A 115343-nucleotide genomic window follows, 5' to 3' on the forward strand; every position below is an offset into this window, starting at 1 on the left:
TAAAAATCTCTATACCTTAATTATACAAAAAAGACTGCCAGCAAACCCGAATTTTTTCGAATTTGTCGACAGTCTGAGCCTGCTATCGCAGGTTTTTTTCTTTATCAGAATCTAAACCCCGATATTTATTGAATGCCCCTGCTAACCGGGCCTGTTGCAGAGCCTAAATATTATTCATACATTAACGCAAATTATAAAAAAGAAATTTATCTTTTAACAAATTTCTGAAGATATGATATATTTATAAATAAAAATTTTAGTACATCACATGATTAAAGGGAAGGTGAGAGAATGGCAGCAGATTTGATGAAAAAAGACAGCAGTCTTCCGTTGCGTCGCGATGTTAAACTACTTGGTAAAATGCTAGGTGAGATTCTGGTGAACCACGGTGGCCAGGAGCTATATGAGAAAGTCGAAAAAATAAGACTTATGGCCAAATCACTTAGGATTCACTTTGACGAAGAAATTTATTCTGCATTAAAACAGGAAATCGTTACCTTGACCCCGCCAATGCGCAAGCAGGTAATCCGGGCATTTTCTATGTATTTCCATTTGATAAATGTTGCTGAGCAAAACCATCGAATCCGCAGGCGCAGGCAATATCAGCTTCAAAGTGACAACATCGTTCAGCCTGCTTCAATTGAAAGTGCAATCCTTTCACTGAAAGAAAATAACATTAACTTGCAAACTATTCAAAATGTGCTGCAAAGCATATCACTTGAGCTTGTTATTACGGCACATCCAACAGAGGCAACAAAGCGTTCCATTCTTGAAGTACAACAGCGGATTGCCGAAATTCTAAAAAATCTTGATCATCCGCTTCTTTCAGGCAGGGAACAAAAAAAGCTCGAAGAAAGTTTGTTTAATGAAGTCGCTATCCTTTGGCAGACCGATGAATTGCGGGAAAATAAACCAACCGTAATGGATGAGGTTAGAAATGGGCTGTATTATTTTGATCAAACATTATTTGAAGTCCTCCCTGATATCCATCAAGAGGTTTCAGATAGTCTCGAGAAATATTATCCTGAAACCTCCTGGGATGTTCCAAATTTCTTGAGGTTCGGGTCATGGATTGGCGGGGATCGGGATGGTAACCCGAACGTGACCCATGATGTGACCTGGGAAACATTGGGCCGGCAAAGGCGCCTTGTCTTGAAAAAATATAAAAATGTTTTAGTAGATTTAATGAAACGCTACAGCCATTCCACCTCAAGGGTAAAAGTCAGCGAAGATCTGCTGAAATATATTGATGAAAAAGAAGATCTCTATTTGACAGAAGATAAAAAATGGCCGGTCCAAGCGGAGGTATACCGTCGCGCTTTCGCTATTATAATTGAGCGGGTGAAGCAGACTGGAAAATCTGAACTAGGCTACAGCAGTGCGGAAGAATTGCTGGAAGATCTGTTTTTAATTAATAGAAGCTTAAAGCAGCATCATCCTGCCCGCCACGAACTCGGGAACATTGAAAAACTGATTCGTCAGGTCCAACTGTTTGGTTTCCATTTAGCCACACTTGATATTAGAAATCATAGCGGAGAGCATGAGGCCGCTATTACTGAGATACTTGGAAAAGTAGGCATCACTGAAAACTATGCAGGACTAAGCGAAACAGAAAAATTAGAAATATTGCAGAGGATTCTCCTTGATCCCCGGCCGCTCCTTTTATTACATGAGGATTACTCCACGGAAACCCAGGAAATGATTAAAGTATTTCAGATGATTAAAAACGCTCATGAAGAATTTGGACAAAGAGCAATTACAGTTTATCTGGTAAGCATGACTAAATCACCGAGTGATTTATTGGAGGTTTTAGTTTTAGCCAAAGAAGCTGGACTCTATCGTCTTCATGCGGATGGGACGTTGACAAGCCATTTAAATGTTGCTCCGCTATTGGAGACCATTGATGATCTAACAGCCGGTTCACTTATTATGGAAGAACTTTTCAATATGCCAGTTTACCGCAATCATTTGCAGTGCTTGCGGAATCAGCAGGAAATTATGCTCGGCTATTCTGACGGCAGCAAAGACGGCGGCACGCTGACGGCGAACTGGAAGCTTTATAAGGCACAGGTAGAAATTCATGAAATGGCGAAAAAATATCAAATCAGCCTGAAATTCTTCCATGGGCGCGGCGGTTCATTAGGCCGCGGCGGCGGTCCTTTAAACAAAAGCCTTTTATCACAACCGGCTGAAACAATTGGTGACGGAGTGAAAATTACCGAGCAGGGTGAGGTTTTATCTTCTCGATACCTGCTTGAGGATATTGCCTATAGAAGCTTGGAGCAAGCTGTATCGACCCTGATTCTTGCTGCAGCGCATGTTACGGAAGAAGGAGAAATGCGGGAGGCGTCATGGGAAAAAGCAATTGAAGAAATATCAAATGCTGCTCTTGCTAAATATCAATCTCTTGTCTTTGAAGATCCCGATTTCCTAACCTATTTTCAATCTGCAACACCACTAAGGGAAGTGGGTGCATTAAACATCGGCTCAAGACCAATGAGCCGCAAAAACCAAGGACGCTTTGAAGACCTGCGAGCTATTCCATGGGTTTTTGCTTGGACCCAAAGCAGACAACTCCTGCCGGGGTGGTATGCGGCAGGAACAGGCCTGGAAGCTTTTGCATCAGGCAGTGAGCAAAACTTAAAGCTGCTAAAGGAAATGTATCTGAAGTGGCCTTTCTTCCAATCAACGATTGATAACCTGCAAATGGCTCTCATGAAGGCTGATATTACAACTGCCAAAGAATATTTAACACTTGTTGAAGATAAAACGATTGCTGAAAGAATTTTTACGAATATATTCGAGGAATATGAGAAAACAAAAGCGATTCTTTTGAAAATTACGGGGGACCAAGAATTACTTGACCATACTCCAAACATAAAAGAATCTGTGTTCCGCCGCAATCCGTATGTCGACCCGCTTAATTTCCTTCAGGTCGAATTAATAAAAGAACTTAGAAAACAGGACGAGCCTGACGCTGCTGTTTTGACGGAAGTTCTCTTGACCATTAGCGGTATCTCCGCCGGTTTGCGTAATACAGGTTGATTTTTAGCCACAAACCTATTTTAGGGTTTGTGGCTTTTTGAATTTTTTGTGAACTTTTGTAAAATGAATGGCTGTTCATTCATTTTGTCGCAAAATTCGACAAAATCGAAAAAAGTCACGTGCTATATTTATGCAGAGGGGAAAAGGAGTGATTAGATAATTCATATTACCGGAGGGATGTCTACATGGCTGTAAAAGAAAAAGTTGTCCAGGAGAAACATCAGGTTTATGCAATGATTGATGAATTAGCCAATAACGGAGCGAAAGCACTGAATGAATTCCGCTGTTATAATCAGGAAATCGTGGACGAAATTGTTAAACAGATGGCTCTTGCTGCACTTGAAAACCACAAGTATTTGGCCAAGCTTGCAGTAAAAGAAACACAAAGAGGGGTTTACGAAGACAAAGTTTTTAAAAACATGTTTGCCACTGAAATGATTTACAACAACATCAGGGATATGAAAACGGTGGGTGTCATTGCCGAAAATGATAATGATGGGATGGTCGAAATGGCCGAGCCGGTTGGAGTCATTGCCGGTGTTATCCCCATCACCAATCCGACATCAACAGTCATTTTTAAATCGTTGATTTCACTTAAAACAAGGAATCCAATCATCTTTGCATTTCCACGATATGCTCAAAAATGCTGTACAATAACAGCCCAGCTGCTTAGCGAAGCGGCTGAAAAGGCTGGCGCTCCAAAGAATTGCATCCAGTGGATAGAGGTACCTTCTCATGAAGCCTTTCAGGCCCTGATGAAACATCCGCAGATATCGCTCATCCTTGCAACCGGGGGCCCGAATCTAGTGAAGGCAGCGTACAGCTCTGGAAAGCCTGCACTAGGTGTTGGTGCCGGAAATGTACCTTGTTATATTGAAAAATCGGCCAACATTAAACGTGCAGTCAATGACTTAATTTTGTCAAAGACCTTTGACAACGGTATGATTTGTGCTTCCGAACAAGCTCTTATCATTGATCAAGAAATTTATGATGTAGTAAGACAGGAGTTGATCGCCAATCACTGCTATTTTCTCAATAGGGAAGAAAAGCAATTGCTCGAACGCGCCGCAATTGAACCAAAAACAAAAGAGCTTAACCCAATGATTGTCGGTCTTCCTGCTTATATGATTGCAAAAATGGCTGGAATCAATGTGCCGCTCAATACAAAGATTCTACTTGCCGAGTTGGATGGTGTGGGGCAGCAGTATCCACTATCCTGTGAAAAATTAAGCCCGATATTAGCGTGCTACAAGGTCAATAGTTTTGCAGAAGGACTTCTTGTTGCTGAAGAGACACTTGAATATGGCGGTCTTGGGCATTCGGCAGCGATTCACACTACCAACCAGGATGTGATTGATACATTTTCGCAAAGAATGAAAGCTGGCAGGATTATTGTCAATACACCATCCACACACGGGGCAATCGGCGACATCTATAATACATCATTACCGTCCTTAACCATCGGATGCGGAACATATGGAGGGAATTCTGTGTCACAGAATGTGGGAGCAGCAAATTTACTCAATATCAAAAAAGTAGCCAAAAGAAGAACTATGACACAGTGGTTTAAAGTTCCATCACAGATTTTCTTTGAGAAGAATTCGGTTCAAACACTTGCGGCCGTTCCCGGTATTTCAAAAGCATTTATTGTGACCAGCGAAAGCCCGCTAAAGAATGGCTATGTCGAAAAGGTGCAGTATTATTTAAAAAAGAATCCTAACAATGTTCTTTGTGATATTTTCTGGGAGATTAAACAGGACCCAAGCATTGAAACAGTGATGGCCGGTGCAGAACGGATGAAAAAGTTCCAGCCTGATTGTATTATCGCCCTTGGCGGAGGTTCGGTCATGGATGCTGCCAAAGCCATGTGGCTGTTTTATGAACACCCAGACGCAGATTTCAAGAGCCTGACGCATAAATTCTTTGATCCAAGCAAGCGAGTGGTTAAATTCCCGGCTCTTCGAACTAAGGCGAATTTTATTGCGATCCCAACCACATCCGGTACAGGATCCGAGGTAACATCCGCCTCCGTTATTTCAGATAAAAAGGCAAATATCAAATATCCAATGGTTGATGCGCAGCTGACACCAGATGTTGCCATTGTCGATCCACAGTTTGTCATGACTGTTCCTAAACATGTAACAGCGGATACGGGCATGGATGTATTAACACACGCGATTGAAGCCTATGTATCGGTTCTAGCCAATGATTATACGGATGGACTTGCAATGAAGGCTATTCAGTTGGTCTTTGAATATCTGCCTAAGGCATACAGGGATGGAAGCGATGAACTTGCCCGTGAAAAAATGCATAATGCGGCTACGATTGCCGGTATGGCATTTGGCAATGCTTTCTTAGGTATTAATCACAGTCTTGCTCATGTCATTGGTGCGGAATTTAATATTCCTCATGGACGGGCCAATGCCATCATGCTGCCGCATGTCATCCGCTTTAACGCGATGAAGCCCAATAAATTAATGACTTTCCCTAAATATGAACACTTTATTGCGGATGTACGTTATGCGGAAATTGCCAAAATGCTTGGCCTGCCTGCAAGCACGACCGAAGAGGGAGTGAAAAGCTTAATCGCAGCAATCGTTGAACTTGCTGAGGAATTGGATATACCAATGAGCATCGAAGCGTCTGGTGTTAGGAAAGATGAATTTGAAAGCAAATTATCAGAACTTGCTGAACGGGCATTTGACGATCAGGATACAATTGCCAATCCCAAAATGCCTCTAGTAACTGAATTAGCAGAAATCTATCTTCAAGCATACAAAGGTGTCTAAATAAAGTCAGTCTATGGAGGGAGAAAAAATTGTCGGAGGAAATGGAGCAAAAACAGGAAACCCAAACAGTAGGCGAAGAACATATTCAGCTCGGGGTCAGCGGTTTAGATCTGCTCTGGCGTGCAGCTTTTAGGAAAATGGATGAATGGGCAAAACGTGCTGAATTCGAAGACGAGGTATTTTTGAAGAGGGCTAAGCTATTTGCAGATAGTGTAGGACGAAGCCAAGCAGATGTGAAAGAAATCACTGATAAATTTACAAAGGAATTTGCTCAATGGGAAAAAACAGCACGCGATGAATTTTTTATGTCAACAACCAGTCTAGCACACTTTTTCCCGGTTAAGTCCTTTAAAGAAATAAATGAGCAACTCGAGCGCATTCATCAAAAAACACTGTCACTTCTTAACAGGCCATGCCAGTTTATAACTAATACGGAGGCACCAGATAAATATTTTGCAATGATAGAACAGTATATTTCGCTAAGAAAAAAGGCAAGAAGCCGATATCTTACAACTTTAAAACAGGCTGGAAATCTAGTCTATGAAAACCAAAAAGTGTTTGTAAACTTATTTTCCAAACAAATCAGTACGTTCGTTTTTCCGCTTAACAAATATCTGGAGAGAAGTACGATTAGAAAATTTTAATACAAGGAGTGAGGCGGCATGTCTAAAGAAAAAACCTATGATCTATTTGCAGGTTATAAACTGTTAAGTGAAATGTGGGAAAAACAATTAATGGATGTTTTATTTAAGGCGACTGACAACAAAGAATTTGTCCGCACGGCAAATATAGGACTTGACCTGCATTCGCGATATATGGAAAGGCTGCGAAAAAATCAGGAGTTTATTGCTGCATTAATGAATATCCCAACCAAGAAGGATGTCGCAAACGCGGCAAAAATGTCGATTCAGGCTGAAGAAAAATTTGATAGTTTAGAAGAACAGGTATGGAATTTGCAAGACAGTTTGGCAAGCTTTAGTAAAGAAAATTTGACTTTCCTTCAAGAGATAATCAACACTATCAATCAAATGAAAGCTGAATCACTGAAAACAAAAGAAGAGCTGGCAGAAACCAAAAAGATTAAGACAGATCTTCAAGATTTACGGCAGGGTTTTGTTGATATCAAAATCCTCCAGGTGAACCTCCAGGAAATGCGCAAGGAGCTTGAGGGACTAAAGGCAATTCAAGCAGAGCTTAAAGATTCTCTCACCCATCAAGAACCGCCAAAAATAGATAGCGGTTTGGAGGAACTAAGGCAGGAGATTGCCCAATTGGCTGAACTAAAAAGTGAAATTGCCTCATTAAAGGAATTAATGGGAAAAGAGAAAGAAAGAAAACAAAAAAAGGAACCGGAAAAAGAGCTGGTCCTGCCAGGGGCCAGTACCACCAAATAACGTAAAGGGGGTATTGGTAAATGAGTACTAGAGTTTCAACAAAAAGTTTTTTACCGCTTTTAAATATCGAGAAGGAAACGAAACGATGGAATCAGCTTTATAAAGTTATGACTGAGCCTAAGCCGGATATCATCCCTACACCGAGAAAATGTGTATGGAAAAAAAATAAAACGACTTTATGGTATCATCCTGCAAAGGAAAAGAAGCATGCCGTACCTGTATTTCTTGTATATTCACTTTTGAACAAAGTGTACATTTTGGATGTAGGAGAAGGCAGCAGCGTGGTTGGCGGATTAACGGAAAGAGGATACGATGTTTACCTTCTGGATTGGGGTACTCCGGGCCTGGAAGATGCTGATCTTACTTTAGAAAACTATATTATCGATTATTTGGAAAACGCACTTAAACGGGCAATAAGGCATTCTGGTGCAAAAGAAATATCCTTAATGGGATATTGTTTAGGCGGGACAATGGCCGCTATTCTTGCCTCTATTACAAGCCTGCCAATTAAGAATTTAGTATTAGCCGCAGTCCCAATTGATTTTAGCATAGGGACTGTACCGCAAAAATGGCTGGATGGAATTCAAAATGGTGAACTAAGCTTTGACCGCTTTGCCAATGCTTATCGAACCCTCCCATCCGAGTTCCTTTACTTGATGTTTAAGCTGATCACACCGTTAAACGCGGCCACAATGGCCAACCTATATACCCGCGCCCATGATGAGAAATATGTTGAAAAATGGCGCCGGATGGATAAATGGACGAAGGATGCTCAGGCATTTGCGGGTGCCGCCTTTAAGCAATTTTTTAATGATTTTTATAAAGAAAACAAATTGTTACAAGGTGAATTAGTGATGGATGGCAGGAAAGTAGATTTAAAGAATATTAAATGCCCGTTGTTTGTGTTCTCTTGTTCCCGCGATACTTTAATTGCTGAAAAGCAAAGTCTGCCGATTATGGACCTTGTTTCAAGTGAGGATAAGACATATGAAGTATATGAAGGCGGCCATGTTTCTCTTGTGCTCACAGGAGTTTTCGCAGAAATAATGGACCCATGGTTATCCACTCGTTCACATGATTTACAAGAAGTCCGCTCATAATTTCCAAGGACGGGAATAAATTTATTAACGGGAGGAAACGGGGTGGGGGTCCCATCCTTCCCGCTAATATAAATTTATCCTGCATTACGATGCTGGTTGAGGAATTCACGTAAGAGAAGGTTAAACCGGTCTTTTGCTTCCAGTTTGGCAAGATGGCCGGTATTCCTCATAATAATGAATTTTGAGTTTGGTATTAACTTATGCATCCATGCCTGTATCCAAACCGGCAATACAGAATCATACTGTCCGCCAATTATAAGTGTTGGCACTTCAATTGTTGGCAGTAATGATAAATTATTCACTTCCAGGCAAGCTTTCAATGATTCAATAAAAATCTCATGTTTAGGTCGAAAAAGTTGGTTGAATTGTTTAACAGTTTCCTTATCCCAGGAATACAAGGCCATTCGGGCTAAATATTCTGATTCTTTCCCGGCAGAAGCGACTTTTTGAAACTTTGCTTTTCGATTTTCGAATAGTAGGCGTTTGAGTTTATTTGGAAAGTAGTGGAATGTACTTACTAGCATGAGAGAACGGCAGATAGAGGGCGACTGGCGGTAGATTTCCTGTGCAACGGCTCCACCCATTGATAATCCAACAATGTGAGCGTTTTCAATTTTTAACTCCTTCAATAGGCTGATAATGTCTGCAGCAAAATTCTGGATCGTGATTCCATCGGTCTTGGTGCATTCCCCGTGGCCTCTCAGGTCTGGAATAATTAATTCATATTCATCGGCAAATTCAAATTGGTGATGCCACCCCTCCTTTATCTCACCTAGACCATGAATAAACACTAACGGCTCGCCTTTACCTAAATGTAAATAAGGAACACCCAATTTGCTAACCTTTGCTTTTTCCATTTTACACCACCTTTCATTTTTAATAGTTTATATCCAAGTTGGTAAAATTGTAAACAGGTTTATTCAGCTTTTAGTAATATTTATTGACAAGATTGACAAAATATTACTGATAGGTGTAAAATACATATAGGTGAGGTGATAAAGACATGGTAAACCAAGATAATCAATCAGTCAATCCATCAAAAAATTTTGTGCTGCCATTTATTTTATTGCTTCTTAGCAGGGTTTCTCTGCATGGGTATGAATTGAGTCAAAAGCTGGAGTCATTTGGCTTTAAAACTTTGGATCAAGGAAACCTGTACAGAATGTTAAGACAATTAGAAAAAGAAGATTTGGTTTCATCTGAATGGGATACAACTGGTGCAGGGCCTGCCAAAAGAAGGTATTCCATTACAAAAGCTGGTATTACATACTTAAAAGGATATGCCAATCAACTAGAAACGTATCAATCACTCCTCGATCAATTTTTCAAAATGTATACCAGTGTCCTTGAGCTCTATATTCCTTCTTTCCAAAAGAAGGATGCAATAGAGAAAGTAAATAATCGTAAGAGGAGGAAGGACGATGGCGCAGAAGAAGATTGAAGCGATTCCTGAAGTCGATGTAAAAACAGTTCCACAAGCTGCGGAGGAATCTATTGCTGAAGTTTCGTTTGTTAACACTTTTTGGGAACAATATGAGCTTTCCCAGGAACGGGCACGGAAGCTAAGGGAGAGCCGGGAGGATGCCTACCTTAATTCTGTAAAGGAAGTCATCAAGTTCAATAAGCAATATAGAAAATCCGTCGCGAAATTATATGACCAGGCAAGAAAAACAAACAAAGAAATGGTATCTGAAGTTGCCCAGCAAGTTAATTTACGCAAAGAGGATGCAAAGGCTGAGGCAGTGCCAAATAACGATCGGGAAGAGCTTAAAAAGCAGCTTAGCGAGGTTTCCAGCCAATTGGAGATATTGGCTTTGACTCCAGTTAAAACCTTTTTCCAATTTGTCGAACAAATGGAAGACAATTTTGTGAAAAATACTGAAGCAGGAATTGGCTATGCTCGCGACCGCAGAAATGCGTGGCTGCAAGTTAGAAAGGAATACGTTAAATTGGCACGTAATACCCATCTTGATTTAGTTGAACGCGGGAAGAATAGTTTGAAAGAGCTTGTTAAAACGAATTAACTTCTAGCATATCTGCAGCAAAGGATTATTACAGAATGTGTATTTACCTGAATTAAAGCCGCACTCTCTATTTACAGGGAGTTGTGGCTTTTTACTTTAAGCCCATTTTCTTTCTAAGAATGGGCTTTTCCTTTTTTACAAATCTGGGTAATAGGGATAAGTGTCTATTGCACATTTTTATCTAGGTGAATAGGATATATGGAATTCAAAAAAGGAGGTAATGTTAAATGTCTGGTGTAGCAGGTGGCTACGGAGCAGGATTTGCCCTAATCGTGGTTCTGTTCATTTTGTTAATCATTGTAGGGGCTTCTTGGGTTATATAAAAAAAATAAGGAGGTAAAAAGTATGTTTGGATATGGCGGTTTTGGCTATGGCGGCTGTGGATACGGCGGCTTTGGCTATGGCTATGGTGGCTTCACTTTAATCGTGGTGTTATTTATCCTCTTGATTATTGTAGGAGCAGCTTGCTACTATTAAGAAAATGAATGGGTAATAAGCCCAAAAAACCCGCTTGGTTTCCCAAGCGGGTTTTGTATGTTAGCCGGCTACATTCATATTCGCACAAATAATTTCTTCGACTTCATGACCTTCCAAAGTTTCTTTTTTTAATAAGGCATCCACCAATTGCAGATACTGCTCTTGATGGCTTTCGATTAATTTTTCTGCTTTCTCTATACCCTTTGCAAACAGTTCTTGCATTTTGATTTCTTTATCCGGTTTACTAAAGGTTAACGTAAAGCCGTCCTGAAGCATTCCGGTTTCAACCATTTGTTCAATAATATGTTTAGCCTGTTGCACATCACCGGATACACCGATACTGTGTTCACCAAGAAACATCCTTTCGGCGGTACCGCCGGCTAATATCATGGCAACTCGGTCAAGCAGGTCGCTTGTTGTAGATAAATTCAATTCTTTCGGAATCGGTGCTACATACCCCAAGGCTTCACCCCGTGGAATAATCGTCGCTTTTCTGACTGAACCCGGTTTTGTTACAGAAGCAACAAGGGCATGCCCGGCTTCGTGGATGGCTACCCGCCGCTTTGTCTCATGATCCTGCAACGGCCGTGAAGTACTTCCTAAAATGGTTCGGTCAAGAGCATAATCTAGGTCCTGTTTTTGAATCATATCACGCCCATTACGAACTGCATGACGGCTTGCTGATTCAAATAAAGAAAACAGCTCTGCTCCGGAAAACCCGGAAGTACTTTCCGCTAAACCATCTAATGACGTAAGGACATCTTTGGCAATCGCTTTTCCTTTTGAATGAATGTCAATGATTTCCCTGCGTCCTTTTGTATCAGGCAGCGGAACATGGAATGAGAAATCTATTCTCCCTGGACGCAAGAATGCTTCATCAAGCATATCTTTTCTGTTTGTAGCGGCAATAAATAAAATGCCGTCATTGGAATGGCCGCCGTCAAGCTGGACAAGAAGTTCAGTTAATGTTTTTTCTCCTTCTTCGCCCCCATGGGCTTTACGTCTGCCGGCAAGGGCATCTACTTCATCGATAAAAATGACAGCAGGACGCTGTTTTCTGGCCGCCTGAAACAAGGAGCGGACACGGCTTGCACCGACGCCGACAAATAATTCATTAAACGCTGACCCGCTGGCAGAGAAAAACGAAGCATTCAGCTCATGGGCAATTGCTTGCGCAAGCAAGGTTTTTCCGGTTCCAGGGGGTCCGTATAACAGGATTCCTTTCGGCGGTTTAATCCCAAGCTTTAACGCTCTTTCCTTATCCTTTAATGTTGTCAAAGTTTGCAATATCTCTTCTTTCATTTCATCGCCTAGACCGCCTACATCCTTTAAACTGATGTTTGGCAGAGGCTGGGCTTTTGCGACGCTGTTTTTCATGGAATTTCCTAAGCCGATGCCGCCCTTTGATTTTTGGACAGCGTAGACAGCACCTCCTAATAAAAGAAGGACTCCAGCCATGATCCATTTACCATAGCGGCTGCTAGAAGAAAAGGAATATTTGATATTATATTTCTCAACCAGTTTATCCACCATTTGGCTATTAGGGGGAACTTGGGAAACATATTCGGATTTGCCTGCTTTTATAAAGAGACTTCCATCGGATTGTTCTGTTATGGTGACTGTTTTACCGTTTTGCTCTTGAATAATTTTTTCTACAGACGAAAACGGTATAGATACTTGGTTAGTTGTTGATTGAACGAACCAAATAATTCCGGCAATAACTATAATAAATGCTGCGAACAGCGGAAAGAATTTTTTTGAAACTGTTTTTTTGCTTTGATTCATGGGCTATTCCTCCTTTAACAGAAGTACAACCTCTATTATAAGGGGATTTCCAATAAAATGGATGTGGGAATCGATGGAAGCTGATCGAAGAAAAAACACTTCCCACAAAAAACAGGAAGTGCAGCTCAAAATTATGATAATAGCCGAAGATGGGGAATAATGGGCGTGAGAACGCTTTGCGCCAGAACACCGATGCTGACGCCAATACTCGATGCCTTTTTCCATTTAAATACATGAACCTTTTCATCTTTACCTTCATATAAAAATACAAGCTGCTCAGCTTCTTCGGCAATCCCGATTTTTTTATAGGGAATTTTGTTTTGTTCAAGCACGATTTCAAATGCCTTTTGCAATAAATTTAATGTTTGCCGATCAAATTTTGTAATTTCCATAAATCCTCCCAAAAGCATCAATTATGTATAATTTTATTATAGTCATTATTTCAACCCGATTAAAGAAAATCTCAATTGTATTTTATTGAAATATTGCAAAGTAACCGTTTGAGCGATAAGATTGAAGTTATGGAAAAATTTTAGGCTGTTAAAAGAGAGGAAGACATAATGGGAAACGATTTAAAAAAAGAAGTATTATCGCGCCGTACATTTGCGATTATCTCGCACCCGGATGCGGGTAAAACAACCTTAACGGAAAAATTGCTATTGTTTGGCGGCGCAATCCGCGATGCCGGAACAGTAAAGGCAAAGAAGACAGGGAAATTTGCCACTAGTGACTGGATGGAAATTGAAAAGCAGCGGGGAATTTCTGTTACCTCCAGTGTCATGCAATTTGATTATAGCGGTTTTCGCGTCAATATTTTAGATACTCCTGGACACCAGGATTTTAGTGAAGATACGTACAGGACCTTAATGGCAGTTGACAGTGCCGTGATGATTGTCGATTCGGCGAAAGGAATCGAAGATCAGACCATTAAGCTTTTCAAGGTTTGCCGGATGCGGGGAATTCCTATTTTTACGTTTATTAATAAGCTTGACCGCCAAGGAAAACCACCGCTAGAACTTCTGGCAGAACTGGAAGAAGTTCTGGGAATTGAATCCTACCCTATGAATTGGCCAATTGGAATGGGAAAAGAGTTCTTAGGAATTTACGACAGATATTATAATCGTGTTGAACAATTCCGGGTTGATGAAGCTGCACGCTATATTCCCTTAAATGATGATGGGGAAATTGATGGTGATCACAAGCTGAAATCTTCAGGACTTTATGAGCAGACATTAGAGGAAATCATGCTGTTAAATGAAGCGGGAAATGATTTTTCTGCTGAAAAAGTGCAAGCAGGAAGCCTGACACCTGTGTTTTTCGGAAGTGCGTTGACGAATTTCGGGGTTCAGACATTTTTAGAGACCTACCTGCAATTCGCGCCGCCTCCTAAAGCGAGAAATTCATCGATTGGGGAAATTGATCCGCTTTCCGACCAATTTTCCGGTTTTATTTTTAAAATTCAAGCGAATATGAATCCCGCCCACCGGGACCGGATTGCTTTCGTACGAATTTGTTCTGGAAAATTTGAAAGAGGAATGACCGTAAACGTTCCCCGGCTTGAAAAGCAATTAAAGCTTTCTCAATCCACTTCCTTTATGGCTGAAGAACGAAATACTGTGGAAGAAGCCGTCAGTGGAGATATCATCGGTTTATACGATACGGGAACCTACCAAATCGGCGATACCATTACGACGGGTAAGAATAATTTCCAATATGAGAGGCTGCCGCAGTTTACACCTGAGCTTTACGTAAGGGTATCTGCGAAGAACGTAATGAAGCAGAAATCATTTTATAAGGGGCTGCATCAGCTTGTTCAGGAAGGGGCTATCCAGCTCTTTAAAACGGTCAAAACAGACGAGTATTTATTAGGGGCTGTAGGCCAGCTGCAGTTTGAAGTATTCGAGCACAGAATGAGAAATGAATATAATGCAGAGGTCATTATGGAACGGCTGGGATCGAAAATTGCCCGCTGGATTGAAAAAGATGAAGTCGATGAAAACCTGTCAAGCTCAAGAAGTCTTCTTGTGAAGGATCGTTATGAGCATTATGTATTTTTATTTGAGAACGATTTTGCATTACGGTGGTTCCAGGAGAAAAATCCGAATGTAAAGCTTTATAATCCAATGGACCAGCATGACTAAACTCCAAAAAATTAAGGCTGTCTCGTACGAGGCAGCCTTAATTTTTTTTATTGGGAAATTTTTAAAAAAACCCCCATAAAGAGTATTTCCATATACGTAACATTTATTAAAATAAGACATGAACAATAACAAATAAACGAAGGCTCGTGGGTTAAATACAGTCTTTTCATATGCTTATCCCCATAAAGACCAAAGCTTGTTTCGTATGTTATAATTGGTCGAATAAGAGGTGAGCAAATGCTAGGTTTATTGTTTATGGCTAAAAAGAATAAAAGAACATTAGAAGATACAGTTGCCTTGATTCAGCAAGGTGATAAGTCATTGCTGAATGAACTCATCCAGGCCTATAAACCATTTATCGCTAAAACTGTTTCTTCAGTATGCCGCCGGTATATCTATGAATCCGATGATGAATTTAGCATTGGCCTTATTGCTTTTAACGAGGCGATTGAAAAATATTCAAAAGACCGCGGCAGCTCTTTATTAAGCTTTTCAGAAGTGATTATTAAAAGACGAGTTATTGACTACATTCGAAAGCAAACAAAAAATCAGCACATCAGTATTGATATAACGAATGCCCTCCAAGATGAGGAATTACCTGGAACGGCAATAGTCAATGAGCTTTCCCTTGATGAATATCAGAAAAAGACTGACGAACAGCTAAGAAAAGATGAAATTATTCATTTTCAATCATTATTAGCTTCTTTTGATTTAACCTTTAGCGATTTGGTGGAGAATTCCCCGAAGCATGCGGATGCTAGGAAAAATGCCATCATCGCAGCAAAAACACTGGTTGACAATGAAGAATTATTTAAATCATTACGCGAAAAAAAGCGGCTGCCTATTAATCAGCTTGAAAAAATGGTAAATGTCTCTAGAAAAACCTTAGAAAGAAATCGCAAATATATTATTGCCATTGCTTTAATTTTATCAAGTGATTATGTGTATATGAAGGATTATATAAAGGGGGTGCTTGATACATGAAAAAGGGAATAATAATGGAAATGGATGATTTTTTTCTCACGCTTTTAACCCCTGAAGGTGAGTTCTTACGGGCTAAGAGACTTAAGCAATCCTATTCAATTGGAGAGGAAATAACTTTTTATCCCGTTGAAGGCAAGAATCAGTTAAGATATCTATCGTCCATAAAGAAAGTTGCCAAAATGAAAACCGTTTGGGCTGCAGCGGCTGCAGTTTTACTTTTTTCCGGTTCATTTATTCCAATGTATCAAAATAATAAAGCTTATGCCTATATGTCAATTGATGTAAATCCGAGTATTGAACTAGGAATAAATAAAAAGATGCAGGTTGTGGAATTGACAGGCTATAATCCTGAAGGTAAAAAGATTATATCCCATTTGGATGATTGGGAGAAACAAGATGTTACGAAGGTGACGGAAGAAATTTTATCGGAAATAGGTAAAGAAGGGTATTTCAAAACGAACAAGCATGTCATTATTTCAACCGTTCCGACCAGTCAAATGGAAAAGAAGGAAGAGCAAAAGCTTGAAACTGATATTAAAGAGATTACCAAAGCTGTTTCCGAGCAGCAGCTAGCATATACTGTTTTATCAGGCACTGAAAAGGATCTTGAAACTGCTCACGAAAAAGGTGTCACTGCTGGTAAATACAAGGCAGTAAATAATCCAGTGGCAAAAGAGAAAGTGGAGAATAATTGGAAAAAGTATAAAAATCATAGTAATCCTACTGAGCCGGAAGCAAAGGCACCGCCAGGGCAATTAAAGAAACAAATGGAGGAAAATGTTACTCAGGAACCTCCTGCCGTTGATAATACACCGCAGGCAGCCGTAGACCAATCTCCAGTCGAAGATAATATCCCACCTGGACAGGCAAAAAAGATGGATGATAACCAACAAAAGCAAAATCCTGGGCAGGCTAAAAAGCAAGCCATTCAACAGGAATCACAGGGAAATTCACAGGGAAATTCACAGGGGAATCCCAATCCAAAAGGCAAATACCATTATTCTGACAACCAAATTAAACAAAGAAACAAATAAAAAGAGGCGCTCCATAAGAGCTGCCTCTTTGCCATTTTTATGAAATTATTCACGTCCTGATAATTGTGCCTGTGCCTGCTGGACAAGTCTTTTAGTTATTTCCCCGCCGACCGAACCATTGGCTCTAGAAACGGTATCGGACCCCAAATGTACTCCGAATTCTTGGGCTATTTCATATTTAACTTGATCAAGGTATTGTTCAATCCCAGGCACTAATAATTTATTTCTGCTGTTAGCCATATTTTTCACTCCTTATTCTATCCAGAGATTTTTTTCTCTGTAAGGGTAGTATTGATTGCTTTGACTTTATTCATAAGTGGAAATGTTTATCGAATCTGGTTAGCTTTTCAATCTGTCCCTTTGCTTACATCCTTGGTGGGATGCATAAACGGATAAGCTTGCGGCTTTCTTTTGCTTTCTAGCAGTTCCCGATTTTCTGTCGTGTTCCAGCCGATATCGTTCGTCGGGTGCACCCACTCATCCCCCGACATTATGGCTGGGTCCGTATCCTCTGACCAGTTTTCCAGTGGAGAATTTTCTGAAGCATATAAGCTATCCCCAATGACTACACCGTGCTCATTAACAAATGGCGCTTCCATTTTTATTCCTGTTCCTTCAAAGCTTGGTGCATTTATTTGATGCGGCAAAGTTTCATCGATACTTACTTTCTGTCCAATTTTCTTCATATTATCTTTTTTCATCCAGCATTCCCCCTGTTTTTTATATTTTTTGCGTAAACCTTTTTTTTATTTATGAAAAATAAGGAAACGAATGATTCAACAAAAATTGCTTAAAACTATCTATGTAACATGAATTTTAAGGAGGTTTTCCAAGATGGCTAAGCGGAAGGCTGAATTTGATGCAGTGGAAAAGTACACCAAAACCCCAAAGAAGAATATCCAGGAAAGTGAATTTTCCGCTGAATTTACCGATAACAATAATGCAATCAGATTTCAAAACCGCAATTCAAAGCTAGGAAAAAAGGGAAGAAGTTAAAATGAAAGGCCGCCGCAAGACCCCGCCAAGAATACCTACAGAGGAATTTAGTGTAGAATTTGGTGATGTAAACGGTATTCCATTGGTTGAAAAAATAAAAAACAAATTTAAGAAAAAACGCACCTAAAAAAGAAAAATAAGCCGGGAGCACCGGCTTATTTTTAGATTTTAAAAGGAAATAAAAGTGTCTCTAGGTTGGTAGCGTCAAAATACGCCAGTAAACCGGAAGCCTGGTGGTCTATTTCACCGTTTAGGAAATACTTTGTCAGGTCAAAAGACAAAAGCTCTAGCATGGTATGCTTATAGAGTTCTTTTTCATCCAGCTCAAGTTTAAGAAATTCCGGTCCTATAAGCTGCGGAGTCTCGGAAATACGTTTGTAGATTTTCGAACGTTCGCTTTTCTCCAGCCCTGCTTCCCACCAAGGTTTTCTCGGTTTGTATTTATGATGTTTTAAATAATCATATTTCATTAAACCGGAAATGACATCAAGGTTCGGAACCTCCTTCTTGACTAAAAATGAATGTAATCGCCGAAATAGATCCTCCAACTGATGGCCGATTCTTGACCAGCCCTGTTCGTCCCAGTAGGAACCAAAATCCTGAAAGAAATCGAACGGTGAAGGGAAAACATGTGTCACCAGGTATTCAACTGTGTGATCCATACGGTGGTCATTCCAATATTTTTCTAACACATCTTCCACTTGCTTTATTTTAACAATATCGTCAAACGATAGAACATTGTTGCTTAAAATCTCATATGGGGAATGATCCATATATACATAATCATGTTCTGAAGCACGTATACGTACCCCTGTTCCGCGCAGCATTTTTAAAAACCCTAACTGCAGTTCTTCCGGCCTCATTTCAAACACATCGTTGAAGGTCTTCCGGAAGGAGGCGTAATCTTCTTCAGGCAGTCCCGCGATAAGATCAAGATGCTGATCGATTTTCCCCCCATCTTTCACCATTGTCACTGTTCTTTTCAGTTTTTCAAAATTTTGTTTTCTTCTCACAAGCTCATTTGTATAGTCATTCGTTGACTGTACACCAATTTCGAAACGGAAAAGCCCTTTTGGTGCCTCTTGGTTAAGAAATTCAATCACTTCCGGCCGCATAATATCCGCAGTAATTTCAAATTGAAACACAGTTCCTGGAAGATGTTCATCAATAAGGAAGCGGAACATTTCCATTGCATAGCTTCTGCTAATATTAAAGGTCCGGTCAACAAATTTAATTGTTTTTGCACCGTTTGCCATTAAATAGCGAATATCCTCTTTAATTCGTTCCCGGTCAAAATAGCGGACACCGACTTCGATGGAAGATAGGCAAAATTGACAGCTGAACGGACAGCCTCGGCTTGTTTCGATATAAGTAACCCGTTTCCCCAACTGGGGAATATCCTCAGGAAAGCGGAAGGGGGAAGGTAATTCTTTTAAATCAAGCTTATTTCTCTGTGGTGTGCTGGCTAAGGTTCCATTGTCACGATATGCAACTCCATTGACATTCTCGATATTTTTGTTTGTATCAAGCTCCGTCAGCAATTGTTTAAAGGTTTGTTCCCCTTCGCCCATTACGATAAAGTCGATTTCCGGATGTTTTTCCATCCATTCGCGTGTGTCGTAGGAAACCTCAGGGCCTCCTAATACAATAATGAGGGAAGGCTCAATTTTCTTTAGCATATTGATGACCTTAAGGGTCTCTTCGATATTCCAAATATAACAGCTAAAACCGATAACATCCGGCTTTTGCTGGTGGAGATCGGAGACAATGTTCATCACCGGATCTTTGATGGTGTATTCCTTTAAAATGATATCAAATTCAGGTGCTGCATATGCCTTTAAGCACCTGATGGCCAGATTGGTATGAATGTATTTTGCGTTAAGGGTGGAACAAATGACTTTCATAATAAAGCTCCTTTTTCAGCTAATAAGAAAGTATAAACTTTCTGTCGAAAGCTTTATACTTTCTCAACGCATAAGTGCAACTACGCCTCTGTCTTCGCCCTTAGGGGCTCGCCAATCGGCGAGTTTTCTTTATAATAAAACAAAATAATATTATAGCTTATTTTAGCCGAAAAGGACAGGGGACAAACCGGTGCCACTTTAGCTTATGCTAAGATGATTTTCAATCGCAATCGTTCTGTTATAATACAATGAGTGACCTGTTGTATAATTAAAAAACAATGAAGATGCTTTGTAAATAAAGAATTTTTTCGATGGATTAAAATGTGTTTTAAAAAAAATGTTTGGATGTTTGATTTTTGTCACAGATTTAAAAAATAATATGGCCTACAATAGCGGTGAGATAAGTTAATTATTTATGTCTTTTTCGGGTAGTTTTATTGAACAAAGAAGGAGAGGGACATTATGTCTATTTTACCGCAAAAAAATGAGCTGGGTTTTTTCGAAATCCGTCTCGAATCAATCGGTGGTCTTGGAGCAAATCTTGCCGGAAAAATGCTGGCGGAAGCAGGGGTATTAGGGCTTGGGTTAAATGGTTCCAACTTTTCGTCCTATGGCTCGGAGAAAAAAGGAACTCCGGTTAAAAGCTTTATCCGCTTTTGTGAACCTGGGGTTGAAATTCGTGATCACAGTCCAATTGAGCAGCCTCATATTGTGGGCGTTTTCCACGAAGCATTGTATAAAACGATTAATGTGGTCAGCGGTTTAAATGCTGACGGCATCGTCTTAGTCAACTCATCAAGGGATTTCGATGATGTGAAAAAGGACTTAAAACTAGAATATGGAACATTAGCGATTGTAGATGCGTTAACCATTGCTGTCGAGGAAAAAACAAAAGTAAATACAGCGATGCTCGGGGCGTTATTCCGCATATGTGATTTTTTGGATCCGGACGCCATGAGAAAAGTTATCCGGAAGACATTCGAGAAAAAATACCCGCACTTTGTTGAACCGAACCTACGGACGTTTGACCGCGGCTATAATGAAGTTGAATTTAAAACATACCATGTTCCGGAGGATGCCCAAGGTAAAGCCTTTGCCCGCCCGCTTCCGCAGCTAGGCTATATGACCCAAGAGCTTGGTGGTGTAATCACCACTCAGGCAAATAGTATATTAAAAGATTTGAGCGGCTCAAGACAGGGCTTCCTGCCACAGTTTGAACGCGATAAGTGTATAGACTGTGCGGCCTGCGATAACGTTTGTCCAGATTTCTGTTTCGTCTGGGAAGAGGGAGAGGACAAGCGCGGCAGAAAGCAAATGTTTCTAAAGGGAATTGACTATCAATATTGCAAGGGCTGTTTAAAATGTGTGGAAGCATGTCCGACAAGTGCTTTAACGGATCTTCGCGAAATGATTGGATACGCAGATGCAAATCGTGTGAAGCAAAACTTTCCTTATGCAGTAGGAGGGAATTTATAATGGGTATTTTAGAGGAAAAATTAACAGCGCAGGTTGGAGCCGAGCAGATTTCAACCTTTGAATCCGGCAATGAAATGGCTGCGATGGCGGCAGCGCAAATCAACTATCATATCATGGGTTATTTCCCGATTACTCCATCTACAGAGGTGGCACAATTCTTAGACCAAATGAAAGCCCGGGGCGAGCATGATATTAAGCTGATTCCGGCAGATGGCGAGCATGGCTCGGCCGGTATTTGCTATGGTGCTGCCGCCACTGGGGCGCGCGTCTTCAATGCAACAAGTGCGAATGGCTTTTTATATATGATTGAACAGCTTCCGGTTCAGGCGGGCACACGATTCCCGATGGTCATGAATCTGGTCACTCGGGCTGTCAGTGGTCCGCTTGATATCCGCGGAGACCACTCAGATCTTTACTTTGGTCTAAATACGGGTTGGGTTATTTTAACGGCAAGAACCCCGCAAGCGGTCTATGACATGAATATTATGGCATTGAAAATTGCCGAACACTCCAAAGTCCGGCTCCCTGTCATTGTAGCCTATGATGGATTCTGGACGTCCCACCAAAAACGGAGAGTTCAATACTTCAAGGACCGTCGGGTAGTGCAGCAATTTGTCGGCGAATGCCCGACTGATTACAATTTTATTAGAGATCCGCAAAAACCGGTAACAATCGGTGCCCACATGAACGGCGAAGATTTGATGAACAATCACTTCCAGCAATCCGAAGCTATGTACAATGCCGGAGAGGTATTCAGGGAAGTTTCTGCCGAATATGCAAAACTTTCAGGAAGAGAATATTCTGTTTTGGACTTATACAAAATGGAGGACGCTGAAGTTGCGTTATTCCTATTAAACTCTGCAGCCGAATCGGCAAAGGATGTTGTCGACCAGCTGCGCGACCAAGGAATTAAAGCAGGGGTAATCAGTCCAAATATTATTCGTCCATTCCCGGCTAAAGAAATCCGTGAAGCTCTTAAAAATGTGAAAGCATTATTAGTCGGTGAGCGTGCCGATTCCTATGGTGCACATGGTCCAAACCTAACGCATGAGATCAAGTCTGCCCTGCAGGATGACAAGAATAATCAAACCATCGTATTAAGCCGTGTATTCGGAATGGGCGGTAAGGATTTCTATGCAAGTGATGCCCATGAATTCTTTAATATGGCGATTGATGCGATGGAGAAAGGCTATGCTGAAAAACCATTTGATTATTTCGGGCATGTACCGGGAAATCCGGAAAAAATCCTGAAGCCTGTCATTACTCCGCAGCAGGGTGATGCTTATAAATCAGGCTTAATTGAAGTGAAAATGGATGAAGAAACAAATAAATTAAAAGTGAAAATCCCGCCACTGCGGATGCTGACAAATAAGCCGAAAAGAATTGCTTCCGGTCATGGCGCCTGCCCGGGCTGCGGCATATTTGGCGGGCTGGAGTTGTTCTTTAAAGGGATTGAAGGGGATATTGTCACTCTATTCCAAACTGGCTGTGCCTACGTTACAACAACTGCCTATCCATATAGCTCGCATAAGCAGACGATGATGCATAACCTGTTCCAGAATGGTGCAGCAACCCTCTCAGGTACTGTTGAGGCCTTCATGGAATTAAAGCGGCGCGGGGAAATTCAAGTGTCCGATGATGCGACATTCGTGATGATTACCGGTGACGGCGGAATGGATATCGGTATGGGATCGGCAATTGGGACGGCACTTCGCGGCCATAAGCTGATTATGCTCGAATACGATAATGAAGGCTACATGAATACCGGGTCGCAAATGTCTTATTCAACACCGCTTGGCCATATGACAAGTACTTCTGGTGTTGGAAAAACACAGCAAGGGAAAAGTTTCCACCACAAAGATACAGTACAAATTATGGCTGCGACAAATATCCCTTATGTATTTACTGGTTCAGAAGCATTCCCGCAGGATTTGGTTAAAAAAGGTGCGAAAGCCCAGTGGTACGCACAAAATGTCGGACCAGTGTATGGAAAACTTTTAATTACCTGTCCATTAAACTGGAAATCTGAGGACCGTTATGGAACAAAAATTCTTGAAGAGGCCGTCAATTCCTGCTTCTTCCCACTGTATGAAGTAGAACAGGGTGTTACCGCTATTACCTATAACCCTGAAGAAAAGAAAAAGCGCGTTTCGGTAACAGAATGGTTTAAATATATGGGGAAAACGAAACATCTCCTCAAAGAGGAAAACAAACATCTAGTAGACGAATTCGAAAGAGAAGTAGAAAAAAGGTGGCAGCGCCTTAAAGCAAAGCATGAAAATCCATGGCTATAAAAAAGAAAAACGCAAAGCAAATTAGCTTTGCGTTTTTGTTTTAAGCTAATAAAAATTATTGGCAGAAAAAAGGGATTTCCAAGTTTTGTATAGAATATATCTTTTTAAATTAACGCTGAACTTTGGTTGATAGCGGGGTGGCCGTTTAGTGGAAATCAAATTGGAACAGGATGGTACTTTACCGAGCAAGCCTGATGTAGTGTTTTCAAAAAATGCAAAATTGCAAGAGTACGAACAAAGATATAAACGCATTTTTGAAGATTCCATTGATGGACTCATCCTTTGGGATTACCAATATCGCATAGTAGATGTAAATTTTACAGCAGAAAAGCTATTTGGTCTTCCAAAGGAAAAATTAATAGGTAGATTGTTTTATGAGCCATTTAGCAAGCTTGAAAAACAAACACTAGAAATAAAGAAACATTTAAAGCAGGTAATTGAAAAGGGTTATTATACATCCATTATTATTTTTGAGATGATTTCCGGCAAAAATAGGCATATCGAAATCAGTTCAAAATTAGACATTATGGCGGACTTGAATTTTACCGCCTTAAAGGATATTACTGAAAAGATGGATATGCAGGAACAGCTTAGGAAATCAGAAACGTTAAAGGTTATAGGCGAGCTTGCGGCCGGAATTGCCCACGAAATCAGAAATCCGATGACCGCTTTAAAAGGTTTTATCCAGCTGCTTGAAGGTAGCATCAAACAAGAACATTCCATGTACTATGAAGTGATTACTAGTGAGCTAGAGCGGATTGATACCATCATTAACGAATTTTTACTATTGGCTAAACCCCAGGAAATCCGTTTTCAGGAGAAGAATCTGAATCAAATAATGAGGGAAACCTTAGACATTTTACATGCCCAGGCTGTATTACATAATGTTCAATTCTCAACAGGGTTTGATGAAAAGCTTTCTCCGATTTTTTGTGAACCCAATCAGTTGAAAAAGGTTTTTATTAATTTAATCAAAAATGCGATCGAAGTCATGCCAGACGGCGGAAAAATTACGGTTACGATAGAGGCCTTTGAGAATAAGCAGGCTCTTATTTCAATCCAGGATGAAGGGATAGGAATATCCAAAGAGAAATTACAAAGGCTGGGGGAAGCCTTTTTCACAACCAAAGAAAGAGGCACAGGACTTGGATTAATGGTCAGTTATAAAATTATTGAGGAACATAAAGGCTCAATACGGATTGAAAGCGAAGTAGGAAAAGGGACTACATTCTTTATTACCCTGCCGCTGCATTAAAACTTAAAAAGTATGATAAAGAGGCTGACTTGCAGCCTCTTATTTGCTGTAAAGAATTATTTATAATAATCCGGTCTGCGGTCTTCGAAAATTGGAATCTGCTTACGGATTTCTCCGACAAGCTTTAAATCAATCTCTGCAGTTAAAATCTCCTCATCTGCGCCCGCTTCGGCGATAATCTCACCCCATGGATCAATGACGAGTGAATGTCCGGCAAATTGATTATTCGGATCGCTTCCGGAACGGTTACAGGCAATCACAAAGCATTGGTTTTCGATTGCTCTGGCAATTAATAGATTTCTCCAATGCGATAATCTTGGTGCAGGCCATTCCGCCACTACAAACAGCGCTTCCGCCCCTTCAGTTGTATGGGCACGAATCCATTCCGGGAAGCGGATATCATAGCAAATGACCCCGGCAAATGCATGATTATCAAGCTTAAACAGTCCTTTTTCACAACCCGCTTCCAAATAAAGGTGCTCATCCATCAGCTTGAATAAATGCAGTTTACTATATTCGGAACTAAGTTCCCCCTCACGGTTTATGATAAGAAGGGTATTTTTCACTCCCTTGTCATCCCGATTGGCGACAGAACCGCCGACAAAGTTAACATTGTACTTTTTGGCGGCATTTTTTAAAAATTCTATTGTTTGAAGCGCTCCTTTATCAGCGATTGTATCAAGGCGGGTCAAATCATAGCCTGTTGTCCACAGCTCGGGCAAGACAATGATATCAGGCTGATCGCTAGCAGCTGCTTCGATTAGTTTTTCTGCATTCTGATAGTTTTTCTCGGGATTGCCAAAGGCAATATCCATCTGCAAACAAGCAATCTTTAATTTCATTATTATCTCTCCCTTATGAAATTTCGGAATTTTTCCTTTACAAGCCGTTATAAAAGTTATATCATTTGTGACTAGAATTTCAACCTTAAAATTTAGAAAATAGCAGGTGAGAACATGAAGCATTTTCCTCAATCGGAAATATTGAATAGTCTTCCAAAGCAATTTTTTGCATCACTCGTCAAAAAAGCTGGAGAGTACATAGAACGGGGATTTGATGTGATCAATTTAGGCCAGGGGAATCCTGACCAACCGACACCAGGGCATATCGTTGCTAAGCTTCAGGAGGCAGCGGCAAACCCTATAAATCATAAATATTCTCCATTTCAAGGATTTCCTTATTTAAAAAAAGCCGTTTCTGATTTTTATTTTCGGGAATATGGTGTAGAACTCAACCCCGAAAAGGAAGTCGCAATCCTTTTTGGAGGCAAAGCAGGTTTGGTGGAGATTCCACAATGTTTGTTAAACCCTGGGGATACGGTTTTGGTTCCTGATCCAGGATATCCTGACTATTGGTCCGGGGTCGCACTGGCTAAAGCCGAAATGGTCACCATGCCTTTGAAAGAAGAAAATCGTTTCCTTCCTGACTATAGCGAGCTAGGGACAGAGGATCTTGAGAAGGCAAAATTAATGTTCCTCAACTATCCTAATAATCCGACCGGTGCTGTTGCTGACCTAGAATTTTTCGAAGAGACTGTAAGTCTTGCAAATGACCATGATATTTGTATTGTACACGACTTCGCCTATGGAGGCATCGGTTTCGATGGTGTAAAACCACCAAGCTTCCTGCAGGCACAGGGTGCCAAAGATGTCGGCATTGAAATATACACACTCTCTAAAACTTATAATATGGCAGGCTGGCGCGTTGCTTTTGCAGTAGGAAATGAAAGTGTGATTTCTGCACTAGAGCTCATTCAGGATCACTTATATGTCAGTTTGTTTGGTGCCGTCCAGGAGGCAGCGGCTGAAGCGCTGACAGGCCCTCAGGACTGCGTGAAGGAATTAAATGAGATGTATGAGCAAAGACGAAATTGCCTCATTGACGGCCTCTGTTCGATAGGCTGGGACGTGTCTGCTCCAAAGGGATCTTTCTTTGCCTGGCTAAAAGTGCCGAATGGTTTTTCTTCCGAGGAATTTTCCAACATTTTGTTGGAAAAGGCTCAAGTAGTAGCAGCGCCGGGAGTTGGTTTTGGTTCGTATGGTGAAGGATATGTCCGAATCGGCCTGCTGACCTCAGAAGAGCGCCTTGCAGAAGCAGTCAAACGGATCAGTGAGTTAGAGATATTTAAAAAAAGCTAAAAATATAAAGTTACAAAGCTGGCTAAGATTTTTTTAGAGCCAGCTTTTTTATATTAGATTCAGGGACTTTTGTACTAAAAAAATATTTTAAAAAAATGTACAATCCTCCCACAATAATGAATGCGCTTTCATTATTGACGCAAAGCGGTTTTTATCAATAATCCCAATCCACAACTAACTACTTGGGAATTTATGTCGAAATTTCAAGAAAACAAGCAAATAAACTGTCGAAAATAGAAAGTTTTAGAATGTTTTGTCTACTTTTGCGAATGTATTTACATTTGAAGAAATTCTTGTCATAATTCATCAAGTAGTCTAATTTTTTAGCGAATTAAAGTAAGTGTGTAAGAGGTAGGAGGATAACATTGTACGAGTATAGTAATACCACTAGTCACAGTCCGAGCCATAGTCAAATGATTGAAGAGATAAAAGCAAAACGAGAACTTATGATAAAAAGTGCAAATACATTGGGATTTACAAGTGAACAAACCATTAAATACAGTCAAGAACTGGATGAGTTAATCAATGAGTATCACCGAATGATGGGACAAGCCTCCAAACCACCCGAAGAAATCAAATTCGCCTTAAAGCAAATGATCATGATTTGGCCCAAAGTATTAGTCTAACTAATTACTAATTATCTAACTGTAAAATGCCCAGAAACCTCAAAATAAAGGCCTTCCGTTACATTTAATCATTGTAGCAGAAGGCCTATTCTTTTTAGTGCCTCCTTTAAAAAAATATTTTTCAGAGAGAAAAATATTTTCTACATGTATAGACAGTGCTGTGATTTTTATCATTGTCTATATCTCAATATTTCATATAGTTAAATTAGTACTATTTTCTATCTAAAATACCCACACCATGATGAACTTCACCCGTGCTTGCTGCACATGCAGCAAATTTTTTCTTATATGAATTTTCCAGCTTTTTTCATTCAATTAAAGAAATCTATTAATTTTGGGTAATATGCTTAAATTGCGATTCATATATCGTTAATAAAAGCATTTTTAATAACCAACCAGTAAGTCAAACGCTTTCATCATTTTTAGCTTATTTGGAGGAGGGAAGTCCTACATGCACATTGTCGTATGTGTCAAACAAGTACCCGATACAAAAATCATCAAAATCAATCCGAAAACAAATACACTCGACCGCAGGAGTGCCCCGGCTATTTTGAACCCATATGATGCCCATGCGGTTCAAGAAGCTGTTAAAATCAAAGAAAAAACTGGCGGGACCATCTCGGTTTTATCAATGGGACCTCCGCAGGCAACTGCTGTCATTAAGAAAAGCGTTGAAATTGGCGCAGACCAAGGGTATTTAATATCGGATCGTGCTTTTGCCGGTGCCGATACACTTGCAACCAGTTACGCCTTATCAAAGGCGTTGGAGAGAATTTCCAAAGAACTCCCAATTGACATGATTATTTGTGGAAAGCATGCCATTGATGGAGATACCGGTCAGGTTGGCCCTGGTATCGCCCGGAGATTGGATATTCCTCCTGTTACAAATGTGATTGAGGTAACAGAAGTGAATGAGCGTGAGAAAACGGTCTTAATTCAACGGAAATTAACCAACGGATACGAACTGGTCCAGTCGGAAATGCCTTGTCTATTAACAGTTGAAAAAGAAATCAATGATATCAAGTATTCACCAATGCCGAACATGATTAGTGCTGCAAGATATGAACCTATTATTTGGGCAGTGGATGATCTTGAAAATGTTGACCGCTCACAGCTTGGACTAAAAGGGTCACCTACGGTTGTCGGCAAAATGTTCACACCTCCACGGCCTGAAGGCGGGAAAAAGCTAGATGGTTCCGCCGATGAGCAGGTAGGTCAGCTAATGGATATTCTGATGGAGAAAAAAGACCTGTTTACATTACAGTCAACTAAATAATGTTAATAAATTTTAGGGTATAGAGCAGGGAGGGGTCTTAAATGAATCTTGACGATTACCGTGGAGTCTGGGTATTCATTGAACAAAATGACGGCAAAATTGAAGATGTTTCACTAGAATTGCTGGGTGCCGGCAGGAAGCTGGCAGATAAGCTTGAGGTCCCATTAGGGGGATTCTTGCTGGGCAATCAAATAAGGCCATTAGCTAATCAGGTTATTTCTTATGGGGCTGACGAGGTCTACGTAATTGACCATCCAGTTTTGAAGGATTATCGTACAGAATCCTATATGAGCGGTGTTATGCTGCTAGCGCAAAAATATATGCCGGAAATTATTCTTTACGGTGCAACACCCAACGGAAAGGACTTGGCAAGTGCTGTTGCAACTGATTTAGTTACAGGATTAACAGCAGATACGACGATGCTGGATGTGGACGTAGATAATAGATTGCTAGAAGCAAGCCGGCCGGCATTCGGCGGTAATATTATGGCAACGATTCTCTGTAAGAAGCATCGCCCGCAAATGGCAACAGTAAGACCTAAAGTAATGAAGGCACTTGAGCCGGATGCAGGAAGACAAGGAAAGATCATTGAAGAGAAAATAGCTCTGAACGAAGCGGAAATGCGTACAAAAGTACTACAAATTGTGAATGACGTAACAAAAAAAGCTAAATTAGCCGATGCCCATGTCATCGTATGCGGTGGCAAAGGATTGGGCGACCTGCAAAATTTCCAGCTAATCCATGAATTGGCGGAAACAATCGGCGCAAGCGTAGGCGGAACCCGCGATGTGGTTGAAGCAGGATGGCTGCCTCATGAGCAGCAGGTTGGACAGACAGGAGAAACGGTCACACCGAAAATTTATTTTGCCATTGGAGTATCCGGAGCGATTCAGCATGTGGTAGGTATGAAGAATTCCGAGTTTATAATTGCCATCAACAAAGACCCGAACGCCCCGATTTTTGACGTGGCAACGTACGGCATTGTAGGAGACGCAATGGAAATTATCCCTAAACTAATCGAGCAATTTAAAAAGCTTAAAGCTGAAAAGGGCGGTGAACTGAGCTATGCCTGAGAAGTTTGACGTGATTGTGGTAGGGGCTGGCCCTGCAGGAACCTCTTGTACTTACACTTGTGCTAAAAACGGTCTGAATGTGCTGCTGATTGAACGTGGAGAGTACCCAGGGGCAAAAAACGTTATGGGTGGAGTATTGTACCGCCAGCAAATGGAAGAATTGATTCCTGAATTTTGGAAAGAAGCGCCGCTTGAAAGACCAGTCATTGAACAGCGGTTCTGGATGATGGACAAAGAATCAGTTCTTTCGTTCGGATATAAGGGCCTTGAATGGGGTGTCGAGCCATATAATAACTTTACAGTTCTAAGGGCCCAGTTTGACCAATGGTTCGCAAAGAAAGCTGTGGATGCAGGAGCGCTTCTAATTACCGAAACAGTTGTCACGGAATGTATTGTAGAAAACGGCAAGGTAGTTGGAGTCCGCACCGACCGGCCGGATGGTGAGGTTTTTGCAGATGTAGTCGTCCTTGCTGACGGAGTTAACTCGCTGTTATCCAAACAGCTTGGGTTTCATAAGGAGTTCCGCCCGGACGAAGTGGCGCTGACAGTTATGGAAGTTGTTAATCTTCCAAAAGAAAAAATAAATGACCGCTTCAATTTGGAGGACAACCAAGGCTGCACAATTGAGATCTTTGGAGATTCCACAAAAGGAAATCTGGGTACGGCTTTCCTATATACCAACAAAGAGAGTTTGAATATCGGTGTGGGGACAACACTATCGAGTATGATAAAAGCAAAAATGAAGCCCTATGAACTGCTGGATTACTTAAAGAATCATCCGATGGTCAAGCCGTTCATTGCCGGCGGCGAGTCTGCTGAATATCTTGCCCACCTCATTCCGGAAGGCGGCTACCGCTCAGTTCCTAAAGTGGCAGGTAACGGAGTTATTGTTGTTGGGGACGCTGCCCAGCTTGTTAACGCTATTCATCGTGAAGGTTCGAACATGGCGATGCATTCTGGCTTATTGGCTGCTGAGACTGTCATTGAGGCGCACCGCCACGGCAATTTCAGCGAATCAATGTTAAATAACTACCGCGAGGCCCTTTATAATAGCTTTATCATCAAAGATTTAGAGAAGTACAAAGATGCGGCCCATACATTCGAAAAATACCCGCAATATTTTAAAGAGTATGTTCCGATGATGAATCAGGCAGCTAGCAAATTCTTTACGGTTGATGGCACGCCAAAACGTGATAAACAAAAGCAAATTATTAAGAATATGACCTCACAAAGAGGAACGCTTCGCGTATTGCAAGATCTCTATCGTGCTTGGAAGGCGGTGAAATAATGTCAACGAAGAATATTGAGGAAAAACAGTATCTTCTCAGGTTTAAGTGTGACACAAAGTCCCATCTTACCGTTCTTGATCATGACGTTTGCATGACCCAATGTCCTGATAAAATTTGTACAGTATTTTGCCCAGCCGAGGTATATAAGTGGGAAGGAACGCGGATGCAGGTAGGTTATGAAGGCTGTCACGAATGCGGAAGCTGCCGGATTGGCTGCCCTTACCAAAATATTAAATGGGAATATCCAAAAGGCGGACACGGGATTGTCTTCAGGTTAGCATAAAAAAAGGTGCTGTTTGCTATTGCAGGCAGCACCTTTTTTAGCTAATTGCAATTTACACTATATGTATATTTTTTCACAAAGGATTATAAAAAGAAGGTGAAGCTAGAAGGTAAGTATTTACAGGGTCAGCTTATTTTCTCTAAAAGGGCTGCCGAGGAAAGTTCATCTTTTTTGCAGGAGGCTGCAAGCGAGGAAGCAAGGGTTATGGCATGATCCATTTGTTCCATATTTTCTGAGCAATAATATGGCTTTTTCCAATTGAAGTCGCCGTCATTTGCGGCTGGATATATACTGACTTTCCAATGATAATAAATCCGTGGCTGAGGGAGCTGAACCCCTTCTACGGCTATTAGCCAATGTGTAGAATTGGATTCTGGAATATAGGCATCTGTATCCTTAAGCGAAACAAGATCATTTGCACCAATTGGTAAAAATGCCGTTTGATAAAAGTCATGATAATTTGGGGTTTTCAATATATTTACCTCCCTTTCATAATATCTAACTTTATTATATGAAACTATAAAGATTTTTTTGAGTGATAAATGTTATAATTTTTCAAAAAAATAAAACGTTTTCAAAAAGTTGTCAATAATATTATGAGGAAGTTGTAATTTGGGTATAGATGTGACGATTGTCACTACATAATTGTAGTGGCGCTTTTATACTGAAAGCAGAAGATTGAAAGAGGTGAATGTAATGAGCAGTTGTATGAGCGGTTTCGGCGGGATGCCGAGTGCTGAGCTAAAAAGTAAGGGATTAAGGCAATTGAAAGAAGAACATCCCCCATTAAGAAGCCAAATGGAAGGATTGTTCAGCCTAACCCAAAAAATTGATAAAGATATTGAAATAGAAGTTAATTTCCAAGAGTTAATTACGAAGGTAAAAGAATTTCAGGCAGCGCTTGACCCGCATTCGGAAAGAGAAGAAGGTGTGCTGTTCCCAATGATGGGGACTTATATTGGGACAACTTCTGGACCAATAGCGGTAATGGAGTATGAGCATGACCAAGCAAAAGCGCATATTAAATCCTTTCTTGAGCAGGCAGCCGGCAGCTCTGCTTCACCTGATGAATTAAAAAAATTAGCTGGATACATCCAAAATGCTTACTTTATTTTAACGGAGCATTTTAACAAGAAAGAAAACGTCCTTTTTCCAATGGCCGAGCGAATGCTATCTAATGAAGAAAAAGAAGAGTTATATCAAGGGATTCAAAAAATTAAGTAAAAAGGATGGGCAGAGATTCCATCCTTTTTACTTTTTTCGCAATATAAACATTTAGGATAAGAAGTGTGACTTTGCCGTTAATTGACAGAGGTTCGAAATTTTTTTATAATAATTTTGAAATCGAGATATTATGGGTATTTTGCTTTTGAGGGCAATTTCCCAAAAAGATAAAGGATGAGTTGTTATGGAAAAAGATTCAACAGCTGTTTCGTTAAAGCTATTCATTGTTCTCTCAAGAGCCTATAAAGCCATTAATGAACACGTCAATAAAGTGATCCAAGCAAGCGGTTTAAACCCAACTGAGTTTGCCGTATTAGAGCTTCTTTACCACAAAGGCGACCAGCCGCTGCAACAAATTGGTGCAAAAATCCTGCTTGCGAGCGGAAGCATTACATATGTTGTCGATAAGCTGGAACAAAAGGGATTATTGAGAAGGAGCGCCTGCCCGACAGATAGACGTGTGATTTTTGCGCAAATAACAGATGAGGGGAAAAAATTGATTCAGGATATTTTTCCTGAACATGCCCAACAAATTGATAAGCTTATGTCAAGTTTATCTGATTCCGAAAAGCTGGAGGCAATTGACTTGTTAAAAAAATTAGGTCTGCCTGCAGGAAAATTTTAATACGGCTTTTAGTCGTATTTTTTTTGGCAAAAAGGAATATTAATCAATAGTGTCGAAATGAATATAGCCGAAAAAAATGAAAAAGGGGGTTTTTTCATGGGCTTTGAACAGTATACATACATACGACCTAACTTAGACGAGGTTCGGGCAAAATTTAATGAAGCATTAGAGCGTTTCAAAAACGCTGAATCAGTGGAAAAGCAGAGCGGGGCCATGAATGAAATCAATCAACTGAGAAATGACTTGGGGACGATGTTCAATCTTTGTAATATTCGACATACCATTGATACGAATGATGAATTTTATAAAAATGAGCAGGATTACATGGATGAAATCCAGCCTGAGGTGGAAGGGTTAATCACAGGATATTATCATGCTTTGGTTGATTCCAAATTCCGCCCGCAATTGGAAAATAAATGGGGCACTCAGCTTTTCGCCCTTGCTGAAAGTCAGCTAAAGACGTTTAAACCGGAAATTGTTCCTTTGCTGCAAAGGGAAAACCGATTATCGTCAGAATACACCAAGCTTGTTGCATCGGCGAAAATCGAATTTGAAGGGGAAGAGCGTACACTTGCGCAAATCGACCCGTTTATTGAATCGACAGACCGGGAGATGCGCAAACGCGCCAGCACGGCGAAATTTGGCTTCTTTGCAGAGCATGAAGCGGAGTTTGACCGGATTTATGATGAATTGGTAAAGGTGCGGACCGAGATTGCTCACGCCTTGGGTTATAAAAACTTTGTCGAGCTTGGTTATAACCGCATGATGAGAACCGATTACAACGCCGAGATGGTGGCTAATTTCCGTCAGCAGGTAAAGGACTTTATTGTTCCAATTGCCTCTAAGCTAAAAGAGCGGCAGCGGGAACGGCTTGGCCTCGATAAATTAAAATTCTATGATGAAGGCTTTGTGTTCGAGACCGGAAACGCTGTACCGAAGGGTAGTCCTGAATGGATCATTGAGAACGGGCAAAGAATGTATCAGGATCTTTCAAAGGAAACCGGAGAATTTTTTACCTTTATGATGGAAAATAATCTGATGGACCTTGTTGCCAAGAAGGGGAAGGCAAGCGGGGGCTACTGCACATACATTGAAAATCATAAAGCGCCATTCATTTTCTCAAATTTCAATGGTACCTCTGGTGATATTGATGTCCTGACCCATGAGGCAGGCCATGCCTTCCAGGTTTATTCGAGCCGTCAGTTTGAAATACCTGAATATAACTGGCCAACCTATGAGGCATGTGAAATTCATTCGATGAGTATGGAATTTTTCACATGGCCATGGATGGACCTATTCTTTAAAGAAGACACCGATAAATATAAGTTTTCTCATCTTAGTGATGCGCTCTTATTCCTTCCATACGGAGTTTCCGTTGATGAATTCCAGCACTGGGTTTATGACACCCCAGAAGCCACACCAACAGAGCGCAAGCAAAAATGGCGGGAAATTGAGAAGAAGTATTTGCCGCATAAGAATTATGACGGCAATGAGTATCTGGAGAACGGCGGTTTCTGGCAGCGTCAGGGACATATTTATAATTCACCGTTCTATTATATTGACTATACGCTTGCGCAAATTTGCGCCTTCCAATTCTGGAAGCGGTCAAGGGAGAATCATCAAGAGGCATGGGCAGACTATGTCAAGCTTTGTAAGCTTGGCGGTTCTATGTCATTTACTAAACTAGTGGAAGCAGCCAATTTAATATCACCATTTAAAACCGGCTGTGTAGAATCTGTTGTTGGTGAAATTGAGAATTGGCTGAATTCGGTTGATGATAAAAAGCTATAAAAAAAGCGAAGCCGGAGGGCTTCGCTTTTTATTTTTGAACTGTCACCATTTCAGTGACAACTTTGATTTGGCCATCTTCTAAAATAGCAGCAAGTTGTCTAGCATCTGGCTGGTCTAAAATAAAATCAGTAATTTTATCTTCGAGCTGTTCCTGAATGGCGCGTCTTAATGGACGAGCGCCAAATGCAGGATGGTAGCCAAGTTCTGCTAATTTTCCTTTCGCTTCTACTGAAATGGTTAGTTCAATGTTTTGTTCTTTTAATGTTTCTTGCAACTCAGAAGCCATTAGGTCGACAATAGATAAGATATGCTCTTTATCCAGTGGTTTAAATTCAATGATGCTGTCAAAGCGGTTTAAAAATTCCGGCTTGAAGAAGCTGCCAAGAGAGTCAAGGATGCTAGCTTCTTCCACAGCATTGGATGTTCCAAAGCCAACGTGAATGTTTTTGTGCCCAACGCCGGCATTACTTGTCATGATAATGACGGTGTCCTTAAAGCTTACCACTCTTCCTTGGCTGTCAGTAAGACGTCCGTCCTCAAGTATTTGCAGGAACATATGCATGACGTCAGGATGGGCCTTTTCTATCTCATCCAAGAGAATAATGCTATATGGATTACGGCGGACTTTTTCGGTTAATTGACCAGCCTCCTCATGGCCGACATAACCTGGAGGAGAACCAATTAATTTTGATACGCTGTGTTTTTCCATGTATTCGCTCATATCAAGTCGAATCATCGAATCCTTTGTGCCAAATAATTCTTCTGCAAGAGTCTTAGATAATTCTGTTTTACCAACACCTGTTGGACCGACAAATAAGAAGGACCCGATCGGACGATTTTTTGCTTTTAAACCGGCACGGCTGCGGCGAACAGCTTTTGCGACCTTCTGAACGGCTTGTTCCTGGCCAATAACCTTTTTATTCAAATTTTCTTCCAGTGATTTCATTTTAAGCTGCTCGTCTTCTTGAAGTTTACCGACCGGAATCCCAGTTTTTTCTTCAATAATTTTTTGGATATCAGAAACTGTAACAACTGGTCGCTCCGTTTTTGAGGCACTATTTAATGCCTTTTCAAGTTGTGTTTCTTCATCACGAAGCTTTGCTGCCAGTTCATAGTTTTCTTTTTTTAATGCTGTTTCCTTTTTAGCGGCAATTTCCTTAAGACGGGCCTCGATTTGTTCATTATTCCGATAATCTGTAGTTAGATTTAGTTTTGAACCTGATTCATCTAATAAATCTATCGCCTTATCAGGCAGGAAGCGGTCTTGAATATAGCGCTGCGATAAGGTCACACAAGCGTGGACGGCTTCGTCTGAATAATTGACCTCATGAAAGTCCTCATATTTTTTCTGAATTCCTTTAAGGATGGCAATGGCTGCATCTGTATCAGGCTCTTGAACCTGAATAGGCTGGAAGCGGCGTTCTAAGGCTGAATCCTTTTCAATTTGGCGGTATTCTTTTAATGTCGTAGCACCAATAACCTGAAGTTCACCGCGGGCAAGGGCCGGCTTTAAAATATTGCCGGCATCCATAGAGCCTTCAGCAGAGCCTGCACCAACAAGCAGATGGATTTCATCAATGAATAAAATGATGTTTTTCCGCTCCTGCAATTCAGCGATTAATTGCTTCATCCGCTCTTCAAATTGACCGCGGATTCCGGTATTGGCAACTAAAGAAGCTACATCCAATAAATAAACTTCTTTATTTTGCAGTTTGCCTGGTACATCGCCATCGGCAATCTTTAAGGCAAGACCTTCCGCTATTGCCGTTTTACCAACACCAGGTTCACCAATTAAAACAGGATTGTTTTTATTTCTTCTGTTTAATACCTCAATGACTCGTTTAATCTCGTGATCACGGCCTATAACCGGGTCAATCAAGCCGGCTTTAGCCATTTGTGTGAGGTTACGGCCAAATTGATCGATAAAGCCGCCGCGGCCGTTTTTATTCTCAACTGCCGGACTAAATTGACCATTTGGAATGTGGCCTTGGGAAAAGTTTTTGCTAGCAAAAAGCTCTTCAAATGGAAAACCGTTGAATGGGTTCGTATTCATTCCAAAGCCTGCACCTAATGCATTTTTCTCCTTTGTATAACATTCATGGCAAAGTTTCAAATCATGACGCTGCCCATTAACATTCATGTTTAATTGTACATTTGCTTGATTTTGATTACATTTTTGACAAAGCATGTAAACAACCTCCTTGTTATTAGCTTTTATCAATTTGACTTTGACTATATTTGACCTTATGACCATAGTATACTCTGACCTTTTTTGACTTTCAAGTCTTTCGCTTGGTGAAATTTTTTCCATGATAGGAAAATAAGCTTACGAGAAAAAGCTCGTCATTGTTTGTCCCTTTGGTCATATATTTGTGATAAGGGGGAGATGATGTGAAAAAAAGCTGGAATCAAGCTTTTCAAATAGCGGCAGTCTATGTGGGGACTGTTGTTGGAGCAGGATTCGCTACAGGAAAAGAAATCGTGGAATTTTTCTCACGGTTTGGTTTCTTTGGCTTTATAAGTATATTAATGAGCGGCTATCTTTTCATTGTGATTGGTTCAAAACTGATGCGGATCGCTGCGCAAATTAATGCAAAATCATACCAGGAATTTAATGATTATTTATTTGGAAAATGGGCTGGAGGCATCATCAATTTTTTTATGCTATTTATGCTGCTTGGGGTAAGTGCCGTTATGCTGGCAGGAGCAGGAGCTGTTTTTGAAGAACAGCTTGGATTGCCAAAAAATGCGGGGGTGTTTATCACCATTTTTTTATCCTATTTGGTGATGCTTATAGGTACTAAGGGGCTTTTTGCTGTCAATACCTTTGTAGTTCCCTTAATGATTGGGTTTAGTCTGATTTTAATGCTATTGTCTTTGCAAATGCCAAACTTTTTAGAGCAGTTTTTGTATATTCCTCATGCTTCTGATGGGTGGAAAAGCGTTATTGCACCATTTTCGTATGCTGCCTTGAATCTTGGACTTGCTCAAGCGGTACTAGTGCCGATTGCATCAGAAGTGAAGGACGATTGGACGATCAAATGGGGGGGAATTCTTGGTGGTGTGGCTTTGACGGTAATATTAATTGCCAGCCACTTTACATTAATCATGCTCCCAAACCTGGAATTATATGAAATTCCGATGGCCGTTATTATGAGAAATTTAGCCCCGTTTTTCTATTGGATTTTTGTTCTTATCATTTATGGAGAAATTTTTACTTCAGTTATTGGGAATGTTTTTGGTCTCGACCGGCAGTTAAAGCAATATATGCCTGTACCGACGCTGGTTTCTGTAACGGCTATTTTTACAGTGTCTTACTTAATTAGCTTGGTGAATTATGGAACACTTTTGTCCTACCTATATCCGTTGTTCGGCTATATTTGCATGAGTTTTTTTATTCTCCTGTGGATGAAGCCATTTACACCCCCAGAAAGAAATTGAAAAGCAGCTGCTCAGGTCAGCTGCTTTTATGTTAGTGGCAGAAAAATGAACATCATCATGTCAAAAATGATATGAGAAACAATAACGAGGGGCATGCTTTTTTTCCAAAAGTATAAAAACCCCCAGACAAGACCGGAGACGAAGGCAGCGAACATTAGTAAAAAGGACCCCGAATAAATATGGACTGACCCATATAATATAGAGCTAGCAATAATGGCGACGTACGGTTTGAGGTATTTTAACAGTCTTTTTTGGACAAACCCTCTCCAGAACATTTCTTCGCCAGGTGCTGCCACTAAAATTAAGGCTAAATAGTGCCAGAATAACGAAGGTGCAAACCATCGGTACAAACGTCTTACATCTTTTTTAAAGCCTGAAATGGCCATCTCGAACAGCTGATAGCCAATCCAAAACAGCAAATATAATAGCAAACCGGAAATGACGCCTAAAAATAAATACTTGATAAAAGAGGTCTCATCTTCCACGTCTCCCTGAAACGTGGAAAAGGCGATTAGTATTAGGATGGAACCGGAAAAAATGTACCAAAATATCGCCTTATCATGAAAAGAAAAATAGAGTAGGGCATGGGCGATAATCAATCCGGTAATTAGACGTAAATCCAGGGTTCGTTTTAATTCCATAATAAGCTCCTTCGAAGATCATAACTCATATGTAAAGGAAAAGATTTCAATATACATTTTATCCAATTACGTTGATAAGAATATCTTTAAATGAAAAAAATATAATCGAGAAAGGAGTGAAGAGAATGAGTAAATCACAAAGTCAAAAGGAACGTGAATGGACGGTCAGAAAGCAGGATCAAAATCCTCATGGCAAAGTTAAATCGTTTAAAGAGCTTTCAAAGGAAACGGACCAAGGAAAATAAACGGTTTTCCGGTATAAAAAAGAAGAAAAGGCAGTGTGCATTCTGCCTTTTCAAATAATTAGTAAGCGGTTTCTTTAATAACCTTATAATTTTTATGATTAACAACTGTACGCTGATCTAATTCTAAATCACGATAATTATCCATATATGTTAAGTCAACTATTACAGAATTTTCATTCACCTTTTCAACAATCCCTTGCAGTCCGCCGCGAAATTCGATGATATTTCCTACCTCTGCTTTTTTCAAATTTCCTCTCTCCTTTATCTAGCAAACTTAAAAAACTATTTAAATAACAGTTTGCACTATTTTTCCAAATTCGTAAAGGTGTTAATGTTACAATTTAGTTAATTTCTTATATGTTTTTGTAAAAAAATTCTGGAAATATAATTAGATAATGGTAACGTTTTCATATTTAGGGATGAAATTAGCTTTAAATTAGGTTTTTACGTTAAAATAAGGAAGTGGAAAGAGGTGCTTAAAAATGAGGGAAGAAACAGTTAACGATATCTTAAATCGTCTTATGAACGGAGAGCTTTCCGAATATTACGTTAACGTTGGGGAATTTATGGATTTCCGTCAGGTGCTGGTAAAAAGAAAAGATTTTAAACACTTCCGCGGCATTGCTCAGCGGAATGGAGATGTTCTCTACCAATATTTAAAAGAGCCGAGAAGTTAAAGGAACGAACCCATTTATAATAGGGTTCTTTTTTTACCAGTATGTTTGGAAAAGTGGAAAAATTTGATAAAATAAAAGGACTACATATATAGAAGAAACTTCCAGGGAGCTGAGGGAATGGCCTTAATAGAAAATATCCAATCATTAAAGCAGGAGATTATCCTATCAACAGCAACTCCCCTTTTCTTTATGTATCAACGTTCGAACAGCAGGGAGCACGCCTTTTCTTTATTTGCCCAAAGGGGAGGGAAAAGAACATTTACAAAAGGTTCTGGAAACCCTTTCCTCCGTCAGTTCACTTAATACAACTTTGCCCTATCATCAGCTTGTTTCATTCTATCAGCGCCATTTCGCAAGACAGCCCTTTTTTATTCATCTCGGAGTCAGGACTGAGGAAACAAATAAGCTGCTATTAAATGAAGCGCAAAAAGGTGTGAGATTAATGGAATTGACGTTAGCAGGCGAAGATTGTCTTTTTGGTGAGTTGGAAATTCAAAAAGAAAGAAGGCTGCAGCTATGATGTATCGAATTGCAGCCGCATCCTCACATTTTATATTAGAAATAGTCATTGCTAATTTATTTCTGTTTTTATTTTTTATCGGTCAAAAAAGGTTTCCACCTATTTTGCTGTTTTCTTCTTTAGGCTTTATCAGCATTATTTTATTTTTCATATTGCTAGAAAGGTTTGCAAGTAAGGGGAAATGGCTTTTTTTAGTCATTATCTTGCCTGCCATCGTCATCATCGGTCATCTAGGGGGGCTGTCTCTTTTTTTCGCATCGGTAATAGGTTTGTTTGTTTTTTGGCGAGGAATTTCCATTTATGATGAAAGTTCAGGGCTTTCAAAAACCATATTGTTATTTTTTTCATTTACTCTTGGGATTATCGCCCTTGTGTATTCCGCAATGATTTCCTATCCATATCAAAATGCGATTATTTTTCAAATTATCCTTTTTATTGTCGTTATTATAACGGACGGTTTCTGTAGGAAGTGGTCTGCAGTTACCAATGACAAAGCGAAATTTGCCTTTTATTTTTTTAGAATAATGGCGAGTGTGACAGTGATTGGAATTGCCTTTATGTTCTTATTAAAATATATTCAGCTGATTTTCTCGAGTATTTTGCAAGGTATTGTTTTTCTATTTTCAGGCCTTGCAGTCCCTGTGATACGCTTTATCGAATTTGCGCTATCCTTATTTGGCAGCAGCGACTATAAACCTACCACAAAGGTTGGGGAAGGTACAAACGAGGGATTTGACTATCAGCCAAGATCCTTCGAAGTAACGGAAAATGTTTTGTATTTTCTTGCTCTCTGCACTGTAGTTGGGTTTGTCATATATTTGCTTCGAAAGAAATCAAGACTGAAGGAATCAGGCAGTCATTTTCATCATTCCGTGATTATTTCGGAAGGAGAGCCTGGCGGAGTATTCACCTCCATTTTTAAAAGAAAGGGAGTGCCGCCGGATGATTTTATTCGAAAGGAAATTTTTCGGCTGGAAAAATTTGCGAAGCGTCTGCGTTTAGGACGAGCGGCAAACGAGACGCTTAAAGAGTGGCGGCAGAGGACTGGACTTCATTTGTCAAATGAAACCATTCAAGTTTATGAAAGGGTACGCTATGGCGGAGATGAAGCTTCTATTGAGGATAAGAACTATGTTCAACAGGAAGCACAAGCATTAAAATTACAACTGAAGGAAATACGAAAAGAACAAAAAAAGTAGACATTTAAAACTAGTAGGTGAACTTAAATACGATGAAACAAAAAATCTTGCCGGCTTCTGGAAACATGAAGGAATTTGAGCGGTTTTTACAAAGTCCCTACGAAATTGGGGTTTTTTTAGATATGCATATTGCCCAGCTTAAAAATATTAATCAAATGGCCAAGCAATCTGGGAAAAAAATGATCTACCATGTTGACTTAATTCATGGCATTAAAAATGATGAATATGCAACGGAATATATTTGCCAGGAGTTCAAGCCGTACGGACTTATTTCTACAAAGGCTGGTGTGATCCAGAAAGCCAAGCAAAAGGGAGTCATCGCGGTGCAGAGAATTTTTTTAATTGACAGCCACGCCCTTGAAAAAAGCTATAAGCTAATCGAAAAAACCCAGCCGAATTATATTGAAGTACTTCCAGGGGCAATGCCGTGGATGATTAAAGAAGTGAAAGAACGCGTTAATATCCCGATTTTTGCAGGCGGACTAATTCGAACAGCAGATGAGATCGAAAATGCCCTAAATGCAGGCGCCACTGCAATAACAACCTCAAAAATAGAACTCTGGAACCTATTTGAAAAAATAGGTTGACACCGTTTTCCTAACTTTATATACTCAATTTAACAAGTTAATATTTTGTGACGGAGATAAGGAGAAACACAGTTGGTCGTTTTATGCGGCTAGTTTGTGGTTCTCCTTTTTTGAATGTGAGGTGTAAGTATGGAAAACTATATTTTATCGCTAGATCAAGGAACTACAAGTTCCCGTGCAATTCTTTTTAATCAAAGTGGCGAAATAGTCTATTCCGCCCAGAAGGAGTTTTCTCAGCATTTTCCAAAGCCAGGTTGGGTAGAGCATAATCCCAATGAAATATGGGGTTCTATTCTTGCTGTTATAGCTGCTGTCCTCTCGGAATCAGGAGTTAAACCCGAACAGGTTGCCGGAATCGGTATTACCAATCAGCGGGAAACAACTGTTGTCTGGGATATAGAGACAGGAGTTCCTGTTTATAATGCTATCGTCTGGCAGTCAAGACAAACGAGCGAAATTTGTGAAGAGTTAAAAGAAAAAGGGTATCAGGAAACCTTCCGTAATAAAACAGGTTTGCTAATTGATGCCTATTTTTCAGGAACGAAAGTAAAATGGATTTTAGACAATGTTGAAGGAGCACGGGAAAAAGCGGCAGAAGGGAAATTGCTATTCGGGACAATTGACACTTGGCTGATTTGGAAATTGTCCGGCAGGCGGGCCCATGTGACGGATTATTCCAATGCTTCGCGTACGCTGCTGTTTAACATCTATGAGCTAAAATGGGATGATGAACTATTGGAAATTTTAAGTGTTCCAAAGTCCATGTTGCCCGAGGTTCGCCCATCATCTGAGGTTTATGCCAACACAATTGATTATCACTTTTTTGGCAAGGAAATACCGATTGCCGGTGTCGCAGGCGATCAGCAGGCAGCCTTGTTTGGCCAGGCATGCTTTGAAAAAGGGATGGCCAAAAATACGTATGGCACAGGCTGTTTTATGTTAATGAATACTGGGGAAAAGGCTGTCCGTTCAGACCATGGTCTGCTGACAACGATCGCTTGGGGATTGAATGGCAAGGTTGAATATGCGCTCGAAGGCAGTATCTTTGTTGCTGGGTCGGCGATTCAATGGCTGCGCGATGGGTTAAGGATGTTCAAGGATGCAAAGGATAGCGAGGTTTATGCCGAAAAGGTGGAATCGACTGAAGGTGTATATATTGTACCGGCGTTTGTTGGATTAGGAACACCATACTGGGATAGTGAAGTGCGTGGGGCTGTATTTGGCTTGACACGCGGTACAACAAAGGAACATTTTATTAGGGCGACACTTGAATCACTGGCTTACCAAACTAAAGATGTGTTATCTGCGATGGAAGCCGATTCAGGTATTGAACTGAAAACCTTGCGCGTTGACGGCGGTGCTGTAAAGAATAACCTCTTAATGAATTTCCAAAGCGATATCCTCAATGTGCCGGTTGAAAGACCAGTCATTAATGAAACGACCGCACTTGGAGCGGCCTATTTAGCAGGTCTTGCGGTTGGTTTCTGGAAAAGCCAAGAGGAAATTTCAAAACAATGGGCTATTGATCATCAATTCAATCCAACCATGTCAGAAGAAATCCGGACTGGATTATATGCCGGCTGGAAAAAGGCAGTAAAAGCAGCGATGGTTTTTAAATAATTATTAACCATTTAAAGAAAATTATGGTATGATATGATCAAGTTAATAAATTGTCTGGAGAAATTGGAGAGACCACAAAACATTATCTAAAAATAGATAATAGCTTTTGTGGTCTCTTTTTATTTCCCCTTTAAAAAGTTTGCATATAATATAGCAATTACATTGGAGGAAATGACGATGAAATTTTCAAATTTAAATCGTATTGAAATTGCAACTAAACTAAAAAGTGAACGATTTGACATTTTAGTAATTGGCGGAGGCATTACAGGTGCCGGAATCGCACTAGACGCGGCAACTAGAGGGATGAGTACCGCCTTGGTTGAAATGCAGGATTTTGCGGCAGGAACCTCCAGCAGATCAACGAAGCTAGTCCATGGCGGGCTGCGTTATTTAAAACAATTTGAAGTGAAGATGGTGGCTGAAGTTGGAAAGGAAAGGGCCATTGTGTATGAAAATGGACCTCATGTTACGACGCCTGAATGGATGCTCTTGCCCATGCATACAGGCGGTACCTTCGGCCCGTTCAGCACTTCGATTGGACTTCGGGTATATGATTTTTTGGCAGGGGTGAAAAAATCTGAACGCCGCAGCATGTTATCAGCTGAACAAACGCTTGCTAAGGAGCCGCTGGTGAAAAAGGATGGTTTAAAAGGCGGGGGCTATTATGTTGAATATCGTACTGATGATGCTAGACTGACGATTGAAGTAATGAAGGCCGCAGTTGAAAATGGAGCAATTGCCTGCAACTATACAAAGGTAACCAAGCTTATTTATGAAAATGGAAAGGTTGTCGGAGTAATTGTTGAGGATCAGATAACTGGTGACAAATACGAAATCAGGGCTAAAAAAATTGTAAATGCTGCCGGTCCCTGGGTTGATCATATCCGTGAAATGGACAAATCTAAAAAAGGAAAAACACTTCAGCTTTCAAAAGGGGTTCATGTAGTTATCGACCAATCCAGGTTCCCATTACAGCAAGCAATATATTTTGATACACCAGACGGCCGAATGGTTTTCGCAATTCCGAGAGATGGGAAGGCTTATGTTGGTACGACCGATACTTTTTATAAGGAAGATGCAGTACATCCACAAATGACAAAATCAGACCGGGCCTATATCATTAATGCAATTAATTATATGTTTCCGAACGTAAAGATTACGGAACAGGATATTGAATCCAGCTGGGCTGGTGTACGGCCGCTAATCTATGAGGAAGGAAAGGATCCTTCTGAAATTTCCCGAAAGGATGAAATCTGGGAGTCTAAGTCTGGTTTGATTACGATTGCCGGCGGCAAATTAACGGGGTATCGGAAAATGGCGGATACAGTTGTTGATTTGCTAGTTGATAAATTTCAATTAGAAGAAGGGAGAACTCTTCCTTCATGCCAAACAAGAAACATGCCGATATCAGGAGGGAATGTAGGAGGTTCCGCCAATTTTAATTCCTATGTTTCAAAACAAATTCAGAACGGGACAGAGCTAGGGCTGTCCAGCAAAGAAGCTGAAAAATTAGCGAGAATGTACGGTTCAAATATTGACATAGTCTTTAACCTATTAAGAAAGAATAAAGATGACGCAGTAAAATACAAACTGCCTTTGGATTTATTTGCAAAACTGATTTATGCAATTGAGCATGAAATGATTGCTACGCCAATCGACTTCTTAAATCGCCGTACTGGTGCAATATTATTTGATATACAAACAGTTCGGAAATATAAAAAACAAGTAATAAATTATTTGTCTGACAAATTTGGCTGGAGTGACAAGGATAAGGCAAAATACTCTTTAGCGGTTGAAGAGGCTTTAGTGTCTGCGGTCATACCGGTCGATGAACCGAGCGATTTTCCCCAAGCAGTGAGCGAGAATTAAATAATTTTAAAAAAAAGCCGTCCGTTTGGACGGTTTTTAATGTTTTTGACGTTTTTGTGAACGTAGACACAAAATATTTGAATGAATTTAAAGAAAATGCTATTCTACCATTTGTACCATTATTATATAACCTTGATAGATAAATAATCATTACATGTTTGGATAACTTTCAGGGGAAAATAAATTTAAATTCTTTACTTTATTTCTTTAATGTCTTATTTGACTAAAGAAGGTATTTTGGCTATTTTATGAAAGTGAGCATTAATTTTTATTATCTACATAAAAAAAGGAGTTTGATTGAAGATGGCAGAAAAACAATTTACAGTAACAGCAGATACAGGAATTCATGCTAGACCAGCAACACTTTTAGTCCAAACAGCTAGCAGATTTGATTCAGAAATCAATCTTGAACATAAAGGCAAAACAGTTAACTTAAAGTCGATTATGGGCGTTATGTCCCTCGGCATTGGCAAGGGAGCCGAAATCAAAATTACAGCAGAAGGCAGCGATGCAAACGACGCATTAAACAGCCTAGAAGAAACATTGAGAAAAGAAGGATTGGCTGAATAATGACTTTTTTAAATGGGATTGCTGCATCAAATGGTATCGCCATTGCTAAAGCATACCGCCTGGTTGAACCAGATTTATCTTTTGAACAGAAAAAAATTGAAGATGCTTCATCTGAAGTAGCACGTTTTCGTGATGCCATGGCAAAAGCGAAGTCTGAACTTGAAATCATTCGCGACCGAGCAAAGGTTGACCTTGGCCCTGATAAGGCAGCCATTTTTGAAGCGCATCTCCTTGTTTTAAGTGATCCAGAATTAAATAATCCGATTGAAGATAAGATCGGGTCCGAGAACGTAAATGCAGAAGCAGCCCTTAAAGAAACTGCGGATATGTTTGTAATGATGTTCGAACAAATGGATAATGAATACATGAAGGAGCGTGCTGCGGATATCCGCGACGTGACTAAGCGTGTATTAGCTCATTTGTTAGGCGTGCAGCTGCCAAATCCAAGCATGATTGCGGAAGAAGTCATTATTGTTTCAGAAGATCTGACCCCTTCGGACACAGCACAATTAAACCGACAATTTGTAAAAGGGTTTACAACAAATATTGGCGGACGGACATCCCACTCAGCTATTATGGCGCGCTCACTGGAAATTCCAGCTGTGGTTGGAACTAAGACAGCTACCGAAGAAATTCAAAATGGCGATTTGGTCATTGTCGATGGGCTAAAGGGTGAAGTACATATTAACCCAACCCCTGAACTCGTAGAGCAGTACAAGAAAGTTCATGAAGACTTCGAAACGCAAAAAGCTGAATGGGCCAAGCTTGTCAACGAGCCTACTGTTTCCGCTGATGGGCATCACGTTGAACTGGCTGCGAACATCGGTACTCCAAAAGATTTAAAAGGAGTCAAAGAAAATGGCGGCGAGGGAGTTGGCCTCTATCGGACTGAATTCCTTTATATGGGCCGAGATCAGCTGCCAACAGAAGAAGAACAGTTCGAGGCATATAAGGCAGTCCTAGAAGGCATGGAAGGAAAGCCAGTTGTAGTTCGGACATTGGACATAGGCGGCGACAAAGAACTTCCATACTTGGAATTACCTAAAGAGATGAATCCATTCTTAGGCTTCCGAGCGATTCGTTTATGTCTGGAAGAGCAAGGGATTTTTCGGACACAGCTTAAGGCATTATTACGCGCAAGTGTATACGGAAACTTGAAAATTATGTTTCCGATGATTGCCACTCTAGATGAATTCAGGGCAGCAAAAGCCATTCTTGAAGAGGAAAAGCAAAAATTAATCTCAGGCGGGCAAAAAGTTGCTGAAAAAATTGAACTTGGTATCATGGTTGAAATTCCATCGACTGCGGTTCTAGCTGATCAATTCGCCAAAGAAGTAGATTTCTTCAGTATTGGTACTAATGATTTGATTCAATATACAATGGCAGCCGACCGCATGAATCAGCGTGTCTCCTATCTATACCAGCCATATAGCCCATCAATTTTACGATTAGTAAAAATGGTCATCGATGCTGCTCACGCAGAAGGTAAATGGGCAGGTATGTGCGGAGAAATGGCTGGCGACGAAACAGCAATTCCAATTCTGCTCGGTCTTGGACTAGATGAATTCTCGATGAGTGCTACGTCAATTCTTAAGGCACGCTCATTAATAAAAAATCTTAAGAAGTCTGACATGGAAGGACTTGCCCAGCAAGTCTTAAACATGCAAACAACAGATCAAGTAATAGAAGCAGTAAACGCTGCTATAAAATAATAAAACATGTATATTTTTAAAAGGACTAGCTGGAAAATCAGCTAGTCTTTTTTTACTGTTTTTATTTTCAATTTATTATGTTCTTTCAAATTATTTTCAGTTATAATAATAGTCATAAAGACCTGAATTACATGACTATAGTAAGATGAAATTCCGGCAGGTCTACTAAGTAATAAGAACTAAAATTGGGCATCTTAAATGTAAATCATTGTAGGGGTGGATTAATTATGGAGCAAAAACCAGTACATTATGATGGCAGTTTTCATCTTGATCAAGCTGAAAATGAAGCTGTTGTGAAGGAACCTTTTTTAATGACCGATGAAATGAGAAAGAATATAGGTAAAAATCCTTATTCGATGGAAGTTAATGAATAAAAGTTACTAGTGGATTTGTCAAATACGGCAAATCCATTTTTTTATCCAAAGCAGAATATTTGATACATACAGGGTTTTTATTTTAAAGTTTTCTTGAATTAAAATCATTCTAATCCGAGATATATTTTTTGGTTAAATCAGATGATATTGATTCACACTAAAGATATCAAATCAACAAGAAAGGTGAATAACATGGCACAGGTTTTATACATTACAGCACACCCTCATGATGAGACACAATCATACAGTATGGCAGTAGGAAAAGAATTTATCGATACGTACAAACAGGTTAATCCTAATGATGAAGTAATTCATCTGGATTTGTATACTGAGCATATCCCGCAAATTGATGTGGATGTGTTCAGTGGATGGGGAAAGCTTCGTTCCGGGCAATCCTTTGATGAGTTATCAGCAGACGAAAAAGCAAAGGTTAGCCGCTTGAATGAGTTAAGCGAACAATTTATTGCTGCGGATAAATATGTTTTTGTTACCCCTTTATGGAATTTCTCATTTCCTCCAGTAATGAAAGCATATCTTGATTCGGTTGCGGTTGCAGGAAAAACATTTAAATATACAGAGCAAGGTCCAATTGGTCTGTTAACTGATAAAAAAGCTTTGCATATCCAAGCTAGAGGCGGTTTTTATTCCTCAGGTCCTGCTGCAGAAATGGAAATGGGGCACCGTTATATTAGCGTCCTGATGAGTTTCTTCGGTGTACCATCGTTCGAAGGTCTGTTTGTGGAAGGCCATAATGCCATGCCTGACAAGGCTCAGGAAATCAAAGAAAAAGCTATTGCGCGCGCACAGGATTTAGCTCATACATTCTAATACCTAAGTGTGGTAGGGGCAGTTTTCTGCCTCTATTTTTATTTCTATCCTTTATGTTTAACACCAAAAAATTTTGGCGATGGTGGAAGGTATAAAGGAGTGGTCAAAATGAATAAAAACATTAAGATTATGTTAAGCCTCTATATCATTTTCGGGTCTGTTTTATTAAGCGGATGTGGAATACTGACTTCTAATGAATTAATTGCAAACCGTTATGCGGATGCTCTGTTAACAAAAAATAACGAAATCCAATTTCGCTTTCGAATAAACAATGAAATTTTGGAGGGACACCAATTATATAAGGTAAAAGTAACCATCCACGATGACCGCTTGGCAGCTGCCATCGGCAGGCGGGAAATTGTCTATGGTGAGGAGCAGGTTCTTAACGGAGAATATATAGACGTTAAGGGGAAAAAGGAGAAATATATTTTTATGGACCCGATTCCGCTGCAAAAGGATTTGCATATCCAAGAGCTTCAAAATATGATTGAACAGAATAACGCTGTCTCTATCGAAGTGTTCAATAACAAAAAGGTCTTTGGCAGAGCCTTTTTAACAAATTTTTCGTCTGAACTTTAAGACCGAAATAAAAAGTTTCGGTCTTTTTTATTACGATAATATTGGCGGAAAATGCTAAAATAAAAGCAATAGACGAGAGGAGAGATTTTTTTGTTAACACCAGATAATACAGTAATCGGTTTTATTGGAATCGGTGTGATGGGTAAAAGTATGGCAGGTCATCTGCTCGCTGCCGGATTCCCTGTAATGGTTTATTCAAGAACAAAAGACAAAGCTGCAGGATTAATTGAAAAAGGAGCTTTATGGGCGGAAACCCCGAGGGCCGTTGCTGAAAAGGCAAACGTGGTCATTACGATGGTAGGGTACCCAAACGATGTTGAGGAGGTCTATTTGGGTGAAAACGGATTAATTCCAAATGGAATTCCGGGCAGCTATTATATTGATATGACGACTTCTTCACCTTCTCTGGCTGAAAAAATATACAATGAGGCTAAAAAAAGAGACATCCATGCGATTGATGCTCCTGTTTCCGGCGGTGATATCGGTGCTAGGGATGCAAAGCTCTCCATTATGATTGGCGGAGACTACGATGCCTTTGAAGCCGTTCACCCGCTATTAAAATTGTTGGGAACCAATATTGTTTACCAAGGACAGGCAGGAGCAGGACAGCATACCAAGATGTGCAACCAAATTGCGATTGCTTCTAATATGATAGGTGTCTGTGAAGCCATTATTTATGCAGAAAAGGCAGGACTTGATCCTGAAACTGTTTTAAAAAGTATCACAGCAGGTGCTGCTGGAAGCTGGTCATTGAGCAATCTGGCGCCGAGAATGTTAAAAGGGGACTTTGAGCCTGGATTTTACATAAAGCATTTTATTAAGGATATGAAAATAGCCTTGGATGAGGCTGAACGTATGGATATGGAAGTGCCAGGATTGGCTTTGGCAAAATCCATGTATGATAAACTGGCTTCGCTGGGTGAAGAAAACAGCGGTACTCAAGCTTTATATAAGTACTGGAAAAAGTAGCGGACCGGCCACAAACTGCCAGGCATAAATTCCTCCTGTCTTCATGAAACTATTCGAGAAACCTAAATAGGAGGAATGTTTATGGCAAAGCGAACAAAGAAAAACGACCCGCAGCAAAAAAACAAAAAAGGTTTTGATTCTGCAGTATTAAATGAAGAATTTGCCCACGAAATGGGCTCTGCCGATACGAATAAAATTCATCATGATAAGGCAAAAAAGGTAAAAGCTGCGAAAAATAACGGAAAATATAAGGGATGAATCCCTAAAAAAGTAAAAGAGGCTGATTGGCCTCTTTTACTTTTTTAAGAACTGTTCGATTCGATTTAGTCCTTCTTCAAGCGTGCCCATTGAGCAGGCAAAGGATAAACGAAAATATCCTTCTCCGTATTCAGAAAAAGCACTGCCGGGTACTACTGCTACCTTTGCGTCATTCACGAGTTTAACCGCAAAATCAAAGCTATTCAAAGCAATCGTGCTTGGAATTTTTATAAAGAAGTAAAAGGCCCCGTCTGGCTTGACCACTTCAAAACCCATTGTCTCAAGGCGCTGATAGACATAATCACGACGCTTTTCATATTCCTTTTTCATGGAAAGGGCATCATCAATCCCTGCTGTAAGCGCCTCATATGCTGCTTTTTGAGCAATGGAATTTGCACAGGAAACATTATATTGATGAACCTTTAAGATATGCTTGGCAATACTCTCGGGAGCAAACAAAAAGCCGATTCGCCAGCCCGTCATTGAATGGGACTTGGATAATCCGTTAATGACGATTGTTTGTTCTTTAAGAAAGCTTGCGATCGAATAGTGCGTCTGGTTATAGGAAAGCTCGCTGTATATTTCGTCGGCAAGAACGAAAATATCTTTATCCCTTAAATAATCCGCTATTTCCCGTAGCTCTCCTTCGTTTAGACTAACTCCGGTAGGATTTGATGGATAAGGGAGGACGATGCAGCGAGTCTTTTCTGTTATGTATGGTTTTATCATATCCAGCGTGAAGCGAAACTGATTTTCGCGAATATCGCTATAGACCGGCTGTGCCCCCATCATTCGAATCACTGGTTCGTAACCCGGGTAAATCGGTCCGGGTAAAATAACCTCGGTGCCTTCCGTTAAGATGGTCCTTAAAGCAATGTCAATTGCTTCACTAGCTCCCATTGTGACGATTACTTCCGATTCCGGCTGATAGTCCAAATGATACTTCTTCTTTACAAATTCACAAGCAGCCTTTCTTAATTCTATTGTGCCGGCGTTATGTGTATAAGAGGTAAAATTATCAGTAATTGCTTCGATACCCGCATTTTTTACATGCTCCGGTGTAGGAAAATCAGGCTGCCCGATTGTTAAGGAAATCACGTCCTCAACATGGGAAACCATATTGGAAAACCTTCGAATCCCTGAAATTTCAATATTTTTTACACGTTCATTAAGTAAATGCTCCAAAATTGTCCGTCCTTCCCGAGATAAAATTAATAAAAGTTATTTTGCTTAATTATAGAATATTTACAAAAGATGTTTCTACTATTTAGAACAAATGAAAAAGGCCGGAAAAGTCCGGCTTTTAAACCACTATGAATATCTTTCACCCAACTTTTTAAAGATCGGTTTTTGATAGGTCCGAGGCCTTTTTTTCGGGCTGCCTGGCGGAGGATCTAACTCGGTTATGCCTGTATAGGCCTGCAACAGGGCTTTTGCTGCATTAAGGGATAGTACTGCCTTTGGATTTCGGATATGTCCGTCCAATTTTCCTAAATGAGGAAGATCCATAAAGTCACTCTTAGTAGGCGGAATGTGAAATAGGTAATTTCCGCATTCTACTAAAACATCGGATTGCTGCTGACTATTTCTGGGATGTTCGGAAAAGTGAAGACCGACTTTTTTTGCTTTTCCTTCTTCAATCAATTTCTTTAATGATTCTTGTTTTAGTTTATACAAAAACTTGGGATTTGGCGCTGTCTTTGCATGCCGGTTCACGATAAAGACAGCTTGTGAGAGGTTTTCGATGGTTAGGTTTACTTTTTTATGGGGGGATTTCTGGTCGGGATTCAAAATCATATCTCCTTTCTTTTTTAGACAATTATATTATACCGTTTTTATTAGGAAAATAGAAATACAATAAGTAAAAGAGGAAAAACTTTCGTAGAATAGTCATTATTTTCTATAAATTACTTCCAATCAAATTATTTCGTTGTAAAATAAATTTAGAAATATGGTATAGGATAAGGAAAAAATTTTATTTTGTTCGTGAGGATGATGAAATGACCCAATTCAATCAGTTTTTTATAAGTGAAATTGAATCCGGGAAAGCCGGGCCTAAAATACAGGAAATCATCTTCGATATTATTTTTCAATATATACAGGATATGGTATTTGTCGTCAAAGTGGAAGAAGGCCCAAGCTTTCGATACCTGTTTATCAATGAGGCGGGAATGAGAAAGGCAAACTTAAATGTGGAAGCGATAGGGAGGTCTTTTCAGGATGTTCTGCCAGAGGCTTCTGCCAAATCGCTTCAGCGAATGTATGAGAAACTATTAAAAAAAAGGGAAATCATTACTTTTGACGATGTGTTTTATGGAGATAACGGGAAAGAGGTTTACGGGGAATCCATCTTAACTCCAATCTATGATGAGGATAACGCCATCCGTTATATTGTTGCAGTTACAAGGGATATTACCGAATGGTCCCTTGAGAGAAAAAGAATCGCCGAAAGTGAGCAGCGTTATCGGTCTATAGTTGACCATAACTTGGATGCAATTATTATCATTAGCCCGGAAGGAAAAATAATCGAAGCAAACCCGGCTGCTGCTGTTTTGACGGGGTCATTGGAAAGGCATCTGTCAAATCGGTCGATTTATGATTTAATTGATGACCATGATTTGGAAAAGTTTAAAGGTCTTATCGAAGAGACGTGTTCCGGTTTTTCTCTTGAGTCACTGGATTGTAAAATTTTGAACAATAAAGGGAAACGGCTCATTGTGCATATAAAAACAGTACCAATTGTCGTATACGGGGAAATAAACGGCGTCTACATAATTTTAAGGGATTTGTCAGAGCAGGCAAAAAACATGGAAATGATAAAATTCATGGCATTTCATGATCAATTGACAGGATTATATAACCGCCGGGCCCTGCTAGAACATTTAAATGAACGTATCCCGGCTGACCATCATCCGGCAGAAGAGTTCGCCTTAATCACAATTGACTTGGACAGATTTAAATATTTGAACGATACGCTTGGACATTTGGCTGGTGATGAAATTTTAAAGCAGGTTTCCAACCGGTTATTACAATTCCAGAATGAATGCTGTTTTATTTACCGGGTTGGCGGGGATGAGTTTACTATTCTATTGCTAAACACAAATCGCTCCGGGGCTAATTTTTTTGTAGGTAAGCTGCTTACTTCCTTTTCTCAATCCTTTTATTTTAATTCCCATGAGTATTTTATCTCTCCAAGCATTGGAATCAGCATGTACCCGAATGATGGGAAGGATGCAGAAATGTTAATTAAGAATGCAGATGAGGCGCTTTTTCGCGTTAAGGAGAGAGGCCGGGCCCATTACCAATTTTATCGATCAGATATGAATTCGTTATTTACCAATATTGTAACTCTGGAAACTCATCTAAGAAGAGCGATAGACAGGGGCGAGCTTACATTGTATTATCAGCCCCAAATAGATGTCCGGACCGGGAAAGCTGCATCTTTTGAGGCGCTTCTGCGCTGGAAGAATACAGAATTCGGCTGGATTTCCCCAGGGGTTTTTATTCCAATCGCTGAAGATACAGGCCTTATTGTTTCCATAGGGAATTGGGTAATAGAAAATGCCTGTAAACAGATTAAAAGCTGGAATGATAAAGGGATCATGGGTATACGGATTGCCATAAATATTTCACCGAAACAATTTCAACAGCCTAATTTGGTTTCTTTTATTCAATCGATGATTAATAAATATTCAATTCAGCCTACGTCATTAGAAATTGAAATTACTGAAGGCATTATGCGGGACATGAAGGAAACAATCCCCCTGCTAAGAAAGCTAAAAGACTTGGGGCTTTTAATTTCAGTTGATGATTTTGGAACAGAGTATTCATCGTTAAACTATTTGAAAAGGTTCCCGCTTGATTGTCTGAAAATCGACCAATCGTTCATCAAGGAGATATTAGACGACGATAAGGATGCGGCAATCACATCGACCATTATCCACCTTGGCAGAAGCCTTGGCCTTGAAGTGATTGCCGAGGGCGTTGAGAGGAAAGAACAGGCTGAATTTTTGATTCAGGCAGGCTGCCACAAAATTCAAGGCTTTTATTATTCAGAGCCTATCCCGCCAGCCTTGCTGGAAGATCGTTTTTTAACTTTTTAAAGTAAACACTGTAAGCTCTGGCTTGGCCATAAATCGGAAAGGCAGGCGTGTCGTTCCGATTCCCCTATTTACATAAAGATTTAGCTCATGGCCGCCGCAGACAATGTAATGACCTTCCTGATAAATCTTCGCAAAAGGCGGTATAACAAGAGCGCCGATAAACGGAAGTTTAACCTGACCGCCGTGACTGTGTCCGCTCAGCTGCCAGTCGATGGGGTATGAACTTGCCGTATCGGCCATATCTGGCGCGTGTGATAATAATATTTTAAAACAATTATTTGGCACATTTTTTATCGCTGTCGTTATATCAGGTCTGCCCAACATGCGGTCATCAATCCCAAGCAGGCTGATAAAACTGTTATCCTCTAAGGTAACTGAAACCGCTGAATTTAACAGGATAGTAAAACCCGCTGTGTTCATAATTTCCCGATATATTTCTGAGCCATAACCGCCATGATCATGGTTCCCATATATACAATACTTTCCTAATGGCGCATGCAATTTTTTTAGAATTGGCGCGAGCTGATTCGTTTTCAAATATTTATTTGGCTCGTCCATTAAATCGCCCGTAAAAACAATAATGTCCGGCTGGAGGTCGTTGATAGTATCAACTAAACCTGTAAACTTATCCAAGGTATATTGAAAACCAAGATGGGTGTCGCTGAATTGGACTATTTTTTTTCCATTAAAGCTGCTGGGAATTCGTTCATGGATGATTTCCAATTGTTTAATTTCAAGAAGAGATGGTTCAATTCGATTTGCATAATAATATCCCCCAGCCCCCATTCCGAGGACTGTTAGCAGGGAACCAAATGTTCTTTTAATAAACGTCCTCCGAGTTAAATTTTGAAACATTTTTATTACCAGCCTATTTTTTTATTAGAGTCCCTTATGTATTTTCAGGAAAAATAAAGCTTATTGCAAGAATAAAGGCTCATGTTAGTGTTTATTCTGAAAAATCATAAAAGATACCAATAAAAAGCAGCCTGGACGACGCATTTTGTTTTGTGTAAATCTATATGATTGTCTCTGCAACTAGGCCTGCTGATTTCCACTCCGGGCACTCGCTTTCCGCGGGGAGGTCCTGGAGCCTCCTCGGCGCTAAAAGCGCCTGCGGGGTCTCCAGTGACCTCTATATCCCGCAGGAGTCGAGTGCCCTCCGCTCCAATCAACAGGGAGACAATTCACCTGTATAGCAACACACATTTTCCAGCCCTGCTAGGGTGTTACAATCTTTTTCATATTTTGGCAGGCTGCAGTAAGAATTCGTGAGGAAATAATTCATCAATTGAAACAAATTCACATCACTTTGGCTATTTACTTTTGGCTAAAACATTGAATTCACCACTTATTTTATATTTATTTTTATTGTAGTTGAAGGTCTTAATTGTAAAACACCTGTTGAATGGCGCGGAAGGCACGAAGACTCCTGCGGGAGTACGGGGCAGGGGAGACCCCGCAGGAGCGAAGCGACGAGGAGGCTCGCCGGCACGCCCGCGGAAAGCGAAGTGCCTGGAGTGCCATTCAACAGACTTGTTGAAAAGCCTAAAGATTAATAATATTGTAAAAAGCGGTGTATCACTAAAAAAAGAGCAAAAATAAAAGGCTATCGAAAGTTTTTCGATAGCCTGAGCAGCCGGGGTGGCTGCTTTTTGTCGTTTATTTGTAGCTGACGGCACGATTTTCTAGGGCATTCCATGAAGCGATAAATTGATCTTTGTTTACTTTGACTTGTTTTTTTCCTGAAAGTGGATCATTCAGATATACATGACCCTCGTCATAGCCGACGAGCAAGACGACGTGTAAATCAAGCGGTGTTTTTATAGATTCTTTTCCATGATTCCATGCTTCCCACCGATCTGGGAGCCGGTAATCACCTGTTGTCCAGATCACGACAGGAAACCCACTTGAAACATGTTCCAATATTTTTTCAAATGGCTGCTTGGTCAAATTAACGGCTCTCCCCGGCAGCTTTTGATTTATTAAATCAATCATTGGCTGCTCAAAAGCAGCATACCCCGGTTGTTTGCCGGTCATATCACCAACAAATCCGTGATCGGGATTCCCCCAATGCAAGAAATCACCTTTTGGTGATTTGATGAGCGGATCGGGGTCTTTTTTTATCAGCCGGTACAACTCCATTTTGTTTGTTTGAATCCCGGCGTAGTTTAGCATCATTGCAAGGCTGGTCACTTCACATCCGTTTCTAAGCTCAGGGGTTTGCCTGATTATGATAACGTCCAATAAAGTGGAGTCCTTCTTTACAAATGGCTTTGCTGTTTCCTTTTCTTGGCTTATATTTATGATCTGACTGTTTAAGTCATTTAAATTATAGGAGCGATTATCCTCTTTTGTAGAAGCAACGTTCTTGGGTTTTTCATCCTCAATGATCGGAGGCTCTTGCTTAATATTGTTTTGCTTAGAACTCACTTCGTAATTTTCATCAACATGGCTGCATCCAAGCAATGGAAGGATTAAAGCGAACAGACTTAGCTTTTTCACATCCTTACCTCCTCTTTTGAAGAGCTAAGAATATTGTTTGATTGTTTCTTTAGAGTTATAATGGTATCCTTTTGGCAAAGAACAGACGGTAATACCTGTGCGTATGGTATAATGAAATTAACAATTTTTTGGAGGTACTTTGGATGGATGCACTGGAAATACTCTCAAATCTAAATGATGTTTTTCCTTATTTCCAGCCGATTTTTAGTGCCGATGAACAGCGTGTAATCGCCTATGAAGTATTAGGAAGATATAAATCAGCAGAAAATGTTATAAGCTTAGGTCCGTTTTTTTGTGATGAACAAATTCCTGAAGAATATAAATTCGAAGTTGATTTGCTTTTAGTTCGAAAAGCGCTGGAAAAGGCAGAGGAGCTGGATGAAGATGTCAGCATATTCCTGAACCGGAATGCTGAGCTGCTTATGTATGGACATGGAGAACCATTTCTTCAGGAGCTTTTAGAATTCGAAAGCAAGGGTTTTAGGTTAAGTCGAATTGTTCTTGAAATTTCTGATCACAAATACTCAGGAGATTTAGACCAATTTGATAACCTTTTACAATATTATCGGACCTATGGAATTAAAATTGCCATTGCAAATCTTGGCAGTGAAAACCGTTTTTTCGAACGAATCGGGGAGCTTGAACCGGACATTTTAAAAATTAATTTAGAAGCTTTAAAATCAACCTCAACTGGTACCAATTTCAATGATGTTTTATTTTCCGTATCGGTCCTTGCTAGAAAAATTGGAGCAACGCTCTTGTTTGAAAATATTGAGATGAGCTACCAGCTGCAGTTTGCTTGGAAAAATGGCGGCCGTTATTATCAGGGTTTTTATTTGCACCCTCCAGCCGCGGAATTTATCAGCCGAGATTTCTTAAAACCCCGATTAAAGGAAAAATTCCATGACTTTATTGTATATGAAAAAAGAAAATTGGAAGCTGTTTATACAACTGCTGAATATTTTCAAGCAAAGGTTCAGGAAATTGTAACGAAAAACCGGAAGTCCGGTTTTGAAGAGCTCCTGCATGTCCTGGGAAAAGAAATGGATCATATCGTCTTTCGGTTATATATTTGTGATGAAGACGGCTTTCAAAAGTCGGCCAATCTTTTTAAGAAAGACGGAGGCTGGAGCATCCAGACTGAATATATCAATAAAAACTGGAGCTGGAGACCGTATTTTCTAGAGAACATCATCAAAATGCGGAATGAAAGAAAAGGCATATTGTCTGACCTATATAGTGATATTGAAACCGGCGAGCCGATTCGAACCTTTTCGTTTCCAATCACTGGCAGTGAATATTTATTTATCGATATTTCATACCAATATTTGTTTGAACACGATCAATTGCTGTAAGAATAGAATGTGTCACGGAGTGGCAATTTAAAGATATAGTTTATCTTTAAAGGAGAAATGCTCAATGACTCTTTTTGAAATGACGGTTGCCATTCTTATTGTTGGTATTTTGGCTGTCTCCCTCATTTATACACTTGCCCTTGGCAGGCAGCAAAAAGCTTTGGAGGGTGAATTTGATACCCAGTTAGACAAAGGAATTCAAAAAAATGTATATGTCAAAAACCCTATTTTTTTATCCTACGGCATCTTCTTTGCATTGACTTTATTTATTATACTTTTTATCGCCATCAGATTTTTTTGAGAAGGTCTCAGTCAATGAGGGCCTTCTTTTTGCGTTTTGAAAATTTTTTAGCCAATTTTTTCATTTTTATTTGGACAAATAGAGGACGTTATTTTATTCTTTTAATATTGGCATGTTTAAAAGATGATTTTTTTATTGATGAAAATAATTCATTAGGATAGAAACATGTCAAATGCAAAACCTAATTTATAGAATTCTTGTTTGTGTTTGAAAGGAGATAAGCACATGTCACAGCTTCAAGGTATATTAACAAGATTAAAAAACCTTCAGGAACAATCCGCTAGCGGAGAGCCGGCGCAGCGTTATTTTGAGGTTAATGGGGAGAGGAAATGTCAAGTCACTTTCCATCCAAAAACAGAAACATTTGAGTTAGAGGTTTATTTTGAGAAGGAAAAACCAAAACGATATCAATTCGATAATATTGATATGATTACAATCGAAATTTTTGACTTGATTCAATAGGAGCCTGTATGGTTCCTTTTTTTTATCAAGGCAATCGCAATTTTTGGCATGAGGTCCGAAAACTATGATAGAATAGGTCTGTAGAAAAACAAACATGAGGAGTTTTCGGTGATGATTAATCTTCCCAGCGGGGAATTTCTAGAATTAATGATAAAAGACTTGATTATCCCGTCTGAGCGGGTCGCACATGTACAAATCGGAAATAGTGTGGAACATGCCTTATTGGTGTTAACGAAAAGCGGTTACACGGCTATTCCTGTTTTGGACCCATCCTACAAGCTTCATGGTTTAATCAGTACACCCATTATAATGGATTCCATTTTAGGTCTTGAAAGAATTGAATTTGAAAAGCTTGAACAAAGACGGGTAGAAGAAGTAATGAAAAAGTCTATGCCTAGAGTCACAATATCCACCCCATTTAACAAATGTTTAGATTTGCTCGTTACCCAACCATTTCTTTGTGTTGAAACGGAAGATGGTTTTTTTGAGGGGATTTTGCCAAGAAGTACGGTATTAAATCAATTAAATTTGTTTATTAAGCGCGGTAATAGATAACTTACGAAAAGCAGGGCCCCCTTTTTTGGGGGCTATTTTTTGCAGGTGAAAAAGGAAAAAGGAGGGGAGAAAACAGTGTCATCATTGTCGGAATTCCAACTACTGTCTGTCTTGGCACAGGAAATGAATATGCGCAAAGCCTCGGAACGGCTGTTTGTTTCCCAGCCGGCCCTCTCACAGCGTCTGCAAACCATCGAGAAGGATTGGGGGACTAAGCTTTTTATCCGCTCACAAAAAGGATTAGCGCTGACCCCTGCCGGTGAACATGTGATAGCCTTTGTAAACGAGGTCCTGAAAAAAGAGGAAAAGGTGCGGGAAACAATTTACTCCCTGCAAGAGGGCGTATCGGGTACTTTAAAAATTGCTGTAGCCTCCATTGTCGGACAAAACTGGCTGCCACAAGTTCTTAAGAAATTTATCGATAAATATCCCCAAGTAAAGCTTTCGCTAGTAACAGGCTGGAGCAGTGAGATTTTAAACTGTTTGTATGATGATCAGGTCCATGTTGGCATTATTCGCGGTACACCTGATTGGAAAGGGGTTAAGGTACACCTGTTTCATGATCCGCTGTATTTGGTGGATAGAGAAATCACCAATCCAGATCAAGTCCTTGATACAGACCGCCCGTTTATCCAATTTAAGAGTGACTCTAATTATTACCAAGAGATACAGGATTGGTGGATGCGGAACTTTAAAACAACGCCGAAAAGGACCGTTATCGTTGACCAAATTGAAACCTGCAAACAAATGGCATTTAACGGAATTGGCTATGCGATCCTGCCTGGAATTACCTTAACGAAGGCAGAAAAAGATATTTGCAAAATTCCCCTTGTGAATGAAAAAAATGAACCTTTAAGCCGTGATACGTGGCTTCTTGGATATGAGTCGGCTTTTCAATTAAAACAAGTACAAGCATTTGTAGAGTTGATTAAAGAATATGTTTCGGAATCTTAAATAAAGCATATGTTTTTCTTGTTTTCAGCGCTTTTGTTTGCTAAAGTATTTTTTAGTACAAGTATAGGGGGATTTAGAAGATGAAAATGATGGATGCGCATGAAATTATATCCTTTATCCAAAATAGCAAAAAATCAACACCAGTAAAGGTTTATGTAAAAGGCGAGCTTGAAGGCATTGACTTTGGTGCAAATGTAAAAGCATTCATTAATGGTAATACCGGGGTTGTCTTCGGTGAATGGTCTGAAATCAGCGCTGCTCTTGAGGCAAATCAGGCAAAAATTGAAGATTTTGTTGTTGAAAACGACCGTCGTAATTCAGCCATTCCTTTATTGGATATGAAGCATATTAATGCCCGGATTGAACCAGGTGCTTTTATTCGTGACCAAGTAGAGATTGGCGATAATGCGATTATCATGATGGGGGCCGTCATCAATATTGGGTCTGTAATTGGTGAAGGAACGATGATTGACATGAACGCAGTTCTTGGCGGCAGGGCTACAGTTGGTAAGAAGTGTCATATTGGTGCAGGTGCGGTATTGGCTGGAGTGGTTGAGCCGCCATCAGCAAAACCGGTTATTATTGAAGATGATGTTTTAATTGGCGCTAACGCCGTAGTTCTTGAAGGAGTAACAGTTGGAAAAGGCTCGGTTGTCGCTGCCGGAGCAATCGTTACCCAAGACGTTCCTCCAAATACAGTGGTTGCAGGAACTCCGGCAAGAAAAATTAAAGATATTGACGAGCAAACAAAATCCAAAACAGAGATTTTAGACGCACTTCGTCAATTATAATTAAGACAAAAAAGCGTGGAATTGTTCCACGCTTTCTGCATAGATTGGAGTGGTAATCATGAATCCGTTTGTTAAAATCCGCCGTGATCTTCATCAAATTCCTGAACTCGGGTTTCAAGAATATAAAACTCAGGCCTATTTATTAGCTTACATACATTCATTACCCCAAGAGCGGGTTGCCATAAAAAAATGGAAAACTGGCCTCTTTGTCAAGGTTTCAGGGTTGAACTCGAAAAAAACAATTGGTTATAGGACCGACATTGATGGTCTTCCCATTACAGAGGAAACGGGTCTTCCATTTTCTTCACAGCACAGCGAGCAAATGCATGCCTGTGGGCATGATTTTCACATGAGCATTGCACTTGGAGTGCTGACCTTTTTTGTAGAAAACCCAATTGATGACGATTTATTATTTATTTTTCAGCCTGCTGAGGAAGGTCCAGGCGGTGCCGAACCGATGTTAAGGACAGAGGAAATGCGAGAATGGATGCCAGATATGATTCTTGCACTTCATATTGCACCCGAGTATCCAGTCGGAACCATCGCTGTGAAAGAAGGATTATTGTTTGCAAATACATCTGAACTGTTTATTGATTTGAAGGGAAAGGGAGGTCATGCCGCCTATCCGCATCAAACCAATGATATGGTCATTGCTGCTTGCCAGCTTGTTAATCAGCTGCAAACCATTGTTTCTCGAAATGTTAACCCATTAGATAGTGCCGTGATCACGATTGGAAAAATCACCGGAGGAACTGTTCAAAACATTATTGCCGAGAAAGCAAGGCTAGAGGGGACAATCCGAACATTGTCACCGGAATCGATGAAAAAGGTCAAGCATCGGATTGAAGCGATTGTAAAAGGAATTGAAGCCGGTTTTGAATGTGAGGCAGTAATTGACTACGGATCTATGTACCATCAGGTGTATAATAGCGAGGAATTGACCAGGGAATTTATAAATTTTATAAAAGAAGCTGATGCGGTTCAATTCGTAGAATGTAAAGAAGCTATGACAGGGGAAGATTTTGGCTACATGCTGAAAGAAATTCCTGGATTTATGTTTTGGCTCGGTGTCGATTCCCCCTACGGACTGCATCATGCCAAATTAACACCAAGTGAAGAGGCAATCGATGTTGCGGTAAGGGTGATCACAAAATATATTGCCTTAAAAGGTAATCAATCATAAAGCATGCTTTAGCTAGACCTAACCTTCGTGTTAGGTCTATTTCATAGGAGGGAAAAGAGATGAAGCTAAGGGAGGAAATGCCCGAGTTAGAGGGGGCGGCTGAGTGGCTAAATGGTCAGGTAACCAAGGATGAGTTAGTTGGTGAAAAGCCGACCTTATTTCATTTTTGGTCCATCAGCTGTCATCTTTGTAAAGAAGCTATGCCGCAGATTAATCAATTTCGCGACCAATACAAGGACAAATTGAATGTTGTCTCAATTCATATGCCAAGGTCAGAGAATGATTTAAATATTAAAGATATCAAACAGGCTGCGGCTGAACATGGCATCACCCAGCCGACTTTTGTCGACAGCGAACATAAATTGACAGCTGCCTTTGAAAATAAATATGTTCCTGCCTACTATGTGTTTGACAAAGAAGGCAGGCTCCGCCATTTCCAAGCCGGAGGCAGCGGCCTAAAAATGCTCGAAAAACGAATTAACCGGGTGTTGAGTGAATTAGAGAAAACAGAATAAATCTTGTGACTCTGTTTTAATCACGCACCGTATTTTATTTTTTATCAGAAGGAAAAGATGTAACCATCCCCTTATAAAATCGTCAGTGTATAAAATGGACAATTTTATAAAAAAAGGGGTGTCTTAAGATATGAAAAAGGTAATACAACTTTTCATCATTTTTATTATGACATTGATGGTTATACTGACAGGCTGCAGCTCGAACAATAGCAAAAGTGAAAGTGGAAAAATGAATGTGGAAAACATAGCACAAATGGATTCTGCAGGTTCGGGCAGTGCTGAGAAACCCTCTTTATCTGCTAGTGACAAATCAACCGCAAATAAGGCTGCTGAAACGGTAAGCATAGAGGTTCAAAGTAAAATGGTCATCTATCAGGCAGACTTAGAACTCCGTGTAAAGAAATTTGACCGGACTGTCCGGACTTTTGAAGAAAAAGCAGCCCAATATGGCGGCTATATCGCTGAGTCCAATGTCGCAAGAGCCGGAAAAGAACAAATCAGCGGACATATGATGATAAGAATCCCGCAAAAACATTTCCAGGACTTTTTGCACGATGCAGAGGGGCAAGCAGTTGAAGTGCTCCAGCGGAATATTACCGGTCAGGATGTAACCGAGGAATATGTCGACCTTGAGTCAAGGTTAAAATCCAAACGGGTCGTGGAGGAACGTCTTCTTTCCTTTATGAATGGGGCAGTTAAGACAGAAGACCTTTTAAAAATCTCTGCAGATTTAGCGGCTGTTCAAGAGGAAATCGAAACTATACAAGGGAAAATGAAATATCTCGAAAATCAAACATCTTTCTCAACGGTAAATATTACTCTCTATGAAAATAAAATTGTTGTTCCTGATATTGAAAAGGACAAACTAAATACTTGGGAAAAAACAAAAAAACAGTTTATGAAGAGTACCAATTTGTTGTTATCCTTCTTTTCAGGGTTGGTCGTTTTTATATTTGGCAATATGCCGATAATAATACTATTTATCATATTAGCAGCAGTGGGCATAGTTATTTATAAAAAAAGAAAGCAGCAGAGAAACCGTGATTAAATCGCTGAAATTTCGCTCTATATAAAAATTATGATGGATGTTAAAATAATACCAGTTATCTAATTGAATTTCCTGGGGGAATTGTTTGTGAAGAAAAGTTTTGCTGTCATTGGTCTTGGCCGATTTGGCGGCAGTATCTGCCGGACCTTAACAGATGAGGGAATGGAAGTATTGGCAATTGACGTAAACGAGGAACGGGTCAATGAATTTTCGATGATTGCATCACATGCGGTAGTCGGCGACTCAACCGATGAAACAGTCTTAAAAAGTTTAGGGATTCGTAATTTTGACCATGTCATTGTCGCCATTGGCGATGATATTCAATCAAGTATTTTAACCACACTAATTCTAAAAGAATTAGGAGTGAGCCGCGTAACCGCAAAGGCGCAGAATGATTATCACGAAAAGGTTTTAAGAAAAATCGGCGCAGACCATGTTGTTCATCCTGAACGGGATATGGGGCGGAGAATCGCCCATAATATGACCTCCAGTAATGTTGTTGATTATCTTGAGTTATCGGATGAACATAGTATCGTTGAAATCGTCGCAAACGGTAAAATTGGCGGCCACACCATTATGGATCTTGATATCCGGAAAAAATACGGTTTGAATATTGTGGCCATCAAAAGAGGGGAGGATATCATTGTTTCTCCTCATGCAGGCGAAATGATCAATGTCAATGACGTACTGATCGTGATTGGCACCGACAATGATATAGACCGGTTTGAACATAAAGTGATGGAATAAATGAAAACTCGTCGATTGGCGAGTCCGTTAGGACGAAGACAGAGACGTAGTTTAATTTCTTATTAGCTAAAAAAAGGAACCGCCTAGCGGTTCCTTTTTTTATACTTCCATAATAATTGGTAAAATCATTGGTCTTCTCTTTGTTTTTTCATATAGGAATGGAGCGAGTGTATCGGTAATTTCGTTTTTAATTTCTGACCATTGGCTTGTTTTCCGCTCCATTATCTTGTTAAGATGCTTGGTAATTAAATTTTGTGCATCATTGATTAGGTCCCCTGACTCACGCATATAAACAAATCCACGTGAAATTAAATCTGGACCGGAAGCAATTTTAAATTCCTTCATGTTGATGCTGACAACAACAACTACTAAGCCCTCTTCAGATAAAATTCTTCTGTCTCTTAAAACGATATTGCCAATATCGCCCACACCGCTTCCATCAATATATACATTTCCTGATGGAATCTTTCCGGCAACTTGAGCTGTATTTTCTGATAATGCAAGGACTTCGCCATTGTCCATAATGAAGCAATTTTCTTCTTGCACGCCGCAATCGACGGCAAGTTTAGCATGCATTCTTTGCATCCTATATTCGCCATGAATAGGCATAAAGAATTTCGGCTTGATTAATCGGAGCATTAACTTTTGTTCTTCTTGTCCGCCATGACCGGATGTGTGAATATTACTTAATTTACCGTGGATTACCTCGGCACCCGCTCTAAACAAACTATTGATTGTTCTTGAGACACTAATAGTGTTTCCAGGAATAGGAGATGAGGAAAAGACCACAGTATCTCCAGGAATAATTTGAATTTGTCTATGTGTACCGTTAGCGATTCTAGATAACGCAGCCATTGGCTCCCCTTGGCTTCCTGTGCAAAGGATGGTTACTTTATCAGCCGGCAGGCGATTAATCTGACCAGCATCAACGAAGGTATCTTTCGGTGCCCTAATATAGCCTAAATCAAGACCGATATTAATCGCTGCTTCCATGCTCCGTCCAAATACAGCAACTTTGCGGCCGTAGGTAACGGCTGCTTCTGTTACCTGCTGAAGTCTATGAATATTGGAAGCAAAAGTAGCAAAAATGATTCGTCCGTCTACCTTGCGGAAAATATCATCGATGCTTTCACCAACCCGACGTTCCGACATAGTGAAATCAGGAATTTCACTATTGGTACTATCAGATAATAAACAAAGCACGCCTTCTTTGCCGATTTCCGCCATTTTTGTTAAATTTGCTGGTTCTCCGACCGGTGTGAAGTCAAATTTAAAATCACCTGTGTGGACGATCTGGCCAGGAGGCGTTTTTACGACAATGCCATAGGAGTCTGGGATACTATGGGTTGTCCGGAAAAAGGTAACCGATGTTTTCCGGAACTTAATCACATCATCTTCTTTAATTTCGATTAATTTAGCATTCCGCAGTAGACCATGCTCTTCCAGCTTATTTTTAATTAACCCAAGCGCCAGCTTCCCTCCATAAATCGGAATATTGACTTCGCGCAATAAATAAGGAATGCCACCTATGTGGTCTTCATGGCCGTGGGTGACGAATAAGCCCTTAATTTTATCTTCATTTTTAACTAAATAACTGTAATCAGGAATGACGTAATCTATTCCTAATAATTCATCCTCGGGAAATTTAATTCCAGCATCAATTAAGATAATTTCATCTTGGAATTGTACCCCGTACGTGTTTTTGCCTATTTCACCCAATCCCCCCAGGGCAAAAACAGCTGCTTGATCGTTTTTTACAAATTTCATAAATTATCAAATCTCCAATACTTTAAAGTTTTCGTTTTGCTGCTCATATTCTAAATAGGCTCCTTGTACCTCTTGAACATATTCCACATTAAATTTCCGTTCCGCAATTTTAGAAAGAACATCCCGTTTTGATTCACCTTCAACGAAAATGGTTTTTGTATTTTCTCTAACTGGGACTTCGTTAATGCTTTCTTGAAAATAGACCTTAAATAACATTATTCTCGCTCCTTAATTCATCATGACTTTTTCTATTATATAAAACATTTTCATCTTTTTCATTATTTTCAGTGGAAAACTTAGTTTCATTATGAAATGTATGTAAAAATGCATGTTTTAATAATTTACAATAACGAAGGAGCCCTTCGCAACTTTGAAGGGCTCGAAAAGTTTAGGCAATCGATTTTTTTCTGAGTAATTCTTTCCACTGTTTTAAAAGCTTCTTCCTAAGCTTCTTTAACATAGTGGATCATCTCCTTACTTCTTATTTTAAACAATCCTTGTCCAATGTAAAGGTGGTGATGGCAGATAATTGAAATTTTTTGAAAGAGCCTTTTTTTACTATTATTATATGGTTAAATGGCTGAATTTTTCATGGATAAACATGGAATAAGGGGGAAGCAAACATAAAAAAAAGGCTGTTCTTAAAACAGCCTCATTATCGTTCAATTGCGCTAGCCCCTTCAATTGGCTTTAAAGGGTCCTTTTTATCAATATGATCATAAAACATAATGCCATTTAAATGGTCGATTTCATGTTGAAAACAAATAGCAGGCAGACCTTTTAAGCGGATTTTAATTTCCTCGCCAGTTAGACTTGTTCCTTTTACAGTGACACGGGCATACCGCGGCACAAAGCCCGGAATCGATTCATCAACCGATAGACAGCCTTCGCCTGTTTGTAAATAGGCTTTTTCAACAGAATGACTGATGATTTTGGGGTTAAATAGAGCATAACTGATAAGCTGTCCCTTGTCATCTGTGCAGTGAACAGCAATCATCCGTTTGGATACATTTATTTGCGGTGCTGCAAGTCCTATCCCAGGCCGCAGACCATATTTTTGCGTTATTTCAGGGTCCTGGCTGTTGATAACATATTCTAACAGACTCGCAAGAATCTGTTTATCCTCATCACTTGGCGGCATGGAAACCTCTGCTGCTGCCATCCTTAAAGTGGGATGTCCATCACGAATGATATCATCCATCGTTAACATAAACCTTCACTCCTATGTTCGAATAAAATCATATGTACTCATTAGTCTATCAAACATTTTGGGATTTGTTAACGGTGATGGTTCTTTCCTTCTCGACAAAAGGGTATGTTGTCAAATAAACAAAGTAAAGATATAGTAGAGGGTGATAAGAAGGAAAGTAAGGTGCTTTAAGATGAAAAGAAAACGGTATGCTCTGTTTATTTTCGCTCTTATTTTGATATTATCGGGCTGCACAAGTGAAAAAGATCCAACGAAGGAAATGTATGATGTCCTAGAAAAGGTTGTAGCAAAAGAGAAAGGGTTTGAAGAACAACAGGAACCACTCGTTTCTCTGGAAAAGAAAGAAAAAGCCCTTTATGACCAAATCATAAAACTAGGAATGAAGGAATATGAGCAAATTGTAAAGCTATCCGATGAGGCGCTAGACTCAGCGGATAAAAGAAAAGAGCTTTTGGAAAAAGAAACAAACAGCTTAAAAGAGTCTGAAAAAGAATTTCAAAAAGTGAAAAAAATAAAGGATCAGTTAAAGGACCCGGAACAAAAGAAATTAGCAAATGAACTGTATGATATTATGATGCAAAGGTATAGGGCGCATGATGTCTTGTACAGTAATTATTCCGAGGCATTAAAAAATGATAAAGAATTGTATGAAATGTTTAAAAACAAAGAGCTTCCGCTAGATGCTCTGGAAGCCCAAGTTATGAAAGTAAATGAGACGTATAAAAACGTTCTTGCCGCAAACGAAAGTTTTAACAAGTTAACGGAGGAATACAATGCGACAAAGCTTTCGTTCTATAAACAGGCAGGAATAAAATCATCTAATAAATGACATTATAAAAAGTCAGCCAAAAAAAAGGCTGGCTTTTTTCTATATTATAACAACTCCAGATAAATGTTGTTTTTTATATAACAGATGTTAATTGCAAGTTAATACAGGTTATTAGAATGGGTGAAAAATAAATAATATGGATGTGTTGAAAAATTATGGTGTAAAGGATTTGACGCTTCAGATTGGATGGTGTAAACTCGGTTATGGAATGATATGTTGTATTATATTTTCTATTGGAGATATTAATACAGATTATATTTGGCAGTTAGGTTCAGAATTTTTATTTGAAAAAATTTGGAATACCCTATTTTCCAGCTTTTTTGGGTAACCTAACGTAGTGGATTTTATTTTAATTATAAGTATTTAAATAATGAAAGGAAGATGTGACCACGATGGCTTCTCAAACCAAAAATATGCCGTTGGATGCAGTTAAGTCACTCCAAGCAGCAGAAGAACAGTTTAAAACATTCCAAATCTTAAATGAAGAAGGGGAAGTTGTTAATGAAGGCGCAATGCCAGCATTAACAGACGAGCAGCTGCAGGAACTTATGCGGCGGATGGTGTACACAAGAATTTTAGACCAGAGATCCATTTCCCTAAATCGTCAGGGCCGTTTGGGCTTCTATGCACCAACAGCAGGACAGGAAGCATCCCAGTTGGCATCACAATTTGCTCTGGAAAAAGAAGATTATATTTTACCTGGGTATCGGGATGTTCCTCAGTTAATTTGGCACGGACTGCCGCTTTACCAAGCATTTTTGTTTTCACGTGGACATTTTCATGGCAACCAAATTCCTGAGGGAGTTAATGTTTTATCTCCACAAATTATTATTGGTGCCCAATATGTGCAGACAGCAGGTGTGGCATTAGGACTTAAAAAGAGCGGCACGAAGGCTGTTGCGATTACCTATACAGGTGATGGCGGCGCGTCCCAAGGAGACTTTTATGAAGGAATTAACTTTGCAGGTGCATTCAAGGCGCCAGCTATTTTCATAGTTCAAAACAACCGATTTGCGATTTCCACTCCAGTTGAAAAGCAATCTGCAGCAAAAACAATTGCTCAGAAAGCAATGGCTGCTGGAATCCCTGGTATCCAAGTCGATGGAATGGACCCTCTTGCAGTATATGCTGCCGTAAAGGATGCTCGTGATCGTGCCATCAATGGCGAAGGACCTACCTTAATTGAAACATTAACCTATCGTTATGGACCACATACGATGGCTGGTGACGATCCAACACGTTACCGTACTGCTGACCTTGATAATGAATGGGAAAAGAAAGACCCGCTTGTCCGTTTCCGTAAATTCCTTGAGAAGAAAGGTTTATGGAGTGAAGAAAAAGAAAATGAAGTAATTGACCAAGCAAAAGAAGATATTAAAGAGGCAATTAAAAAGGCGGATTCGGCTCCTAAACAAAAGGTTACCGATTTAATATCCATCATGTTTGAGGAAATGCCGGTTAATTTAAAAGAACAAAATGAAATATATCAAGCAAAGGAGTCGAAGTAAGTCATGGCTCAAATGACAATGATTCAAGCAATTACTGATGCACTTCGTACGGAATTGAAAAATGACCCTAAAACGTTAGTATTCGGCGAAGACGTTGGCGTAAACGGCGGTGTATTCCGAGCGACAGAAGGCCTTCAAAAAGAATTTAGTGAAGATCGTGTATTTGACACTCCTCTTGCCGAATCAGGAATTGGCGGACTAGCAATTGGTCTTGCGATGACGGGATTCCGCCCAATCCCTGAGATTCAATTCTTTGGCTTCGTATTTGAGGTAATGGATTCTATTGCAGGGCAAATGTCACGTATGCGCTACCGTTCAGGCGGTCGTTATCATATGCCGATTACTGTTCGTTCTCCATTTGGCGGCGGTGTCCACACTCCTGAGCTGCATTCCGATAGCTTAGAAGGTTTGATGGCACAAACACCAGGGTTAAAAGTCGTTGTCCCATCTACGCCGTATGATGCAAAAGGATTATTGCTTTCAGCAATCCGTGATAATGACCCTGTCATTTTCCTTGAGCATTTGAAGCTTTATCGTGCTTTCCGTCAAGAGGTGCCAGAGGAAGAGTATACTATTCCGCTTGGTAAAGCTGATGTAAAACGTGAAGGTACTGATTTATCTATTATTACTTATGGTGCAATGGTGCACGAATCTTTAAAAGCGGCAGATGAGTTAGCGAAGGAAGGACATTCTGTAGAAGTAGTCGACTTACGTACAATCAGCCCGCTTGATATCGACACGATTATTGCATCTGTTGAAAAAACGGGCCGTGCGATTGTCGTTCAAGAAGCACAAAAAATGGCCGGTGTTGCTGCCAATGTAGTGGCTGAAATCAATGACCGTGCAATTTTAAGCCTAGAAGCACCAGTTCTGCGCGTGGCTGCGCCGGATACTATTTATCCTTTCTCACAAGCAGAGTCTGTATGGCTTCCAAATTATAAAGACGTAATTGAAACAGCTAAAAAAGTATTAACATTTTAATGAAAAGGGAAATAGGGCTTAACTGTTTCCCTATTGCCCTTGATACTAAAAGCAAACCACAAGCGAAATAGGAGGATGAATACCAGTGTCATTTCAATTTAAAATGCCTGACATCGGTGAAGGTATTCACGAAGGGGAAATTGTTAAATGGTTCATCAAACCTGGAGATCAGGTAAAAGAAGATGATGTCCTTTGTGAAATTCAAAACGATAAAGCTGTAGTAGAAATTCCTTCCCCTGTTGAAGGAACAGTACTTGAAGTATTAATTGGTGAAGGAACGGTAGCAACAGTAGGACAAGTTCTGGTGACTTTTGATGCACCGGGATATGAAGACTTACAATTTAAGGGAGACCATGCGGAAGAACAGCCGCAGCCAGAAGCACAAGCAGCTCCTCAGCCGGCACCTTCTACAGATACGAAACCTGCAGAAGCGCCATCTCAGCCTGCTGCACAGCCTCAAGAAGCTGCAGCCGCACAACCGCAGGCTGATGTGGATCCTAATAGACGCATTATTGCTATGCCATCTGTTCGTAAATATGCACGTGATAAAGGTGTAGAAATCAGTTTAGTGGCTGGAACAGGTAAAAATGGCCGGGTTCTAAAAGAAAATATTGATGCATTCTTAAACGGTGGTGCACAAGCAGCGGCACCTCAAGCAGCAGCACCTGCAGCTGAAACTGCTGAAACGGTTGAATCACCTAAAGCTGCTGCACAAATTCCGCAAGGGCAATATCCGGAAACCCGCGAGAAGTTAAGCGGAATCCGCAAAGCAATTGCGAAAGCGATGGTCAATTCCAAACATACTGCTCCACATGTTACATTAATGGATGAAGTGGATGTAACAAAGCTTGTTGCCCACCGTAAAAAATTCAAGGAAGTTGCTGCTCAGAAAGGCATCAAGTTAACCTTCCTTCCATATGTCGTAAAAGCTTTAACAAGTGCATTGCGTGAATACCCTGTTTTTAATACATCGATTGACGATGCTGCTGGGGAAATTGTTCATAAGCACTACTTTAATATTGGTATTGCTGCTGATACTGAAAAAGGTCTATTAGTTCCGGTTGTTAAGGATGCAGACCGTAAATCAGTTTTCTCAATCTCACAAGAAATTAATGAATTGGCTGACAAGGCTAGAAGCGGAAAGCTAGCTCCTGATGAAATGAAAGGCGGCTCATGCACAATTAGCAATATCGGTTCTGCTGGAGGCCAATGGTTTACTCCAGTCATTAACCATCCTGAAGTGGCTATTTTAGGAATTGGCCGAATTGCCGAGAAACCTATTGTTAGAAATGGCGAAATTGTTGCAGCCCCTGTATTAGCCATCAGCTTAAGCTTCGACCATCGCATGATTGACGGTGCAACTGCTCAGAATGCACTAAATCATATCAAGCGATTGTTGAACGATCCAGAACTATTGTTAATGGAGGCGTAAGAAAAATGGTAGTTGGAGATTTTCCGATTGAAACAGAAACTATAGTCATCGGCTCTGGTCCTGGCGGGTATGTGGCAGCTATTCGTGCTGCTCAACTAGGACAAAAGGTAACAATTGTAGAAAAGGAATATGTAGGCGGAGTATGTTTAAATGTCGGCTGTATTCCTTCAAAAGCTTTAATCGCTGCAGGTCATCGTTATGAAACTGCCCTTCATTCCGAGGGCTTCGGGATTACAGCTGAAAATGTAAAGGTTGACTTCTCGAAGGTTCAAGAATTTAAAGCTGGTATTGTAAAAAAATTAACCGGCGGTGTTGAAGGCTTATTAAAAGGGAATAAAGTGAATATTGTACGCGGAGAAGCATACTTTGTGGATGCTAATACTCTTCGTGTAATCAATGAAGATTCTGCTCAAACTTATACTTTTAATAATGCTATTATTGCAACTGGTTCCCGTCCTATTGAACTGCCGGCATTTAAATATTCAAAGCGTGTTCTAAATTCGACTGGTGCCCTTAATCTAAACGAAATTCCTGAGAAAATTGTCGTGATTGGCGGCGGTGTTATCGGGATTGAACTTGGCGGTGCTTATGCAAACTTTGGCAGTCAGGTGACGATTTTAGAAGGTGCCGAGGAAATTTTAGGCATGGGTGTTTTTGATAAGCAAATGGCGGCCTTGGTTAAGCGCAACATGAAGAAAAAAGGTGCGGAGTTCTATACGAAAGCCTTGGCTAAAGGTGTGGAAGAGACAGAAAACGGCGTCGTGGTAACCTTTGAAACAAAAGGTGAAGAAAAGAAAATCGAAGCCGATTACGTTTTCGTCATGGTTGGACGTCGTCCGAATACTGATGAAATGGGTCTTGAACAAGCTGGGGTGAAATTATCTGAGCGCGGATTGATCGAAATCGACAAACAATGCCGAACTAATATTAGCAATATTTACGCTATTGGTGATGTCGTGGCAGGCCCTCAATTAGCCCACAAGGCATCATACGAGGCTAAAATTGCGGCGGAGGCAATTTCGGGACATCCTTCTGAAATTGATTATTTAGGAATTCCTGCCGTTGTATTCTCTGAGCCTGAGTTGGCTGCAGTCGGATATACTGAAGCGCAGGCGAAGGAAGAAGGAATGGAAGTAACGGTTGCTAAGTTCCCATTTGCAGCAAATGGCCGTGCTCTATCGCTTGACTCAAGTGATGGTTTCTTACGATTAGTTACGCGGAAAGAAGACGGCCTTGTAATCGGTGCACAAATTGCCGGTGCAAACGCTTCTGACATGATTGCTGAGCTTGGCCTTGCGATTGAAGCAGGGATGACTGCCGAAGATTTGGCTATGACTATCCATGCCCACCCAACCCTTGGTGAAATCACTATGGAAGCAGCGGAAGTAGCTCTAGGAAGTCCAATTCACATCCTTAAATAATAAAAAAAGTCCCTTTCGTACCTAAACACGAAAGGGACTTTTTTTATGGGGAAAACAAATATTTGCAGTTAGTAATGCAAAATTTTACAAATAATTTGCTGTTCCTATAATATAATTATTTTAATAAATGTAACTGCGTGGTGACAAAGATGAGGGTTTATATCGTCATGATGCTGCAATTTATTATTTGGAGTGGCTATACATTAATCGAATGGCTGTCAAAACACGATCAGCTTCTATTCAAAGTTATTATGTTTTTTGTCTTTTTTTATTTGGCTTTCATTATTGGCAACAAAATCACCAATTCTTTCCGCAAAACGCTTTTTATTACCACATTAAGCCTAGTGGTCTATACATCAATCCATTACACCATGGCACGTTATATACATTGAAAAAAGCTCCTTTTAGGAGCTCGGGCTGTCGAGAAACCCTCGGCAGCCTCTATTTTTATTCGTATTCTTTAACAATGCACCGCGTTAATTTGTTGTAATATTATTAATACATAGACTTTTCAACATGTCTGTTGATTTGCGCTCCAGGCACTTCGCTTTCCGCGGGCGTGCCGGGGAGCCTCCTCGGCGCAAGCTCCTGTGGGGTCTCCCACTGCCCCGTACTCCCGCAGGAGTCTTCGTGCCTTCCGCGCAAATCAACAGGTGTTAATAAAAAGACCTGCAACTCAAACAATAAATAATAAAATATGTGGTGAAATTAATGTTTAAGCCAAAAGTGTCCAGCCAAAGTGAATACGAATTTGTTTCTATTGATGAATTAGTTCCAGACAACCACCTTCTTGGCTTGATTGATAAATATATAGATTTTTCATTTCTTTTAGAAAAAGTTCGTCCATTTTATAGTGAGGATAATGGCTGCCCATCTGACCCACTAATTCTTTTTAAAATGATGTTTATTGGATACCTTTTTGGTATTCGATCTGAAAGACAACTAGAAAGAGAAGTTAAAATGAACATTGCCTACCGGTGGTTTTTAGGTTTAAAATTCCACGATCCGGTCCACATCATTCGACGATCAGTTGGAATCGCCAACATCGTTTCAAAGTTATCAATACGGAAATTGATACCGATATATTTCAGGAAATATTTGATGAGATTGTTCTGCAGGCAATGAATCATAAAATGGTTGGCGGTCGTGTTTTATTTACTGATTCCACTCATTTAAAGGCAAACGCCAATAAGCATAAGTATACAAAGGAAGAGGTAAAAGTAGAGACTCGCGAATATTTTGAGGAACTTAATAAAGCTATAGAAGAGGATAGAATTAATCATGGAAAAAAGCCGTTAAAGGAAAAAGAAGAGAAGAAAGAGACAAAAGAAATTCGGGTATGGGAGGAGTAAAAAGAGAAGGTAAGAATAAATCGCTTATCTAAATCAGGAAAACAGCTTTATAAATTTAGAAAGGAAAAAATTGAGCGAAGCTTCGCAGACTCAAAAGAGCTGCACGGGCTTCGCTACTGCCGGTTACGTGGGATAAAAAAGCAAGTGAGCAGGCCCTTCTTACTGCAGCTTGCCAGAACATGAAAAAGATTGCAACACACTTATTCAGACTAGAAAAAGTGTGTTGTAGTTCTTTAGATTGATAATCTCCCTGTTGATTGGAGCGGAAGGTGCGCAGACTCCTGCGGGAGTACGGGAAAGGGGAGACCCCACAGGCGCGGAACGCGCCGAGGAGGCTCCCCGAACCGCCCGCGGAAAGCGAAGCACTTGGAGCGGAAATCAACAGGCCCATTAGCAGCGACAATTTTTCATAAAAAATGAATTTTCGGATTCTGATAAAATAAAAAATTGCCGAGAAAAATATACTTTCTCGACAATCTGAGCTCCTTTTAGGAGCTTGGATTATCAAAAAACATTCGATAGCTTTTCAACAAGTCTGTTGAAGCTCCCTTTGGGAGCTTATTTTCTTGGGTAAAAGTACATAATTCTTTCGTTAAAGAGGTGCAATTCGCCTTGAAGCTTTTTGGCTAGGAATTTGCAAAATTCATTTGCTTTTCCTTTATCTCCGTATGTAGATTGTTCCGGCAAGGTAACCTGAATATATGTCTGCTCATATTCCCCGCCTTCTTCTGTTTTGACAGTTTCTTTATCAACACCTATTAAAATGGCAAAGTAACGTTCATGGTCAGAATGTAAATAAAACCAGTTTCCTTTTCCTTCAGCCGTTTCTTTTATCTCATAAGGTAGTGCTGCATCCTCAAATTGCCAATTCAGCTGATCGCCAGTTTTGCTTGTAATGTCTTTATAGTAATGAAATAAATCCTTTACTTCTTCGATTGTAATCGTTTGCTTCGCTGATGAAGGCACGAGCTTTATATATGCATTTAAAGCCATCATTATCCCCCTTATATACCTGTAATATCACCTCTTTTATTCTAGCATTGAATAAAAAATAATGACAACTTAAATAGGTATATTTATAAACTTTTCTTTATTTGTACAGTTTGAAGCTAAAATGTTTGTTATTGGGACAATTTTAACTCCTATTTAAATTATTATTTTTAAATGTGACATACAATTAGGCTTGAAATTTTTAATGTGATATATTATTATGATTTCAAGGATAGTAAATCGCTTTCAATTTAGTGATAATTCCACAAAAAAGGGGACTAATAAGCATGGGTACTATTGTATGCCAAACTTGTAATTCAACAATTGATCATTTTGAAGATGAAAAAGTAACGGTTCTCTATTCAAAATGCGGCTGCTGCTGCGAAAGCCATGGGGAAAAAGAAGTGAAATAAATATAATTTACTTAAAAATAAACAGGATTCCATTAGGAATCCTGTATTTTTTATTTGCTATTGAATTGCCTTATATTCTTTAATAACCCGGATTGTTTTCAGTTCATCGTCCTCCGGTCCTTGAACAGGCAGTCCGGCCTCCAGGTTTTTCTTTATATAGTGGAGGTTTTCTTTCGTAATAATCTCACCAGGAATAAAAATTGGGATTCCTGGAGGATACACCATAATGAATTCAGCAATTATTCTGCCCTCAGATTTCTCCAGGGCTACTACTTCCGTTTCAGAGTAAAACGCATCCCTCGGAGTTAAGGCAAGCAAAGGAATTTCCGGCAGGAGAACCTCAACAGGCTCGATCTTTTCAGAACGATTCTCATACTCTTTAGAAAGCTCCCTTAGGGCGGTTACTAAAATATCCCCTTCATTTTCCGTATCTCCTAAAGTAATGATACAGAGGATGTTGTAAAGGTCAGACATTTCCACTTCAATATTGTGCTTTTCACGGAGCCATTTTTCTACTTCATAGCCAGTAAGCCCTAAATCTTTGACGGAAATAATCAGTTTTGTCGGGTCATAATCAAATATGGCTTTGGAATCTAAAATTTCTTCACCAGGGCAATAAAGATGTTCTATTTCGTTCACTCTTTGACGGATGGACTGCGCAAGGCGAATCGTTCTGTCAATTAATTCTTTTCCTTTCATCACCAGCTGTTTCCTGGCAACATCCAGCGAAGCCAATAATAAATAAGAAGTGGATGTTGTCGTAAGCATGCTGAGAATGGATTGAACATGTTTAACCGAAACAAGACCTTCTTTAACATTTAAAATGGAGCTTTGCGTCATCGAACCGCCAAGCTTATGGACGCTGGTTGCAGCCATATCCGCACCTGCCTGCATGGCTGATATTGGAAGGTCTTCATGGAAATGAATATGAACTCCATGGGCCTCGTCTACAAGGACAGGCACTTCGTAAGAGTGGGCAATTTCCACGATTCTTTTTAAGTCGGCGGAAACTCCAAAGTAAGTAGGGTTAATGACTAATACTCCTTTGGCATCAGGGTGCTGTTCAAGTGCTTTTTCCACTGATTCCGGTGTAATACCATGGGAAATCCCCAGCTCCATGTCAATTTCCGGATGGATAAATACCGGAATTGCACCTGAAAAGACAATGGCCGACATGACTGATTTATGGACATTTCGTGGCACAATGATTTTATCTCCAGGGCCGCAAACTGCCATAACCATTGTCATAATGGCTCCGCTGGTGCCTTGGACTGAAAAGAAAGTATGGTCGGCACCAAAAGCTTCTGCCGCCAATTCCTGGGCCTGCTTAATCATTCCTTTAGGTGAATGAAGGTCATCAAGCGGTCCAATATTAATTAAGTCAATGGAAAGAGCATTCTCACCAATGAACTCTCGGAATTCCGGATCCATACCGGCTCCTTTTTTATGTCCAGGTATATGAAATTGAATTGGATTTCTATTGGCATGTGCTAATAAACCGCTAAAGAGCGGTGTTTGATTTTGGGACAATTTATACACACCTCTTATTAAGATCTCTTGTAAATAAAGATTCAAAAAAACAAATTGAATTATAGCATTAAATATGTGGTCTGCATAGGAATTCTGAAAATTTTTATCCGAATGGATTTATAAAATTTAGTTTCCCAAAAGAAAAGGAAATTTACCCGTTTGAAACGAAATAACAAATAACGACTAATTAAGGAGTGATTTTTCAAATGAATTGGCAGACACGAGTAACAGAAATATTAAATATCCGCTATCCAATTATTCAAGGCGGGCTTGCGTATTTAGCTTATTCTGATTTAGCCGCAGCCGTATCCAATAGTGGCGGCCTTGGGCAAATTACGGCCATGTCCTTGGCAAGTCCTGAACTTCTTAGAGAAGAAATTAAGAAGGTTAGAGAATTAACCGATAATCCTTTTGGAGTGAACTTTGCCATCGGGCAAACCGGAAGGCCTTTTGCTGACTTTTTGCAGGTGGCTATTGATGAAGAGGTACCTGTTATTTCTATGACTGGCGGAAATCCGGCTCCTATTTTTGAACAATTAAAGGGTACATCCATTAAAAAGCTTGTCCTTGTTGCTGCAAGAAGGCAGGCAGTGAAAGCGGAGGAACTTGGCGCTGATGCTGTAATGGTAGTTGGGCAGGAAGGAGGAGGGCATCTCGGCCGTGAAGATCTAGGTACTATGGTGTTAATCCCTCAGGTTGTCGATTCAGTGTCAATACCGGTTATTGCTTCGGGCGGAATAGGTGATGGCAGAGGGCTAATGGCCGCACTCAGTTTAGGTGCTGAAGGAATAGAGATGGGTACTCGTTTTATTGCCACTAAGGAATGTGTTCATGCTAATGATGTGTATAAAAATGCATTGATTGAAGGCACTGAAACTGATACAGTGGTGATTAAGCGCTCGCTCGGCGCACCAGCAAGAGCAATTGCGAACACATGGACAGATAGAATTCTTGAAATTGAAAAGAATCATGGCGGTTATGAAGAGCTTAAGGATTTTATTAGTGGAAAAGCTAATCAACAGTACATTTATAATGGTGAAGTTGATAAAGGCTTCGCTTGGGCAGGTCAGGTCATGGGACTCATTAAAGACGTACCGTCTACTGCCGAGCTTTTTGATCGGATTATCCTTGAAGCTGAACAAATTCGCCGGAAGTGGAAAGAATAAGAAACAATACAAAAGAAAGTCAGCAGGTGAGATCACATGGAATATCAGTATCCAATAGACTACAGATGGTCGACAGAGGAAATTGTTGATGTCGTTCATTTCTTTGAAGCCATTGAAAAAGCGTATGAGTCCGGAATTGAACGCGACCAGCTGATGTCCGTATACCGGAGATTTAAGGAAATTGTCCCAAGTAAAGCAGAGGAAAAGACCGTTTGCGGTGAATTTGAAGAAATCAGCGGATATTCATCCTATCGGGCCATTAAAAAAGCAAAAGAAGCTTCTCCCGGTGAGAGGATTATGATGAAATAAACAAAGGAGACATTAGCTGTCTCCTTTGTTTATTTCAAATTACAAGCAATTTTATATATTGGTGCAACCTTTTGGAATACATTTTCGATTTCGTTTATCAAGCCTTCAGAGCCAAGCGCGATGGCAGCTTCTCTATCTATCGTATAGCCGCACAATAGTTCTGCTTTTTTAACTGTTTGTAAGCGGTCGATAAGCCCCTTTAATTCTTCCTTTGACATTTCCCTGTGTGAGAAAGTATCAGGCTTCGTATGATCAGCAGACCACGCAAATTCTTTTGGTATTTCTTTAAATATCTTGGTCAATTTTTTTGACAGACGCTCTGCAATTACTTCCTTCTGTGGAGCTTCATAAATAACTGCAAACCAAATAAATAAATGGGTATGCCATAAGCCGATTTGAAAATGAGGCAGCATTTTATAGCCGCGCGGATTATTGGCGAAAGCCACCCAGGTATCCTTTGGAGGATTAACTGTCCGCCTTGCATGTTTGGCAATATGAACAAACATTTCATCACCAGTTAATACATTCAAGGCTGGGGCGAAATGATGGCCCAATTGCTCTAATTTAGGACGAATGGAGGTTTTTAAGGCTTCCATTCTATTCTCCAATCCCGCGACTAAAAACACATTAAAATCTTCTTCGGTAAATCCTTTAAAATCCATCCCTATACCTCCTATAAGCCATTCCCCAAACATTGTAGCATAATGCCTTTACAGACATGAAATGAACAGCATTCTGGGTTAAAGCACATATTTGTTCCAACATTTCAAAATGCCTCATATTATACAGTAAAAAATAAACCGAAATGAATCCTAGGGGGAGGAGAAAAGGTGAAGCAGTTGATGAATACATCACTTAAAAAAGTTGGCGAAAAGCAAAAAGCAGCAGTTCTAAGATTGGAAATGGACTATGAATTAGCAGTTTTATTTGAAGCGATTGAAGAAAAAGACGAGAAAAAAATTAAAGAATGCAAACAGAAGCTTGAAAGAATCCGTTTAGAATTAATGCGGCTAAAAGCTTTATAAAAATAAATTTGTATTAATAATTTAAGGGGATACAAAATAGAATGAAACGAAAAGTTTTCATAATCTAAACGAACTCCAATGTGGACGGGGGAGTTCGTTTATTATTGTGTTTGGAAAAAAGTTAATAAAAGTAAAAAAGGAATAAAGGCGCAAAAAGTTGATGATTGGCTTATCTTTGATTAAGCTATAGATACATGAAATTTTTTCCGTATCTCATACTACATACATCGAAAGCTCACAAGAAATAAAGATAAATTGGAGTGAAGAAGGATGAATTGGGAAAGTCTTTATTCCCAGGCAAAACAATGGGTAAACGAAGCCGGAGAGAGTATTCGGAAATCCTTTAATCAGCGCTTAAGTATTCAAACCAAATCAAATGCCAATGATTTAGTAACGAATATCGATAAAGAAACGGAACAATTTTTTATCAAAAAAATAAAAGAGGCCTACCCTCATCATAAAATCATGGGAGAAGAAGGGTTCGGAGATAAATTGGACAGCCTTGAGGGAATCGTCTGGATGATTGATCCAATCGATGGAACGATGAACTTTATTCATCAGCAAAGGAATTTTGCGATTTCTATCGGGGTTTATGAAGACGGTGTTGGCAAAATTGGGTTAGTTTATGATGTGGTTCATGATGAATTGTATCATGCTTTTTCCGGCAAGGGAGCCTATCTGAATGAAACTCCGATTGCGAATTTAAGCGAGACTTCAGTGAAAAAGTCCATTATTGCCTTGAACGCAACATGGGTAATGAAAAATCACCGAATTGACCATAATTTGTTAATTCCATTAGTTAGGGATGCAAGAGGGACGAGATCCTATGGGTCGGCGGCTTTAGAAATGGTGTTCGTAGCTACTGGCAGAGTAGACGCATATATCTCCATGCGTTTGTCCCCCTGGGATTATGCTGCAGGGGCCGTGATTATTAAGGAGCTTGGTGGAGTTGTCACTAATTTAAGGGGAGAGAAGCTGGATTACCTTACACAAGACTCCCTTTTTGTTGCTAAGCCGGGGCTGCATCAAACGATTCTTCAAGAATATTTAAAGGGCGGAAAATGGTAAGAGGCTGACTTAAACAAGGTCAGCCTCTTTTTTTTAGCTAATAAGAAAGTATAAATTCAACTACGCCTCATGAGCCGTCCTAACGGACTCGCCAATCGGCGAGTTTTCATTTATAACGTTCCGTTTTCACGCATTTTCTTTTTTGTTTTAAAACCAAGTCCCATGATAACGATAACAGCAATAATACATCCTAATATCCCTAGCAGGCTTTTTTCGGCTATAGCAACACCTATTCCCATAATGCATGCTGCTGCAAGAATTGCATAAATGAGGAACGGCCATTTCACATCTTTCATGATCTTTGCTCCTTTATCAAAACTTTATTTTTCATTCTACAATAAAATACTTTTAGGTTTCCACTCTTATTATGGTATAATGTTTTAGTTGTAAATGAAACTATAAATAGATTTTACCCGAAAATAGTCAGGAGATGGAACTTCTTTGAAGAAAAGAGATAATATAAGAAACATTGCAATTATTGCGCACGTTGACCACGGAAAAACCACTTTGGTGGATCAGTTATTAAAACAGGCAGGAACGTTCCGTTCAAATGAGCATGTTGATGAACGAGCCATGGATTCCAATGATTTGGAAAGAGAGCGCGGCATTACAATCCTTGCCAAAAATACTGCTATTCAATATAAAGATACAAGAATTAACATCCTGGATACTCCCGGACACGCTGACTTCGGCGGGGAAGTAGAGCGGATTATGAGAATGGTCGATGGTGTGCTGCTCGTGGTGGACGCCTATGAAGGCACTATGCCGCAAACAAGATTTGTGTTAAAAAAGGCGTTGGAACAAAATCTGACTCCAATCGTGGTGGTAAATAAAATCGACCGTGACTTTGCCCGTCCAGCCGAGGTTGTAGATGAAGTTATCGACTTGTTTATCGAACTGGATGCCAATGAGGACCAATTAGAATTCCCTGTCATCTATGCATCCGGCATCAATGGAACAGCAAGTTTGACTCCGGATAAACAAGATGAAAATATGCAGTCATTATACGAAGCCATTATTGAACACATTCCTTCACCAGTCGATAACAGGGAGGAACCGCTGCAATTTCAGGTAGCCCTTCTAGATTACAGTGACTATGTAGGAAGAATTGGTATTGGCCGTGTCTTCCGCGGAACGATGAAAGTGGGACAACAGGTTGCTTTAATGAAGCTTGATGGCTCAGTCAAACAGTTCAGGGTAACGAAAATTTTTGGTTTCTTTGGATTAAAGCGTGAGGAAGTTCAAGAAGCGGTTGCCGGTGACTTAGTGGCTGTTTCCGGTATGGAGGATATTAATGTCGGGGAAACCGTCTGTCCAGTAGAAAATCAGGAAGCCCTGCCAGTGCTAAGGATTGATGAACCGACCCTGCAAATGACTTTTGCTGTCAATAACAGTCCATTTGCCGGCCGTGAAGGAAAATATTTAACATCCAGAAAGATTGAGGAAAGACTTCAAGCTCAATTGCAAACAGACGTCAGCTTACGTGTCGAAAATACAGACTCGCCAGATGCATGGATTGTTTCCGGACGCGGAGAACTGCACCTTTCCATCTTAATTGAAAACATGCGCCGTGAAGGATATGAGCTTCAAGTATCTAAACCAGAGGTTATTGTTAAAGAAATTGATGGAGTACGCTGTGAGCCAATCGAGAGGGTACAAATTGATGTTCCTGAGGAGCATACCGGTTCTGTCATGGAATCTCTTGGAGCTCGTAAAGGTGAAATGCTTGATATGATTAATAATGGAACAGGTCAGGTTCGGCTAATATTTAATGTTCCTGCCCGCGGCTTAATTGGCTACACAACAGAATTTTTGACGCTGACCAGAGGATACGGAATCATCAATCATACATTTGACAGCTACCAGCCAATGGCTACGGGCCAGGTTGGCGGAAGAAGACAAGGTGTTCTTGTCTCAATGGAGTCGGGTAAAGCATCAACTTATGGTATTATGCAAGTGGAAGACCGCGGAACCATTTTTGTTGAGCCGGGAACGGAAATTTATGAAGGAATGATCGTAGGGGAACATACCCGAGAAAATGACCTGACAGTTAATATTACGAAGGTTAAGCAGGCAACAAACGTTCGCTCTGCCAATAAAGATCAGACTTCTGTTATTAAAAAACCTCGTCTCTTGACCTTGGAGGAATCTTTGGAGTATTTAAATGACGATGAATTTTGTGAAGTGACTCCACAATCAATTCGTCTTCGTAAGAAAATTCTTGATAAAAACGAACGGGAACGTTTGGCTAAAAAGAAAAAATATGCTGAAATGAGTTAATAAAAGGAGTGCAATTTAAATGGAAGGATTCTCCCCCACTCTAAGATTTTTCATGCAGCTTACAGATGTTAAAACGGCTGTTTGGCTACAGTTTATATATATCGTGATTTTAGCTGTCGTTGTATATAAATTGGGATATGCGAAGAAGCTGCCTCTTTTAAAAAACGTGGTCATTTATACTTGTCTCGTAATTGGATGCTTAGTTTTGCTGATTCTTTCTTATGCATTGCCAGTAGCCGAAGCGTTAGCTGTATCTGCGCTAATCTTAATAATATATAAAATCCGCCTGTATCAATCGAAAAAGCAGCAGTCGGAGGCAAAGTGATGGGGGGATACGATGAATTCCGTTCAGGATGTTTTATATAATTGGCTGACAATAAAAGTAGTTAGTGATGCCCGTCCGGAAGATACGGCTGCGATAGATACCTTAAAGCATTTCGAACGAATGCTTAAGGATGAATACCATATTAGCAAAGTTGAAATTACGCACGATGAAGTGATGTACTATGTTGCCTATCAGCAGGGGGAAGATAGTAAAAAAACACGTTTCCCACGGGAATTAATTGAAGTTATGCTGGACCAAATCAGTAGAGAACCAGAGAAATACGAAAACTTTCCTATTGCAGATTAAAAAAAGAGGCTGACCGGAAAAGTCAGCCTCTTTACCATTCATCCCTATCTGATTTTGGCCTGAGAAAACGGAAATTTCCGGTTTCCAGCCGGTCGTTCGTTTTTTTCGCTATACGTTCCTGACATGGATCGCACATATATGTATGGATTGGACGATTTCTTAAACGTTTTGCCTCTGGAGATTCGTCATCAATCGTTTCAATTTTATCACAAAGCACGCATTTAACTCTCATTATGCACCTCTTTATATTTCTTGGTTACTACTTATTATACTATAGTATCAAGGCTGTCTGTAGGGGAACGTTGTATTAGTTGAAGAAAAAAAGAGATAGTAGTAATATGGGAATATCTGTTTTAAGGCAGCATTGAAGAAAAAGGAGTTGAAAATAGAAATGGTCAATCAAGTCGAACCAAAATTAATTAAACCTTTATATGAGGAATTGCAAAAAGAAAGATTTGTTACGCTGGCTACCGTTGATTATGAAACAGGTGGACCAAATGTCAGCGCTATATCCTGGGTGCTTGCAAAAGATGAAAATATCATCTATTTTGCGGTTGATAACCGTTCCAGAATCATTGAAAATATAAATAAAAATAACCATGTCGTTATTAATATTATCGCAAATGAGTCTACATACTCCATCCAGGGAGAAGCTAATTTAAAAGAAGAAAGACTGAAAGACGTTCCGTTGAAACTGGCCCTTATTGAAGTGAAAATTAAGGAAGTAAGGGATGTCATGTTTTATGGCTCTAAAATTGTTCAGGAAGTCCAATATGACAAAACCTATGATAAAAATGCCGCTGAAAGATTGGACAGGCAGGTCATGGATGCAATAAGAAAAGCTTAGCCTACAGCTAAGCTTTTTTCTCATTTATGATAATTAGACTGTTTTTCCTGCTCTTTTTCAAGCTGGTTTTCTTGTTTTGCAGGGAGCTTTTTATCGGGTTCTTCCGTTGCGTTTTTCGGATTAGGGGTTATCAAATCTCCGGGTATTTCCGGCATTAACCTCCCGGCAACGTCAGCTAGCTCCTCCATAATCCCTTTGATTGGACGCCCGTTGTTTATATCCGCCTGAATTTCTTTGAGCCGCTCAGTGGTATCGGCATCTGCTACAACGATGGCATTGGCACCATACCGATCCTTTTTGAGGCTTTCTGCCACGGAATATTTTATAGTCCCCACCTGAGAACGGTCAATTTTGGCATTTACATCGATTCCAACGATTGCGTAACGCCCTATTACCACGGCAGTTGCATCATTTACATTCGGTACGCTTGTCGCCAGTTCCACCAACCGCTTTGATATTTCCTGGCCCGTTTTTCGGTCTACACTTTCTATGTAGCTATTTTTTACATTTACTAATTTATTTTGTTGATTTTTTGCCGTCTCGTTATTTTGATTCGTATTACATCCCGTTAATAATAAGAAAATGGCAGCTGTCACTAAAATCTTCTTCATAAAAAACCCTCCCAAAAAGCTAATTAAAAGACTGGGAAAATTCACATAATATTCTATTTGATATGAAGGTCCCAACTAACAATTATTGTGCGGAACACCTTCTATCTTTATTCCAATAAACATATATTTTACCAAAGTCCAACCGGCAAAATGGCATGTATAGTAATGTTACACTTTCCTTACACCAAGTAAAGCAGGAGGCGTCGCTTTGAGTAAAATATACGTGTTAGATACAAACGTCTTATTACAAGACCCGTATTCCATTTTTTCCTTTCAAGATAATGAAGTAGTTATTCCTGCAGTCGTACTTGAAGAAGTGGACTCAAAGAAAAGGTACATGGATGAAATCGGTAGAAATGCTAGGCATGTATCAAGATTAATTGATGGTCTCAGAGCCTCGGGAAAGCTCCATGAAAGAATCCCGCTCGAAAATGGAGGAACCATCAGAATTGAGCTGAATCACCGATCATTTCATGAGCTTCAGGATATTTTTGTTGAAAAAACGAATGATAATCGAATTCTTGCGGTTGCGAAGAATTTGTTTTTAGAGGAACAAACAAAGGAGAATGGAAAACCCGTTATTCTAGTCAGCAAGGATGCATTAGTAAGAGTAAAAGCAGATGCCATCGGACTATCTGCAGAGGATTTTCTAAATGACCGGGTGGTGGAAGTTGATTCTTTATATACGGGATTTCTTGAGGTCTATATCCCAAAAGACCTGTTAAACCGTTATTATGAGAAAGGAGAACTTCTACTCTCAGAAATCGCCAATTATACCTTTTATCCAAACCAATTTCTGATATTAAAGGATTCCCTCGGAAGCTCGGCCTCGGCGATTGGGATGGTTAATATAACGGCCAAGAAGGTCAAGAAGCTAGCGCTGAACCAAGAGCATGTTTGGGGAATTCATTCCCGGAATGTACAGCAAACAATGGCAATCGAATTGCTGCTGCGAAAAGATATCCCGCTAGTAACTTTAATCGGCAAAGCAGGAACAGGAAAAACCTTGCTGGCATTAGCCGCTGGACTTATGCAGACAGAGGATTTTCACGAATATAAAAAACTGCTCGTCGCCCGGCCGATTGTTCCGGTCGGCAAGGATTTAGGCTTTTTGCCAGGTGAAAAGCAGGAAAAGCTGCGGCCGTGGATGCAGCCAATTTTTGATAATTTGGAATTTCTATTTAATACAAAAAAACCTGGGGAACTGGATGCAATATTAGCTGGTATGGGATCCATTGAGGTGGAGGCACTAACTTATATTCGGGGGAGGAGTCTTCCTAAGCAATTTATTATTATCGATGAAGCGCAGAATCTGACCAAGCATGAAGTGAAAACGATTATAACCAGGGTTGGAGAGGACAGTAAGATCGTTTTAATGGGGGATCCGGAGCAGATTGATCATCCATATCTTGATGCTTATAATAACGGTTTAACCTATGTCGTGGAGAAATTTAAAAATCAAGTTATTTCCGGTCATGTGAAACTATTAAAAGGGGAAAGGTCAGGATTGGCACGGCTAGCCGCGGATTTATTGTAAGTAAAAACGGGCAAGATTGCCCGTCCTATTTTACGATAAAACCTTTTACTTTTTTAATAGGGTTTTGCTGGTTTGAGCCGTCGCCAAAATAAACGTAAACAGGGCCATCAGCGGACAGCTGCTTGCCTTTATCTGAGAATCCCAAAATCAACTCATAGGCCTCATTTATGGGCAGCTCATAATTATCATCTTCTGTTTCAATTACAAGCACTGATGCGGTGCTTGCCGGCTCGGAATTTTTCAGAAATGGTTTAAATAGAATTCCGAAGGTTCCGGTTAGCATCTTTTGTTTTTCATATATGCGCTCTGTTTTTAATGTCGGAGGGAAGACGGCTCCTTCCATGATTTCACGGTCCCAGTGCTTTGACACGGCTTTCGTATATGCTTCCGTAGAATCGGTATTATCTTTTTCAGTTAAAAAATGCGTAGTTAAATCAAGCCGGCGATCATCGAAAATCCAAACACTTGGGTCAAGTGTGATTGGATATTTTACTTTACCTTTTATATTGATAATGCGTTCCATGGTCAATCCTCCTTATTTACATTATTAAGTATAGCCTTTTTCTGCTCGAAAGTCATAATTATTCAATCGAGCGGCAGCTAAGGCTTATTGTTCTTGCAATTTTTCGCTGCAAAAGGTAAAATTTATAGATAAGTTGAATATTCGCTCTGAAATGGGGGGATCAATGTTGGCGTCTGAAATGATCGTGAATCACCAGGAAAAAGCTTTTGCCTTATTGCAGGCAGACGCTGAAAAAATATTAAAGCTTATCAAAGTGCAAATGGACAATCTCACGATGCCTCAATGCCCTCTTTATGAAGAGGTGTTGGATACCCAAATGTTTGGCCTATCTAGAGAAATAGACTTTGCGGTAAGATTGGGCTTAATAGATAGCAAGGATGGGAAAGCGATTTTAGATCAATTGGAACGAGAACTATCTGCGCTTCACGATGCATCCATAAAAAAATAACACAAAAGGACTCAAACAATGCTTGCGATTGTTTGAGTTTTTTGTTATATATAGAGTTAATATTTTTTACCTCATTTTTCTGAATTTTCTCTATTAAAATCTTGTAACAAATAATTGTTTCCTCAAGTCATAACATGAAATTTCGATTATAATAGAATGGTATAAACCTAAATTGAAAATGAGGATGTAAGCATGGTAAAGAAAATATTAAAATCATATGATTATTCTCTAATCATTGCCATTATACTTTTATGTACTTTTGGTTTAATCATGATCTATAGCTCCAGCATGGCCTGGGCCGTCCAAAGGTATGATGTGCCAAGTGATTATTTTTATCAAAAGCAAAAAATGTGGCTGCTATTGTTTGCTTTCATCTTCCTTTTTACAGCTATCATTCCGTATAAAATTATGAAGTTTACGCAAGTAATGGTATTTATTGTTCTGACCTCCCTTATCACTTTATTGGGACTTTTCGTATTTGGTACTGTCGCAGGCGGTGCACAAAGCTGGTATCAGATTGGTGGTTTTAAATTTCAGCCTTCTGAATTTGTGAAACTGGCAATTATCATTTATTTGGCAGCTGTTTATTCGAAAAAGCAGGATTATATCAATCAATTTAACAAAGGGGTACTACCTCCAATTTTCTTTCTTTTTATAGTTTGTGTATTAATTGCTCTTCAGCCTGATTACGGCACAGCGAGCATCATTGCCCTCATTGCCGGCATGATCATTTTTAGTTCTGGAATGAATTATAAAACGATTGGAAAACTGCTTGTAATGGCTATAATCATTATCCTGCCTCTTTTTATTGCGGCTAAGGGGTTTATCTTTTCTGAAAAACGGCTTGAACGATTCTCATCCTGGGGAGATCCGTTTGCTGATGCCCAAAACGCTGGATTTCACCTTGCAAATTCCTTTATTGCGATAGGGCAGGGCGGTATAAATGGTTTGGGTCTAGGTAAAAGCATTCAAAAGCTAGGCTATTTGCCGGAATCTCATACTGACTTTATTATGGCGGTAATTGCCGAGGAATTAGGAATCTGGGGTGTAGGCTTTGTCATTCTGCTGCTAGCTTATATTGTTTTGCGTGGGATTTATATCGGCTTGCAATGTAAGGACCCCTTCGGAAGTCTCCTCGCGATTGGGATTTCAAGTATGATTGGGATTCAAACATTTATTAATCTTGGCGGGATCTCTGGGGTTATTCCGTTAACAGGTGTTCCGCTGCCGTTCATCAGCTATGGAGGTTCCTCCTTGTTAATGCTGGCTGCGGCAATGGGAATCCTTGTGAACGTTTCTATGTTTGTTAAATATGAGAAAAAATATAAAACCAAAAAACAAACAGTGGATACTAAAGTGCAAAGCGGTAATGGAAAAATTATTTATATGAAATAAAAATGAGGGGGCTGATTATCAGCCTCCCGCATTTTTAAAAATACATAGATTGAGGTGTTTTATATGGCAAGACAAATAAATAAAATATTGGTTGCAAACCGTGGAGAAATTGCAATCAGGGTTTTTCGCGCCTGTACTGAACTGAATATTCGAACTGTTGCGATTTATTCAAAAGAGGATTCCGGCTCTTATCATCGCTATAAAGCAGATGAGGCATATTTAGTGGGCGAAGGGAAGAAACCAATTGATGCCTATTTAGATATTGAAGGAATCATTGGGATTGCTAAAAGAAGTGGTGCAGACGCCATTCATCCGGGCTATGGGTTTTTGTCGGAGAATATCCACTTTGCCAGACGCTGCGAAGAAGAAGGGATTGTGTTTATCGGTCCTGCATCTAAACATTTAGATATGTTTGGCGATAAAGTAAAAGCCCGCTATCAGGCTGAACTGGCGGGAATACCAGTTATACCAGGGAGCGGCGGCCCTGTTAACAGTGTTGAGGAAGTGCTGGAATTTGCCGAAGAATATAGCTTCCCAATCATCATCAAAGCAGCGCTTGGCGGCGGTGGACGAGGAATGAGAATTGTCAGAAGCCGCGAAGAAGTTCGTGAAGCATTTGAACGGGCTAAATCAGAAGCAAAGGCAGCCTTCGGAAACGATGATGTTTATCTGGAAAAATTAATTGAAAAACCTAAACATATTGAGGTTCAGATTATTGGAGATAAAGAAGGAAATATCGTTCATCTTTTTGACAGGGATTGCTCTGTCCAGCGGCGCCACCAAAAGGTGGTCGAGATTGCTCCAAGCGTCTCTCTTACTGATGAGTTAAGAAATCAGATTTGTAATGCGGCTGTAAAATTAATGAAAAATGTCAATTACATCAATGCAGGAACAGTGGAATTTCTAGTTTCGCAGAATGACTTTTATTTTATTGAGGTAAACCCTCGTGTTCAAGTGGAGCATACTATTACGGAAATGGTAACAGGTATCGATATTGTCCAGACACAGATTTTAGTTGCCGAAGGACATGAATTGCATGGGCCTTTAATTGGGATACCGGAACAAGAAAAAATTCTTTTATATGGATATGCTATTCAATCCAGGGTTACAACAGAAGACCCGTTAAATAACTTCATGCCTGATACCGGCAAAATTATGGCGTACCGCTCTGGCGGTGGTTTTGGCGTACGACTGGATGCCGGGAATGGATTTCAAGGCGCAGTCATTACTCCTTACTATGATTCATTATTAGTGAAGCTTTCCACATGGGCATTGACGTTTGAACAGGCCGCTGCAAAAATGGTTCGTAATTTGCAGGAATTCAGGATAAGAGGAATCAAAACGAATATTCCATTTTTAGAAAACGTTGTGAAACATGAATTGTTCCTAAACGGCAAGTATGATACCTCCTTTATTGATACAACACCAGAACTGTTTATTTTCCCAGTCCGTAAAGACAGGGGAACAAAAATGCTGTCCTATATCGGCACCGTCACAGTAAATGGTTTTCCGGGCATTGAAAAGAAGAAAAGACCTGTTTTTTCAAAGCCGCGAATTCCTTCTCTGCCATTTGATTTAGCATATAAAGAAGGGACTAAACAAATTTTAGAAAAGCAAGGAGCAGATGGCCTCGTCCAGTGGGTAAAAGATCAAAAGCAGGTGCTGTTAACTGACACAACTTTCCGGGACGCCCATCAATCATTGCTGGCAACACGGATGCGCACAACTGATATCGCTCATATCGCCGAACCGACAGCAAAGCTATTGCCAGAGCTATTTTCTTTTGAAATGTGGGGAGGAGCTACGTTTGACGTGGCTTACCGGTTCCTTAAGGAAGACCCTTGGGACCGACTCTTGAATTTTCGCGAAAAGATTCCGAATGTTCTTTTCCAAATGTTAATTCGCGGAGCAAATGCTGTTGGGTATAAAAACTATCCTGACAATTTGATCAAGGAATTTGTTACGCAATCAGCGTCGGCTGGGATAGATGTGTTTCGAATTTTTGACAGCTTAAACTGGATCAAGGGAATGGAAGTGGCTATCGACGCTGTAAGGCAGACCGGAAAGATCGCCGAAGCATCCATTTGTTATACTGGGGATATATTGGACCCTACGAGAACGAAATACAATCTTGAATACTATAAAAACCTCGCCAAAGAGCTTGAAAATCAAGGTGCCCATATTCTTGGCATAAAGGATATGGCGGGCCTATTGAAGCCAGAAGCTGCTTACCGGCTTGTGTCAGAATTAAAAGCGACAATCGATATACCAATCCACCTTCATACTCATGATACTAGTGGTAATGGGATTTATACTTATGCCCGTGCAATCGACGGAGGTGTAGATATTGTCGATGTTGCCATGAGTACAATGGCAGGGTTGACCTCCCAGCCGAGTGGTAACTCCCTTTATTACGCTTTAGAAGGCAATCAGCGAAAGCCTGATGTAAACATCGATGCTCTAGAAAAGCTTTCCCATTATTGGGAGGATGTCCGTAAATATTATCAAGATTTTGAGTCCGGAATGATGTCGCCGCATTCGGAAATTTATCAGCATGAAATGCCGGGGGGGCAATACAGCAACCTTCAGCAGCAGGCAAAGGCAGTCGGGCTTGGCGAGCGCTGGGATGAAGTAAAGGAAATGTACTCCCGTGTAAACCAAATGTTTGGCGATATTGTCAAGGTAACCCCATCCTCAAAGGTTGTTGGCGATATGGCGTTGTTCATGGTGCAAAATGACTTAAACGAGGAAGACGTCGTATTAAAAGGAAATTCGCTCGATTTCCCTGATTCAGTTGTTGAATTGTTTGAAGGTTATTTAGGTCAACCGCATGGCGGATTCCCTGAAGAGCTGCAGAAGGTGATTTTAAAAGGCAAGAAGCCTTTGGAAGTGCGACCTGGAGAACTGCTTGAACCAGTTGATTTTAATACGTTACAAGAAGAACTTTATGAGGAATTGGGAAGACAGGTAACTGATTTTGAAATTATTTCGTATGCCCTTTATCCAAAGGTGTTTATGGAATATGCTAAAACAACAGAGCTGTATGGGGATATTTCCGTTCTTGATACTCCAACCTTCTTGTATGGAATGCGCTTGGGTGAAGAAATTGAAGTAGAAATCGAAACAGGTAAAACGCTAATTGTGAAACTAGTTTCGATTGGTCAGCCGCAGGCAGACGGGACAAGAGTCATCTATTTTGAATTAAATGGCCAGCCTCGTGAAGTGGTTATAAAAGATGAGAGTATTAAAGCAAAGGTTGTCTCTAGACTTAAAGGGGATCCGAAAAATGAAAACCATATTTCCGCCTCGATGCCTGGAACAGTTATTAAAGTATTGGTAGAGAAGGGTGAAAAGGTCGAACGTGGTGATCATTTGATGATTACGGAAGCGATGAAGATGGAAACGACCGTTCAAGCACCATTTTCCGGTGTTGTAAAAGACATCTACGCATTAAACGGTGACTCTATCCAAACCGGTGACCTCTTGATTGAACTAGTTAAAGCATAAAGAAAAAGGCTGTCTCAAACTCGAGACAGCCTTTTTTAATGAAAGTTCCTTTTTGACCTTGAATACAAAAGGACAAAATAGCTTAAGAGACCAAATAAACAAGTAATAAAAAAAGCATGCAGTAAGGCGATGTAAAGGTTTAGGCGGCTAAAAATGATAAATGCGCCTGCGGTTACTTGCATTGATACCAAAATCAACGAAATAATCCAGCCCCAATACAGGACTCTTTGGTGCTTATAATGACGGACAGCAAGCACAGTAATGTAAAGGATCCAGAGAAAAATCAAGCCCGCGGCCGTTCGGTGGCCCATTTGCACCCATTCATATAGATTGCTTGGAAGTCCGGGAGAATCGTTTAGACAAAATGGCCAATCCCTGCAGACAAGGCTTGATTTTGTATGACGGACAAGGGCGCCGGTATAAATGACGATATAACTATAAATGGTAACGCCAATAATATGGAAACCCATCCGTTTATCAATATAGAGTTTCTCGGCGGCGAACTTTTTATCGATTTCAAAAATGAGCAGCGTTAATAAGAAAACAGCCGCAAATGAAATGAGAGAAATACCGAAATGTAAAGCCAGGACGAAATCAGATTGTCCCCATTTTACTGCAGCAGCTCCGATTAACCCCTGGAGCAGCAGAAAGAAAAAAGACAGAAAGGAAAGAAATTTTGTTTCCCTTATATGACCGATTGCCTTCCACGACCAAACGGACAATATTAATACCATGATGCCGACTGCACCTGAAACAAGCCGGTGGGCAAGTTCAATAATAAGTTCCGGTGTAATGTCCGAAGGCAGAATCTTGCCGTGGCATAATGGCCAAGATCTTCCGCAGCCCATTCCAGAACCCGTTTTGGTAACGAGTGCCCCGCCGAGTAAAATAAGTATCATTCCAATGGTGGTGGCAACAGCCAACCACTTCAAAGAGCGTCGCAAAAAATTTCACCTCTAACTAAAGTTCAATAATTTGTCAAAAAAAATTCTTGACAGTATAATGGATAAAAAAAGAAGCAAGATTAAAAGTACTTATACATCATAACGAATTATCCAAAAAAAGAACAGAATTTCAGCCTAGTTTCTTATAGGATTTTTTTTGAAAATGGATAATGTTAATTTATCACTATTATTATAGTGGAAAACGTTGAAACTTAAGGTGTAGTCTGTTAGAACTATAGAGGGATGAATTTTTCAAGAGACCGACAGGGTTGCATACTGCAGTCTTAATTCCGACAATCCTATATTCATACTGTTGAAATAAATACATAAAAGACTTCCTTTTTATTTTTTTACAAAACTTTAATGGTCTGAACAAGGGGAAAATAAGAAGAAATTTTATTTAGTCACAAATTAGTCAAAAATTATTCAAAAAAAGTTCACAAAAATTCCCGAAAGTGTGATTTAATATACAGAGAAAGTGTTATTGAAATCACGATATACATAATGAGGGTATGCTTCATCAAGTGATAAAGGACAGTATTAAGAATCAGGAGGAGAAATTAAATGTCCAACTCAAAGGCTGCCATAGGAAATGGTGCGACAAGCCTGGATTCTGTTTCAGAAAAAACATCCGTTTGGAAAGACTTTATGGCCCTTATCAAAATTGGAATCGTTAATTCCAATCTGATCACTGTCTTTACAGGTCTTTGGCTCGCATTGCATTTTTCCGGCCTTAGCTTTTTGAATAATTTAGATATTGTCTTCTTTACAGTGGCGGGTTCGGCTTTAATCGTTGCCGGTTCCTGTGCAATAAACAATTACGTTGACCGGGATATCGATCACTTAATGGAAAGAACAAAATCTAGACCTACTGTTACCGGGAAAGTGGTGCCGGTAAAAGTTCTGGGATTAGGTATTTTACTTATAGGACTGGGAACACTGTTTTTATTGTTTACAACGATAACTGCAACAGTAATAGGACTGCTTGGAGTTTTTAGTTATGTTTTCTTATATACATTATGGTCGAAAAGACAGCTGGTCTCTAATACCATCATTGGCAGTATTTCCGGAGCTGTACCACCGTTGATTGGCTGGGCTGCAGTAGATGCAAATCTTGATGTCATGGCATGGGCATTATTTGTTTTAATGTTTGTTTGGCAGCCGCCTCATTTCTATGCTTTGGCGATGAGAAGGGTGAAGGAGTATAAAGCCGCGAACATCCCAATGCTTCCGGTAGTAAAAGGGTTTAAAACCACAAAAATTCACATTGTACTCTGGGTTGCAGCACTTTTGCCAATCCCATTTTTTCTTACTAAATTAGGAATCCCATTTCTAATTCTTGCCACCGTTTTAAATCTCGGCTGGCTGGCATTAGGGATTTATGGATATAAGATCAAAGATGACATAAAGTGGGCAAAACTAATGTTTGTTTATTCATTGCAATATTTGACTATTATTTTTGTGGCGATGGTTATAGTTACATTAATCTAGTTTTGCTGACGTATCTTTCCTGAAGAAATTTCTTTCGGGAAAGGGGTCGTACATACTTCTTTGATCAATCAATAAAATAATATACTAAAAGTGAAAGAGGGGTTTGATTAAGCATGAAAAGGCTTGCAAATTGGCGTTTATTCTCGCTGTTTGCGATAGTAGCGCTTGTACTTTCCGGTTGTGGAAAACCATATTTATCCACATTAACTCCAGCCGGTGAAGTTGCTGACATCCAGTACGATTTGATGGGGCTAAGTACGATAATTATGGTTGGCGTTATTATTGTAGTTATGTTAGTTTTTGTTATCGTCTTTTTCCGTTTTAGAAGGAAGGATGACAGGATACCTAAACAGGTGGAAGGAAGTCATAAATTAGAAATTATTTGGACCGTTATTCCGATACTTTTGCTTTTGGTTCTAGCTGTTCCAACTGTTTCCGCAACATTTAAGCTTGCAGATGTTAAAACAATGGATGACAAAAACTCTAAAGCAGTTGTAGTTAATGTTCGTTCTCATTTATACTGGTGGGATTTCGAATATCCTAAACAAAAGATTGTAACCAGCCAAGAACTTGTCGTACCAACCGATGAAAAGGTATATTTTAGCTTGAAATCCATGGATGTTAAGCACTCCTTCTGGATTCCGGCTGTAGGCGGAAAACTTGATACAAATACAGACAATATTAATAAATTTTGGTTAGAGTTTGATGCAGAAAAAGCCAATGAAGCAGGAAATCTTTTCTACGGGAAATGTGCTGAGCTTTGCGGACCATCCCATGCTTTAATGGACTTTAAAGTAAAAGCGATGAGCAAAGACGATTTTAATGCTTGGGTAAAAGATATGCAGAGTGTTAAAGCGCCTGAAAAAGCGCAAACTGCTCTAGCACAGCAAGGACAGGATATCTTCAATAAAAGCTGTATCGGCTGCCATGCTGTAACACCTGAGAATAAAATGCCGGAAACAGCCCGTATCGCCCCGAACCTTTCAAACTTTGGCGAAAGATCACGTGTTGCTGGTATTTTGGACCATAATAAGGAAGAAGTTAAAAATTGGATTCGTACTCCAGAAACCTATAAGCCGGGTAACACTATGACTGGTAAATATCCGGAAATGACCGAAGATCAGCTAAATGCATTAGCAGAATATCTGATGGGCTTAAAGGTTCAGGACTAATAGGGGAATTGGTTGAAAGGGAGGTAAAAACGTGAGTACCTATGCTCAAAAAAAGGGATTTGGTGCAACTTTATGGGACTTTTTAACAACTGTTGACCATAAAAAAATCGCCATCCTATATCTGATTGCAGGTGGATTTTTCTTCTTAATTGGCGGTATCGAAGCTGTCTTCATCCGTATCCAGCTTGCAGTTCCTAACAATGATTTTGTCAGCGCCGGCGCATTTAATGAAATCATTACAATGCACGGAACAACAATGATTTTCTTGGCTGCCATGCCACTTGTGTTCGCGTTCATGAATGCCATTATGCCACTTCAAATTGGTGCTCGTGACGTAGCTTTTCCTTATGTGAACGCATTAGGATTTTGGTTGTTCTTCTTTGGTGGTATTTTCTTAAACCTTTCATGGTTCTTAGGAGGAGCACCAGATGCTGGTTGGACTTCTTATGCATCTCTCGCTATTCACTCCAAAGGACATGGTGTTGATTTCTATGTTCTAGGTTTACAGATTTCTGGTTTAGGTACACTGATTGGTGGTATTAACTTCCTAGTAACGATCATTAATATGCGTGCGCCAGGGATGACTTACATGCGGATGCCGTTGTTCACTTGGACAACATTTGTAACTTCAGCACTTATTCTTTTTGCATTCCCTCCATTAACAGTGGGGTTGGTATTAATGATGTTTGACCGTCTATTTGGAGCTAATTTCTTTGAAGTTGCCCAAGGTGGTAATACCGTAATTTGGGAGCACTTATTCTGGATTTTTGGACACCCGGAAGTTTACATTTTGATTTTACCAGCTTTCGGTATTTTCTCGGAAATCTTTGCAATGTTCTCAAGAAAACGTTTATTTGGTTATTCGTCTATGGTGTTTGCAACAGTTCTAATCGGTTTCTTAGGATTCATGGTTTGGGCGCACCATATGTTTACAACAGGTCTTGGTCCGGTAGCAAATGCTATCTTCGCTGTAGCTACAATGGCAATTGGGGTGCCGACAGGTATTAAGATCTTTAACTGGCTGTTCACCATGTGGGGCGGAAGTGTTAAATTTACAACACCAATGCACTATGCGTTTGCTTTTATACCTACATTTGTTATGGGTGGAGTAACAGGGATAATGCTTGCTTCTGCTGCTGCTGACTATCAATACCATGACACATATTTCGTTGTTGCCCACTTCCACTATGTTATTGTTGGTGGGGTAGTCTTAGCGCTTTTAGCTGGTACACATCTGTATTGGCCAAAAATGTTTGGAACAATGTTAAATGAAACAATGGGTAAGATTACGTTCTGGACTTTCTTTATCGGATTCCATATGACATTCTTTATCCAGCACTTCCTTGGTTTATGGGGTATGCCTCGCCGAGTATTTACCTATCTGCCAGGTCAGGGCTTTGAAACCTCTAACATGATTAGTTCCATTGGAGCTGCCTTTATGTCTGTCGGTGTTATTGTGCTATTGATTAACATCGTTGTGACATCTGTTAAAAATGTTCGAGTTGGAAATGACCCTTGGGGTGACGGCCGTACATTAGAGTGGGCTATTCCATCTCCACCGCCGTTCTATAACTTTAAGCAGCTTCCACTTGTTCGCGGTTTGGATGCTTATTGGTTAGAAAAAATGGAAGGAAAGAAAGAAATGACTCCTGCTGAGCCGCTTGGTGATATTCATATGCCAAACTCTTCTTTCTTGCCATTTACAACATCTCTTGGTCTTTTCATCGCCGCTTTCGGTGCTATGTACCATGTAGATGATAAGGGATGGGCATTGCCAGTCTTGTTTATTGGTCTGCTCGTAACATTTGGTTCCATGTTAATACGCTCTGTTAAAGACGACCATGGTTTCCATATTCATAAAGAAGAATTAATGAATGATGATGATAATAAGGGGGTTAAGGCATAATGCACGCTGAAGAAAAATTAACTTATGAAACTTGGCCTGCAGAGCCTGAGAAATCAACCCTTGAAGCGAAAAATAAGTTTTTAGGTTTTTGGTTATTCTTAGGGGGAGAGACTGTGCTTTTCGCCTCTCTCTTTGCCACTTACCTTTCGTTAAAGGATAAGGTGCCAAATACTTCTCAGCCGCTGGCCAAGGATTTATTTGAACTTCCGTTGACCTTCGTGGCAACGATGCTGTTATTGACAAGCTCTTTAACAAGTGTTTACGCAATTTACCACATGAAAAATTTTGCTTTCAAAAAAATGATGGTGTGGTTAGGGCTTACTGCTTTATTAGGATTCGGGTTCTTAGGACTAGAGGTTTATGAGTTTAACCATTATGTCCATTTAGGCCATAAATTTACCAGCAGCGCCTTTGGATCTGCCTTCTATACCTTGGTTGGCTTCCACGGAGCACACGTTGCTTTTGGATTAGCTTGGTGCTTATCGTTAATGTTCCGTAATGCAAAACGTGGCTTAAACTTGTACAATGCGCCAAAATTCTATGTATTTAGTTTATATTGGCACTTTATTGACGTTGTATGGGTATTCATCTTTACAGTTGTATATTTAATGGGAATGGTGGGATAAACTGATGGCAAATCAACAATTAAATTCAGGGAACCCAAGAGTTGACCTTGAATATCGCCGCCGTAAAAGTGCGGAAGAGATGAGATATCAAGTCATTTCATTTGCTTTGATGATTTTCTTAACATTGGTTGCTTTTGCTGCTGTAGCTGCTAAAGGATTTACAGCGTGGTTTACAATACCATTTATCGTTCTTTTGGCTGCTGTGCAAGTAGTCTTCCAATTGTTTTATTTTATGCATATGAGTCATAAAGGCCATGAGGCCCCAACATTATTCCTATTTTCAGGTTTATTTGTTGGCTTAGTTATGATTTGGGCATTTATGACCATTATTTGGTGGTAGGAATTAAAAGAAAATCGGCTTTTTAGCCGATTTTCTTTTTTAGTAAATGGAAAACATATGCAGCATCATTTCTTTGCCTATCCCAAAAGCCAAGGGTATAATAAAATTGATGATTCTTTAACTATTTTAGAGGTGATATTGCAGTGCTTACCTTGGATATATTTGGTTTTCAAGCGCTATGGAGCCCGTATTTTTTATTGATTATGATTGTTTTGACAGGAGGATTTTTTCTTCTAACCACAAGATTTAGACACCGTTTCCAGGACAGTGAGCCATTAACATGGCAGCAAGGGTCTTTATTTCTTACCTCAATGATTCTTTTGTACGCTATTAAAGGATCTCCATTGGACTTAATGGCCCATTTGATGTTTTATATTCATATGATACAGATGGCTGCACTGGTCTTGATTGTTCCTCCTTTATTCATTTTGGGTGTACCTGCATGGCTGTGGAGAGCGGTTTTACGCATCGGAGTTTTTAACTCTCTCTTTAAGTTTTTCACTAGACCGCTTATGGCTCTAATAATCTTTAACGGGTTATTTTCGTTTTACCATGTTCCTATCATTTTTGATCATGTCATGCAAAATATTTGGCTGCATGCAGGCTATTCGATTCTATTGTTTGTCGTTGCCATTTTTATGTGGTGGCCATTAATTAATCAGCTTCCTGAGCATCAAACCCTAAGCGGTTTAAAAAAGGTTGGGTATATTTTTGCGGATGGCATTCTATTAACACCGGCCTGCGCATTGATTATCTTTGCTGACACACCAATCTATGCTACCTATTCTGATCCGCATGTATGGGGCAACGTGATGAGCTTGTGTGTAGGTACCGCTAATTTTAACAGCTTAAATTTAAGCGGTCCTGAGCTGTTTAGTTCGATGTCCTTAATACACGACCAACAGCTTGGCGGGGTATTGATGAAGATTATGCAGGAAATCATTTATGGGGTAATCCTTTTCCGCGTCTTTTTTGAATGGTATCGTAAGGACCAAGCAGAAACAGAGCGCGATTTAAATCAAAAATTAAATCCATCGCTTATTAAATAGAGGCTGTCCGAACGACAACCTCTTTTTCTTTTGGTTGAAGTTTAGGAAGGTTTACTCTACTATAAGAGGAGAATAAACAAAAAGAGAGGATTTATGCATGGATTCGATACCAATTTTACCCACGATTAGTACCACTTTTATCGTTTTAAGCGGGATTACAGTTGCCATCGGCTGGTGGCAAATTAAACAAAGAAAATTGGAAGCTCACAAACGGACTATGTTTTTTGCAGCTATTTTTGCTCTTATTTTCTTTATTATTTATGCATCTAGAACTATTTTCATTGGGAACACATCCTTTGGAGGACCAGATAATATCAAAATATACTATACTGTATTTTTGATTTTTCATATTACCTTGGCCACGTTAGGAGCAGTTTTGGGGATTTTGTCTCTTTTTTCAGGATATAAAAATAATCTCACCTTCCATCGCCGCCTTGGCCCCTTTACCAGCATCGTCTGGTTTTTTACAGCCGCTACCGGAGTAGTGGTCTACCTGCTCTTATACGTATTTTACCGAGGCGGGGAAACGACTTCCATGATAAAAGCAATTTTAGGTTTTTAAGATCAAAAAAGCCGCATGATTAACATTCATGCGGCTTTTTGTGCGTTATACAGCAAATTTGCTGATTTCATTTTTTACATCTTCAATAATTTTTTTGCATTGATTTACAAGTGATGCAGGGAAGTTTTCACCTTCACCGTATTCAACACCGTGTGGGTAATAATGTTTTCCCAACAGAGGAGTCATCAATTGAACCACAGCTTTGAAGGTATCTACATCGCCTTCAACAGAATAGCCTTGGATCCGAAGGTAAAATACTCCCTCTCTTAGTTCAAACTTTTTGTCGTATGTAACGCGTTCATAATCCCATTGTCCTGCGCGCACTAAACCATGCTGATGCATTACGTCATCAAGCCGGTTTAAGCCTGCTTTGAACTCCTCAATACCAGTATTTTCGAATTTCATAAATAACTCCCTCCTAGAAACGCTTGCCTGTATTCATTATTTGGTAATAAAGCAAGATTAATTCAATTTAATAATAGATGAAATTTCTGTAACTTGCAACGAAATCATTTAACGAATAAATCCATTGTGGCTGGATATTCTAATTTACGAAAAGAGCTATAAATTTTGGAGGCGATTTTATGGAAAAAATCCGTGATATTATGACTGATGAGGTAGACTGCTGTACTCTATTAGATAATATCTATGAAGTAGCGGTTAAAATGAAAGAATTAAATGTAGGGGCTATTCCTATTGTCGATAAAGAAAAAATTGTTGGTATGATTACAGATCGTGATATTGTCATTAGAGGCGTGGCAGAAAAGCATCCTGGCTCATCCAAAGTGGAGGAAATCATGAGCAATGACCTGATTACTGTTTCTCCAGAGGCTTCTACTAGAGAGGCGGCAAAATTGATGGCACAGCATCAAATTCGTCGTTTGCCCGTTGTAGAGGATGAGAAGTTGATTGGTATTGTATCACTTGGCGATTTTGCAATCCGTGAACTAACTGATGATCAAGCAAGGCAGGCCTTGACACAAATTTCTGAACAAAACTATAATGGTGCGCAGCATTAAAATAGTAATTTATTATAGGACAAATATTTCTAACAGGCGCCCCGGTGCCTGTTTTCTTTTTTAATTAAGCATTTTCAGACATTTTAAGAAATCGGGTATTACTAAAAAAGATATAAATGCTATAATTATTCTAACAGTACATATAATGGTAGAAATAGTAATAGAGAGGGTGTAGCCTCTGAAGACGCTTTTACGAATTTTGGTGCTTTCTGCGGTAATCGTTACAATTGGCTTTTATGTTGGCATAAATGAAAAAAATCAGGATAAGGTTTTAATAAAGAAAGACAGCACATCGGAAATGGAACAAACTTATCAGCAAAATCCCAATTCGCAATCAAACAATAAATTGAAAAAACCTGAAGAAGGTTTGTCTTTATTGATAGGCAAAAATGCTGCGGACATTGTCAAAGAACTGGGGGAACCACAGCGAATTGATGAGACTCCATACGGTTATCAATGGTATATTTATAACTTGGACTTTAAACGTTATGTTCAAGTTGGGATTGAAAATAGTCATGTGGCAACGATTTTCGTCCTTGGTGAAAATTTGAATATATCCCCTTTTGAGATCGGGCAGCCGGTGGAAGAAATATTTAATACGCAATTTTTCGAAACGAATATCAATATCGATTTGAATGGGAATAACTATCGGTTTGAATTAAATGACACAGATTTAAACCTGCGACCAATCATTCAGCTGGGTGATGTTTTTTTTCAGCTTTATATTGATAAATTCAAGGGTACTCTTTCAAGCGTACGCATTTTAAATGCTGAGACATTTATCAAGCAGCGCCCTTATGAGCTCGTCTATCGCGGTGAATTAATCGATCAGCCTCTGCCTGACGAAGAAATGTGGGAAAAGATTGAAACAGGGGCAGAACAAGAAATTTTTGATATTTCAAATGTGTTAAGGCAAAGGTACAAATTGGATCCATTAAAATGGGACGATAGTACAGCTGAAGTAGCATTTGGCCATAGTAAGGATATGGCATTGAATAATGATTTTTCACATACATCTAAAAAATTTGGCAGTCTTGCCGATCGATTAAATAAAGCTGAGGTTGCCTATAAAACGGCTGGTGAAAATATCGCCGCCAATTATACGGACGGGCCTGCTGCGGTTGAAGGGTGGCTGAACAGCAAGGGCCACAGGGATTCGTTATTAAATAAGGAATTCACCCATCTTGGTGTTGGTGTATATCAAAAATATTATACGCAAAACTTTATCCAAAAAACAGAACAATAAAAGGGAGAAGAAGCAGGGTCCTGCATTTTCTCCCTTTATTATTTATTATAAAATTAGCCGTTCGGAGTTTTCGAATCAAATCGGTTAAATAAAAACGTATTTCCTTCCCAGCTCCCATATAGACGAATAAAATGGCCTGGTGTAAATAAACATTTTTCCATGTTTTTCGTAACAGGAGTCATTCTTTTGGCGGTGATTATTTTAGCATCAGTTTGAAGTTTTATTGTCTGAACCAAAAGATAACGGTGATAATAATAGCGTTCCTTGCTTTCGTCGATGCTTTTAATTTCACCTGTTAATATTGCTTCTTCCCTTACATTCCCTGCAGCAAGCCATTTTTCATCGTGCTCTTTCATTTCTTTTTTAGTCAGCAGGTAGAAATAAAAACAAATAATCGGGATAAGAATGGCTGTAACCATTATCATTAAACCCCTTTTTATTTATTTATGATAAAAAATGTGCCGGTGGCATAGGCTATTTTTTTGCCGTCATTTCGGTAGGCGGTGCCTGAGACGACGATTGTTTTTGTGCCATGATGAATGATGTCAGCCTTGCAGCTTAATGTGTCCCCAATTCCAGGGGCAATATAATGGATATTAAGCTGATTGGTTACAGCCCCTAAACCTTCTGGCAAAACATAGTTTGCTAATGAACCCATTGCAGTATCCAAAACTGTGGCTGTTATTCCGCCATGAACAATGTCTAAATTATTATGAATAATTGGATTAATGGGGATGGTAATTTCACACGTGTTTTTGTCCATTTTTCTGTCCATATGGAGAAGATGGCCAATATAGGTATCACTGTTCTTATCAATCTTTTGCTGAACCCCTCGTAATATGGAAGCGAGACTTTCCAAGTCTGTTTCCGAGCCATTCTCGATACAATCTTCTAAAAGATGCCTTAACTCTTGTTTCATTTTTTTACCTCTTTCTTTTTTTGCATTTCTTTGACCATCTTACCACTTGTGTGCCTAATAATAAATGTTTTAAACCTAATTCGCCGTTTCACATTTCTTCTGGTTTATCATACTTTATTATTGGAATGAATAGGGGCAGAGGTGAGGATAATGACGCAAAAGAAATTGCACCCATCCGTTGAAAAATTTAAAGAATTTGTTAAAAATAATCCAAAAATTATTAAGGAGGTCCGCAAGGGAAACGCCACCTGGCAGGAATTATACGAGGACTGGTACTTATTAGGGGAAGAAGACCAGCGTTGGGAGAAAATTGGTTCAGATGGTGAAGCTGCGGAGGTAAAAGATGAGAAAGAAGCCAAAGGGGACTTAATGTCCAATGTGATGGGGATTTTCAAAAAAATGGATCCCAATCAAATGCAGTCCCATCTACAGAATATCAGTCAGGCGATTGGCGCCATCCAAGGCCTTGTTTCCCAATTTCAAGGCGGTAATGCACCAAATAATCCTGTAAAACCTCCTGAAGGGCCAAAACATCCATTTACATTTAGACAAGACTAATTAAAGGGTGGGGGATATGCGCAAGGAAATTTTAGAATATGTAGAAGGACAAAAGGATTTAAAACGATTTATTCGGGAGCAGCCACTTTGGTATCGGAAACTGTCAAGAAATCCTTATGATATTCAATCGCTAGAAATTGCAGCATTACACCATTACAAAAAAACCATTCCAGACCAAGTGGAGAAATTCACAAATGGAGTGCAAATGGCTTCAATAATGTACTCCATGTTCCAAGCCATGAAAAACCAAAATTAACAAAGGGCACACAAATTTGGATGTGGCCTTTTTTTGTTTGGATTAAAAAATATTGAGAAGGCGAACAATACAATCATGAGAAGGAGTGATATTGGTGAAAAAACATATCCTCATTGGTTTTATTTTGTTCTGGTCCTTAGGCGCCTTAATACTTCACGAAGCAAAGGCAATCTCAAGCGAAATACCTGAGCTGATTGTTCAACATGAAACAAAAGGAAATCAAGTGCTGGTAGAATGCATTTTAACGGGAATTAGTTTTAGGGAGACAGAGGATTCAAAACAGAAAACGGGTAAAATTGTCATTTGGGTAGACGGACTGAAAAAATCCGAAGCCTCCTCTGCGGTATTCATTATCAAGGATCTTTCTCCAGGGAACCACCAGGTAAAGCTGGATGTGGTTGATTTAAAAAATAATTCATACGGTTTGAAAAAGGAGTTTATAGTAAATATCCCCTAATTAAATGGATTTTTTCGCTTTCAGGAGGAATTCATGATAAAATGTCAGTGGAGGTGAGCGTACATGCTTGCTACATCAGAAAGAGTTGAATTACTGGACTACGCTGAACAACTGGCAAAAATGGTTCTCGAATCTGACATTGTTGAAAATTATCGGATTTGTTTATATAAAATGCAAAGCAGCCCAGAAACGCAGCAAAAGATACAGCGTTTTGCGAAGCTTAAAGACCTTTATGAAGAGGTGCAAAGGTTTGGTAAGTACCATCCTGATTATAAAAACGTGATGACTCAAATTCGTCAATATAAACGGGAAATGGACTTGGACGCAAACGTAGCTGAATTTAAATTGGCGGAAAATGATTTGCAAAGCCTTTTGGATGAAATCAGTCTCCACGTTGGTAGATCCGTCTCCGAGCATATAAAAGTCCCGACCGGCAACCCGTTTTTTGATAAAGGTCATTCAAGCGGCTGCGGTGGCGGAGGTAGCTGTGGCTGCAGTTAAAAAAATGAGCATGTGAGCTAAAGGGGTAAGGATTGAAATAAAACCTTTTCATGTGCTAGACTTATTTAAAAAGAAGCCTGCAATGAAGGGGAAAAAATTATGTTTGTTCAAAGACAAGGATTAGTTGTTTGGCTGTATTCACTAAAACAGGCCAAAATGCTCAGACGTTTTGGAAATGTCCATTATGTGTCAAAAAAGCTAAAATATGTTGTGGTTTACTGTAACCAGGACGATGCAGAGGAAATTATAGAAAAGCTCCAATCCTTTTCGTTCGTGAAAAAAGTAGAGCCTTCATACAAGCCCTTTTTAAAAATGGAATACGAAAATTCAGCACCTGACAAGGCAAAAGAATATGACTATAAAATGGGGATATAAAAAGGTGAGAATTATCTCATCTTTTTTTTGCCCTAAAAAGAAAAAAACCCTGCAAAAATTTTGCAGGGTCCTTCTAAATCCTGATATAGGACAGAAGGCAAAGGGAGAGGAGAAACCGGAGGAAGAACTTATGGGGAAACGTAAGTCTTCTCCGCGGTTGGCAACAACATCCTCGAATTGATGTTGTTACTTACATTATTTCCACAACCCAAAACCTTATACGTCGAAATTTAAAATTTCCTTTTTTCGCAAATTTTTTATAAAATGTAAGAAAAGAAAAAACTAATGTGACAAATTTGTTTATATTTTGCAGCCTATGGTAGGATGTAAAAAAACGTGATTTTGGATAAAATGTGGTGGTGAACACGTGAGAGTAGTTTCTGGCATCTGTAAAGGCCGTCCTCTTAAAGCTGTCCCTGGTAATACAACAAGACCGACAACTGATAAGGTGAAGGAAGCCCTATTTAATATGATTGGCCCTTATTTTGACGGGGGTACCGGGCTTGACCTCTTTGCCGGGAGCGGAGGATTAGGTTTGGAAGCACTGAGCAGAGGCTTGGATAAAGTGATCTTTATCGACAGGGACGCCAAAGCAATTCAGACAATCCAAGATAATATCAGCGCATGCAGGTTTGAAGACAAAACTGAGGTATTCAGGAATGATGCAGACAGGGCACTAAAGGCTTTAATTAAACGAGAAATTATGTTTGACTATATTTTCTTGGATCCGCCGTACAAGCTTCAAGAGCTGGTCCGGTTAATGGAAAAAATGGATAAAGCAAATGTGGTCAAAGACCAAGGAATTATTGTCTGTGAACATAGTTTTGATGTCGATTTACCTCCCTCTGTTGGGCGGTTCTCGCAAATAAAACATGAGAAATACGGGATTATTGCTATAACAATATATTTAAAATCTAATGGGGAATAAGGGGGAGTCAAGTTGGCAAGTATAGCCGTTTGTCCGGGGAGTTTTGATCCAATTACATATGGCCATTTAGATATCATCCGCAGAGGGGCTAAGGTTTTCGATAAGGTTTATGTTGTGGTATTAAATAATGTCTCAAAAAATCCGCTCTTTACTGTTGAGGAAAGGCTTGACCTGATAAAGGAAGTTACAATGGACATCCCTAACGTGGCTGTCGATCAATTTTCCGGGCTGCTTGTCGATTATGCCAAGAGTGTGAACGCAAATGCAATCCTTCGGGGCCTTAGGGCTGTTTCCGATTTTGAATATGAAATGCAGATTACCTCGATGAATAGGTTTTTAAACGATCATGTGGAAACCTTTTTTATGATGACCAATAATCAATATTCCTTCTTGAGCTCCAGCATCGTTAAGGAAGCAGCAAAGTACAAAGGGGATATATCAGGGCTTGTTCCTCCTCCAGTCCAAAAAGAATTGCAAAAAAAATACAGATAAAAAAAGAGCTAATTTTTAGCTCTTTTTTATATTACTTTCTTTTAGCCTGATAAATAAGATTAGTACATATAATGATAGGGAGCAAATCGTGATGAGTGGGCCGGTTTCCAGCATTTTATGATAAAAATCCTTTGTCCATATTCCATCTCCAAATACCGGCAGGGCTCCTGCAGGCTGATTATGGCCTAGGAAGCGCACATAAATGGGATTCCATAATAGGAGCGTAAAGAGACCGGCAAAAATGCCTTGGAAGATTCGTGCAATAAAGAATGGCCGAAAGCGGATGTCAGTCTGGGCTAGGATGCTGGCCACCTGTGCTTGGACACTAAAACCGCTGAAGGCCAAAATAAAACTTGTTATGATCGCTTTCTGGAGCAGTATGGCATCTTCCACTCTGCTGGTCAAATCGCTGCCAAGAGTGATTTCAAACAGTCCGGAAATAAACGGTATGCTTAACATTTCTGAAAATCTAAAAACTGAAAAAATCATTTCCACGAATTTTGCCAGCGCAGCCGTTATATGTAGATGGTAAAGAAGTTGATTAATCACAGAAAATAGGATGATAAAACCGCCGACCATCAATAATGTTTGAATCGATGAGGTAACAGCATCGCCGAGAAGCTTTCCAATCGGGCGGTTATCCTTCAGTCTTGTTTGGTGCAAAGCTGATAAGGCTTCCCGAATCTTGAATTTTTTGGCGTTTTTCGCTTTATTAGGCGACTCCTTACCGTGGAAACGCATCATAATGCCAACACATATATTGCCCAAATAGTGCGCAACAGCCAAGAGAATACCTAATTGGGTATTGTGAAAAAAACCGACAGCTACTGCTCCAAAGATGAATAAGGGATTAGAGGAATTGGTGAAAGAGACGAGTCTCTCAGCTTCGATTCGCGTTATGTGTCCTTCTTGCCGCATTCTTGCGGTAAATTTTGCACCTGCCGGGAAGCCTGAGGCCATTCCCATGGCCCAAACAAAGCCTCCAACACCAGGAACTTTGAAAAGCGGTCGCATAAGTGGTTCAAGAAGAACCCCTATGAACTTGACCACTCCAAACCCGATTAACATTTCTGATACAATAAAAAAAGGCAGGAGGGAAGGGAATACTATTTCCCACCACATATTCAGGCCACGGATAGAGCCTTCAAATGATTCTTTTGGATAGAAAATAAGTGACGCCGCTAACACGATGCCGGAGATGGCTAAAGCAAGCGTTTTGAGCTTTGACCGAAACATCAAAGAGTTCTCCTTCCTTGTGAAACTGCATGTCCTCATATAAAATAAATATACTCATAGAATGTTGTTTTAGACCATAAGATTGAACGTGATTTATTAGATGTATAATAGGAGGGTTCTGCTATGGAGCACCCTAAGATTGGCTTGGCGCTCGGCTCTGGAGGAGCTCGCGGGTTTGCTCATTTGGGTGTTATAAAGGTGTTAAAGGATGCCGGCATTCCGATTGATTTAATTGCAGGCAGCAGCATGGGAGCCCTGGTTGCCTGTTTTTATGGAGCAGGGATTGATTTAGACCTTCTATATAAATATTCAACCGCGTTTAGGAGAAAGTATTTTCTTGATTTTACTGTCCCGAAAATGGGATTTATTACAGGCAAGAAAGTAAAGGAATTTATTCGTATCTTTACCCATGGGAAAAACATCGAAGATTTGTCAATACCACTTGGGATTGTGGCAACGGATTTATTAACCGGAGAAAAAGTGGTCTTTAAAGAGGGGCCAGTGGCAGAGGCTGTCAGGGCAAGCATTTCCATACCCGGAATTTTTGTGCCTGAAAAGTATAAGGGAAGAATCCTCGTGGATGGAGGAGTTGCTGACCGTGTTCCCATTTCTGTTGTGCAAGAGATGGGGGCGGACATTGTGATTGCAGTGGACGTCTCACGGGTTAAGCGAAACGCTGAAATTACCTCCATTTACGATGTCATCATGCAAAGTATTGATATTATGCAGACTGAGATTATCAATTTCCACGAAACATCTGCAAATGTGATGATTCGTCCCCCTGTCGAGGGCTATAGTTCGCGGGCATTTACTAACATTGAAGAAATCATTAAAATTGGCGAAGACGAGGCAAAAAAGTATCTTGAGCAAATTAAGAAGGAAATTGATAATTGGAAGGGGTGATGGCAGCTTGCATAAAAAATTATCAATTGGCATTTTCTTTATCCTTGCAGTGTTTCTGATTGGCGGAATGTATTATTCATTACCTTACTATGTTTCAAAACCAGGGATGGCAAAAGAACTTGCTCCAATCATTACAGTTGAAGGCGGTTATCAGGAAAAGGGAAATTTTATGCTGACAACTGTCCGGATGGGAAGGGCTAATATCTATTCCTATATAGAAGCCAAAATGAGAAAATATGAGGAAATCTATCCGCTCGATATGGTATTAAATGAACAGGAAACGGAAGAAGAGTATAATGTCAGGCAGCTGCATTTGATGGCAGCATCAAAACTTAATGCGATTGAGGTGGCATACCATAAAGCAGGGCTGCCTGTACATTATAAATATAAGGGGATTTATGTGATGCAGGTCCTGCAGGGAATGCCTGCAGAAGGGAAGCTCCAGGCTGGTGACCGCGTTTTTAAAATGGATGGACACACATTTCCCTCTTCAAAAGATTTCATTGAATATTTAGGAAAAAAAAGTGCCGGAGATCAAGTGACATTAACCTATTCCAGAAATAACGAGGAAAAAAGTGTGAATCTTATTCTGCAGCCCTTTAAGGATCAGTCTGGGAAGGCAGGCATTGGCATTTCACTTGTGGATGATAAAGAAATCTCCGTCGATCCCGAGGTTAAAGTCAGAACAGATGAAATCGGCGGGCCTTCTGCCGGTTTAATGTTTACCTTGGAGATATATAACCAGTTAACCAAGAATGACCTAACCAAAGGCTACCAAATTGCCGGAACGGGAACGATTGACCCAGATGGCACCGTTGGGCCGATTGGCGGTATCGAACAAAAAATTGTTGCCGCTGATCATGCCGGTGCAGAAATCTTTTTTGCACCGAACGAAAAGGGTGCTAAGGACTCCAATTACCGGGCAGCCTTAAAGGCAGCACGAGATATCAAAACAAAGATGAAAATTGTTCCGGTAGATACCTTTGACGATGCGGTAAAATATTTAGAAAAATTACCTAAAAAGAAATAGGACGGTGCCAGAGTGCGCCGTCCTATTTCTTTATAATGATGGGAGGCTGTTTGAATTCCTGTTCCATCAAAAATTTTTTTGCCGGGCCCGGGACCCCCATTGCATATACCCTAGCAGCCTTTAGGTCGAGGTTAATCTCTTCGTCCTTAAATGAAGACAATTTCGCAACCAAAGGCAAAGCAAATTCCTTTTTCATTTTATTTAGGTATTCTTGTCCTCTCTCAGACATCCCAAGGAGCCTTAAATAGCCCGCTCTTTTGCTTCCTTCCATGTTTATTTTTTTGCTATTGGTCAATATGTGAACACATAATCGCTGCAGCCTCGTCCATGTATAGCGTTTTGTTTTAATTCTTTCCATAAACTCCTGAAAGCTTCGCGCTTCGGTTGCGGCGTGTTGTAACCTGTTCTCAAGTCCCTCTTCAGCCTCATATATTTCTTTTAACTCTTCTGGGGAGGAATGGAGGAGACGAAGCTGAAGAAATGGCCAATAATTTTCCCAGCGGTGGTAAAGCCCATATTGATTTAGATATTCATGTAATAATTGTCTAGTAGGCTCCGGTACATACTGATTAATTTCAGATGGGCTGTTTATATCTGCGAATAGTGCTTTCCTGATGCTGGTTGCACTGGCAATAGTTTCGGAGGCAAAATGTTCATCATGATAGTCGGCGTTTTTACGTGCCACAGTTAATGGAGTAATCTGACTTCTTTGCTCATGGATCGCTTTTATGTAGTGAAAGCCTAGTATGTTGTTTGGCCTGGACAAATCTAAATAATTATCCGAATTTGACAGCTGTTTGTATGATAATGCTAAAGCCTTCGGATAGCTGACACCTGAACCCATAAAATGCTTTATATTTTTTTTGTGGGAATCCTGCTGACTTTCAAAAAAATGAATCGTTTGTTGAAAAGCTTCAATCTCCCCGCTTTCACTGCCAAAACAAAGGTACTGACAGCCTGCAGCAGCAAGGATGGACACTGCCCCATTTGCAAAGGTTTCGGCATTTTGTGTGGCAAAGCGGTAGGGAAGTTCAAACACGATGTCCACGCCATTTAATAAGGCCATTTTCGTTCTCTGCCATTTCGAAACTAGTGCAGGCTCCCCCCTTTGCAGAAAGTTTCCGCTCATTACCGCAATAACCACATCCGCTTGGGCTGCCTTGAGGGACGCCTGCAAATGAAAGGCATGTCCATTATGAAATGGGTTGTATTCAACAATAACACCAACTGCTCTCATAACTCTCTCCTTGAAATTTAATTACTATCATTATAGCAATTTATTCCGTTTTTCAATCGAATAATATGATATGATGATACATATGTTTGCAAAAGGTATTTATGGATACACTATAATGGAAAAATTTTTTTATTTATGCAACATAAGGTGAAGTGTAAAGAAAAAATATTGACAAAAATTTTATCGAAAGCTATAATTACCTTTGTTGCCTTGGGGTGATTCAATTGAAATGGACATTAAATCAGCTGCAAAAATATCGAGATAAGGAATTTTCGATTGACGATACCATTCGGGTTGACGAGCTTAAACTGGATGACCCAACTATTCGTGAAGTGTCTCCAATGCAAATTACCGGACGTGGGGATATTGATTCTTCAAAAGTTACCTTTCATTTAAAAATTGAGGGGTATCTGATTCTTCCATGTTCGCGAACCTTAGTGGATGTCAAATTTCCAATTAATGTCGAAACTACGGAAACCTTCCTCCTGCAAAATTCAGTTTACCAAACTGAAGAGGAGGTCCATCAGGTAAAAGGAGATATGATTGATTTAAAACCAATCATAAGAGAAATTCTGTTACTTGAGGTTCCAATGCAAGTATTCTGTGACGATGTCCAATCTGAAGATGCAGCGCCGCAATCCGGTAAGGATTGGGAGGTTATTCAGGAGGAGGAACAATCTAACAAGATTGATCCACGTCTTGCAGGGCTAGCAAAGTTTTTTGACAAAAACAATTCATCGGAAAGCTAATCGAAATGATCTGACTTCAAGCGCTCCTGCGCATTTCTTATAAGGAGGTGGGAAGAATGGCTGTACCTTTTAGAAGGACTTCTAAAACTGCGAAGAGAAAGCGTCGTACTCATTTTAAATTAAACGTTCCTGGTATGGTAGCATGCCCAAACTGTGGTGAAATGAAACTTGCTCACCGCGTATGCAAATCTTGCGGAACATACAAAGGAAAAGAAGTAGTAAACGACTAATTTCTACTTAGATAAAGCACAAGGAGCAAACGCCCTTGTGCTTTTGTCATTTCAAAACAAATACATACTTTTTTAATTGAGAGGGTGAGCAAAAAATGGCTTTTTCGATTGAAAGGCGGGACCCGGGATATTTATTATTTACCATTGAAAGAAGCGAAAAGCGAAACGCCATAAACTACGATGTTATGGAAGGGCTATTGGAAGCGTTAGAAAAAGCTAGTGAACCTGAGATAAAAGCTCTTGTCATTACGGGGAGCGGTGAGAGTGCGTTTTGCTCCGGCGGAGACTTATCCGTTTTTCATCTCCTGCACACCAAAGAGGATGCGTATCCAATGCTTTCGAAAATGTCCAATATTCTGTATTCCTTATTAACCTTGCCCATTCCCACCATTGCACTAATGAACGGTCCAGCGGTTGGCGGCGGCTGTGAGCTTGCTGTTGCCTGTGATTTCCGGCTCGCCAGAAAAGGCGTTAAAGCAGGGTTTGTTCAAGGAAAACAAGCCATTACGACCGGTTGGGGTGGAGGCTCTATTCTTGTCGAAAAGTTCCCATCCCCATTTGCCATGAAGCTTTTGATGGAAGCAGACCTCGAAACTGCAGAATATTTAACCGAAACCGGTTTTATTAATCACCTATTCGACGGAGACTCCCTTCAACAATGTGAAGATTTCCTTAAGAAAATGCTGTTCAATGATTTAGAGGTTCTCAA

Annotated in this window: 123 protein-coding genes and 1 pseudogene (1 of these 124 running past the window's edge); 93 read left to right on the forward strand and 31 right to left on the reverse strand. The window is 39.9% G+C overall.

Features of this window, described 5'->3' with window-relative positions; translation table 11 throughout:
* Positions 1 to 291 precede the first annotated feature (291 nt).
* The 5 genes from ppc (at position 292) to KHB02_RS08950 (ending at position 8328) form a co-directional block, all read left to right on the forward strand.
* On the forward strand, positions 292 to 3045 hold the full coding sequence (gene ppc / locus KHB02_RS08930) for a phosphoenolpyruvate carboxylase (protein WP_213140951.1): 2754 nt from the start codon (positions 292 to 294) through the stop codon (positions 3043 to 3045).
* A 185-nt stretch (positions 3046 to 3230) separates the two neighbouring features.
* Entirely contained in the window at positions 3231 to 5834 is a 2604-nt protein-coding gene (gene adhE, locus KHB02_RS08935; RefSeq protein WP_213140950.1) for a bifunctional acetaldehyde-CoA/alcohol dehydrogenase, read from the forward strand.
* Positions 5835 to 5863: 29 nt separating this feature from the next.
* Positions 5864 to 6478: a hypothetical protein gene (locus KHB02_RS08940; RefSeq protein WP_213140949.1), complete on the forward strand. Its 615-nt coding sequence runs from the start codon at positions 5864 to 5866 to the stop codon at positions 6476 to 6478.
* Positions 6479 to 6496: 18 nt separating this feature from the next.
* Positions 6497 to 7228: a hypothetical protein gene (locus KHB02_RS08945; protein ID WP_213140948.1), complete on the forward strand. Its 732-nt coding sequence runs from the start codon at positions 6497 to 6499 to the stop codon at positions 7226 to 7228.
* A gap of 20 nt (positions 7229 to 7248) precedes the next feature.
* Complete coding sequence (locus KHB02_RS08950; RefSeq protein ID WP_213140947.1) at positions 7249 to 8328, forward strand: alpha/beta fold hydrolase; 1080 nt, start codon at positions 7249 to 7251, stop codon at positions 8326 to 8328.
* A gap of 74 nt (positions 8329 to 8402) precedes the next feature.
* Here the strand turns inward: KHB02_RS08950 and KHB02_RS08955 are convergent, their stop codons facing one another.
* Positions 8403 to 9185 (reverse strand): alpha/beta fold hydrolase, encoded by a 783-nt coding sequence (locus KHB02_RS08955; RefSeq protein ID WP_213140946.1) that lies wholly within the window; start codon positions 9183 to 9185, stop codon positions 8403 to 8405.
* 146 nt (positions 9186 to 9331) lie between these two features.
* Here KHB02_RS08955 and phaQ point away from each other — a divergent pair, with 146 nt between their 5' ends.
* From phaQ to KHB02_RS08975, 4 genes are all read left to right on the forward strand, one after another.
* Positions 9332 to 9769: a poly-beta-hydroxybutyrate-responsive repressor gene (gene phaQ / locus KHB02_RS08960; protein ID WP_213140945.1), complete on the forward strand. Its 438-nt coding sequence runs from the start codon at positions 9332 to 9334 to the stop codon at positions 9767 to 9769.
* Positions 9750 to 10352, forward strand: a complete 603-nt coding sequence (locus KHB02_RS08965; protein WP_213140944.1) for a hypothetical protein — start codon at positions 9750 to 9752, stop codon at positions 10350 to 10352. The genes phaQ and KHB02_RS08965 overlap by 20 nt, the downstream gene beginning before the upstream one ends.
* Before the next feature lie 227 nt (positions 10353 to 10579).
* On the forward strand, positions 10580 to 10675 hold the full coding sequence (locus KHB02_RS08970; protein ID WP_213140943.1) for a YjcZ family sporulation protein: 96 nt from the start codon (positions 10580 to 10582) through the stop codon (positions 10673 to 10675).
* A gap of 22 nt (positions 10676 to 10697) precedes the next feature.
* Positions 10698 to 10829: a YjcZ family sporulation protein gene (locus KHB02_RS08975; protein ID WP_213140942.1), complete on the forward strand. Its 132-nt coding sequence runs from the start codon at positions 10698 to 10700 to the stop codon at positions 10827 to 10829.
* Positions 10830 to 10889: 60 nt separating this feature from the next.
* Here the strand turns inward: KHB02_RS08975 and KHB02_RS08980 are convergent, their stop codons facing one another.
* The gene (locus KHB02_RS08980) at positions 10890 to 12614 is read right to left on the reverse strand and encodes an AAA family ATPase (protein ID WP_213140941.1); all 1725 of its coding nucleotides are present in this window, start codon (positions 12612 to 12614) and stop codon (positions 10890 to 10892) included.
* Positions 12615 to 12745: 131 nt separating this feature from the next.
* Complete coding sequence (locus tag KHB02_RS08985) at positions 12746 to 13006, reverse strand: hypothetical protein (RefSeq protein ID WP_213140940.1); 261 nt, start codon at positions 13004 to 13006, stop codon at positions 12746 to 12748.
* A 168-nt stretch (positions 13007 to 13174) separates the two neighbouring features.
* Between KHB02_RS08985 and KHB02_RS08990 the strand changes: the two genes are divergently transcribed.
* From KHB02_RS08990 to KHB02_RS09000, 3 genes are all read left to right on the forward strand, one after another.
* Positions 13175 to 14755, forward strand: coding sequence for a peptide chain release factor 3 (locus KHB02_RS08990; RefSeq protein WP_213140939.1), 1581 nt, complete (start codon positions 13175 to 13177; stop codon positions 14753 to 14755).
* A gap of 237 nt (positions 14756 to 14992) precedes the next feature.
* Positions 14993 to 15739: an RNA polymerase sigma factor SigI gene (gene sigI / locus KHB02_RS08995; RefSeq protein WP_213140938.1), complete on the forward strand. Its 747-nt coding sequence runs from the start codon at positions 14993 to 14995 to the stop codon at positions 15737 to 15739.
* Positions 15736 to 16773: an anti-sigma factor domain-containing protein gene (locus tag KHB02_RS09000; protein WP_213140937.1), complete on the forward strand. Its 1038-nt coding sequence runs from the start codon at positions 15736 to 15738 to the stop codon at positions 16771 to 16773. The genes sigI and KHB02_RS09000 overlap by 4 nt, the downstream gene beginning before the upstream one ends.
* 45 nt (positions 16774 to 16818) lie before the next feature.
* Here KHB02_RS09000 and KHB02_RS09005 read toward each other — a convergent pair whose 3' ends face one another.
* Both KHB02_RS09005 and KHB02_RS09010 read right to left on the reverse strand, forming a co-directional pair.
* Positions 16819 to 17013: an alpha/beta-type small acid-soluble spore protein gene (locus KHB02_RS09005; RefSeq protein WP_213116535.1), complete on the reverse strand. Its 195-nt coding sequence runs from the start codon at positions 17011 to 17013 to the stop codon at positions 16819 to 16821.
* Positions 17014 to 17120: 107 nt separating this feature from the next.
* On the reverse strand, positions 17121 to 17474 hold the full coding sequence (locus tag KHB02_RS09010; protein ID WP_241113789.1) for a DUF3905 domain-containing protein: 354 nt from the start codon (positions 17472 to 17474) through the stop codon (positions 17121 to 17123).
* A 133-nt stretch (positions 17475 to 17607) separates the two neighbouring features.
* Between KHB02_RS09010 and KHB02_RS09015 the strand changes: the two genes are divergently transcribed.
* Complete coding sequence (locus KHB02_RS09015; protein ID WP_213140936.1) at positions 17608 to 17769, forward strand: hypothetical protein; 162 nt, start codon at positions 17608 to 17610, stop codon at positions 17767 to 17769.
* A 1-nt stretch (position 17770) separates the two neighbouring features.
* The gene (locus tag KHB02_RS29750) at positions 17771 to 17896 is read left to right on the forward strand and encodes a hypothetical protein (RefSeq protein ID WP_277398204.1); all 126 of its coding nucleotides are present in this window, start codon (positions 17771 to 17773) and stop codon (positions 17894 to 17896) included.
* 34 nt (positions 17897 to 17930) lie between these two features.
* Here KHB02_RS29750 and KHB02_RS09020 read toward each other — a convergent pair whose 3' ends face one another.
* Positions 17931 to 19673, reverse strand: coding sequence for a B12-binding domain-containing radical SAM protein (locus tag KHB02_RS09020; RefSeq protein ID WP_213140935.1), 1743 nt, complete (start codon positions 19671 to 19673; stop codon positions 17931 to 17933).
* Positions 19674 to 20135: 462 nt separating this feature from the next.
* On the opposite strand from KHB02_RS09020, the gene KHB02_RS09025 reads away from it, so the two are divergent.
* From KHB02_RS09025 to KHB02_RS09035, 3 genes are all read left to right on the forward strand, one after another.
* Positions 20136 to 21149, forward strand: a complete 1014-nt coding sequence (locus KHB02_RS09025) for a 2-oxoacid:acceptor oxidoreductase family protein (RefSeq protein ID WP_213140934.1) — start codon at positions 20136 to 20138, stop codon at positions 21147 to 21149.
* Positions 21149 to 23443: a thiamine pyrophosphate-dependent enzyme gene (locus KHB02_RS09030; protein ID WP_213140933.1), complete on the forward strand. Its 2295-nt coding sequence runs from the start codon at positions 21149 to 21151 to the stop codon at positions 23441 to 23443. The genes KHB02_RS09025 and KHB02_RS09030 overlap by 1 nt, the downstream gene beginning before the upstream one ends.
* A 148-nt stretch (positions 23444 to 23591) precedes the next feature.
* Entirely contained in the window at positions 23592 to 24698 is a 1107-nt protein-coding gene (locus KHB02_RS09035) for an ATP-binding protein (protein WP_213140932.1), read from the forward strand.
* A gap of 56 nt (positions 24699 to 24754) precedes the next feature.
* Here KHB02_RS09035 and KHB02_RS09040 read toward each other — a convergent pair whose 3' ends face one another.
* Positions 24755 to 25663 (reverse strand): carbon-nitrogen family hydrolase, encoded by a 909-nt coding sequence (locus KHB02_RS09040; protein ID WP_420848078.1) that lies wholly within the window; start codon positions 25661 to 25663, stop codon positions 24755 to 24757.
* Between KHB02_RS09040 and KHB02_RS09045 the strand changes: the two genes are divergently transcribed.
* The 6 genes from KHB02_RS09045 (at position 25655) to KHB02_RS09070 (ending at position 31383) form a co-directional block, all read left to right on the forward strand.
* Positions 25655 to 26836 carry a pyridoxal phosphate-dependent aminotransferase gene (locus tag KHB02_RS09045; RefSeq protein WP_213140930.1) on the forward strand — a complete coding sequence of 394 codons (1182 nt, stop codon included), beginning with the start codon at positions 25655 to 25657 and terminating at the stop codon, positions 26834 to 26836. The genes KHB02_RS09040 and KHB02_RS09045 overlap by 9 nt on opposite strands.
* 365 nt (positions 26837 to 27201) lie before the next feature.
* The gene (locus tag KHB02_RS09050) at positions 27202 to 27462 is read left to right on the forward strand and encodes an aspartyl-phosphate phosphatase Spo0E family protein (protein WP_241113790.1); all 261 of its coding nucleotides are present in this window, start codon (positions 27202 to 27204) and stop codon (positions 27460 to 27462) included.
* 451 nt (positions 27463 to 27913) lie between these two features.
* Positions 27914 to 28738: an electron transfer flavoprotein subunit beta/FixA family protein gene (locus KHB02_RS09055; RefSeq protein ID WP_213140928.1), complete on the forward strand. Its 825-nt coding sequence runs from the start codon at positions 27914 to 27916 to the stop codon at positions 28736 to 28738.
* Between the two features lie 41 nt (positions 28739 to 28779).
* Positions 28780 to 29811, forward strand: coding sequence for an electron transfer flavoprotein subunit alpha/FixB family protein (locus KHB02_RS09060; RefSeq protein WP_213140927.1), 1032 nt, complete (start codon positions 28780 to 28782; stop codon positions 29809 to 29811).
* Positions 29804 to 31099, forward strand: a complete 1296-nt coding sequence (locus tag KHB02_RS09065) for an FAD-dependent oxidoreductase (RefSeq protein ID WP_213140926.1) — start codon at positions 29804 to 29806, stop codon at positions 31097 to 31099. The genes KHB02_RS09060 and KHB02_RS09065 overlap by 8 nt, the downstream gene beginning before the upstream one ends.
* Positions 31099 to 31383 carry a ferredoxin family protein gene (locus tag KHB02_RS09070; RefSeq protein ID WP_040204690.1) on the forward strand — a complete coding sequence of 95 codons (285 nt, stop codon included), beginning with the start codon at positions 31099 to 31101 and terminating at the stop codon, positions 31381 to 31383. The genes KHB02_RS09065 and KHB02_RS09070 overlap by 1 nt, the downstream gene beginning before the upstream one ends.
* Before the next feature lie 125 nt (positions 31384 to 31508).
* Here the strand turns inward: KHB02_RS09070 and KHB02_RS09075 are convergent, their stop codons facing one another.
* Positions 31509 to 31856, reverse strand: a complete 348-nt coding sequence (locus tag KHB02_RS09075) for a hypothetical protein (RefSeq protein WP_213140925.1) — start codon at positions 31854 to 31856, stop codon at positions 31509 to 31511.
* Positions 31857 to 32079: 223 nt separating this feature from the next.
* Between KHB02_RS09075 and KHB02_RS09080 the strand changes: the two genes are divergently transcribed.
* The 3 genes from KHB02_RS09080 (at position 32080) to KHB02_RS09090 (ending at position 35023) form a co-directional block, all read left to right on the forward strand.
* Positions 32080 to 32607: a hemerythrin domain-containing protein gene (locus KHB02_RS09080; RefSeq protein WP_241113791.1), complete on the forward strand. Its 528-nt coding sequence runs from the start codon at positions 32080 to 32082 to the stop codon at positions 32605 to 32607.
* 184 nt (positions 32608 to 32791) lie between these two features.
* Positions 32792 to 33232, forward strand: a complete 441-nt coding sequence (locus tag KHB02_RS09085; RefSeq protein WP_213116522.1) for a MarR family winged helix-turn-helix transcriptional regulator — start codon at positions 32792 to 32794, stop codon at positions 33230 to 33232.
* 96 nt (positions 33233 to 33328) lie between these two features.
* On the forward strand, positions 33329 to 35023 hold the full coding sequence (locus KHB02_RS09090) for a M3 family oligoendopeptidase (protein ID WP_213140924.1): 1695 nt from the start codon (positions 33329 to 33331) through the stop codon (positions 35021 to 35023).
* A 28-nt stretch (positions 35024 to 35051) separates the two neighbouring features.
* Here the strand turns inward: KHB02_RS09090 and KHB02_RS09095 are convergent, their stop codons facing one another.
* Entirely contained in the window at positions 35052 to 37211 is a 2160-nt protein-coding gene (locus KHB02_RS09095; protein ID WP_213140923.1) for an ATP-dependent Clp protease ATP-binding subunit, read from the reverse strand.
* Positions 37212 to 37414: 203 nt separating this feature from the next.
* Here KHB02_RS09095 and KHB02_RS09100 point away from each other — a divergent pair, with 203 nt between their 5' ends.
* On the forward strand, positions 37415 to 38464 hold the full coding sequence (locus KHB02_RS09100) for a YkvI family membrane protein (RefSeq protein ID WP_213140922.1): 1050 nt from the start codon (positions 37415 to 37417) through the stop codon (positions 38462 to 38464).
* Positions 38465 to 38490: 26 nt separating this feature from the next.
* Here the strand turns inward: KHB02_RS09100 and KHB02_RS09105 are convergent, their stop codons facing one another.
* Complete coding sequence (locus KHB02_RS09105) at positions 38491 to 39105, reverse strand: CPBP family intramembrane glutamic endopeptidase (RefSeq protein ID WP_213140921.1); 615 nt, start codon at positions 39103 to 39105, stop codon at positions 38491 to 38493.
* Positions 39106 to 39230: 125 nt separating this feature from the next.
* Between KHB02_RS09105 and KHB02_RS09110 the strand changes: the two genes are divergently transcribed.
* Positions 39231 to 39350, forward strand: a complete 120-nt coding sequence (locus tag KHB02_RS09110) for a DUF6254 family protein (RefSeq protein WP_241113792.1) — start codon at positions 39231 to 39233, stop codon at positions 39348 to 39350.
* Positions 39351 to 39408: 58 nt separating this feature from the next.
* On the opposite strand, the gene KHB02_RS09115 is transcribed toward KHB02_RS09110, so the two are convergent.
* A complete protein-coding gene (locus KHB02_RS09115) occupies positions 39409 to 39597 on the reverse strand; it encodes a YkvS family protein (RefSeq protein ID WP_213116517.1) in 189 nt (62 codons plus the stop codon).
* A 235-nt stretch (positions 39598 to 39832) separates the two neighbouring features.
* Between KHB02_RS09115 and KHB02_RS09120 the strand changes: the two genes are divergently transcribed.
* The 13 genes from KHB02_RS09120 (at position 39833) to KHB02_RS09180 (ending at position 51112) form a co-directional block, all read left to right on the forward strand.
* The gene (locus KHB02_RS09120; protein ID WP_213140920.1) at positions 39833 to 40027 is read left to right on the forward strand and encodes a hypothetical protein; all 195 of its coding nucleotides are present in this window, start codon (positions 39833 to 39835) and stop codon (positions 40025 to 40027) included.
* A 232-nt stretch (positions 40028 to 40259) separates the two neighbouring features.
* Positions 40260 to 40547, forward strand: a complete 288-nt coding sequence (locus KHB02_RS09125) for a hypothetical protein (RefSeq protein ID WP_213140919.1) — start codon at positions 40260 to 40262, stop codon at positions 40545 to 40547.
* On the forward strand, positions 40544 to 41746 hold the full coding sequence (locus tag KHB02_RS09130) for a DUF4129 domain-containing protein (RefSeq protein WP_213140918.1): 1203 nt from the start codon (positions 40544 to 40546) through the stop codon (positions 41744 to 41746). The genes KHB02_RS09125 and KHB02_RS09130 overlap by 4 nt, the downstream gene beginning before the upstream one ends.
* Before the next feature lie 32 nt (positions 41747 to 41778).
* On the forward strand, positions 41779 to 42333 hold the full coding sequence (locus KHB02_RS09135; RefSeq protein ID WP_213140917.1) for a glycerol-3-phosphate responsive antiterminator: 555 nt from the start codon (positions 41779 to 41781) through the stop codon (positions 42331 to 42333).
* Between the two features lie 129 nt (positions 42334 to 42462).
* On the forward strand, positions 42463 to 43953 hold the full coding sequence (glpK, locus tag KHB02_RS09140) for a glycerol kinase GlpK (RefSeq protein ID WP_213140916.1): 1491 nt from the start codon (positions 42463 to 42465) through the stop codon (positions 43951 to 43953).
* A 177-nt stretch (positions 43954 to 44130) separates the two neighbouring features.
* Entirely contained in the window at positions 44131 to 45822 is a 1692-nt protein-coding gene (locus KHB02_RS09145; protein ID WP_213140915.1) for a glycerol-3-phosphate dehydrogenase/oxidase, read from the forward strand.
* A 303-nt stretch (positions 45823 to 46125) separates the two neighbouring features.
* The gene (locus tag KHB02_RS09150; protein ID WP_213116509.1) at positions 46126 to 46392 is read left to right on the forward strand and encodes a phosphocarrier protein HPr; all 267 of its coding nucleotides are present in this window, start codon (positions 46126 to 46128) and stop codon (positions 46390 to 46392) included.
* Positions 46392 to 48104 (forward strand): phosphoenolpyruvate--protein phosphotransferase, encoded by a 1713-nt coding sequence (gene ptsP / locus KHB02_RS09155; RefSeq protein ID WP_213140914.1) that lies wholly within the window; start codon positions 46392 to 46394, stop codon positions 48102 to 48104. Before KHB02_RS09150 ends, ptsP begins: the two co-directional genes overlap by 1 nt.
* 227 nt (positions 48105 to 48331) lie before the next feature.
* Positions 48332 to 48478 (forward strand): hypothetical protein, encoded by a 147-nt coding sequence (locus tag KHB02_RS09160; protein ID WP_213140913.1) that lies wholly within the window; start codon positions 48332 to 48334, stop codon positions 48476 to 48478.
* 192 nt (positions 48479 to 48670) lie between these two features.
* Positions 48671 to 49306 carry an FMN-dependent NADH-azoreductase gene (locus tag KHB02_RS09165; protein WP_213140912.1) on the forward strand — a complete coding sequence of 212 codons (636 nt, stop codon included), beginning with the start codon at positions 48671 to 48673 and terminating at the stop codon, positions 49304 to 49306.
* A gap of 108 nt (positions 49307 to 49414) precedes the next feature.
* Entirely contained in the window at positions 49415 to 49885 is a 471-nt protein-coding gene (locus KHB02_RS09170; protein WP_213140911.1) for a hypothetical protein, read from the forward strand.
* A gap of 90 nt (positions 49886 to 49975) precedes the next feature.
* On the forward strand, positions 49976 to 50854 hold the full coding sequence (locus tag KHB02_RS09175; RefSeq protein ID WP_213140910.1) for an NAD(P)-dependent oxidoreductase: 879 nt from the start codon (positions 49976 to 49978) through the stop codon (positions 50852 to 50854).
* A gap of 81 nt (positions 50855 to 50935) precedes the next feature.
* A complete protein-coding gene (locus KHB02_RS09180; RefSeq protein ID WP_213116503.1) occupies positions 50936 to 51112 on the forward strand; it encodes a hypothetical protein in 177 nt (58 codons plus the stop codon).
* Positions 51113 to 51148: 36 nt separating this feature from the next.
* Here KHB02_RS09180 and KHB02_RS09185 read toward each other — a convergent pair whose 3' ends face one another.
* Both KHB02_RS09185 and KHB02_RS09190 read right to left on the reverse strand, forming a co-directional pair.
* Positions 51149 to 52297 (reverse strand): aminotransferase A, encoded by a 1149-nt coding sequence (locus KHB02_RS09185; protein ID WP_213140909.1) that lies wholly within the window; start codon positions 52295 to 52297, stop codon positions 51149 to 51151.
* A 126-nt stretch (positions 52298 to 52423) separates the two neighbouring features.
* Positions 52424 to 52903 carry a YkyB family protein gene (locus KHB02_RS09190; RefSeq protein WP_378580971.1) on the reverse strand — a complete coding sequence of 160 codons (480 nt, stop codon included), beginning with the start codon at positions 52901 to 52903 and terminating at the stop codon, positions 52424 to 52426.
* Between the two features lie 209 nt (positions 52904 to 53112).
* Between KHB02_RS09190 and KHB02_RS09195 the strand changes: the two genes are divergently transcribed.
* Positions 53113 to 55215, forward strand: coding sequence for a sensor domain-containing protein (locus tag KHB02_RS09195; RefSeq protein ID WP_213140907.1), 2103 nt, complete (start codon positions 53113 to 53115; stop codon positions 55213 to 55215).
* On the opposite strand, the gene KHB02_RS09200 is transcribed toward KHB02_RS09195, so the two are convergent.
* Positions 55204 to 56070, reverse strand: coding sequence for a metallophosphoesterase (locus KHB02_RS09200; RefSeq protein WP_213140906.1), 867 nt, complete (start codon positions 56068 to 56070; stop codon positions 55204 to 55206). The genes KHB02_RS09195 and KHB02_RS09200 overlap by 12 nt on opposite strands.
* An 804-nt stretch (positions 56071 to 56874) precedes the next feature.
* Positions 56875 to 57717, reverse strand: a complete 843-nt coding sequence (locus KHB02_RS09205) for a C39 family peptidase (protein WP_213140905.1) — start codon at positions 57715 to 57717, stop codon at positions 56875 to 56877.
* A gap of 143 nt (positions 57718 to 57860) precedes the next feature.
* Between KHB02_RS09205 and KHB02_RS09210 the strand changes: the two genes are divergently transcribed.
* The 10 genes from KHB02_RS09210 (at position 57861) to KHB02_RS09255 (ending at position 65628) form a co-directional block, all read left to right on the forward strand.
* Positions 57861 to 59072 (forward strand): EAL domain-containing protein, encoded by a 1212-nt coding sequence (locus KHB02_RS09210; protein WP_213140904.1) that lies wholly within the window; start codon positions 57861 to 57863, stop codon positions 59070 to 59072.
* Positions 59073 to 59136: 64 nt separating this feature from the next.
* Entirely contained in the window at positions 59137 to 59373 is a 237-nt protein-coding gene (locus KHB02_RS09215) for a type II secretion system protein (protein WP_213140903.1), read from the forward strand.
* A gap of 225 nt (positions 59374 to 59598) precedes the next feature.
* A complete protein-coding gene (locus tag KHB02_RS09220) occupies positions 59599 to 59835 on the forward strand; it encodes a YkuJ family protein (RefSeq protein ID WP_213116496.1) in 237 nt (78 codons plus the stop codon).
* Between the two features lie 111 nt (positions 59836 to 59946).
* The gene (gene cbpB / locus KHB02_RS09225; RefSeq protein ID WP_213141314.1) at positions 59947 to 60390 is read left to right on the forward strand and encodes a cyclic-di-AMP-binding protein CbpB; all 444 of its coding nucleotides are present in this window, start codon (positions 59947 to 59949) and stop codon (positions 60388 to 60390) included.
* 45 nt (positions 60391 to 60435) lie between these two features.
* Entirely contained in the window at positions 60436 to 61344 is a 909-nt protein-coding gene (locus KHB02_RS09230) for a LysR family transcriptional regulator (RefSeq protein WP_378581847.1), read from the forward strand.
* Between the two features lie 80 nt (positions 61345 to 61424).
* Positions 61425 to 62135, forward strand: a complete 711-nt coding sequence (gene dapD, locus KHB02_RS09235) for a 2,3,4,5-tetrahydropyridine-2,6-dicarboxylate N-acetyltransferase (RefSeq protein ID WP_213140902.1) — start codon at positions 61425 to 61427, stop codon at positions 62133 to 62135.
* A 58-nt stretch (positions 62136 to 62193) separates the two neighbouring features.
* Positions 62194 to 63318 (forward strand): N-acetyldiaminopimelate deacetylase, encoded by a 1125-nt coding sequence (locus KHB02_RS09240; RefSeq protein ID WP_213140901.1) that lies wholly within the window; start codon positions 62194 to 62196, stop codon positions 63316 to 63318.
* A 59-nt stretch (positions 63319 to 63377) separates the two neighbouring features.
* Positions 63378 to 63833 carry a TlpA family protein disulfide reductase gene (locus KHB02_RS09245; RefSeq protein WP_213140900.1) on the forward strand — a complete coding sequence of 152 codons (456 nt, stop codon included), beginning with the start codon at positions 63378 to 63380 and terminating at the stop codon, positions 63831 to 63833.
* A 130-nt stretch (positions 63834 to 63963) separates the two neighbouring features.
* Positions 63964 to 64881: a DUF4349 domain-containing protein gene (locus tag KHB02_RS09250; RefSeq protein ID WP_213140899.1), complete on the forward strand. Its 918-nt coding sequence runs from the start codon at positions 63964 to 63966 to the stop codon at positions 64879 to 64881.
* 87 nt (positions 64882 to 64968) lie between these two features.
* On the forward strand, positions 64969 to 65628 hold the full coding sequence (locus KHB02_RS09255; protein ID WP_213140898.1) for a potassium channel family protein: 660 nt from the start codon (positions 64969 to 64971) through the stop codon (positions 65626 to 65628).
* 99 nt (positions 65629 to 65727) lie between these two features.
* Here KHB02_RS09255 and rnjA read toward each other — a convergent pair whose 3' ends face one another.
* The 3 genes from rnjA to def form a co-directional block, all read right to left on the reverse strand.
* The gene (gene rnjA, locus KHB02_RS09260; protein WP_213140897.1) at positions 65728 to 67395 is read right to left on the reverse strand and encodes a ribonuclease J1; all 1668 of its coding nucleotides are present in this window, start codon (positions 67393 to 67395) and stop codon (positions 65728 to 65730) included.
* Between the two features lie 6 nt (positions 67396 to 67401).
* A complete protein-coding gene (locus KHB02_RS09265) occupies positions 67402 to 67611 on the reverse strand; it encodes a DNA-dependent RNA polymerase subunit epsilon (protein WP_213140896.1) in 210 nt (69 codons plus the stop codon).
* 439 nt (positions 67612 to 68050) lie between these two features.
* Positions 68051 to 68605 carry a peptide deformylase gene (gene def, locus KHB02_RS09270; RefSeq protein WP_213140895.1) on the reverse strand — a complete coding sequence of 185 codons (555 nt, stop codon included), beginning with the start codon at positions 68603 to 68605 and terminating at the stop codon, positions 68051 to 68053.
* A 172-nt stretch (positions 68606 to 68777) separates the two neighbouring features.
* Between def and KHB02_RS09275 the strand changes: the two genes are divergently transcribed.
* The 7 genes and pseudogenes from KHB02_RS09275 to KHB02_RS09305 all read left to right on the forward strand — a co-directional run bounded on the left by KHB02_RS09275 (position 68778) and on the right by KHB02_RS09305 (position 76370).
* A complete protein-coding gene (locus tag KHB02_RS09275) occupies positions 68778 to 69434 on the forward strand; it encodes a YkyA family protein (protein ID WP_213140894.1) in 657 nt (218 codons plus the stop codon).
* A gap of 392 nt (positions 69435 to 69826) precedes the next feature.
* Positions 69827 to 70942 (forward strand): pyruvate dehydrogenase (acetyl-transferring) E1 component subunit alpha, encoded by a 1116-nt coding sequence (pdhA, locus tag KHB02_RS09280; RefSeq protein WP_213140892.1) that lies wholly within the window; start codon positions 69827 to 69829, stop codon positions 70940 to 70942.
* 3 nt (positions 70943 to 70945) lie between these two features.
* Entirely contained in the window at positions 70946 to 71923 is a 978-nt protein-coding gene (locus KHB02_RS09285; protein WP_213140891.1) for an alpha-ketoacid dehydrogenase subunit beta, read from the forward strand.
* A gap of 85 nt (positions 71924 to 72008) precedes the next feature.
* Positions 72009 to 73355, forward strand: coding sequence for a dihydrolipoamide acetyltransferase family protein (locus KHB02_RS09290; protein ID WP_213140890.1), 1347 nt, complete (start codon positions 72009 to 72011; stop codon positions 73353 to 73355).
* 5 nt (positions 73356 to 73360) lie between these two features.
* Positions 73361 to 74776, forward strand: a complete 1416-nt coding sequence (gene lpdA, locus KHB02_RS09295; RefSeq protein ID WP_213140889.1) for a dihydrolipoyl dehydrogenase — start codon at positions 73361 to 73363, stop codon at positions 74774 to 74776.
* 149 nt (positions 74777 to 74925) lie between these two features.
* On the forward strand, positions 74926 to 75168 hold the full coding sequence (locus KHB02_RS09300) for a hypothetical protein (protein ID WP_213116480.1): 243 nt from the start codon (positions 74926 to 74928) through the stop codon (positions 75166 to 75168).
* 319 nt (positions 75169 to 75487) lie between these two features.
* Positions 75488 to 76370 (forward strand): annotated as a pseudogene (locus KHB02_RS09305) (transposase).
* A gap of 316 nt (positions 76371 to 76686) precedes the next feature.
* Here KHB02_RS09305 and KHB02_RS09310 read toward each other — a convergent pair.
* Complete coding sequence (locus KHB02_RS09310) at positions 76687 to 77121, reverse strand: DUF1885 family protein (protein WP_213141312.1); 435 nt, start codon at positions 77119 to 77121, stop codon at positions 76687 to 76689.
* 284 nt (positions 77122 to 77405) lie between these two features.
* Here KHB02_RS09310 and KHB02_RS09315 point away from each other — a divergent pair, with 284 nt between their 5' ends.
* Positions 77406 to 77531: a GapA-binding peptide SR1P gene (locus KHB02_RS09315; RefSeq protein ID WP_213116478.1), complete on the forward strand. Its 126-nt coding sequence runs from the start codon at positions 77406 to 77408 to the stop codon at positions 77529 to 77531.
* Positions 77532 to 77588: 57 nt separating this feature from the next.
* Here the strand turns inward: KHB02_RS09315 and KHB02_RS09320 are convergent, their stop codons facing one another.
* The gene (locus tag KHB02_RS09320; protein WP_213140888.1) at positions 77589 to 79061 is read right to left on the reverse strand and encodes an aminotransferase class I/II-fold pyridoxal phosphate-dependent enzyme; all 1473 of its coding nucleotides are present in this window, start codon (positions 79059 to 79061) and stop codon (positions 77589 to 77591) included.
* Positions 79062 to 79267: 206 nt separating this feature from the next.
* Here KHB02_RS09320 and KHB02_RS09325 point away from each other — a divergent pair, with 206 nt between their 5' ends.
* The gene (locus tag KHB02_RS09325; RefSeq protein ID WP_213140887.1) at positions 79268 to 80227 is read left to right on the forward strand and encodes an NAD(P)H-dependent flavin oxidoreductase; all 960 of its coding nucleotides are present in this window, start codon (positions 79268 to 79270) and stop codon (positions 80225 to 80227) included.
* A 36-nt stretch (positions 80228 to 80263) separates the two neighbouring features.
* Entirely contained in the window at positions 80264 to 80536 is a 273-nt protein-coding gene (locus KHB02_RS09330) for a UPF0223 family protein (protein WP_213140886.1), read from the forward strand.
* Between the two features lie 29 nt (positions 80537 to 80565).
* Here KHB02_RS09330 and KHB02_RS09335 read toward each other — a convergent pair whose 3' ends face one another.
* A complete protein-coding gene (locus tag KHB02_RS09335) occupies positions 80566 to 81198 on the reverse strand; it encodes a YktB family protein (protein ID WP_213140885.1) in 633 nt (210 codons plus the stop codon).
* 168 nt (positions 81199 to 81366) lie between these two features.
* Between KHB02_RS09335 and KHB02_RS09340 the strand changes: the two genes are divergently transcribed.
* Both KHB02_RS09340 and KHB02_RS09345 read left to right on the forward strand, forming a co-directional pair.
* Positions 81367 to 81561: a hypothetical protein gene (locus KHB02_RS09340; RefSeq protein ID WP_213140884.1), complete on the forward strand. Its 195-nt coding sequence runs from the start codon at positions 81367 to 81369 to the stop codon at positions 81559 to 81561.
* A 270-nt stretch (positions 81562 to 81831) separates the two neighbouring features.
* The gene (locus KHB02_RS09345; protein WP_213140883.1) at positions 81832 to 82629 is read left to right on the forward strand and encodes an inositol monophosphatase family protein; all 798 of its coding nucleotides are present in this window, start codon (positions 81832 to 81834) and stop codon (positions 82627 to 82629) included.
* A 110-nt stretch (positions 82630 to 82739) separates the two neighbouring features.
* Here the strand turns inward: KHB02_RS09345 and KHB02_RS09350 are convergent, their stop codons facing one another.
* On the reverse strand, positions 82740 to 82925 hold the full coding sequence (locus KHB02_RS09350) for a YlaF family protein (RefSeq protein ID WP_213140882.1): 186 nt from the start codon (positions 82923 to 82925) through the stop codon (positions 82740 to 82742).
* Between the two features lie 145 nt (positions 82926 to 83070).
* On the opposite strand from KHB02_RS09350, the gene typA reads away from it, so the two are divergent.
* From typA to KHB02_RS09365, 3 genes are read left to right on the forward strand one after another with little or no spacing between them, the layout of a single operon-like run.
* Positions 83071 to 84909 carry a translational GTPase TypA gene (gene typA / locus KHB02_RS09355; protein WP_213140881.1) on the forward strand — a complete coding sequence of 613 codons (1839 nt, stop codon included), beginning with the start codon at positions 83071 to 83073 and terminating at the stop codon, positions 84907 to 84909.
* Between the two features lie 19 nt (positions 84910 to 84928).
* The gene (locus KHB02_RS09360) at positions 84929 to 85234 is read left to right on the forward strand and encodes a YlaH-like family protein (protein WP_213140880.1); all 306 of its coding nucleotides are present in this window, start codon (positions 84929 to 84931) and stop codon (positions 85232 to 85234) included.
* A gap of 12 nt (positions 85235 to 85246) precedes the next feature.
* Positions 85247 to 85540, forward strand: coding sequence for a hypothetical protein (locus KHB02_RS09365; protein WP_213140879.1), 294 nt, complete (start codon positions 85247 to 85249; stop codon positions 85538 to 85540).
* 31 nt (positions 85541 to 85571) lie between these two features.
* On the opposite strand, the gene KHB02_RS09370 is transcribed toward KHB02_RS09365, so the two are convergent.
* The gene (locus KHB02_RS09370) at positions 85572 to 85772 is read right to left on the reverse strand and encodes a YlaI family protein (protein ID WP_213116467.1); all 201 of its coding nucleotides are present in this window, start codon (positions 85770 to 85772) and stop codon (positions 85572 to 85574) included.
* Positions 85773 to 85931: 159 nt separating this feature from the next.
* Here KHB02_RS09370 and KHB02_RS09375 point away from each other — a divergent pair, with 159 nt between their 5' ends.
* The gene (locus KHB02_RS09375; RefSeq protein WP_213116466.1) at positions 85932 to 86387 is read left to right on the forward strand and encodes a pyridoxamine 5'-phosphate oxidase family protein; all 456 of its coding nucleotides are present in this window, start codon (positions 85932 to 85934) and stop codon (positions 86385 to 86387) included.
* A gap of 20 nt (positions 86388 to 86407) precedes the next feature.
* Here KHB02_RS09375 and KHB02_RS09380 read toward each other — a convergent pair whose 3' ends face one another.
* Positions 86408 to 86998, reverse strand: a complete 591-nt coding sequence (locus KHB02_RS09380; protein ID WP_213140878.1) for a YhcN/YlaJ family sporulation lipoprotein — start codon at positions 86996 to 86998, stop codon at positions 86408 to 86410.
* Between the two features lie 208 nt (positions 86999 to 87206).
* Here KHB02_RS09380 and KHB02_RS09385 point away from each other — a divergent pair, with 208 nt between their 5' ends.
* Positions 87207 to 88535: a PhoH family protein gene (locus KHB02_RS09385; protein ID WP_213140877.1), complete on the forward strand. Its 1329-nt coding sequence runs from the start codon at positions 87207 to 87209 to the stop codon at positions 88533 to 88535.
* 25 nt (positions 88536 to 88560) lie between these two features.
* Here the strand turns inward: KHB02_RS09385 and KHB02_RS09390 are convergent, their stop codons facing one another.
* Positions 88561 to 89058, reverse strand: coding sequence for a peptidyl-prolyl cis-trans isomerase (locus KHB02_RS09390; protein WP_213140876.1), 498 nt, complete (start codon positions 89056 to 89058; stop codon positions 88561 to 88563).
* A gap of 166 nt (positions 89059 to 89224) precedes the next feature.
* Between KHB02_RS09390 and KHB02_RS09395 the strand changes: the two genes are divergently transcribed.
* The 3 genes from KHB02_RS09395 (at position 89225) to pyc (ending at position 94408) form a co-directional block, all read left to right on the forward strand.
* Positions 89225 to 89506, forward strand: a complete 282-nt coding sequence (locus KHB02_RS09395) for an Fpa/YlaN family protein (RefSeq protein ID WP_213141311.1) — start codon at positions 89225 to 89227, stop codon at positions 89504 to 89506.
* Between the two features lie 192 nt (positions 89507 to 89698).
* The gene (ftsW, locus tag KHB02_RS09400) at positions 89699 to 90901 is read left to right on the forward strand and encodes a putative lipid II flippase FtsW (protein WP_213140875.1); all 1203 of its coding nucleotides are present in this window, start codon (positions 89699 to 89701) and stop codon (positions 90899 to 90901) included.
* 63 nt (positions 90902 to 90964) lie between these two features.
* Complete coding sequence (gene pyc, locus KHB02_RS09405) at positions 90965 to 94408, forward strand: pyruvate carboxylase (RefSeq protein ID WP_213140874.1); 3444 nt, start codon at positions 90965 to 90967, stop codon at positions 94406 to 94408.
* Between the two features lie 35 nt (positions 94409 to 94443).
* On the opposite strand, the gene KHB02_RS09410 is transcribed toward pyc, so the two are convergent.
* Positions 94444 to 95352, reverse strand: a complete 909-nt coding sequence (locus KHB02_RS09410) for a COX15/CtaA family protein (RefSeq protein ID WP_213140873.1) — start codon at positions 95350 to 95352, stop codon at positions 94444 to 94446.
* Between the two features lie 564 nt (positions 95353 to 95916).
* Between KHB02_RS09410 and cyoE the strand changes: the two genes are divergently transcribed.
* The 7 genes from cyoE to KHB02_RS09445 all read left to right on the forward strand — a co-directional run bounded on the left by cyoE (position 95917) and on the right by KHB02_RS09445 (position 102498).
* Entirely contained in the window at positions 95917 to 96843 is a 927-nt protein-coding gene (gene cyoE, locus KHB02_RS09415) for a heme o synthase (protein WP_213140872.1), read from the forward strand.
* A 113-nt stretch (positions 96844 to 96956) separates the two neighbouring features.
* Positions 96957 to 98015, forward strand: coding sequence for a cytochrome c oxidase subunit II (gene coxB / locus KHB02_RS09420; RefSeq protein ID WP_213140871.1), 1059 nt, complete (start codon positions 96957 to 96959; stop codon positions 98013 to 98015).
* Between the two features lie 31 nt (positions 98016 to 98046).
* Positions 98047 to 99921 (forward strand): cytochrome c oxidase subunit I, encoded by a 1875-nt coding sequence (gene ctaD, locus KHB02_RS09425; protein WP_213140870.1) that lies wholly within the window; start codon positions 98047 to 98049, stop codon positions 99919 to 99921.
* Positions 99921 to 100547 (forward strand): cytochrome (ubi)quinol oxidase subunit III, encoded by a 627-nt coding sequence (locus KHB02_RS09430; protein WP_213116455.1) that lies wholly within the window; start codon positions 99921 to 99923, stop codon positions 100545 to 100547. Before ctaD ends, KHB02_RS09430 begins: the two co-directional genes overlap by 1 nt.
* A gap of 4 nt (positions 100548 to 100551) precedes the next feature.
* Positions 100552 to 100887: a cytochrome c oxidase subunit IVB gene (gene ctaF / locus KHB02_RS09435; RefSeq protein WP_213140869.1), complete on the forward strand. Its 336-nt coding sequence runs from the start codon at positions 100552 to 100554 to the stop codon at positions 100885 to 100887.
* A 143-nt stretch (positions 100888 to 101030) separates the two neighbouring features.
* A complete protein-coding gene (ctaG, locus tag KHB02_RS09440) occupies positions 101031 to 101936 on the forward strand; it encodes a cytochrome c oxidase assembly factor CtaG (protein WP_213140868.1) in 906 nt (301 codons plus the stop codon).
* A gap of 97 nt (positions 101937 to 102033) precedes the next feature.
* Positions 102034 to 102498 (forward strand): DUF420 domain-containing protein, encoded by a 465-nt coding sequence (locus KHB02_RS09445; protein ID WP_213140867.1) that lies wholly within the window; start codon positions 102034 to 102036, stop codon positions 102496 to 102498.
* A gap of 45 nt (positions 102499 to 102543) precedes the next feature.
* On the opposite strand, the gene KHB02_RS09450 is transcribed toward KHB02_RS09445, so the two are convergent.
* Positions 102544 to 102903 carry a YugN family protein gene (locus KHB02_RS09450; protein WP_213140866.1) on the reverse strand — a complete coding sequence of 120 codons (360 nt, stop codon included), beginning with the start codon at positions 102901 to 102903 and terminating at the stop codon, positions 102544 to 102546.
* A 179-nt stretch (positions 102904 to 103082) separates the two neighbouring features.
* Here KHB02_RS09450 and KHB02_RS09455 point away from each other — a divergent pair, with 179 nt between their 5' ends.
* Together KHB02_RS09455 and KHB02_RS09460 are read left to right on the forward strand one after the other, a co-directional pair.
* Positions 103083 to 103517, forward strand: coding sequence for a CBS domain-containing protein (locus KHB02_RS09455; protein ID WP_213140865.1), 435 nt, complete (start codon positions 103083 to 103085; stop codon positions 103515 to 103517).
* 202 nt (positions 103518 to 103719) lie between these two features.
* Positions 103720 to 104763, forward strand: a complete 1044-nt coding sequence (locus KHB02_RS09460; RefSeq protein WP_338088273.1) for a CAP domain-containing protein — start codon at positions 103720 to 103722, stop codon at positions 104761 to 104763.
* Between the two features lie 53 nt (positions 104764 to 104816).
* Here the strand turns inward: KHB02_RS09460 and KHB02_RS09465 are convergent, their stop codons facing one another.
* Positions 104817 to 105182 carry a hypothetical protein gene (locus KHB02_RS09465; protein ID WP_213140864.1) on the reverse strand — a complete coding sequence of 122 codons (366 nt, stop codon included), beginning with the start codon at positions 105180 to 105182 and terminating at the stop codon, positions 104817 to 104819.
* Between the two features lie 17 nt (positions 105183 to 105199).
* Positions 105200 to 105682, reverse strand: coding sequence for a PaaI family thioesterase (locus tag KHB02_RS09470; protein WP_213140863.1), 483 nt, complete (start codon positions 105680 to 105682; stop codon positions 105200 to 105202).
* 150 nt (positions 105683 to 105832) lie between these two features.
* Here KHB02_RS09470 and ylbD point away from each other — a divergent pair, with 150 nt between their 5' ends.
* The 7 genes from ylbD (at position 105833) to coaD (ending at position 109249) form a co-directional block, all read left to right on the forward strand.
* Complete coding sequence (ylbD, locus tag KHB02_RS09475) at positions 105833 to 106240, forward strand: YlbD family protein (protein ID WP_213140862.1); 408 nt, start codon at positions 105833 to 105835, stop codon at positions 106238 to 106240.
* 16 nt (positions 106241 to 106256) lie between these two features.
* Positions 106257 to 106496 carry a YlbE-like family protein gene (locus KHB02_RS09480; protein WP_213140861.1) on the forward strand — a complete coding sequence of 80 codons (240 nt, stop codon included), beginning with the start codon at positions 106257 to 106259 and terminating at the stop codon, positions 106494 to 106496.
* 94 nt (positions 106497 to 106590) lie between these two features.
* Positions 106591 to 106953, forward strand: a complete 363-nt coding sequence (locus tag KHB02_RS09485) for a hypothetical protein (RefSeq protein ID WP_213140860.1) — start codon at positions 106591 to 106593, stop codon at positions 106951 to 106953.
* Positions 106954 to 107016: 63 nt separating this feature from the next.
* Complete coding sequence (locus KHB02_RS09490) at positions 107017 to 107454, forward strand: YlbF/YmcA family competence regulator (protein WP_213140859.1); 438 nt, start codon at positions 107017 to 107019, stop codon at positions 107452 to 107454.
* 99 nt (positions 107455 to 107553) lie between these two features.
* A complete protein-coding gene (locus tag KHB02_RS09495) occupies positions 107554 to 107829 on the forward strand; it encodes a YlbG family protein (RefSeq protein WP_213116444.1) in 276 nt (91 codons plus the stop codon).
* Between the two features lie 367 nt (positions 107830 to 108196).
* On the forward strand, positions 108197 to 108757 hold the full coding sequence (gene rsmD / locus KHB02_RS09500) for a 16S rRNA (guanine(966)-N(2))-methyltransferase RsmD (RefSeq protein WP_213140858.1): 561 nt from the start codon (positions 108197 to 108199) through the stop codon (positions 108755 to 108757).
* 12 nt (positions 108758 to 108769) lie between these two features.
* On the forward strand, positions 108770 to 109249 hold the full coding sequence (coaD, locus tag KHB02_RS09505) for a pantetheine-phosphate adenylyltransferase (protein WP_213140857.1): 480 nt from the start codon (positions 108770 to 108772) through the stop codon (positions 109247 to 109249).
* Positions 109250 to 109264: 15 nt separating this feature from the next.
* Here coaD and ylbJ read toward each other — a convergent pair whose 3' ends face one another.
* Positions 109265 to 110485, reverse strand: a complete 1221-nt coding sequence (ylbJ, locus tag KHB02_RS09510; protein WP_213140856.1) for a sporulation integral membrane protein YlbJ — start codon at positions 110483 to 110485, stop codon at positions 109265 to 109267.
* 123 nt (positions 110486 to 110608) lie between these two features.
* Here ylbJ and KHB02_RS09515 point away from each other — a divergent pair, with 123 nt between their 5' ends.
* Both KHB02_RS09515 and KHB02_RS09520 read left to right on the forward strand, forming a co-directional pair.
* The gene (locus tag KHB02_RS09515; protein WP_213116441.1) at positions 110609 to 111388 is read left to right on the forward strand and encodes a patatin-like phospholipase family protein; all 780 of its coding nucleotides are present in this window, start codon (positions 110609 to 110611) and stop codon (positions 111386 to 111388) included.
* Between the two features lie 7 nt (positions 111389 to 111395).
* Positions 111396 to 112418: a SepM family pheromone-processing serine protease gene (locus KHB02_RS09520; protein WP_241113793.1), complete on the forward strand. Its 1023-nt coding sequence runs from the start codon at positions 111396 to 111398 to the stop codon at positions 112416 to 112418.
* Between the two features lie 22 nt (positions 112419 to 112440).
* On the opposite strand, the gene KHB02_RS09525 is transcribed toward KHB02_RS09520, so the two are convergent.
* On the reverse strand, positions 112441 to 113655 hold the full coding sequence (locus tag KHB02_RS09525; protein WP_213140855.1) for a nucleotidyltransferase: 1215 nt from the start codon (positions 113653 to 113655) through the stop codon (positions 112441 to 112443).
* A gap of 224 nt (positions 113656 to 113879) precedes the next feature.
* Here KHB02_RS09525 and KHB02_RS09530 point away from each other — a divergent pair, with 224 nt between their 5' ends.
* The 3 genes from KHB02_RS09530 to KHB02_RS09540 form a co-directional block, all read left to right on the forward strand.
* On the forward strand, positions 113880 to 114404 hold the full coding sequence (locus KHB02_RS09530) for a YceD family protein (RefSeq protein WP_213140854.1): 525 nt from the start codon (positions 113880 to 113882) through the stop codon (positions 114402 to 114404).
* Between the two features lie 56 nt (positions 114405 to 114460).
* Complete coding sequence (gene rpmF / locus KHB02_RS09535; RefSeq protein WP_213116438.1) at positions 114461 to 114634, forward strand: 50S ribosomal protein L32; 174 nt, start codon at positions 114461 to 114463, stop codon at positions 114632 to 114634.
* A gap of 95 nt (positions 114635 to 114729) precedes the next feature.
* Positions 114730 to 115343, forward strand: partial view of an enoyl-CoA hydratase/isomerase family protein gene (locus tag KHB02_RS09540; RefSeq protein WP_213140853.1) — the 5' portion only. The gene runs 148 nt beyond the window's last position; the window shows 614 of its 762 coding nt (coding positions 1-614); it begins with the start codon at positions 114730 to 114732; the stop codon falls past the right edge of the window.

This window comes from Neobacillus citreus (genome assembly GCF_018343545.2).
In the GTDB taxonomy this organism is placed as follows: domain Bacteria; phylum Bacillota; class Bacilli; order Bacillales; family Cytobacillaceae; genus Neobacillus; species Neobacillus citreus.

Excerpts from the sequence above, each read along its gene's own strand:
- ppc (WP_213140951.1), top strand. The coding sequence starts at position 292 with ATGGCAGCAGATTTGATGAAAAAAGACAGCAGTCTTCCGTTGCGTCGC.
- adhE (WP_213140950.1), top strand. The coding sequence starts at position 3,231 with ATGGCTGTAAAAGAAAAAGTTGTCCAGGAGAAACATCAGGTTTATGCA.
- KHB02_RS08945 (WP_213140948.1), top strand. The coding sequence starts at position 6,497 with ATGTCTAAAGAAAAAACCTATGATCTATTTGCAGGTTATAAACTGTTA.
- KHB02_RS08950 (WP_213140947.1), top strand. The coding sequence starts at position 7,249 with ATGAGTACTAGAGTTTCAACAAAAAGTTTTTTACCGCTTTTAAATATC.
- KHB02_RS08955 (WP_213140946.1), bottom strand. The coding sequence starts at position 9,185 with ATGGAAAAAGCAAAGGTTAGCAAATTGGGTGTTCCTTATTTACATTTA.
- phaQ (WP_213140945.1), top strand. The coding sequence starts at position 9,332 with ATGGTAAACCAAGATAATCAATCAGTCAATCCATCAAAAAATTTTGTG.
- KHB02_RS08965 (WP_213140944.1), top strand. The coding sequence starts at position 9,750 with ATGGCGCAGAAGAAGATTGAAGCGATTCCTGAAGTCGATGTAAAAACA.
- KHB02_RS08970 (WP_213140943.1), top strand. The coding sequence starts at position 10,580 with ATGTCTGGTGTAGCAGGTGGCTACGGAGCAGGATTTGCCCTAATCGTG.
- KHB02_RS08975 (WP_213140942.1), top strand. The coding sequence starts at position 10,698 with ATGTTTGGATATGGCGGTTTTGGCTATGGCGGCTGTGGATACGGCGGC.
- KHB02_RS08980 (WP_213140941.1), bottom strand. The coding sequence starts at position 12,614 with ATGAATCAAAGCAAAAAAACAGTTTCAAAAAAATTCTTTCCGCTGTTC.
- KHB02_RS08985 (WP_213140940.1), bottom strand. The coding sequence starts at position 13,006 with ATGGAAATTACAAAATTTGATCGGCAAACATTAAATTTATTGCAAAAG.
- KHB02_RS08990 (WP_213140939.1), top strand. The coding sequence starts at position 13,175 with ATGGGAAACGATTTAAAAAAAGAAGTATTATCGCGCCGTACATTTGCG.
- sigI (WP_213140938.1), top strand. The coding sequence starts at position 14,993 with ATGCTAGGTTTATTGTTTATGGCTAAAAAGAATAAAAGAACATTAGAA.
- KHB02_RS09000 (WP_213140937.1), top strand. The coding sequence starts at position 15,736 with ATGAAAAAGGGAATAATAATGGAAATGGATGATTTTTTTCTCACGCTT.
- KHB02_RS09005 (WP_213116535.1), bottom strand. The coding sequence starts at position 17,013 with ATGGCTAACAGCAGAAATAAATTATTAGTGCCTGGGATTGAACAATAC.
- KHB02_RS09010 (WP_241113789.1), bottom strand. The coding sequence starts at position 17,474 with ATGAAAAAAGATAATATGAAGAAAATTGGACAGAAAGTAAGTATCGAT.
- KHB02_RS09015 (WP_213140936.1), top strand. The coding sequence starts at position 17,608 with ATGGCTAAGCGGAAGGCTGAATTTGATGCAGTGGAAAAGTACACCAAA.
- KHB02_RS29750 (WP_277398204.1), top strand. The coding sequence starts at position 17,771 with ATGAAAGGCCGCCGCAAGACCCCGCCAAGAATACCTACAGAGGAATTT.
- KHB02_RS09020 (WP_213140935.1), bottom strand. The coding sequence starts at position 19,673 with ATGAAAGTCATTTGTTCCACCCTTAACGCAAAATACATTCATACCAAT.
- KHB02_RS09025 (WP_213140934.1), top strand. The coding sequence starts at position 20,136 with ATGTCTATTTTACCGCAAAAAAATGAGCTGGGTTTTTTCGAAATCCGT.
- KHB02_RS09030 (WP_213140933.1), top strand. The coding sequence starts at position 21,149 with ATGGGTATTTTAGAGGAAAAATTAACAGCGCAGGTTGGAGCCGAGCAG.
- KHB02_RS09045 (WP_213140930.1), top strand. The coding sequence starts at position 25,655 with ATGAAGCATTTTCCTCAATCGGAAATATTGAATAGTCTTCCAAAGCAA.
- KHB02_RS09040 (WP_420848078.1), bottom strand. The coding sequence starts at position 25,663 with ATGCTTCATGTTCTCACCTGCTATTTTCTAAATTTTAAGGTTGAAATT.
- KHB02_RS09055 (WP_213140928.1), top strand. The coding sequence starts at position 27,914 with ATGCACATTGTCGTATGTGTCAAACAAGTACCCGATACAAAAATCATC.
- KHB02_RS09060 (WP_213140927.1), top strand. The coding sequence starts at position 28,780 with ATGAATCTTGACGATTACCGTGGAGTCTGGGTATTCATTGAACAAAAT.
- KHB02_RS09065 (WP_213140926.1), top strand. The coding sequence starts at position 29,804 with ATGCCTGAGAAGTTTGACGTGATTGTGGTAGGGGCTGGCCCTGCAGGA.
- KHB02_RS09070 (WP_040204690.1), top strand. The coding sequence starts at position 31,099 with ATGTCAACGAAGAATATTGAGGAAAAACAGTATCTTCTCAGGTTTAAG.
- KHB02_RS09080 (WP_241113791.1), top strand. The coding sequence starts at position 32,080 with ATGAGCAGTTGTATGAGCGGTTTCGGCGGGATGCCGAGTGCTGAGCTA.
- KHB02_RS09085 (WP_213116522.1), top strand. The coding sequence starts at position 32,792 with ATGGAAAAAGATTCAACAGCTGTTTCGTTAAAGCTATTCATTGTTCTC.
- KHB02_RS09090 (WP_213140924.1), top strand. The coding sequence starts at position 33,329 with ATGGGCTTTGAACAGTATACATACATACGACCTAACTTAGACGAGGTT.
- KHB02_RS09095 (WP_213140923.1), bottom strand. The coding sequence starts at position 37,211 with ATGCTTTGTCAAAAATGTAATCAAAATCAAGCAAATGTACAATTAAAC.
- KHB02_RS09105 (WP_213140921.1), bottom strand. The coding sequence starts at position 39,105 with ATGGAATTAAAACGAACCCTGGATTTACGTCTAATTACCGGATTGATT.
- KHB02_RS09110 (WP_241113792.1), top strand. The coding sequence starts at position 39,231 with ATGAGTAAATCACAAAGTCAAAAGGAACGTGAATGGACGGTCAGAAAG.
- KHB02_RS09120 (WP_213140920.1), top strand. The coding sequence starts at position 39,833 with ATGAGGGAAGAAACAGTTAACGATATCTTAAATCGTCTTATGAACGGA.
- KHB02_RS09130 (WP_213140918.1), top strand. The coding sequence starts at position 40,544 with ATGATGTATCGAATTGCAGCCGCATCCTCACATTTTATATTAGAAATA.
- KHB02_RS09135 (WP_213140917.1), top strand. The coding sequence starts at position 41,779 with ATGAAACAAAAAATCTTGCCGGCTTCTGGAAACATGAAGGAATTTGAG.
- glpK (WP_213140916.1), top strand. The coding sequence starts at position 42,463 with ATGGAAAACTATATTTTATCGCTAGATCAAGGAACTACAAGTTCCCGT.
- KHB02_RS09145 (WP_213140915.1), top strand. The coding sequence starts at position 44,131 with ATGAAATTTTCAAATTTAAATCGTATTGAAATTGCAACTAAACTAAAA.
- KHB02_RS09150 (WP_213116509.1), top strand. The coding sequence starts at position 46,126 with ATGGCAGAAAAACAATTTACAGTAACAGCAGATACAGGAATTCATGCT.
- ptsP (WP_213140914.1), top strand. The coding sequence starts at position 46,392 with ATGACTTTTTTAAATGGGATTGCTGCATCAAATGGTATCGCCATTGCT.
- KHB02_RS09160 (WP_213140913.1), top strand. The coding sequence starts at position 48,332 with ATGGAGCAAAAACCAGTACATTATGATGGCAGTTTTCATCTTGATCAA.
- KHB02_RS09165 (WP_213140912.1), top strand. The coding sequence starts at position 48,671 with ATGGCACAGGTTTTATACATTACAGCACACCCTCATGATGAGACACAA.
- KHB02_RS09170 (WP_213140911.1), top strand. The coding sequence starts at position 49,415 with ATGAATAAAAACATTAAGATTATGTTAAGCCTCTATATCATTTTCGGG.
- KHB02_RS09180 (WP_213116503.1), top strand. The coding sequence starts at position 50,936 with ATGGCAAAGCGAACAAAGAAAAACGACCCGCAGCAAAAAAACAAAAAA.
- KHB02_RS09195 (WP_213140907.1), top strand. The coding sequence starts at position 53,113 with ATGACCCAATTCAATCAGTTTTTTATAAGTGAAATTGAATCCGGGAAA.
- KHB02_RS09200 (WP_213140906.1), bottom strand. The coding sequence starts at position 56,070 with ATGTTTCAAAATTTAACTCGGAGGACGTTTATTAAAAGAACATTTGGT.
- KHB02_RS09210 (WP_213140904.1), top strand. The coding sequence starts at position 57,861 with ATGGATGCACTGGAAATACTCTCAAATCTAAATGATGTTTTTCCTTAT.
- KHB02_RS09215 (WP_213140903.1), top strand. The coding sequence starts at position 59,137 with ATGACTCTTTTTGAAATGACGGTTGCCATTCTTATTGTTGGTATTTTG.
- KHB02_RS09220 (WP_213116496.1), top strand. The coding sequence starts at position 59,599 with ATGTCACAGCTTCAAGGTATATTAACAAGATTAAAAAACCTTCAGGAA.
- cbpB (WP_213141314.1), top strand. The coding sequence starts at position 59,947 with ATGATTAATCTTCCCAGCGGGGAATTTCTAGAATTAATGATAAAAGAC.
- dapD (WP_213140902.1), top strand. The coding sequence starts at position 61,425 with ATGAAAATGATGGATGCGCATGAAATTATATCCTTTATCCAAAATAGC.
- KHB02_RS09240 (WP_213140901.1), top strand. The coding sequence starts at position 62,194 with ATGAATCCGTTTGTTAAAATCCGCCGTGATCTTCATCAAATTCCTGAA.
- KHB02_RS09245 (WP_213140900.1), top strand. The coding sequence starts at position 63,378 with ATGAAGCTAAGGGAGGAAATGCCCGAGTTAGAGGGGGCGGCTGAGTGG.
- KHB02_RS09250 (WP_213140899.1), top strand. The coding sequence starts at position 63,964 with ATGAAAAAGGTAATACAACTTTTCATCATTTTTATTATGACATTGATG.
- rnjA (WP_213140897.1), bottom strand. The coding sequence starts at position 67,395 with ATGAAATTTGTAAAAAACGATCAAGCAGCTGTTTTTGCCCTGGGGGGA.
- KHB02_RS09265 (WP_213140896.1), bottom strand. The coding sequence starts at position 67,611 with ATGTTATTTAAGGTCTATTTTCAAGAAAGCATTAACGAAGTCCCAGTT.
- def (WP_213140895.1), bottom strand. The coding sequence starts at position 68,605 with ATGTTAACGATGGATGATATCATTCGTGATGGACATCCCACTTTAAGG.
- KHB02_RS09275 (WP_213140894.1), top strand. The coding sequence starts at position 68,778 with ATGAAAAGAAAACGGTATGCTCTGTTTATTTTCGCTCTTATTTTGATA.
- pdhA (WP_213140892.1), top strand. The coding sequence starts at position 69,827 with ATGGCTTCTCAAACCAAAAATATGCCGTTGGATGCAGTTAAGTCACTC.
- KHB02_RS09285 (WP_213140891.1), top strand. The coding sequence starts at position 70,946 with ATGGCTCAAATGACAATGATTCAAGCAATTACTGATGCACTTCGTACG.
- lpdA (WP_213140889.1), top strand. The coding sequence starts at position 73,361 with ATGGTAGTTGGAGATTTTCCGATTGAAACAGAAACTATAGTCATCGGC.
- KHB02_RS09300 (WP_213116480.1), top strand. The coding sequence starts at position 74,926 with ATGAGGGTTTATATCGTCATGATGCTGCAATTTATTATTTGGAGTGGC.
- KHB02_RS09310 (WP_213141312.1), bottom strand. The coding sequence starts at position 77,121 with ATGGCTTTAAATGCATATATAAAGCTCGTGCCTTCATCAGCGAAGCAA.
- KHB02_RS09315 (WP_213116478.1), top strand. The coding sequence starts at position 77,406 with ATGGGTACTATTGTATGCCAAACTTGTAATTCAACAATTGATCATTTT.
- KHB02_RS09325 (WP_213140887.1), top strand. The coding sequence starts at position 79,268 with ATGAATTGGCAGACACGAGTAACAGAAATATTAAATATCCGCTATCCA.
- KHB02_RS09330 (WP_213140886.1), top strand. The coding sequence starts at position 80,264 with ATGGAATATCAGTATCCAATAGACTACAGATGGTCGACAGAGGAAATT.
- KHB02_RS09335 (WP_213140885.1), bottom strand. The coding sequence starts at position 81,198 with ATGGATTTTAAAGGATTTACCGAAGAAGATTTTAATGTGTTTTTAGTC.
- KHB02_RS09345 (WP_213140883.1), top strand. The coding sequence starts at position 81,832 with ATGAATTGGGAAAGTCTTTATTCCCAGGCAAAACAATGGGTAAACGAA.
- KHB02_RS09350 (WP_213140882.1), bottom strand. The coding sequence starts at position 82,925 with ATGAAAGATGTGAAATGGCCGTTCCTCATTTATGCAATTCTTGCAGCA.
- KHB02_RS09360 (WP_213140880.1), top strand. The coding sequence starts at position 84,929 with ATGGAAGGATTCTCCCCCACTCTAAGATTTTTCATGCAGCTTACAGAT.
- KHB02_RS09365 (WP_213140879.1), top strand. The coding sequence starts at position 85,247 with ATGAATTCCGTTCAGGATGTTTTATATAATTGGCTGACAATAAAAGTA.
- KHB02_RS09370 (WP_213116467.1), bottom strand. The coding sequence starts at position 85,772 with ATGAGAGTTAAATGCGTGCTTTGTGATAAAATTGAAACGATTGATGAC.
- KHB02_RS09375 (WP_213116466.1), top strand. The coding sequence starts at position 85,932 with ATGGTCAATCAAGTCGAACCAAAATTAATTAAACCTTTATATGAGGAA.
- KHB02_RS09380 (WP_213140878.1), bottom strand. The coding sequence starts at position 86,998 with ATGAAGAAGATTTTAGTGACAGCTGCCATTTTCTTATTATTAACGGGA.
- KHB02_RS09390 (WP_213140876.1), bottom strand. The coding sequence starts at position 89,058 with ATGGAACGCATTATCAATATAAAAGGTAAAGTAAAATATCCAATCACA.
- ftsW (WP_213140875.1), top strand. The coding sequence starts at position 89,699 with ATGGTAAAGAAAATATTAAAATCATATGATTATTCTCTAATCATTGCC.
- pyc (WP_213140874.1), top strand. The coding sequence starts at position 90,965 with ATGGCAAGACAAATAAATAAAATATTGGTTGCAAACCGTGGAGAAATT.
- cyoE (WP_213140872.1), top strand. The coding sequence starts at position 95,917 with ATGTCCAACTCAAAGGCTGCCATAGGAAATGGTGCGACAAGCCTGGAT.
- coxB (WP_213140871.1), top strand. The coding sequence starts at position 96,957 with ATGAAAAGGCTTGCAAATTGGCGTTTATTCTCGCTGTTTGCGATAGTA.
- KHB02_RS09430 (WP_213116455.1), top strand. The coding sequence starts at position 99,921 with ATGCACGCTGAAGAAAAATTAACTTATGAAACTTGGCCTGCAGAGCCT.
- ctaF (WP_213140869.1), top strand. The coding sequence starts at position 100,552 with ATGGCAAATCAACAATTAAATTCAGGGAACCCAAGAGTTGACCTTGAA.
- KHB02_RS09445 (WP_213140867.1), top strand. The coding sequence starts at position 102,034 with ATGGATTCGATACCAATTTTACCCACGATTAGTACCACTTTTATCGTT.
- KHB02_RS09450 (WP_213140866.1), bottom strand. The coding sequence starts at position 102,903 with ATGAAATTCGAAAATACTGGTATTGAGGAGTTCAAAGCAGGCTTAAAC.
- KHB02_RS09455 (WP_213140865.1), top strand. The coding sequence starts at position 103,083 with ATGGAAAAAATCCGTGATATTATGACTGATGAGGTAGACTGCTGTACT.
- KHB02_RS09465 (WP_213140864.1), bottom strand. The coding sequence starts at position 105,182 with ATGGTTACAGCCATTCTTATCCCGATTATTTGTTTTTATTTCTACCTG.
- KHB02_RS09470 (WP_213140863.1), bottom strand. The coding sequence starts at position 105,682 with ATGAAACAAGAGTTAAGGCATCTTTTAGAAGATTGTATCGAGAATGGC.
- ylbD (WP_213140862.1), top strand. The coding sequence starts at position 105,833 with ATGACGCAAAAGAAATTGCACCCATCCGTTGAAAAATTTAAAGAATTT.
- KHB02_RS09480 (WP_213140861.1), top strand. The coding sequence starts at position 106,257 with ATGCGCAAGGAAATTTTAGAATATGTAGAAGGACAAAAGGATTTAAAA.
- KHB02_RS09490 (WP_213140859.1), top strand. The coding sequence starts at position 107,017 with ATGCTTGCTACATCAGAAAGAGTTGAATTACTGGACTACGCTGAACAA.
- KHB02_RS09495 (WP_213116444.1), top strand. The coding sequence starts at position 107,554 with ATGTTTGTTCAAAGACAAGGATTAGTTGTTTGGCTGTATTCACTAAAA.
- ylbJ (WP_213140856.1), bottom strand. The coding sequence starts at position 110,485 with ATGTTTCGGTCAAAGCTCAAAACGCTTGCTTTAGCCATCTCCGGCATC.
- KHB02_RS09515 (WP_213116441.1), top strand. The coding sequence starts at position 110,609 with ATGGAGCACCCTAAGATTGGCTTGGCGCTCGGCTCTGGAGGAGCTCGC.
- KHB02_RS09525 (WP_213140855.1), bottom strand. The coding sequence starts at position 113,655 with ATGAGAGCAGTTGGTGTTATTGTTGAATACAACCCATTTCATAATGGA.
- rpmF (WP_213116438.1), top strand. The coding sequence starts at position 114,461 with ATGGCTGTACCTTTTAGAAGGACTTCTAAAACTGCGAAGAGAAAGCGT.